The organism is Streptomyces sp. NPDC006140, from assembly GCF_040628815.1.
In the GTDB taxonomy this organism is placed as follows: Bacteria; Actinomycetota; Actinomycetes; order Streptomycetales; family Streptomycetaceae; genus Streptomyces.
The window spans coordinates 1-110750 of the sequence record NZ_JBEXTS010000016.1 but is presented as its reverse complement, the minus strand read 5'-3'; the positions used below and the strand labels follow the sequence as shown (position 1 = coordinate 110750).

109 protein-coding genes (1 of these 109 running past the window's edge) are annotated in these 110750 nt (G+C 74.0%); 56 read left to right on the top strand and 53 right to left on the bottom strand.

The genetic code is table 11. The features are described 5' to 3' along the window. On the bottom strand, positions 1–349 hold the 5' portion of the coding sequence (locus ABZ386_RS33570) for a flavin reductase family protein (RefSeq protein WP_351345808.1). Its footprint begins 281 nt before the window's first position; 349 of the gene's 630 nt are visible here — the first part of the coding sequence; the start codon lies at positions 347–349; its stop codon lies off the left edge, out of view. A 66-nt stretch (positions 350–415) separates the two neighbouring features. On the opposite strand from ABZ386_RS33570, the gene ABZ386_RS33565 reads away from it, so the two are divergent. Further along, on the top strand, positions 416–1141 hold the full coding sequence (locus ABZ386_RS33565) for a winged helix-turn-helix domain-containing protein (RefSeq protein ID WP_358967324.1): 726 nt from the start codon (positions 416–418) through the stop codon (positions 1139–1141). A gap of 31 nt (positions 1142–1172) precedes the next feature. Here ABZ386_RS33565 and ABZ386_RS33560 read toward each other — a convergent pair whose 3' ends face one another. Further along, the gene (locus tag ABZ386_RS33560; protein ID WP_114249948.1) at positions 1173–1463 is read right to left on the bottom strand and encodes a zinc-ribbon domain-containing protein; all 291 of its coding nucleotides are present in this window, start codon (positions 1461–1463) and stop codon (positions 1173–1175) included. A gap of 154 nt (positions 1464–1617) precedes the next feature. Between ABZ386_RS33560 and ABZ386_RS33555 the strand changes: the two genes are divergently transcribed. Further along, on the top strand, positions 1618–2109 hold the full coding sequence (locus ABZ386_RS33555; protein ID WP_351345801.1) for a DUF5949 family protein: 492 nt from the start codon (positions 1618–1620) through the stop codon (positions 2107–2109). 54 nt (positions 2110–2163) lie between these two features. Here the strand turns inward: ABZ386_RS33555 and pgm are convergent, their stop codons facing one another. Together pgm and ABZ386_RS33545 are read right to left on the bottom strand one after the other, a co-directional pair. Continuing rightward, positions 2164–3804 (bottom strand): phosphoglucomutase (alpha-D-glucose-1,6-bisphosphate-dependent), encoded by a 1641-nt coding sequence (gene pgm / locus ABZ386_RS33550; protein WP_351345798.1) that lies wholly within the window; start codon positions 3802–3804, stop codon positions 2164–2166. A gap of 226 nt (positions 3805–4030) precedes the next feature. Continuing rightward, positions 4031–4459, bottom strand: a complete 429-nt coding sequence (locus ABZ386_RS33545) for a hypothetical protein (RefSeq protein WP_351345795.1) — start codon at positions 4457–4459, stop codon at positions 4031–4033. Positions 4460–4599: 140 nt separating this feature from the next. Between ABZ386_RS33545 and ABZ386_RS33540 the strand changes: the two genes are divergently transcribed. Beyond that, positions 4600–4746, top strand: coding sequence for a hypothetical protein (locus ABZ386_RS33540; RefSeq protein ID WP_198678043.1), 147 nt, complete (start codon positions 4600–4602; stop codon positions 4744–4746). 121 nt (positions 4747–4867) lie between these two features. Next, a complete protein-coding gene (locus tag ABZ386_RS33535) occupies positions 4868–5749 on the top strand; it encodes a hypothetical protein (RefSeq protein WP_351345792.1) in 882 nt (293 codons plus the stop codon). Positions 5750–5756: 7 nt separating this feature from the next. Here ABZ386_RS33535 and ABZ386_RS33530 read toward each other — a convergent pair whose 3' ends face one another. After that, the gene (locus ABZ386_RS33530) at positions 5757–6707 is read right to left on the bottom strand and encodes a TIGR01777 family oxidoreductase (protein ID WP_351345789.1); all 951 of its coding nucleotides are present in this window, start codon (positions 6705–6707) and stop codon (positions 5757–5759) included. Between the two features lie 117 nt (positions 6708–6824). Here ABZ386_RS33530 and ABZ386_RS33525 point away from each other — a divergent pair, with 117 nt between their 5' ends. Further along, positions 6825–7151: an antibiotic biosynthesis monooxygenase gene (locus tag ABZ386_RS33525; RefSeq protein WP_351345786.1), complete on the top strand. Its 327-nt coding sequence runs from the start codon at positions 6825–6827 to the stop codon at positions 7149–7151. Between the two features lie 123 nt (positions 7152–7274). On the opposite strand, the gene ABZ386_RS33520 is transcribed toward ABZ386_RS33525, so the two are convergent. After that, positions 7275–8627, bottom strand: a complete 1353-nt coding sequence (locus ABZ386_RS33520) for a diacylglycerol kinase family protein (RefSeq protein WP_351345783.1) — start codon at positions 8625–8627, stop codon at positions 7275–7277. Positions 8628–8941: 314 nt separating this feature from the next. Between ABZ386_RS33520 and ABZ386_RS33515 the strand changes: the two genes are divergently transcribed. The 3 genes from ABZ386_RS33515 to ABZ386_RS33505 all read left to right on the top strand — a co-directional run bounded on the left by ABZ386_RS33515 (position 8942) and on the right by ABZ386_RS33505 (position 11432). Next, positions 8942–9616 carry a hypothetical protein gene (locus ABZ386_RS33515; protein ID WP_351345780.1) on the top strand — a complete coding sequence of 225 codons (675 nt, stop codon included), beginning with the start codon at positions 8942–8944 and terminating at the stop codon, positions 9614–9616. A gap of 208 nt (positions 9617–9824) precedes the next feature. Next, positions 9825–10190, top strand: a complete 366-nt coding sequence (locus ABZ386_RS33510; protein ID WP_356505767.1) for a hypothetical protein — start codon at positions 9825–9827, stop codon at positions 10188–10190. Positions 10191–10286: 96 nt separating this feature from the next. Beyond that, positions 10287–11432, top strand: a complete 1146-nt coding sequence (locus ABZ386_RS33505) for a GNAT family N-acetyltransferase (protein ID WP_351345774.1) — start codon at positions 10287–10289, stop codon at positions 11430–11432. Between the two features lie 52 nt (positions 11433–11484). On the opposite strand, the gene ABZ386_RS33500 is transcribed toward ABZ386_RS33505, so the two are convergent. Further along, the gene (locus tag ABZ386_RS33500) at positions 11485–12075 is read right to left on the bottom strand and encodes a hypothetical protein (RefSeq protein WP_355726649.1); all 591 of its coding nucleotides are present in this window, start codon (positions 12073–12075) and stop codon (positions 11485–11487) included. Positions 12076–12246: 171 nt separating this feature from the next. Between ABZ386_RS33500 and ABZ386_RS33495 the strand changes: the two genes are divergently transcribed. The 3 genes from ABZ386_RS33495 (at position 12247) to ABZ386_RS33485 (ending at position 16802) form a co-directional block, all read left to right on the top strand. Then, positions 12247–14814, top strand: a complete 2568-nt coding sequence (locus tag ABZ386_RS33495) for a SpoIIE family protein phosphatase (RefSeq protein ID WP_356505763.1) — start codon at positions 12247–12249, stop codon at positions 14812–14814. Between the two features lie 108 nt (positions 14815–14922). Beyond that, the gene (locus ABZ386_RS33490; protein ID WP_355726652.1) at positions 14923–15615 is read left to right on the top strand and encodes a GAF and ANTAR domain-containing protein; all 693 of its coding nucleotides are present in this window, start codon (positions 14923–14925) and stop codon (positions 15613–15615) included. 458 nt (positions 15616–16073) lie between these two features. After that, positions 16074–16802, top strand: a complete 729-nt coding sequence (locus tag ABZ386_RS33485) for an ankyrin repeat domain-containing protein (protein WP_358967321.1) — start codon at positions 16074–16076, stop codon at positions 16800–16802. A 159-nt stretch (positions 16803–16961) separates the two neighbouring features. On the opposite strand, the gene ABZ386_RS33480 is transcribed toward ABZ386_RS33485, so the two are convergent. Next, complete coding sequence (locus ABZ386_RS33480; protein ID WP_114249960.1) at positions 16962–17144, bottom strand: hypothetical protein; 183 nt, start codon at positions 17142–17144, stop codon at positions 16962–16964. A 148-nt stretch (positions 17145–17292) separates the two neighbouring features. On the opposite strand from ABZ386_RS33480, the gene ABZ386_RS33475 reads away from it, so the two are divergent. Both ABZ386_RS33475 and ABZ386_RS33470 read left to right on the top strand, forming a co-directional pair. Next, on the top strand, positions 17293–18057 hold the full coding sequence (locus tag ABZ386_RS33475) for a chitosanase (RefSeq protein WP_358967318.1): 765 nt from the start codon (positions 17293–17295) through the stop codon (positions 18055–18057). A gap of 101 nt (positions 18058–18158) precedes the next feature. Beyond that, complete coding sequence (locus ABZ386_RS33470; protein WP_355727396.1) at positions 18159–19121, top strand: DMT family transporter; 963 nt, start codon at positions 18159–18161, stop codon at positions 19119–19121. A gap of 148 nt (positions 19122–19269) precedes the next feature. On the opposite strand, the gene ABZ386_RS33465 is transcribed toward ABZ386_RS33470, so the two are convergent. The 4 genes from ABZ386_RS33465 to ABZ386_RS33450 all read right to left on the bottom strand — a co-directional run bounded on the left by ABZ386_RS33465 (position 19270) and on the right by ABZ386_RS33450 (position 24070). Next, a complete protein-coding gene (locus ABZ386_RS33465; protein WP_351345756.1) occupies positions 19270–20034 on the bottom strand; it encodes a sulfite exporter TauE/SafE family protein in 765 nt (254 codons plus the stop codon). A 277-nt stretch (positions 20035–20311) separates the two neighbouring features. Continuing rightward, on the bottom strand, positions 20312–22318 hold the full coding sequence (locus ABZ386_RS33460) for a DUF1996 domain-containing protein (protein ID WP_358967394.1): 2007 nt from the start codon (positions 22316–22318) through the stop codon (positions 20312–20314). Between the two features lie 254 nt (positions 22319–22572). Continuing rightward, on the bottom strand, positions 22573–23253 hold the full coding sequence (locus ABZ386_RS33455; protein WP_351345753.1) for a lytic polysaccharide monooxygenase: 681 nt from the start codon (positions 23251–23253) through the stop codon (positions 22573–22575). Positions 23254–23437: 184 nt separating this feature from the next. Further along, on the bottom strand, positions 23438–24070 hold the full coding sequence (locus ABZ386_RS33450) for a GNAT family N-acetyltransferase (RefSeq protein WP_358967315.1): 633 nt from the start codon (positions 24068–24070) through the stop codon (positions 23438–23440). 477 nt (positions 24071–24547) lie between these two features. On the opposite strand from ABZ386_RS33450, the gene ABZ386_RS33445 reads away from it, so the two are divergent. Then, complete coding sequence (locus tag ABZ386_RS33445; RefSeq protein WP_358967312.1) at positions 24548–25636, top strand: YihY/virulence factor BrkB family protein; 1089 nt, start codon at positions 24548–24550, stop codon at positions 25634–25636. 3 nt (positions 25637–25639) lie between these two features. Here ABZ386_RS33445 and ABZ386_RS33440 read toward each other — a convergent pair whose 3' ends face one another. The 3 genes from ABZ386_RS33440 to ABZ386_RS33430 all read right to left on the bottom strand — a co-directional run bounded on the left by ABZ386_RS33440 (position 25640) and on the right by ABZ386_RS33430 (position 27101). Continuing rightward, on the bottom strand, positions 25640–26092 hold the full coding sequence (locus ABZ386_RS33440; RefSeq protein ID WP_351345744.1) for a flavodoxin family protein: 453 nt from the start codon (positions 26090–26092) through the stop codon (positions 25640–25642). An 83-nt stretch (positions 26093–26175) separates the two neighbouring features. Continuing rightward, complete coding sequence (locus ABZ386_RS33435; RefSeq protein ID WP_358967310.1) at positions 26176–26664, bottom strand: DUF3618 domain-containing protein; 489 nt, start codon at positions 26662–26664, stop codon at positions 26176–26178. After that, on the bottom strand, positions 26661–27101 hold the full coding sequence (locus tag ABZ386_RS33430; protein ID WP_351345738.1) for a phage holin family protein: 441 nt from the start codon (positions 27099–27101) through the stop codon (positions 26661–26663). The genes ABZ386_RS33435 and ABZ386_RS33430 overlap by 4 nt, the downstream gene beginning before the upstream one ends. A 151-nt stretch (positions 27102–27252) precedes the next feature. Between ABZ386_RS33430 and ABZ386_RS33425 the strand changes: the two genes are divergently transcribed. Next, on the top strand, positions 27253–27702 hold the full coding sequence (locus ABZ386_RS33425) for an SRPBCC family protein (RefSeq protein ID WP_351345735.1): 450 nt from the start codon (positions 27253–27255) through the stop codon (positions 27700–27702). Between the two features lie 91 nt (positions 27703–27793). On the opposite strand, the gene ABZ386_RS33420 is transcribed toward ABZ386_RS33425, so the two are convergent. The 3 genes from ABZ386_RS33420 to ABZ386_RS33410 all read right to left on the bottom strand — a co-directional run bounded on the left by ABZ386_RS33420 (position 27794) and on the right by ABZ386_RS33410 (position 33054). Next, a complete protein-coding gene (locus ABZ386_RS33420; protein ID WP_358967307.1) occupies positions 27794–32128 on the bottom strand; it encodes a cation-translocating P-type ATPase in 4335 nt (1444 codons plus the stop codon). 16 nt (positions 32129–32144) lie between these two features. Further along, positions 32145–32714, bottom strand: coding sequence for a hypothetical protein (locus tag ABZ386_RS33415; RefSeq protein WP_356617661.1), 570 nt, complete (start codon positions 32712–32714; stop codon positions 32145–32147). Between the two features lie 130 nt (positions 32715–32844). Then, positions 32845–33054 carry a hypothetical protein gene (locus tag ABZ386_RS33410; protein WP_114249972.1) on the bottom strand — a complete coding sequence of 70 codons (210 nt, stop codon included), beginning with the start codon at positions 33052–33054 and terminating at the stop codon, positions 32845–32847. Between the two features lie 220 nt (positions 33055–33274). Between ABZ386_RS33410 and ABZ386_RS33405 the strand changes: the two genes are divergently transcribed. The 6 genes from ABZ386_RS33405 (at position 33275) to ABZ386_RS33380 (ending at position 40456) form a co-directional block, all read left to right on the top strand. After that, on the top strand, positions 33275–35161 hold the full coding sequence (locus ABZ386_RS33405; protein ID WP_355724333.1) for a protein-arginine deiminase family protein: 1887 nt from the start codon (positions 33275–33277) through the stop codon (positions 35159–35161). 132 nt (positions 35162–35293) lie between these two features. Further along, positions 35294–35971, top strand: coding sequence for a hypothetical protein (locus tag ABZ386_RS33400; RefSeq protein ID WP_351345722.1), 678 nt, complete (start codon positions 35294–35296; stop codon positions 35969–35971). A 12-nt stretch (positions 35972–35983) separates the two neighbouring features. Next, positions 35984–36271, top strand: a complete 288-nt coding sequence (locus ABZ386_RS33395; RefSeq protein ID WP_114249975.1) for a BON domain-containing protein — start codon at positions 35984–35986, stop codon at positions 36269–36271. Beyond that, positions 36268–37032, top strand: a complete 765-nt coding sequence (locus ABZ386_RS33390; protein ID WP_351345718.1) for a metallophosphoesterase — start codon at positions 36268–36270, stop codon at positions 37030–37032. Before ABZ386_RS33395 ends, ABZ386_RS33390 begins: the two co-directional genes overlap by 4 nt. Positions 37033–37256: 224 nt before the next feature. Beyond that, a complete protein-coding gene (locus ABZ386_RS33385; RefSeq protein WP_351345715.1) occupies positions 37257–38921 on the top strand; it encodes an alkaline phosphatase D family protein in 1665 nt (554 codons plus the stop codon). Positions 38922–39088: 167 nt separating this feature from the next. Beyond that, on the top strand, positions 39089–40456 hold the full coding sequence (locus tag ABZ386_RS33380) for a carbohydrate-binding protein (RefSeq protein ID WP_351345712.1): 1368 nt from the start codon (positions 39089–39091) through the stop codon (positions 40454–40456). A gap of 61 nt (positions 40457–40517) precedes the next feature. Here the strand turns inward: ABZ386_RS33380 and ABZ386_RS33375 are convergent, their stop codons facing one another. The 6 genes from ABZ386_RS33375 to ABZ386_RS33350 all read right to left on the bottom strand — a co-directional run bounded on the left by ABZ386_RS33375 (position 40518) and on the right by ABZ386_RS33350 (position 46042). Beyond that, positions 40518–41642, bottom strand: a complete 1125-nt coding sequence (locus ABZ386_RS33375; protein WP_356617660.1) for a serine hydrolase domain-containing protein — start codon at positions 41640–41642, stop codon at positions 40518–40520. Further along, positions 41639–42556, bottom strand: a complete 918-nt coding sequence (locus tag ABZ386_RS33370) for a hypothetical protein (protein ID WP_351345706.1) — start codon at positions 42554–42556, stop codon at positions 41639–41641. The genes ABZ386_RS33375 and ABZ386_RS33370 overlap by 4 nt, the downstream gene beginning before the upstream one ends. Continuing rightward, entirely contained in the window at positions 42553–43491 is a 939-nt protein-coding gene (locus ABZ386_RS33365; RefSeq protein WP_351346030.1) for a hypothetical protein, read from the bottom strand. The genes ABZ386_RS33370 and ABZ386_RS33365 overlap by 4 nt, the downstream gene beginning before the upstream one ends. A 23-nt stretch (positions 43492–43514) precedes the next feature. Further along, entirely contained in the window at positions 43515–44216 is a 702-nt protein-coding gene (locus ABZ386_RS33360) for a hypothetical protein (RefSeq protein WP_358967304.1), read from the bottom strand. Positions 44217–44237: 21 nt separating this feature from the next. Continuing rightward, the gene (locus ABZ386_RS33355) at positions 44238–44426 is read right to left on the bottom strand and encodes a hypothetical protein (RefSeq protein ID WP_114249982.1); all 189 of its coding nucleotides are present in this window, start codon (positions 44424–44426) and stop codon (positions 44238–44240) included. Positions 44427–44578: 152 nt separating this feature from the next. Next, positions 44579–46042, bottom strand: a complete 1464-nt coding sequence (locus ABZ386_RS33350) for an ornithine decarboxylase (protein WP_358967301.1) — start codon at positions 46040–46042, stop codon at positions 44579–44581. 304 nt (positions 46043–46346) lie between these two features. On the opposite strand from ABZ386_RS33350, the gene ABZ386_RS33345 reads away from it, so the two are divergent. From ABZ386_RS33345 to ABZ386_RS33330, 4 genes are all read left to right on the top strand, one after another. Continuing rightward, positions 46347–47531: an amidohydrolase gene (locus tag ABZ386_RS33345; protein ID WP_358967299.1), complete on the top strand. Its 1185-nt coding sequence runs from the start codon at positions 46347–46349 to the stop codon at positions 47529–47531. Between the two features lie 64 nt (positions 47532–47595). Beyond that, positions 47596–48129 (top strand): DoxX family protein, encoded by a 534-nt coding sequence (locus tag ABZ386_RS33340; protein ID WP_351345694.1) that lies wholly within the window; start codon positions 47596–47598, stop codon positions 48127–48129. A gap of 78 nt (positions 48130–48207) precedes the next feature. Beyond that, positions 48208–48771: a hemerythrin domain-containing protein gene (locus tag ABZ386_RS33335; protein WP_114249986.1), complete on the top strand. Its 564-nt coding sequence runs from the start codon at positions 48208–48210 to the stop codon at positions 48769–48771. A gap of 350 nt (positions 48772–49121) precedes the next feature. Beyond that, positions 49122–50423, top strand: coding sequence for an MFS transporter (locus ABZ386_RS33330; RefSeq protein ID WP_358967296.1), 1302 nt, complete (start codon positions 49122–49124; stop codon positions 50421–50423). Between the two features lie 22 nt (positions 50424–50445). On the opposite strand, the gene rfaE2 is transcribed toward ABZ386_RS33330, so the two are convergent. From rfaE2 to ABZ386_RS33280, 10 genes are all read right to left on the bottom strand, one after another. After that, entirely contained in the window at positions 50446–51852 is a 1407-nt protein-coding gene (gene rfaE2 / locus ABZ386_RS33325) for a D-glycero-beta-D-manno-heptose 1-phosphate adenylyltransferase (RefSeq protein WP_351345688.1), read from the bottom strand. Beyond that, positions 51849–52484: an SIS domain-containing protein gene (locus ABZ386_RS33320; protein WP_351345685.1), complete on the bottom strand. Its 636-nt coding sequence runs from the start codon at positions 52482–52484 to the stop codon at positions 51849–51851. The genes rfaE2 and ABZ386_RS33320 overlap by 4 nt, the downstream gene beginning before the upstream one ends. Positions 52485–52558: 74 nt before the next feature. Next, positions 52559–53836, bottom strand: coding sequence for a glycosyltransferase (locus tag ABZ386_RS33315; RefSeq protein ID WP_356617654.1), 1278 nt, complete (start codon positions 53834–53836; stop codon positions 52559–52561). Beyond that, positions 53833–54798, bottom strand: a complete 966-nt coding sequence (locus ABZ386_RS33310; protein ID WP_358967293.1) for a glycosyltransferase — start codon at positions 54796–54798, stop codon at positions 53833–53835. Before ABZ386_RS33310 ends, ABZ386_RS33315 begins: the two co-directional genes overlap by 4 nt. Continuing rightward, the gene (locus ABZ386_RS33305) at positions 54795–55862 is read right to left on the bottom strand and encodes a glycosyltransferase family 9 protein (RefSeq protein WP_351345676.1); all 1068 of its coding nucleotides are present in this window, start codon (positions 55860–55862) and stop codon (positions 54795–54797) included. The genes ABZ386_RS33310 and ABZ386_RS33305 overlap by 4 nt, the downstream gene beginning before the upstream one ends. Next, positions 55859–56467 carry an HAD-IIIA family hydrolase gene (locus tag ABZ386_RS33300; protein WP_351345673.1) on the bottom strand — a complete coding sequence of 203 codons (609 nt, stop codon included), beginning with the start codon at positions 56465–56467 and terminating at the stop codon, positions 55859–55861. Before ABZ386_RS33300 ends, ABZ386_RS33305 begins: the two co-directional genes overlap by 4 nt. Next, on the bottom strand, positions 56464–57537 hold the full coding sequence (locus tag ABZ386_RS33295) for a glycosyltransferase (protein WP_358967290.1): 1074 nt from the start codon (positions 57535–57537) through the stop codon (positions 56464–56466). Before ABZ386_RS33295 ends, ABZ386_RS33300 begins: the two co-directional genes overlap by 4 nt. Continuing rightward, entirely contained in the window at positions 57534–59210 is a 1677-nt protein-coding gene (locus tag ABZ386_RS33290; RefSeq protein WP_358967287.1) for a carbamoyltransferase C-terminal domain-containing protein, read from the bottom strand. Before ABZ386_RS33290 ends, ABZ386_RS33295 begins: the two co-directional genes overlap by 4 nt. Positions 59211–59315: 105 nt before the next feature. Then, on the bottom strand, positions 59316–60281 hold the full coding sequence (locus tag ABZ386_RS33285) for an NAD-dependent epimerase/dehydratase family protein (protein ID WP_351345664.1): 966 nt from the start codon (positions 60279–60281) through the stop codon (positions 59316–59318). Positions 60282–60556: 275 nt separating this feature from the next. Beyond that, positions 60557–61084: a hypothetical protein gene (locus tag ABZ386_RS33280; RefSeq protein WP_356504527.1), complete on the bottom strand. Its 528-nt coding sequence runs from the start codon at positions 61082–61084 to the stop codon at positions 60557–60559. A 179-nt stretch (positions 61085–61263) separates the two neighbouring features. Here ABZ386_RS33280 and ABZ386_RS33275 point away from each other — a divergent pair, with 179 nt between their 5' ends. Continuing rightward, positions 61264–61941 carry a hypothetical protein gene (locus tag ABZ386_RS33275; RefSeq protein ID WP_351345658.1) on the top strand — a complete coding sequence of 226 codons (678 nt, stop codon included), beginning with the start codon at positions 61264–61266 and terminating at the stop codon, positions 61939–61941. Further along, entirely contained in the window at positions 61938–62471 is a 534-nt protein-coding gene (locus tag ABZ386_RS33270) for a hypothetical protein (protein WP_351345655.1), read from the top strand. The genes ABZ386_RS33275 and ABZ386_RS33270 overlap by 4 nt, the downstream gene beginning before the upstream one ends. Before the next feature lie 33 nt (positions 62472–62504). Here the strand turns inward: ABZ386_RS33270 and ABZ386_RS33265 are convergent, their stop codons facing one another. Next, positions 62505–62828 carry a hypothetical protein gene (locus ABZ386_RS33265; protein ID WP_351345652.1) on the bottom strand — a complete coding sequence of 108 codons (324 nt, stop codon included), beginning with the start codon at positions 62826–62828 and terminating at the stop codon, positions 62505–62507. 128 nt (positions 62829–62956) lie between these two features. Here ABZ386_RS33265 and ABZ386_RS33260 point away from each other — a divergent pair, with 128 nt between their 5' ends. Next, positions 62957–63811: a fructosamine kinase family protein gene (locus ABZ386_RS33260; protein WP_351345649.1), complete on the top strand. Its 855-nt coding sequence runs from the start codon at positions 62957–62959 to the stop codon at positions 63809–63811. A gap of 4 nt (positions 63812–63815) precedes the next feature. Here ABZ386_RS33260 and ABZ386_RS33255 read toward each other — a convergent pair whose 3' ends face one another. Beyond that, positions 63816–65474, bottom strand: coding sequence for a catalase (locus ABZ386_RS33255; protein WP_356617648.1), 1659 nt, complete (start codon positions 65472–65474; stop codon positions 63816–63818). 397 nt (positions 65475–65871) lie between these two features. Between ABZ386_RS33255 and ABZ386_RS33250 the strand changes: the two genes are divergently transcribed. Beyond that, positions 65872–66321, top strand: a complete 450-nt coding sequence (locus ABZ386_RS33250) for a hypothetical protein (RefSeq protein WP_351345643.1) — start codon at positions 65872–65874, stop codon at positions 66319–66321. A gap of 70 nt (positions 66322–66391) precedes the next feature. Here ABZ386_RS33250 and ABZ386_RS33245 read toward each other — a convergent pair whose 3' ends face one another. Then, a complete protein-coding gene (locus ABZ386_RS33245) occupies positions 66392–66628 on the bottom strand; it encodes a hypothetical protein (RefSeq protein WP_030869562.1) in 237 nt (78 codons plus the stop codon). Between the two features lie 330 nt (positions 66629–66958). On the opposite strand from ABZ386_RS33245, the gene ABZ386_RS33240 reads away from it, so the two are divergent. The 6 genes from ABZ386_RS33240 to ABZ386_RS33215 are packed head-to-tail and all read left to right on the top strand — an operon-like array spanning position 66959 to position 72490. Continuing rightward, a complete protein-coding gene (locus ABZ386_RS33240; RefSeq protein ID WP_358967283.1) occupies positions 66959–68656 on the top strand; it encodes an ATP-binding protein in 1698 nt (565 codons plus the stop codon). Continuing rightward, positions 68653–69075 (top strand): roadblock/LC7 domain-containing protein, encoded by a 423-nt coding sequence (locus ABZ386_RS33235; RefSeq protein ID WP_114250004.1) that lies wholly within the window; start codon positions 68653–68655, stop codon positions 69073–69075. Before ABZ386_RS33240 ends, ABZ386_RS33235 begins: the two co-directional genes overlap by 4 nt. Beyond that, positions 69072–69434, top strand: coding sequence for a DUF742 domain-containing protein (locus tag ABZ386_RS33230; protein WP_351345636.1), 363 nt, complete (start codon positions 69072–69074; stop codon positions 69432–69434). The genes ABZ386_RS33235 and ABZ386_RS33230 overlap by 4 nt, the downstream gene beginning before the upstream one ends. Next, a complete protein-coding gene (locus ABZ386_RS33225; protein WP_355726782.1) occupies positions 69406–70032 on the top strand; it encodes an ATP/GTP-binding protein in 627 nt (208 codons plus the stop codon). Before ABZ386_RS33230 ends, ABZ386_RS33225 begins: the two co-directional genes overlap by 29 nt. Next, entirely contained in the window at positions 70029–71267 is a 1239-nt protein-coding gene (locus tag ABZ386_RS33220) for a cytochrome P450 (RefSeq protein ID WP_358967280.1), read from the top strand. The genes ABZ386_RS33225 and ABZ386_RS33220 overlap by 4 nt, the downstream gene beginning before the upstream one ends. Further along, the gene (locus ABZ386_RS33215) at positions 71264–72490 is read left to right on the top strand and encodes a cytochrome P450 (protein ID WP_358967277.1); all 1227 of its coding nucleotides are present in this window, start codon (positions 71264–71266) and stop codon (positions 72488–72490) included. Before ABZ386_RS33220 ends, ABZ386_RS33215 begins: the two co-directional genes overlap by 4 nt. Before the next feature lie 220 nt (positions 72491–72710). Here ABZ386_RS33215 and ABZ386_RS33210 read toward each other — a convergent pair whose 3' ends face one another. Next, positions 72711–74198: a helix-turn-helix domain-containing protein gene (locus tag ABZ386_RS33210; RefSeq protein ID WP_351345624.1), complete on the bottom strand. Its 1488-nt coding sequence runs from the start codon at positions 74196–74198 to the stop codon at positions 72711–72713. 215 nt (positions 74199–74413) lie between these two features. Here ABZ386_RS33210 and ABZ386_RS33205 point away from each other — a divergent pair, with 215 nt between their 5' ends. From ABZ386_RS33205 to ABZ386_RS33185, 5 genes are all read left to right on the top strand, one after another. Continuing rightward, positions 74414–75034 (top strand): L-threonylcarbamoyladenylate synthase, encoded by a 621-nt coding sequence (locus ABZ386_RS33205; RefSeq protein ID WP_198678046.1) that lies wholly within the window; start codon positions 74414–74416, stop codon positions 75032–75034. A 170-nt stretch (positions 75035–75204) separates the two neighbouring features. Continuing rightward, a complete protein-coding gene (locus ABZ386_RS33200) occupies positions 75205–75960 on the top strand; it encodes a dienelactone hydrolase family protein (protein ID WP_351345620.1) in 756 nt (251 codons plus the stop codon). Between the two features lie 119 nt (positions 75961–76079). Then, complete coding sequence (locus ABZ386_RS33195) at positions 76080–76913, top strand: MHYT domain-containing protein (protein WP_358967275.1); 834 nt, start codon at positions 76080–76082, stop codon at positions 76911–76913. A 47-nt stretch (positions 76914–76960) separates the two neighbouring features. Then, a complete protein-coding gene (locus tag ABZ386_RS33190) occupies positions 76961–78466 on the top strand; it encodes a metallophosphoesterase (protein WP_358967272.1) in 1506 nt (501 codons plus the stop codon). A gap of 80 nt (positions 78467–78546) precedes the next feature. After that, a complete protein-coding gene (locus ABZ386_RS33185) occupies positions 78547–79575 on the top strand; it encodes an LLM class flavin-dependent oxidoreductase (RefSeq protein ID WP_351345611.1) in 1029 nt (342 codons plus the stop codon). Between the two features lie 3 nt (positions 79576–79578). Here the strand turns inward: ABZ386_RS33185 and ABZ386_RS33180 are convergent, their stop codons facing one another. Continuing rightward, complete coding sequence (locus tag ABZ386_RS33180) at positions 79579–80553, bottom strand: TauD/TfdA family dioxygenase (RefSeq protein ID WP_351345608.1); 975 nt, start codon at positions 80551–80553, stop codon at positions 79579–79581. An 84-nt stretch (positions 80554–80637) separates the two neighbouring features. Beyond that, a complete protein-coding gene (locus tag ABZ386_RS33175) occupies positions 80638–82179 on the bottom strand; it encodes a glycoside hydrolase family 32 protein (protein ID WP_351345605.1) in 1542 nt (513 codons plus the stop codon). A 159-nt stretch (positions 82180–82338) separates the two neighbouring features. Between ABZ386_RS33175 and ABZ386_RS33170 the strand changes: the two genes are divergently transcribed. Genes ABZ386_RS33170 through ABZ386_RS33155 form a run of 4 tightly spaced genes read left to right on the top strand, consistent with a single transcriptional unit; the run spans position 82339 to position 86949 of the window. After that, positions 82339–83748 carry an extracellular solute-binding protein gene (locus ABZ386_RS33170; RefSeq protein WP_358967270.1) on the top strand — a complete coding sequence of 470 codons (1410 nt, stop codon included), beginning with the start codon at positions 82339–82341 and terminating at the stop codon, positions 83746–83748. Further along, positions 83745–84701: a sugar ABC transporter permease gene (locus tag ABZ386_RS33165; RefSeq protein WP_351345599.1), complete on the top strand. Its 957-nt coding sequence runs from the start codon at positions 83745–83747 to the stop codon at positions 84699–84701. Before ABZ386_RS33170 ends, ABZ386_RS33165 begins: the two co-directional genes overlap by 4 nt. A 17-nt stretch (positions 84702–84718) precedes the next feature. Then, positions 84719–85573 carry a carbohydrate ABC transporter permease gene (locus tag ABZ386_RS33160; protein WP_358967268.1) on the top strand — a complete coding sequence of 285 codons (855 nt, stop codon included), beginning with the start codon at positions 84719–84721 and terminating at the stop codon, positions 85571–85573. Next, a complete protein-coding gene (locus ABZ386_RS33155) occupies positions 85570–86949 on the top strand; it encodes a glycoside hydrolase family 32 protein (RefSeq protein WP_358967265.1) in 1380 nt (459 codons plus the stop codon). Before ABZ386_RS33160 ends, ABZ386_RS33155 begins: the two co-directional genes overlap by 4 nt. On the opposite strand, the gene ABZ386_RS33150 is transcribed toward ABZ386_RS33155, so the two are convergent. Then, positions 86912–87976 carry a LacI family DNA-binding transcriptional regulator gene (locus ABZ386_RS33150; protein WP_358967392.1) on the bottom strand — a complete coding sequence of 355 codons (1065 nt, stop codon included), beginning with the start codon at positions 87974–87976 and terminating at the stop codon, positions 86912–86914. The genes ABZ386_RS33155 and ABZ386_RS33150 overlap by 38 nt on opposite strands. Positions 87977–88073: 97 nt before the next feature. Here ABZ386_RS33150 and ABZ386_RS33145 point away from each other — a divergent pair, with 97 nt between their 5' ends. The 3 genes from ABZ386_RS33145 (at position 88074) to ABZ386_RS33135 (ending at position 90910) form a co-directional block, all read left to right on the top strand. Next, positions 88074–88904 carry an aldo/keto reductase gene (locus ABZ386_RS33145; protein WP_351345592.1) on the top strand — a complete coding sequence of 277 codons (831 nt, stop codon included), beginning with the start codon at positions 88074–88076 and terminating at the stop codon, positions 88902–88904. Between the two features lie 37 nt (positions 88905–88941). Beyond that, complete coding sequence (locus ABZ386_RS33140; protein WP_356504551.1) at positions 88942–89556, top strand: DNA polymerase ligase N-terminal domain-containing protein; 615 nt, start codon at positions 88942–88944, stop codon at positions 89554–89556. Between the two features lie 115 nt (positions 89557–89671). Then, positions 89672–90910: a serine hydrolase domain-containing protein gene (locus ABZ386_RS33135; RefSeq protein ID WP_351345586.1), complete on the top strand. Its 1239-nt coding sequence runs from the start codon at positions 89672–89674 to the stop codon at positions 90908–90910. Positions 90911–91017: 107 nt separating this feature from the next. Here the strand turns inward: ABZ386_RS33135 and ABZ386_RS33130 are convergent, their stop codons facing one another. The 4 genes from ABZ386_RS33130 to ABZ386_RS33115 form a co-directional block, all read right to left on the bottom strand. After that, positions 91018–93360, bottom strand: a complete 2343-nt coding sequence (locus tag ABZ386_RS33130; RefSeq protein WP_351345583.1) for a SpoIIE family protein phosphatase — start codon at positions 93358–93360, stop codon at positions 91018–91020. A gap of 61 nt (positions 93361–93421) precedes the next feature. Further along, the gene (locus ABZ386_RS33125) at positions 93422–93889 is read right to left on the bottom strand and encodes a peroxiredoxin (protein ID WP_351345580.1); all 468 of its coding nucleotides are present in this window, start codon (positions 93887–93889) and stop codon (positions 93422–93424) included. Next, positions 93886–94266, bottom strand: coding sequence for a hypothetical protein (locus ABZ386_RS33120; RefSeq protein ID WP_358967262.1), 381 nt, complete (start codon positions 94264–94266; stop codon positions 93886–93888). The genes ABZ386_RS33125 and ABZ386_RS33120 overlap by 4 nt, the downstream gene beginning before the upstream one ends. Positions 94267–94316: 50 nt before the next feature. Then, positions 94317–95078: a helix-turn-helix transcriptional regulator gene (locus ABZ386_RS33115; RefSeq protein WP_351345574.1), complete on the bottom strand. Its 762-nt coding sequence runs from the start codon at positions 95076–95078 to the stop codon at positions 94317–94319. Positions 95079–95168: 90 nt separating this feature from the next. Between ABZ386_RS33115 and ABZ386_RS33110 the strand changes: the two genes are divergently transcribed. After that, positions 95169–96329: an MFS transporter gene (locus ABZ386_RS33110; protein ID WP_356504557.1), complete on the top strand. Its 1161-nt coding sequence runs from the start codon at positions 95169–95171 to the stop codon at positions 96327–96329. A gap of 254 nt (positions 96330–96583) precedes the next feature. Here ABZ386_RS33110 and ABZ386_RS33105 read toward each other — a convergent pair whose 3' ends face one another. After that, positions 96584–97099, bottom strand: coding sequence for a MarR family transcriptional regulator (locus ABZ386_RS33105; protein ID WP_351345568.1), 516 nt, complete (start codon positions 97097–97099; stop codon positions 96584–96586). Positions 97100–97220: 121 nt separating this feature from the next. On the opposite strand from ABZ386_RS33105, the gene ligD reads away from it, so the two are divergent. The 4 genes from ligD to hemC all read left to right on the top strand — a co-directional run bounded on the left by ligD (position 97221) and on the right by hemC (position 101236). After that, complete coding sequence (ligD, locus tag ABZ386_RS33100; RefSeq protein ID WP_358967390.1) at positions 97221–98201, top strand: non-homologous end-joining DNA ligase; 981 nt, start codon at positions 97221–97223, stop codon at positions 98199–98201. A gap of 141 nt (positions 98202–98342) precedes the next feature. Next, the gene (locus ABZ386_RS33095) at positions 98343–99116 is read left to right on the top strand and encodes an NPP1 family protein (RefSeq protein WP_355727982.1); all 774 of its coding nucleotides are present in this window, start codon (positions 98343–98345) and stop codon (positions 99114–99116) included. A 93-nt stretch (positions 99117–99209) separates the two neighbouring features. Continuing rightward, complete coding sequence (locus tag ABZ386_RS33090; RefSeq protein ID WP_358967259.1) at positions 99210–100232, top strand: questin oxidase family protein; 1023 nt, start codon at positions 99210–99212, stop codon at positions 100230–100232. A gap of 68 nt (positions 100233–100300) precedes the next feature. After that, a complete protein-coding gene (hemC, locus tag ABZ386_RS33085) occupies positions 100301–101236 on the top strand; it encodes a hydroxymethylbilane synthase (RefSeq protein ID WP_356528867.1) in 936 nt (311 codons plus the stop codon). A gap of 24 nt (positions 101237–101260) precedes the next feature. Here hemC and ABZ386_RS33080 read toward each other — a convergent pair whose 3' ends face one another. The 4 genes from ABZ386_RS33080 to ABZ386_RS33065 all read right to left on the bottom strand — a co-directional run bounded on the left by ABZ386_RS33080 (position 101261) and on the right by ABZ386_RS33065 (position 104104). Continuing rightward, positions 101261–101782 (bottom strand): hypothetical protein, encoded by a 522-nt coding sequence (locus ABZ386_RS33080; RefSeq protein WP_114250030.1) that lies wholly within the window; start codon positions 101780–101782, stop codon positions 101261–101263. Positions 101783–101974: 192 nt separating this feature from the next. Beyond that, a complete protein-coding gene (locus ABZ386_RS33075; RefSeq protein ID WP_351349273.1) occupies positions 101975–102835 on the bottom strand; it encodes an ABC transporter permease in 861 nt (286 codons plus the stop codon). After that, positions 102795–103652: an ATP-binding cassette domain-containing protein gene (locus ABZ386_RS33070; protein WP_114250032.1), complete on the bottom strand. Its 858-nt coding sequence runs from the start codon at positions 103650–103652 to the stop codon at positions 102795–102797. The genes ABZ386_RS33075 and ABZ386_RS33070 overlap by 41 nt, the downstream gene beginning before the upstream one ends. Beyond that, positions 103649–104104 carry a MarR family winged helix-turn-helix transcriptional regulator gene (locus ABZ386_RS33065; RefSeq protein ID WP_114250033.1) on the bottom strand — a complete coding sequence of 152 codons (456 nt, stop codon included), beginning with the start codon at positions 104102–104104 and terminating at the stop codon, positions 103649–103651. The genes ABZ386_RS33070 and ABZ386_RS33065 overlap by 4 nt, the downstream gene beginning before the upstream one ends. Before the next feature lie 283 nt (positions 104105–104387). Between ABZ386_RS33065 and ABZ386_RS33060 the strand changes: the two genes are divergently transcribed. Further along, positions 104388–105179, top strand: coding sequence for an RNA polymerase sigma factor SigF (locus ABZ386_RS33060; RefSeq protein WP_114250034.1), 792 nt, complete (start codon positions 104388–104390; stop codon positions 105177–105179). 51 nt (positions 105180–105230) lie between these two features. Here ABZ386_RS33060 and ABZ386_RS33055 read toward each other — a convergent pair whose 3' ends face one another. Continuing rightward, complete coding sequence (locus ABZ386_RS33055; protein ID WP_198678048.1) at positions 105231–105572, bottom strand: ANTAR domain-containing protein; 342 nt, start codon at positions 105570–105572, stop codon at positions 105231–105233. A 251-nt stretch (positions 105573–105823) separates the two neighbouring features. Here ABZ386_RS33055 and ABZ386_RS33050 point away from each other — a divergent pair, with 251 nt between their 5' ends. Continuing rightward, entirely contained in the window at positions 105824–106627 is an 804-nt protein-coding gene (locus ABZ386_RS33050; RefSeq protein WP_114250036.1) for a VOC family protein, read from the top strand. 65 nt (positions 106628–106692) lie between these two features. Here the strand turns inward: ABZ386_RS33050 and glgX are convergent, their stop codons facing one another. Beyond that, on the bottom strand, positions 106693–108849 hold the full coding sequence (gene glgX, locus ABZ386_RS33045; RefSeq protein ID WP_358967255.1) for a glycogen debranching protein GlgX: 2157 nt from the start codon (positions 108847–108849) through the stop codon (positions 106693–106695). Next, the gene (locus ABZ386_RS33040) at positions 108846–109358 is read right to left on the bottom strand and encodes a hypothetical protein (protein ID WP_031116354.1); all 513 of its coding nucleotides are present in this window, start codon (positions 109356–109358) and stop codon (positions 108846–108848) included. Before ABZ386_RS33040 ends, glgX begins: the two co-directional genes overlap by 4 nt. Positions 109359–109742: 384 nt before the next feature. Here ABZ386_RS33040 and ABZ386_RS33035 point away from each other — a divergent pair, with 384 nt between their 5' ends. Further along, positions 109743–110099, top strand: coding sequence for a DUF5133 domain-containing protein (locus ABZ386_RS33035; RefSeq protein ID WP_358967253.1), 357 nt, complete (start codon positions 109743–109745; stop codon positions 110097–110099). Positions 110100–110172: 73 nt separating this feature from the next. Then, positions 110173–110750 (top strand): maltotransferase domain-containing protein (locus tag ABZ386_RS33030; RefSeq protein WP_358967250.1); only part of this gene is annotated, 578 nt, incomplete at its 3' end.

Below are 110750 nucleotides of genomic sequence, written 5' to 3'. Positions count from 1 at the left end.
CGGCGGCCGGAGTGAGCCCGGCCGCGCCGAACTTGTCCCGCTCGTGGCGGTACACCGCCCGTTTGGCCTCCGGGACCGGACTCGCGCCGGTGAGCGGCGCCAGGCGTTCCACGTGCTCCCACAGCTCCGGCGAGGCGACGTTGATCACGAGTTCGGGGCGCTGCGCGAGGTTGCGCGCGGTCTGGCTCTCGCTGCCCATGCCCAGGACGATGTGCTGCCCCAGGGCCCACGCGGAGGAGATCGGGGCGAGATTGCAGGTGCCGTCGGCGTTCTCGGTGGTCAGCAGGACCACGGGGGTTCCGAAGTAGAGGATGCTCGGCTGAACCACCAGGTGGGTGTCGTTCGTCATGCCTCAGGACGCTACGGGCGGGACGTTTCGCCGGTCGTCGAAGTGTCACCCGGCGACAATGGGGCGGTGACCAGCCCTGACGTCCACGCCGAAGAACCGGACCTCGCCGCGCTGGGTGCGCTGCTGGCCGACCGTACGCGCGCCGGGATCTGTCTCGCCCTGCTCGACGGCCGTTCCTGGACGGCCTCGGAGGTGGCCGCCCTCGCCGGCGTCGCCCCGTCCACGGCCACGAGCCACCTCAACCGGCTGGTGGACGGCGGACTGCTGGTGCAGGAGCGCAGGGGGCGGCACCGCTATGTGCGCCTGGCGGACCCCGGCATCGCGGAGATGATCGAGGCGCTCGCGGCCAGGGCGCCGCGCCGGCTCGTCCCGGTCCGTTCGCTCACCGCCGCCCGCCGCCACCGCGCCGTGGGCTTCGCCCGCGTCTGCTACGACCACCTCGGCGGCTCCCTGGCCGTGGCGATCACCGACGGCATGACCGCGCGCGGGCTGTTGTCCTGGGAGTCCGGCCCGGCGCTCACCGCGTCCGGCGGTGCCTGGTTGACGAGCCTCGGCGTCGCGGGCGAGGGAGCGGGGGAAGCGCGCCGGCCGCACGTGCGGACCTGTCTGGACTGGACGGAGGGGCGCCTGCATCTGGCGGGCGCGGTGGCCGCCGCCGTGTTCCACCGGGCGCTGGAGGCGTCCTGGCTGGTGCACGGCGATGGTTCACGCGTCGTCCGGTTGACGGACCGGGGGCGGGACGCCTTCCGGCATCACCTGGGTCTGGCGGACGAGGTGCTCACGGCCGGCTGAGCACCTCCTCGGCCCGGGGTGTCCGCCCGTCTCAGTACCGGTGCTGCTGTTGCTGCGGCTGTCCGTACGCCGGGCCGCCCTGGCCGCTCGCGCCCTGCGCCTGGAGCTGCTCGGCCTGCTCCTTGGTCAGCTTCTGTTCCGCGCCGCAGAAGGTGCACTGCGTCTGGTATTTCGTCGAGATCGGGAACAGCGGCACGAAGAACAGCGTGAACTTCGTGACGCGCTTCCTCAGGGTGTGCGCGGCGGGGTTGCCGCACTGGCCGCACACCAGCGTCAGTATCGCCAGCTGGTACAGGTAGCCCTTGGTGCCAAAGATGATCACGTGTCGGTCCTTCCCGGGTCGGATCTTTCTCCAGTGTCCTGTATCGCGGCGCCCGGTGCGCGCGCCCCTCGTTCGTGTGGAGCGCCCGGCGGGGCGTGGTCCAGTCGGGTGACAGCGGGCCGGCCGCGTTCCGGCGCGCCGATACGGTGCCGCGGTGACCTCGATCTCACCCGAAACACAGTCCGTGCACACCGACGACCTGGGCTCCCTGGTCGTGCTGTCCTGGCGGGGCACGACCCCCGACGGGGACGTTCCCTACCTCCTGGCCTGTTCCCTCGGAGACGGCGCGAACGGCCGGGAGGCGACGTCGGCGGCCCTCGAAGAGGTGCTGACCGGCGCCGGGCTCCCCCCGGGCGAGGGCCTCGTCCACGCGGTCCAGCGGCCGAGCCTGCCGGTCAGCCTGCTCGTCGTGCCCGGGTCGGCCGTCCTCACCGTGCGGCACCTCAAGTCCCAGTTCGTCCCGCCGGAGACCTGGCTGAAGGCCGTGGCCGAACTCGGGTACGCCTACCTCATCTTCGCCACCCGCCCGTGGCCGGAGGGTGCCGAGCCCGGCGACGTCGAGACGCTGGCCGCCTTCACCTCCGACGAGGACGTGCTCACGTCGGCGGCCCATGTGGTCCTGCCCGCGCGCAATCTGCGCGGCTGAACGCCGCACGGCCCGGGCCACGTCGTCGTGGCCCGGGCCGTGCCGTGCCGGTGCTCAGCCGGACAGGGCCGCCAGCACCACGGACTTGGCCTCCTCCTGCACCCGGCGGAGGTGGTCGGGGCCGCGGAACGACTCGGCGTAGATCTTGTAGACGTCCTCGGTGCCCGAGGGGCGGGCCGCGAACCAGGCGCTGTCCGTGGTCACCTTGATGCCGCCGATCGGCGCGCCGTTCCCGGGGGCCTCGGTGAGCACCGCGGTGACCGCGTCCCCGGCGAGGGTGTCCGCGCTGACCTGCGCCGGGGAGAGCCGGGCGAGCAGGGCCTTCTCCTCGCGGGACGCCGGGGCGTCGATCCGGGCGTAGGCCGGCTCGCCGAAGCGGGCGGTCAGCGTGGCGTAGTGCTCCGAGGGGGTCCGGCCGGTGACGGCCGTGATCTCGGAGGCGAGCAGCGCCAGGATGATGCCGTCCTTGTCGGTGGTCCACACGGAGCCGTCCCGGCGCAGGAAGGACGCCCCGGCCGACTCCTCGCCGCCGAAGCCGATGGTGCCGCCGACCAGCCCGTCGACGAACCACTTGAACCCGACGGGCACCTCCACCAGCTCCCGGCCCAGGTCGGCGGCGACCCGGTCGATCATGGCGGAGGACACCAGGGTCTTGCCGACGCCGGTGCCGGCCGGCCAGCGGTCGCGGTGGGCGTACAGGTAGGAGATGGCGACGGCGAGGTAGTGGTTGGGGTTCATCAGACCGGCGTCCGGGGTGACGATGCCGTGCCGGTCGGCGTCGGCGTCGTTGCCGGTGGCGATCCGGAAGCGGTCGCGCTGCTCGATGAGCGAGGCCATCGCGTACGGCGACGAGCAGTCCATGCGGATCTTGCCGTCCCAGTCCAGCGTCATGAACCGCCAGGTGGGGTCGGTGTGCGGGTTGACCACGGTGAGGTCGATGCCGTGCTGTTCGGCGATGCGGCCCCAGTAGGCGACGGAGGCGCCGCCCAGCGGGTCGGCCCCGATGCGCACCCCGGCCTCGCGGATCGCGTCCAGGTCGAGCACGGCGGGCAGGTCGGCGACGTAGGTGCCCAGGAAGTCGTAGCGGCCTGTGGTGGCCGCGGCGAGGGCCCGGGCGTACGGGATGCGCCGGACGTCCTTGAGGCCGCCCCGGATGATCTCGTTGGCGCGGTCCTGGATCCAGGAGGTCGCGTCGGAGGCGGCGGGGCCGCCGCTGGGCGGGTTGTACTTGAACCCGCCGTCGCCGGGCGGGTTGTGGGAGGGGGTCACCACGACGCCGTCCGCGAGGCCGGTGGTGCGGCCGCGGTTGTGGGCGAGGATGGCGTGCGAGACGGCCGGGGTCGGGGTGTAGCCGTCCGCCTGGTCGATCAGCACCGTCACGTCGTTGGCGGCGAACACCTCCAGCGCGGTGACCCGCGCGGGCTCCGACAGGGCGTGCGTGTCGGCGCCCAGGAAGAGGGGGCCGTCGGTGCCCTGGCCGGCCCGGTACTCGCAGATGGCCTGGCTGGTCGCGGCGATGTGGTCGTCGTTGAACGCGCTCGCCAGTGACGAGCCGCGGTGTCCGGAGGTCCCGAACGCCACGCGCTGCCCCGGGTCGTCCGGGTCGGGGTGGAGCGCGTAGTACGCGGTGACCAGCCGGGCGACGTCGACGAGATCTCCGGGTCCGGCCGGACTGCCCGCTCGCTCGTGCTGCATGGGCCCGCTCCTCCGCATGGGTTGATCCTTCGTGTGCGGTCTCATCCTTCCTCGTCACGGCCGTGACGCGCGAGGGGGGCGCCGCCTCGGCGGCCGGATGTGCGCGCCGGGCCGCCGGGGCGGCGGTGAGACGCGAGAGGGCGGCGCTACGGACCACCGTGGATGCGGTGATGCGCCGCGCCGCCTGCTCTCCTCGTGGCGGGCTCGCCGGGCGTGCCGGTCGTGGTCAGATCCGCCCGCCGGTGATCCGGGTGAGCGGGCCGTGCGTGCCGCGTTCCGCGCGGCGCCCCACGGCGTACGACGCGGCGCTCAGGGCGGTGAGGCCGGCTCCGACGCCGGCGGCGACGAGCTTGCGCTGGGCGATGACCGTCCAGGCGGTCTTCGCCGTGGACGCGACCTGGCCCGACGCGGCGACGACGGCCTGGCGGCCCGCCTCGACGCCGCGGGCGGCGGTCTGCGCGGCCGCCTTCGCCGTCTCGGCCGAGCGTTCGACGCCGGACGTGGCCGCTGACGCCGCGTCATCGGTCTTGTCCGCCGCGCGCTTCGCGGCCTGGGAGGCCGGCGCGGTCGCCTTGTCCGCCGTGCGGCGGGCCTTGGACTGCGTCGCACGGATGGTGGTCGGCTTCTGATTCGCGCGCTTGTTCTCTTCAGTCATGGAACACCGACTTGCCCCTGACTTCGGCGGCAAACACGTTCGGTCGCGCGCCGACCGGGCGGGCGGGTGCCTGAGCAGGTCGTCGCGGGGGTAGGCGAGCTACAGCAAGGACGACGTCAGGACACGAAGGAAGGTACGTCATGGCCGGAATGCTGGATCGCATCAAGCAGTTCGCACGGAGTCCGCAGGGGCGGCGTGCGGTGGAGCAGGCACGCCGGGCGGCGGCCGACCCTCGCAAGCGGGCCCAGGCCCAGCGTCTGCTCGGCAAGCTCCGCGGCCGCCGCTGACGGGACCGCACCGCCCGCCTCAGGGCTTGCCCCGGTCCCCAACTCCTCGGTTCCGTGCGTGTGTTCATGACCGGCCTGGGCACTTGGGTCGCATCACACACCTCTGAGAGGAGCTGGTCCGATGGGCAGGGCAGGCAACGGCAGGAAGGTCTGTGCTTTAGGGATCGCCGGTGTCCTGGCGGGAACGGTGCTGGTCGGCTGCGGCGACGAGGACGGCACGGGTGACGCCGCGCCGGGTTCCTCGACGCGGGGCGGCGCCCAGGAGGAGGGCACGCGGGCGGTGCGGTCGGCCTACGACAGGACGGCCGAGGAGGACACCGCCCGGGTGAAGCTGCGGGTGCAGACCTCGGCGCAGGGCGCGTCGATGACCGCGAACGGGCAGGGCGCCGTGGACCTGGACGACGGCGACAGCGTCATGACGGTCACAGCGGAGGGGCAGCGGATCGAACAGCGCGTGGTCGACCAGGTGCTGTACCAGAAGCTGCCGAAGGGGCAGGCGCCGGGCGGCAAGCCGTGGATCAGGATCGACCTGGGGAAGGTCGCCGCACAGCAGGGCTCCGGAGAGCAGCCGGTGGGCGACCCCGCCCGGTCCGCCGCGTTCGCCAAGGCGATCACCGACAAGGACGTGACCGAGAAGGGCACGGACACGGTCGACGGGGTCGAGACCACGCGCTACCGCGTCTCCGTCGACGTCGCCGACCTCCCCGGCGGCGACGCCCTGCGCCGCCAGGTCGGTCCGACGCTGCCGATGGACGTGTGGCTCGACGAGCAGGGCCGGATGCGCCGGCAGCAGTTCGACATGACCCTCAGCGCTCCCGCCGCGGCGACGCAGCGGTCCTCCACCGACGCCTCGTCCTCGCCGCAGAAGGTCACGGTGCGCACCCTCATGGAGTTCACCGACTTCGGCACCGACGTGGAGGCGGAGGCGCCGCCGGCCGGGCAGGTCACCGACATGACCGGCAAGGCCCTGGAGCAGGGCGAGCGGGGCAAGGGGCAGAGCTGACCCGGGCTCATTCCGCGCGCCCGCCGCGCAGCCGCCGTACGAGGTCGTCCGCGGCCTGCGGCCAGGCGGGACGGCCGAAGGTGAAGCCCGCGTCGAGGAGGCGGCCGGGGACGACACGGCGGCTCTTCAGCAGCAGTTCGGTGTCCGAGCGCAGGACGAAGGCACCCGCCTCGGCCATCCAGCGCGTGGCGGGCAGCCCCACCGGAACGCCCCACGCGGCGCGCAGCGCGCGCATGAAGGCGCGCTGCGGGAGGGGCTCGGGCGCGGCCAGGTTGACCGGGCCGTCGATGTCGTCCCGGGCGACGAGGAACTCGATCGCCCGGACGAAGTCCTGGTCGTGGATCCAGGAGACGTACTGGGCGCCGCCCGCCACCGGGCCGCCGAGGCCGAGCCGGGCCAGCCGCAGCAGGACGTCGAAGACGCCGCCCCGGTCCGGGCTCATCACCATGGCGGTGCGCAGCGCCACCTTCCGGGTGTGCGGGGTGTGGGCCGACTCCTGCGCGCGCTCCCAGGCCTTGGCGATCTCGACGCTGTAGGCCCAGTAGCCGGGGACGTCCGGCTCGGTTCCGCCGATCACGCCGGTGGCCTCGTCGTGGGGCGCGTCGAAGCGGTGGGCGTAGACGGTCGCGGTGCTCATCTGCAGCCAGATCCGGGGCGGCCGGGCGGCCGCGGCGATCGCCTCGCCCACGACCCGGGCGGAGTCGACCCGCGAGTCCATCATCTCCCGCAGGTTGGCCGGGGTGTAACGGCAGTTCACGCTCCGGCCGGCCAGGTTGACGACGACGTCGCTGCCGTCGATCTCCTCCGTCCAGGGGCCCTGCGTCACACCGTCCCAGTGCACTTCGCCCCGGCGTGCCGGGTGCCGACTGAGCACCACGACGTCATGCCCCGCCGCGCTCAGCGCGCGCTTCAGCACGGTGCCGACCTGACCGGTCCCGCCCGGTATCACGATCTTCATGGAGGTCTCCCCCTCGACGTGTGAGGGTGACCCTAGCTCATATTTGAACGCGTTCAAAACGTTGTGAGGTCCCAGGCCCTTAGCCGGCGCCGACGTGCCGTCGGGCAAGATGGGGCCATGAGCGTAGTCAAGATCAATGTGCTGACCGTGCCCGCCGAGCAGCGCGAGACGCTGGAGAAGCGGTTCGCGTCCCGCGCACACACCGTGGAGAGCTCCGACGGGTTCGAGTGGTTCGAGCTCCTGCGCCCGGTGGAGGGCACCGACACCTACCTCGTCTACACCCGGTGGCGGGACGAGGAGTCGTTCCAGGCGTGGATGGAAGGGCCGATGAAGGCCGCGCACCAGGGCGGCGGCGAGGGCGGCGAGCGGCCCAGGCCCGCGGCGAGCGACTCGACCCTCTGGTCCTTCGAGGTGGTGCAGCAGGCCGGGCCGAAGGGCGCGTAGCCCACGGCCACCGAGGACGAGGCCCCCCTGGCCGGAACGGCAGGGGGGCCTTGGCGACGACGGTGGGTGCGGGGCGCTCAGGTACGCCAGGAGCGCGTGCTCAGGTACGCCAAGAGCGGGCGCTCAGGTACGCCAGGAACGCGAGGGCGCGGCGGTGCGGCTCACGGCCGCCGCCAGTTTGCGCAGCCGGCGCCAGTCCAGGCGCGGTGGCGCCTCGGGTACCCCGGGCCGGTCGCGGGGCACCCGGACGCGCAGGGCCCGGCGCGTGATGCGGCAGTGGACGGGGGCGGGCAGGGTGAGCGCCTCGCCGTCGAGGCCGACCTCCAGGTGCGGTGTGTCGGCGTGCACGACGACGTGCTGGGCGGTGAGCACGGTGAGCCCCTCCGGCCGCGGGGACAGGAGGAGTTCGGCCGCTTCCACGGCGCTGTCCACACGGACGGCGAGCACGCCGAGCCGCCCGGAGTTGAGCCGCTCGCGCCGGCCGAAGCCGAACGGGTCGTCCATGCGGTAGGGGTTGTTGCTCACCAGGACGGCCTGCGGGTCGGCGATGGTCGTGCCGTCGGCGCTCGCGGTCAGACGCGGGCCGCTCTGCCGGGTGAGCAGCTCGGGCAGCCGCTCCAGCGCCGCGCCCACCTTGTCCTCGCGGTAGCCGGGGCTCTGGACGACCGCCCCGTAGACACCGAACGACGCGTTGTTCACGAACGGGCGGTCGTCGGCGAAGCCGAGGTCGACCCGGAGTTCGACACCGTCGGTGAGGGCGTCGAGGCACCGGGACGGATCGTCCCGGTCCAGGCCCAGGTCCATGGCGAAGTGGTTGCGCGTGCCGGCCGCGATGACGAGGAACGGCAGCCCGTGTTCCGCCGCGACGGCGGCGACCAGGGCCTGGGTGCCGTCGCCGCCCGCGACGCCCAGGAGGTCGGCTCCGTCGGCCACGGCGGCCCGGGCGAGGGCGGTGACGTCCTGGCGCTGCTCCGGGTCGAGCAGCACGACCCGGGCACCCAGCGCCTCGGCCTTCTCCTTCAGGCCGAACTTCTCGACCTTGCCGCCGCCGGAGCGCGGGTTGAGCAGGAGGAACGGGCGCTGCGGCGGTGGCGTGCGGTACTCCTTCACCCGGACCGGCCGCAGGCCGGTGCTGCGCAGGGCGTAGCGGCCGCTCCAGACCGCCGCGCACCACAGCAGCAGGGACAGGAAGACCACCCAGAGAAGATTCGCGGTCGCGAAGAGCGTGATGAGGCCGACGGGCGCGGCGACGGCCAGCACGGCCGCCGCCATACGGGCCGGTCCGCGCCGGGACAGGACCCACCAGAGCGCGGCCGCGGTCAGGGCCAGTCCCGCCAGGCCGGCCACGAGCAGCAGCAGCCCTGACAGACCGCCGGCCACGAGGGGCAGCAACGCGGCCGAAGCGGCTGCGGCCAGGGCTCCCCTGGCGGCCCATCTCTGCCGGTGGTGATACCACTCGCTCATCGCCGATCCCATGTCGTCCCTCCGCTCGGAGGCCGGCGCGGGCGGACCCTGGCAGACCGCGCCCGGCCGTGCCCATGGTGCCCGCCGACGGACCGGCTCCACCACCGCCGTTCCTGAGGCTCCCCGGCCGGCGAGCACGTCAGACGTGAAGATCTCCCGGGGCGGAGCCACCGGTAGCGTACGCGGCCCGCGAGCGCGGGTTCCGCGCGCCGGGGCGCGCCGGCCCCCGCGCCCGGCCCACCGGACCGGCCGTCGGGGCGGCGGGCGGGTAGGCTCCGTTGCTGATCACCGGCCGACACGATCAACAGGGGGGCTCCGTGCGGGCCATGGCTACCGTGACGACGACCGCGATGTGCCTGCTGGCGGGCGCGGTCCTGGCCGGGTGCGGTGCCGGCGGCGCCGGGGAGGACAGGTCCGCCGGCGACATCCTCGACGAGGCCAACGCGACGATGCGGAAGCTGGACTCCGTCACCGTCGACATCACCAACCGCACGCGCCAGGGCGCGGTCACCAGCCGCCTGGTGACCGACCTCGACAGCCGGTGCAGGTCCAGGACCGCCTGGGCCGGGGGCGGCGTCCTGGAGCAGATCCGGCTGGGAACGACCGACTACGTCCGCCCGGACCGGGCCTACCTGCGGAAGTGGAAGAACAACCCGGGCCTCACCGGCGAGCAGAAGCTGTGGGTGAAGACACCGGTGGACCCGGCGAGCACCGGTGACGGACTCACCTCCTGCGAGCGGCCCTTCGACTCGTTCGGCACGGCGCGCAAGGGCGGATCCGCCCGCGTCGGGGGCACGAAGGCCGTCGAGCTGATCGTGACCGACAAGGCGGACAAGGAAGGGACGTACACCTTCTACGTGGCCGACGAGGGAAAGCCGTATCTCCTGAAGACGGTGTACAAGTCCGGTGCGCAGCGGACCACCACCTCGTTCAGCGGCTTCGACGAGCCCCTCGACATCCGGCCGCCGAAGCCGGCCGAGGTGCTGAGCCCGGGCGGCTGACGGCCCTTTCGCCGACAGCGCTTTCCGTCGCCGTTCCGGCGGCAATCGGTCGAGTGGGGCGAATCGCCTCACCAGGGGTTGACGGGGCGGGACGGGCTCGGCCTACTGGTAGACGCAGCCGGCCGTGTCGGGGGTCAGGTCCGGTGTGGTGGCCCTGGGATCCGGATCCCTTCCGTACTCCCCCGCCGAGACGCAGGTCAGGGGTCTGATGGTGCGGCGACGATGGGCAGCGGCGATGGGCCTGGTGGCCTGCCTGCTGATGCTGCATCTCGTCGTCCCGGCGTTCACGCACAGCGGGAGTGCGGCGGAGGGCGCGGTCACGGCGGCCGCGGCGTGGGACGCCGAGGCCGAAGCGGCCGGTGAGCCCTGTCCCTGCGAGGAGGAGCCGTCGGACCGGCAGCCGGCGGCACGCGCCCCCAGGGCGGCCGGAGCGGCCGGGGCGGGCGCCGTGGTGACCGGGGCGCCCGCGGTGGACCGGGGCGGTACGGACCTCCGCGCGGCGGGAACGGCCAGGCGTCCGGGGGCGGTCGGGGCCGCCCGGAACGCCGTGGAGCTGCAGACGTTCCGCTGCTGAGCGGCGGCGGTACCGACCAGGGCCTGCGCCGTGCGGCCCGAGTACTGCCTGGTGCCGGTACGCGGTGGTGTGCAGGCCTTCGTGTGTCCCATGCCGATGACACAGGAGGCAGTCTTGCCCGGAAAGCGCGTTCTCGTTCTGAGGCCGGAGGAACTGAGCCCGAACGACCAGAAGATGTGGCGGGAGATACGGACCGAGTCCGGGGCCCCGGCGAACCCTTTTCTCGACCCGGCGTTCACCGTGGCGGTGGGGCGGGTCAGGCCGGGAGCCAGGGTCGCGGTGCTGCAGGACGACGGCTCACCGGTCGGGTTCTTCCCGTACGAGTCGGGGCCGTTGGGGCAGGGCCGGGCCATCGGGCTCGGGGTGTCGGACAGTCAGGGGGCCGTGTTACGCCCCGGGATCCGGCTCGACGCCCGCGGGCTGCTGCGGTCCTGCGCGTTGTCGTGCTGGGAGTTCGACAACCTGGAAGCCGGACAGGGGCTGTTCGTGCCGCACGCGGCCGAGGAACTCGCCTCGCCGGTGGTCGACCTCGCCGAGGGGTTCGAGCGGTACGCGCAGGGGCTGCGGGCGAAGTCGCCGGGGTTCCTCAGACAGACCCTGGCCAAGGAGCGCAGGCTGGCCCGGCAGGTCGGCGAGGTGCGGTTCGTGTACGACGCCGACGACCCCGCCGCGCTGCGGGCGCTGATGGACTGGAAGTCGGCGCAGTACCGGCGGACCGGCCGGCGGGACCGGTTCGCGCAGGAGTGGATCACCCGGCTGGTGGGCCTGCTCGGCCGGAGCGAGGAGCCGGAGTGCCGCGGGGTGCTGTCCGTGCTGTACGCCGCGGACCGGCCCGTGGCCGCGCACTTCGGTCTGCGCTCGCGCACGGTGCTGTCCTGGTGGTTCCCGGCCTACGACCGCGCGTACGCGAAGTACTCCCCCGGGCTCGTGCTGCAGCTGAGGATGCTGGAGGCCGCGGCGGCCGACGGGGTCGAGACGGTCGACCTGGGGAGCGGCCCGGCCCGCTACAAGGAGTCGCTGAAGACGCGTGATCTGCGGGTGTACGAGGGGTCGGTGATCCGGCCGGTGCCGGGCGGGGCCGCCCACTGGCTGGGCCGGGAGCCCGCCCGGGCGGCCCGCCGTTTCGTCCGCAACCGGCCCCGGCTGGCCGGTGCGGCCGCCCGGGCGCTGGCGGAGGCGGGGCGGCTGCGCGAACAGCCGCGCGCCCGCGTCGGCCACCGGCGCGGTCCGCAGGACCCCTGACCGCGGTCCCCGCCCGGGGCGCCCGGCTCGGGGAGAGCCGGGCGCGCAGGGGTCAGCTCGTGGCGGTCCAGCTGTGGGCTACGTCCACGATGACGCGGTCGTCGAGTTGCAGCACCCGGAAGGGCAGCCGGGCGCGGACGCCGAGGCCGATCTGGGTCTCCCCCTCGAAGCTGCCGGCGAAGCGCGTGTCACGGAAGGTGCGGTAGCCGGTGAGGTCCACGCCCGGCAGCGGGAGCGCCACCCGGCCGGGATAGGTGGGTGAGCCGGTCTCCGGGTCGTAGGCGGGCGCGGCCACCCGCACCGCGAGGACGGCGCCGCCGGCCACGGGTATGTAGCGGCCGGACCCGTCCTGGTAGAGCCGGTCGACGTACTGGACGGTGTAGCCGACGCCGCTGCCCGCGCCGGGCACGTCGACGACCATCCGGTCGAAGCAGGCGTGGCGGCCGGTCCTGACGTTCGTCATCGGCGCGACCGTGGCGCTGGTGCCGGTCTTGGCGAGGCTTCCCCAGCCGGTCGGGCACGTCGTGGTCTGCGTGGTGGCCTGCCGGGCGGCGGCCGGTGCGGCACCCGCCGGGATCGCCGCCACGCCCACCGTGGCGCCCACGAGTGCGAGAGTCGCGCATGCTGTTCTGATTCGTACCATTGCCGCCCCCGAGGCTTGCGTGGTTGTGATACCGGGTGAGACGACCGGCCTGACCCGAAGGTTGCACGCGCGTGAACGGAAGACTGCACCCACCGCGCCGGAGCGGCGACCATGGCACATCCTGGTGGGGAGCGATCGGTGTCCGGTGCGTCCGTACCGGGAGGACGCGACATGGATGAGGCAGCCGCCGTACCGGACGGGCCGCGGTCGTCCGGCGGCCGGATCCGGGGCGGGGGCGACGACCGGGACCGGGCCGGGGACACGGGGCGGGTCGAGGACGCCCTGACCGCTCCGCTGGTCCAGGCCGTGCGCGACCTCGGAGGCTACGGCGGCCTGGTCTACCTGCGCTCCCGCGACCGGCGCTCGCTCGTGCTCGCGGTGGTCACCGGGGTGCCCAGGTCGCTGCTCAGGAGCTGGTGGCGGGTGCCGGTGGGCGGTGCCCTGCCGATGGCGGAGGCCTACCGGCGCGGGGAGACCCTGTGGCTGCCGGACGAGCGCGCCACCATGGTGCGCTTCCCGCACTTCACCGCCGGGCTGCCGTACTCGTTCGGCTCCGCCCACCGGCCCGTGCGGGCGGGCGGCGAGCCCGTCGGCGTCCTGGTCGTGCTGCGCTCGGCCGCCCGGACGCCCATGGACGCGGAGGCGGTGGCGCTCGCGCTGCGCCCCGCCGGGCGGGACATGGAGGAGCGGCTCGGCCGCCTCGCCGCCGGCCGGCCCGGCCCGGGCCGCTCCGCGCGGCGCATCGAGTACGACGACGAACCCGTCGGCGTGCGGCTGCCCACACCCGCCGCCCACCCCGTCCGGGTGGGGCTCGTCGACTGGGACCTGGAGACGGACCGGTGCGCCCCGGACGACGAGGCCCTCGCCCTCCTCGGCATCGACCGGGCGGACTTCGGCGGCACCCTGGCGGACATCGAGGCCCGGGTCAGCCCCGACGACCTGCACGAGCTGCGGGCGAGCCGGCACGACGCGCTCACCCACGGCCGGGTCAGGTCCCGGCACCTCCGGGTGCGGGAGGCGTCCGCGGACAGCGGGGAGAGCGGCTACCGGCCCGTCGAGCTGTGGGGCCATCTGGTGGGCGGCGGCACCGGTTCCGCCCGGGTCCTGGTGGCGGCCCTGGTCGACGCGGCCGGCGGACTGACCGCGGCCGAGGCCGCCGAGCGGCTGCCCGACGGGATCTTCTCCCTGGACCAGGACGGCCGCCTCACGTTCGCCAACCGGCGCTGCGAGGAACTGCTGGGCCGCGGCCGGGAGGAACTCCTGGGCCGCTATCCGTGGGAGGTGGTCACCTGGCTCCGGGATCCCGCCTACGAGGACCGCTACCGGGCGGCGATGCTGTCGCAGGAGCAGGTGTCCTTCCTCGTGCGGCGCCCGGACGGCGACTGGCTGGGCTTCGTGCTGTACCCGGACGTGCACGGGCTGACCGGCCGGGTCTCGCCGACCGGCCCGCCCACGGGCGGCGAGTCCGCGTACGAGGCCGGGGCCGCCGCCGGTCTCGTGCCGGGTCCCGGCGCGCCGCCGCCCGGGCCGGTCGCCGCGGCGCGGGCCGGCGCGCTGTACCACGTGGTGCAGATGGCGAGCGTGCTCACCGAGGCGGTCACCGTGCGGGACGTGTGCCGGGCCGTCTCGGAGCAGTTGCTGCCGGCGTTCGGCGCCCGGGAACTCGCCCTGTACACCGTCCGCGAGGGCCGGATGTACCTGCTGTGGGAGTCGGGCTACCCCGAGGGTTTCCTCACCCCGTTCGAAGGGGTCACCCTCGACACGCAACTGCCCGGCGTGCACGCCCTGACCACGCGGCTGCCCCTGTTCTTCGAGTCGCCGGAGGACCTCTCCGTCGCCTACCCGGGCATCGCCCTGGACCGTATGAACGCCTGGTCGTTCCTGCCGCTGATCGCCTCCGGTCATCCCGTCGGCTCCTGCATCCTCGGCTGGGACACCCCGCACCGGTTCACCGCCGACGAGCGCTCCGCCCTCACCGCCCTGAGCGGCCTCGCCGCCCAGGCCCTTGAGCGGGCGCGGCTCTACGACGCGGAGTCCGCCGTCGCCCGCGGGCTCCAGGAGGGGCTGCTGCCGCACCGGCTGCCCGCCGTGGAGGGGCTGCGCACGACGGGCCGGTATCTGCCCGGCACGCAGGGCATGGCCATCGGCGGCGACTGGTACGACGTGATCACCACGGGGCGTGGGGTGGCGCTGGTCATCGGGGACGTCGAGGGCCACAGTGTCGGCGCCGCCGCGGTGATGGGGCAGCTGCGCAGTGCCGTGCACGCGTTCGCCGCGAGCGGGCGGCCGCCGCAGGAGGTCATCACCCACACCAACCGGCTGCTGGCCGAGCTGGAGGCGGACGCCTTCGCGACCTGCTGCTACATCGAACTGGACCCGGGCAGCGGCCGCGCCCTCGCCGTGCGGGCCGGCCATCCCCCGCCGCTGCTGCGCCATCCCGACGGGCACGCCGAGACGCTCGACCTGGCGGGCGGGGTCATGCTGGGCGTGCAGCCCGACGCGTTCTACCCCGTCACGCCGATCGAGCTGGCCCCCGGCAGCGTCCTCGCGCTGTACACCGACGGGCTCGTGGAGCGGCCCGGCAGCGACATCGACACGGGGATCGAACGGGTCCGCAGCTGCCTGGCCGACACGCCGGCGGACTCGGTCGAGCACCTCGCCGACCGGCTGGTGCGCACGGCGCGGCGCGCCACGGAGCGGCCGGACGACGTGGCGCTGCTGCTGACGGCGTACCGCTGAGCGGGGACGCGGCTCCGGGGCCGCGAACGTCGCGTCCCGTCGGCGGTCGGCGTGGCGGGCGCGGCGCGAGTACCGTGGTCGGGACCGGTGAGCGAGGCGGTGGTGGCGGTGGAGTGGCAGCGGTACGCCGAGCAGATGGCGTTGCTCGCCCGGGATCTGGTGGCGCAGGACTCGGTCCAGGCGACGCTGGACGAGATCGCGGCGGCGGCGGTGAAGCTCGTCGAGGGCTGTGACGCCGCGGGCATCCTGACGGTGTCGAAGGGCCGGGCCGTGACGCTGGCGGTGTGCGGCGACATGGTCGAGGAGTCCGACCGGCTGCAGGGCGAGCTGGGTGAGGGGCCGTGCTTCGACGCCGCCCGGCGTGTGGACGGAGAGCGGCTGTTCCGCATCGCCGACATGACCAGGCCGCAGCCGTCCTGGCCGCGTTTCTGCGAGGCGGCCCGCAAGCTCGGGATCGGCAGCATGACCGGTGTGCTGCTCTACACCGAGCAGGAGGACTTCGGCGCGCTGAACCTCTACTCGCGCCGCCCCGGGGCGTTCGGCAAGGACATCGAGGCCGCGGGCTGGCTGCTCGCCTCCCACGCCGCCGTCGCGCTGGCCACCGCCCGCACCGTCGACCAGCTGGAACACGCCCTGGAGACCCGGCACGCGATCGGGGAGGCCATGGGGATCCTGATGGAACGCCACCGGCTGAGCGAGGACGAGGCCTTCGATGTGCTGCGGCGCATCTCGCAGCACCACAACATCAAGCTGCGCGACGTGGCCCGACGGGTCCGCGCCGACCATCCCGGTCAGGCCTGACCGGCGGGGGCGGGGTGGCGCGCGGGGGCAGTACCGCGATGGCGCGGTCGACGCCCAGCAGCGATCCGGGGTCGATGTCGAGGACGCCGGCGCCGCCGGGCCGGGAGGCCGGGGCAGCAGCGGGGGCACGTGCGTGACCGGCGCCGGCGAAGGACGCCTGTCGTCCGGCCAGAGAGGCCGGACGCTACGCCTCGCGGGGCGTGCGGTCATGTCGTCCGGGCAGCCCCCGGTGGAGGCGGTGGGGCAGGGTGTGCGGACGCCGGTCCGGGCAGGGGCCGGCGGGGGCGGGGGGTGGTCCTGGCCGGGGCGGGTGTGCTGGGGTCTGCGCGGATTCGTCGCCGCGCCTGCCGGGCGTCGGAACCCGGGCTGCGCCGCCGCGGAATCCGGCCGGTTCCCCGGTCCCGGTGGGTGCCGGGCTGGCAGAATCGGAGGCTCCGGACGGCGATCGGGAGGCCGGCTTGCAGACGCTGACATCGCAGGACCCGCTCGCCGTCGCCGTGACCGAGGCGATCCGGGCCGGTGATCTGCCCGGTCTCCGGCGGTTGCTCGCCGACCACCCCGGTCTGGCCACCGCGCGCGTCACCGAGCACGGTGAGAACGGCAAGGGCACGCGCAGTCTGCTGCATCTCGCGACCGACTGGCCCGGTCACTTCCCCCGCGGCCCCGAGGTGGTGGCCGCCCTGGTCGCGGCCGGGGCGGATCCCAACGCCCGGTTCGCCGGTGCACACGAGGAGACGCCACTGCACTGGGCCGCGAGCAACAACGACGTGCCCGTCCTGGACGCGCTCATCGCTGCCGGGGCCGACATCGAGGCCCCCGGGGCGGTGATCGCCGGCGGCACCCCGCTCGCCGACGCCCGCGCGTTCGGCCAGTGGCGCGCCGCGCACCGCCTGGTCGAGCACGGCGCCCGCACGACGCTCCAGGATGCCGCCACGCTCGGCCTGCTCGACCGGGTCCGGGCCTGCGTCGAGGACGGCGAGCCTCCGTCGCCCGACGAGATCACCAGCGCCTTCTGGGGTGCCTGCCACGGCGGGCAGCCGGCCACCGCGCAGTACCTCCACCGGCACGGCGCCGACATCGACTGGTGCGGCTACGACGACAGGACCCCGCTCGAGATCGCCCTGGCCCAGGGCGCCGACGACATCGTGCGGTGGCTGCGCGGCCTGGGCGCGCGCGGCCGGTCGTAGCGGCAGGGGCCGCAGCGCCACGGGGCACCGGCGCAGTGCCGTGACGGCGGTGTGGCCGCGGCCGGCCGGGATTCGTGACGGGCGTCGCCGCGGTGGGGCGGGGGGCGCCGGACGGGCCGCGTCGGCGGTGGGTCGGCGCGCGGGCTCAGGGCCGGTGCGTCACAGGCAGTAGCGCACGAGCCATTCGTCCTGGTTGTACGCCGTGCGGTCGGGGTCGGGTGAGGTCGCCGCCCGTTCCTCGACCATGTCCTCCAGGCGTACCGGCTCCGGCAGCGCCCCGAAGCGGGACCGGCGTGCGGCGGCCTCCGCCTCGCTTCCCTGCTGCGACGTCGCGTCGTCCACGGCGATTCCCCTCTCCGGCTGGTCTCTCCGACCGATCGGCCCTACCCGGGCAAAGAGTTGACGTGCGAGCGGGGCTCACGGTTCCCGCCGGGCGCGCTTGTTCGACCCTACGAACTTTCCGTTCATCTGTTTCCCCTGCACTCCCCCAGTGACAGGAAACCTTCCTATCAGTTTTGTACGGTTCGCCGCGGCGTCCGTCCGCGCCGTCGGGCTCGACGACCCGGCGAAGAAGGAGATCGCCATGCGGCTCGTGTCGAGCGCGGAGAACTCCTCACTCGACTGGACGGCGCAGTACCCGTACATCGAGGACATCCGCGACGGCCGCGGCTACACCGCCGGCATCATCGGGTTCTGCTCCGGCACCGGCGACATGCTCGACCTCGTCGAGTTCTACACCGACCGCCGGCCCGGCAACGTCCTGGCGGCGTACCTGCCGGCGCTGCGCGCGGTCAACGGCTCCGACTCGCACGACGGGCTCGACCCGGGCTTCCCCGGCGACTGGCGCCGGGCGGCCCGCGACGCCGCGTTCCGGCGGGCGCAGGACGACGAGCGCGACCGGGTGTACTTCGGCCCGGCGGTCCGGCAGGGCAAGGCGGACGGGCTGCGGGTGCTGGGCCAGTTCGCCTACTACGACGCCCTCGTGATGCACGGCGACGGCACCGACCCCCTGAGCTTCCGCGCCATCCGCAGGCGCGCGCTGCGCACGGCGCAGCCGCCGGCGCAGGGCGGGGACGAGGTGCGGTACCTCGACGCGTTCCTGGACGCACGGGTGTGGGCCATGCGGCAGGAGGAGGCGCACAGCGACACGAGCCGTGTCGACACCGCGCAGCGCGTCTTCCTGCGCCGGGGCAACCTCGACCTCGACCCGCCGCTGGACTGGAAGGTCTACGGCGACAGCTACCACATCGGCTGACCACATCGGCTGACCACTGCGGCCCGGGCGGAAATTGGTCCGCCGAACAGGTGCGGAAGTGGACTCCTTCCCGGGCCGCGCGGTTGCCTAGCGTCGCCCGTATGAACGCCACCACCACGCGCGGCGCCCTGCTCGCCGCGCTCGCCTGCGTCCTCGTCGGAGGGTCCTTCACCGCCAACAGCCTCCTCGGCGACTACCCGTACGCGGGCGGCCAGTTCCTGCGCTACGGGCTGGCCTGCCTGCTGCTCCTCCCGCTCGCCGGGAAGGGCGCGGCCGCCCGGCTGAGGGGGCTCGGGCCTCGCCGGTGGGTCCGTCTCGCCCTGCTCGCGGCGGTCGGCATGGTCGGCTTCAACCTGGCCGTCATCGCCGCGGAGCGCACGGCGGAACCGGCGGTTCCCGGCGTGTTCGTGGGCTGTGCGCCGGTGGTCGTCGCCGTGCTCGTGCCGCTGCTGGACGGGCGCCGGCCCCAACGGGCGGTCCTCCACGGGGCGTTGCTCGTGGCCGTCGGCGCCTTCGCCGTGCAGGGCTGGGGGCGTACGGACGGCGCGGGCATCGCCTTCTCCCTCTGCGCCCTCGCGGGCGAGGTCGGGTTCGCCGTGCTCGCCGTGCCCGTGCTGCGGCCGCTCGGGCCCAGGCTGCTGTCGGCCACGGTGTGCGCGGTCGCCGCGCTGGAGTCGGCGGCGGTGGGCGCGCTGCTCGACGGGGGCGGGTGGCTGCGCCGCCCGGACGCCGTAGAGACGGCCGCGCTGCTGTGGCAGGCGGTGGTGGTCACCGTGATCGGCTTCGTGTGCTGGTACATGGGCATGCAGCGGATCGGCGCGGAGCGCGCCACCCTCTTCTCCGGCCTCATCCCGGTGGCGGCGGCCGGCACCGCACCGCTCGTCGGCACGGGCTCCTACGGCCTCGCGCAGGCGGCGGGCAGCGCGCTGGTGGGGCTCGGCGTGGCCCTGGGGTCGGGGGCGCTGAGGCGGGCCGGGCGCGAACGCCGTGCACACGGTCGGGCCTTTCGGGGGAACGGCCGCCCGCGGGGGCGCGGAGTCCGCGTGCCTGGAATGCCGGAGTGATCCCGCGTGCGTCTAACGGACGGCGGCCTCGTACGGCGTGGTCGTCGCGGTGTTCCAGTGGGGCTGGGGCGGTCCCGCACTCGGCGTGCACGCAACGGTGCCGGAGATGAACCGACGACGGGTGCGCGTGCGGCGCCTTGACGGTGGCTCAGTGGAGCACCAGATGGACGAGCGCGGCCGTGCCGACCGAGACGATCAGGGTGCGCAGGACGGCGGGGCTGAAGCGGCGTCCCGTTCTGGCGCCGATCAGGCCGCCCAGGGCGGAACCGGCGGCGATGAGGACGACAGCCGTCCAGTCGAAGTCCGCGAAGAAGAGGAAGAGCAGGGCGGCGACGGTGTTGACGACGGCGGCCAGCACGTTCTTCACGGCGTTGAGCCGCTGGAGCGTCTCGTCGAGCAGCATGCCCATCAGGGAGACGTAGATGATGCCCTGGGCGGCGGAGAAGTAGCCGCCGTAGACGCTCGCCAGGGTCAGGCCCGTGAACAGCAGCGGGCCGCCGTCCCGGCGGCCGGGACGGCCCGCCTCGCGCCGGCGGCGGACCCTCCTGGCGATCCAGGGCTGGCAGGCGACCAGGACGAGGGCGAGGCCCACCAGGACCGGCACGATCCGCTCGAAGGCCGCCGCGGGCAGGGTCAGCAGCAGCACGGCCCCCGCGAGACCGCCCAGGACCGCGCCGATGCCGAGCAGGACGACACGCCGGCCCTGGCCCTTGAGTTCCTCGCGGTAGCCGATCGCCGCGCTGATGGAGCCGGGGACCAGGCCGAGCCCGTTCGACACCGTCGCGGTGACCGGGGGCAGTCCGGCGGCGAGCAGCACCGGGAAGGTGATCAGCGTCCCCGAGCCGACGACGGCGTTGACGGCTCCGGCGCCCGTGCCGGCGGCGAGCACCGCGGCCATCTCCCAGGGCGTCATGCCGTCGCTCCGCCGTGTGTACCGTGCCTGGTGAGGTTCATGAGGTCAGGCTAGAGGGTGGGTACTTCGGCGGCCGTCGAAGGGTGACGGCCCCGGCGACCTGGTCCGTGCCCGCGAGCCGCCGCCGGGCCTCGGCATCACCATTCGCATCGCCTTCGGCATCGGCATCGGCATCGGCATCGAGCAGCGGACACACGGCGGACCTGTGGAACGGCGGCGGGATCCGAGGGGGATCCCGCCGCCGTTCCGTGGCTCACCCGTGGGCGTGCCGTGGCGTTCAGCCGCGCCGCACCCGGCGGAGCACGACGAGGCCCGCGATGACCAGTACGGCACCCGCCGCGGCCGGCCAGAGCTGGGCTCCGGTGTCGGCCAGGCCTCCCTCGCCGACCGCCTGCGGCTCGGTGAGGGGCGGGGCCGTGGCCGTCGGGGTCGGCGTCGGGGTCGGCGCGGCGCTGGTCGCCGTGCCGACGGCCTGGGAGTCGCCGAGGCCGTCGGCGTCCGCGTCGTTGCCGTTGTTCTCGCCGCCCTGGCCTGCGGCGTTGCCGCCGTCGGCCGAGGCGGTCGCCTTCACCTCGGGCTCGGCCTTGCCGGGGGCCGTGGACGCGTCGCCCGGCTCCGGTTCGGGGGCCGGCCTGTCCGCCGGGGGCTTCGGTGCCTCGCCCTTGCCGTCGTCACCGTCGCCGGCCTGGTCACCGGGCTTGCCTCCGGCGTTCCCGCCCTGCGCGGCGCCGGGCGTCTTCGTCGGCTGCTCCTGCGGGGCCTCGGGAGTCCGGGGCGGCTCCTGCGGCTCCTTGGTCGGTTCCTGCGTCGGCTCCTCGCCCGGCCCCGGGTCCTGGCCGCCGCCCGCTCCGGCGCCGCACGTGCGGCCCTCGTTGATGCAGTCGACCATCTCCCGCATCAGGTCCTCGTCGAAGACGTTGATGAAGTCGCCGTGGTCCGTGACCGGCTTGTGCAGCTGCTCCGGGAAGGAGTCCACCGCGAACAGCGGTGTCGTACGGCCGCCGTCGTCCAGGCTCGGCGCGTCGACGTCGTAGACGATGCGCTGGACCAGCTGCGGGATGGGCCGGAAGCCGGACGGGCAGGTGCCGGCGGCGTCCGCGAAGGCCACGTGGGTGCGGTGGTTGGCGCTGTCGATGTTGCGGCCGTCCCAGCAGCTCTGGAACTTGAAGGTCCGTACGACGTCGCTGCCCTGCGGGCACAGCGGGTACTTGTCCTTCAGCTGGCGGTCCTCGAAGCCGGTGCAGCTCCAGGACGCGTTGGCGTTGGCGGGGCCGTTGACGAACGACTTGGCGTCGCCGGTGATGATGCGCAGCAGCCGCGGCATGGCGGTGACCTTGTCGCGCGGGTTGCCGACGAACGTCAGCGTGACCTGCTTCGGCGTGACGATCTCGCCCGCGTTGCCCTCGATGCCGCCGCCGGGCGACGTGGCGTCCTGCTCCTGGGTGCCGTTCTGCAGGCGCAGCACAGGCCAGTAGTAGGAGGACTTGTCGCCCTGGTCGACGCAACTGGTCTTTGCGTTCGCGAGGTCCTGGTCGCTAGCGAAGGCGTTGTTGGCCTGGTTGCCGACGTAGTCGTGGAAGTGGTGGGCGCCGTTGGTGACGCCCGGCGCGGCGATGATGTTGTCGGAGTTGAACAGGCCGTTCTCGTTCACACCGCAGTCGGTGGCGAAGGAGCCGCGGGAGGCGTCGCCCTGCGGCCGGGGGGCACCCGCGTCGGGTTGGATGCTCTTGATGTCCGCGAAGTCGGCGGCGACCGGGCCGTTGCCCGCCTGTCCGCCGTTGCCGCCCTGGCCCTGCCCCTGGTCCTGACCGTTCCCCTGGTCCTGGCCGCCCTCGCCCTGGCCGGGCTGCCCGCCCCCGCCCTGGCCCGCGTCCGGCGCGGGGGCCTGGTTGCCGGAGTCCCGTACGGTGCAGGCCGCGAGGGGTGCGAGCCCTGCCGGGCGGTCCGCCACGCGGTCGATGGCGATCGCGATGCGCTCGAGGGTGGCGGCCCGTTTGTCCTTCAGCGGGTTCATGATGGCGTTGTCGGCGAAGCCGGCGTCCTGCCGGAGCTGTTCGGCCGACGTGCTCAGCCGCCGGTAGGCCTGGGCGATCTGCTCGTCCAGGAGGGCGAGTTCCTTGTCGACCTCCGGTCTCGCCCGCTCGGGGACCGAGGTGAGCCGGCTGCCGACGTCCGGGCAGTCGATCGTCGCGCCCGTGGTCCGCACCCCCGTGCCGGACCGCGGCTGGGCGGCCTCACCGCCTGAACCGCCGCCCGTGGCCGAGGCGTAGACGTTCGCCGCCATCAGGCCGCCTCCGCCCAGGATCAGCGCGACCGCGGCGAAGGTCGCGCGTCGTGGGCCGGTCGGGCGTCTTCGTGTGTTGCGTCCCAAGGGTGTTCTCCTGCGCTGTGTGGCGTGCCGGGCATGAAAATCCCCCCCGTCCCGTACGTACGGGAGCGCCGGCGTGTTCAATCGCCGCGGACATTCTTGGAGAACTCTCAGGAAGCACGGACGGCCCGAGCCCCGCCGGCCCCGGGGGCCGGCGGGGAAGCGGCAGGTCAGCGGAAGTTCACGTCACTGCACAGGAAGTAGGTCTGGTCCATGTGCGACGCCTGCCAGATCGTGTAGACCACGTGCCGGCCGCTCAGCCCGGACGTGCTCACCGGGATCGAGTAGTTCTGGCTGGGCGCGTACTTGCCGGTGCGGGCGACGAGCCGGAGGTCGTTCCAGGTCAGCGGCTGGGTGGTGGGGTCGAAGCCCTGTCGCGTGACGTAGACCAGGAAGTAGTCGGCGCCGTGGCTGGCCTGGTCGTACAGCTTCACGGTGAAGTTGGCGCCGACGTCCGTCGTCTTCCACGCGCCGACCGTGTCGAGGGAGTTGTACCGGCCGCCCTCGGTCCGCCCGCCGCTGCACAGCTGGCCGTTGGGGACGACGGCCTGGAAGTTGCCGCCGGAGCCGTTGCGGTACAGGCCGTTCCAATTCCACATGGCGTTGGGGTTGTCCCGCCAGGCCTGCCAGCACATGGGGTCCTGCTGGGCCATCGCGGGGTTCTGGAAGTCGTTGCCCCAGCGCAGCCAGCAGCCGTAGTTGCGTGAGGCCGGGTCGACGACCGAGCCGTGGGCGACGGCGGTGCCGCTCCACGGGATCAGGCTGAGCAGAGCGGCGACCAGCGCGCTCAGGGCGAGCGTCAGACGGGACCTGATCCTGCGCACCTTAAGAGCATGACCATGACAATTCATGATCTCCTTCTTCCGGATGTGGGGGTTGTCGTGCGGTCGATGTGCCGTGCGTGGGGGTTGCGGGAGTGCGTGGGAGCGCTCCCGCAAGGCACAGGCTGCGCCCGATGGCCAGGGTCGGCAACGCACGATTGCGCCACTTCCGTGCCTCGTGGCGCGTTCGATCCGTTCGACGGGCGGCCCCCGGTCAGAGGCGGTCCAATTCCTTTGTGGTGCGCCCCAGGTAGGCGACGGAATCGTCCCCGGGGACGTCGATCGCGTGGAAGCCCATGCGGTCGTAGAAGGCCCTGGCCCCCGTGTTGGCCGTCACCATCGCCAGGTGGACGGCCGGCACGCCCTTGTCCTGGAGGGCCGCCAGGAACGTCCGCATCAGGCGGCGCCCGCAGCCGCGGCCCTGCCACTCCGGAAGCAGGTCGATGTGCAGATGGGCGGGGTACGCGGCCACTTCGGGGACGACCATCCGCTCGGGGTGGTGCAGCAGGTGCGCCATCGCCTCGTCCGGGGTGCGCGGCGGCCGGGGCGGCTCCGGGTAGCGGTCGGCGACCAGGGGGAGCCACGTCGCGCGGAAGGCCTCGGCGAAGCGCGGGGTGTCGGCGGCCCCGAGGATGTAGCCGACCGCCCGCCCCTGGCCGTCGTCCAGCACGAAGACCAGGTCCGGCTCCAACTGGACGTACGGGGCCGCGAAGGTCACCGGGAAGATGCCCGGGTCCACGTAGTGGGGGCGACTGTCCTGGCCCTGGTGCGCGGTGCGGACGCAGATGTCGTCGAGGGCAGGCCGGTCCTCGGGCCGGTAGCGCCGGATGGCGGGGGTGGTGGTCATGGCGGCATGGTGCCGTGCGTGGGAGCGCTCCCTCAACCCGGTTACGGGGCCTGTCGGCCACCCGGCCACGGGCTCCTCCGACGCCCTGAGCGCGGCGCGGCGGGTGTGCGAGCTCCGGCCATGACCACCGTGACGCAGCTGCGCAAGGCGGCCCTCGCCCTCCCCGAGGTCGAGGAGGGGAGCCGGTCCGGCAGGGCCGCGTTCTCCACCCCGGCGGGGACCTGCCGTCCTGGATCGGCAGGCCCGCCATCCAGGGCCTGTGCGGTGCGGGCCTGACGACGCTGGAGCGGGTGGCCCGGCACTCCCGGGCGGAACTCCTGGCCCAGCACGGGGTCGGACCGAAAGCGGTGCGGGTCCTGGCGGAGGCGCTGGAGCGGCGGGGGCCAGCGCTGCGGGGGTGACACCGCGCGCGTGGCCTGCCGGACCCGGCTCGGGTGAGCGCGGCTTAAGGGGACGGCCAGGGGTTACCCGGCCCCCATGGTGAAGCTGCATATCCCGGGACGAAAAGAGCACCACCTGGACGACGCTCCGCACCGGGCCTCCGATCCGCATCGGTCCTCCGCCCCTCCCCCGGCTGCGGAGGAACCCGGGCCGGGCCCCGAGGTGGAGCGTGCGGCGCCGGACTCGCCGAGCGACCTGCCCCGGAAGTCCTGGGGCGCGGTGCTGGAGGGGAGCCTGCGGGAGTTCAAGGACGACGAACTGACCGACCGGGCGGCGGCGCTGACCTACTACGGGGTGCTGGCGCTGTTCCCCGCGCTGCTGGTGCTGGTGTCGCTGCTGGGCATCACCGGCCGGTCGACCACCGACAAGTTGCTCGACAACGTCCAGCAGTTCGCCCCCGGCTCGGCGCGCGACATCATCACCCGGGCCGTCGAGCAGTTGCAGGGCAACGCCGGCATCGGCTCGCTGATGGCGATCGTCGGTCTGGTCCTCGCGGTGTGGTCGGCGTCCGGCTACGTGGGAGCGTTCATCCGCTCCGCCAACGCCGTCTACGACATGCCCGAGGGCCGGCCGGTGTGGAAGCTGCTGCCGGTGCGGGTGGGGGTGACGGTCGTGCTGATGGTGCTGGCCGTGATCAGCGCGCTGATCGTGGTCTTCACGGGCGCGCTGGCCCGGCAGGCCGGAACCGCGCTCGGGATCGGGGACACCGCGCTGACGGTGTGGTCGATCGCGAAGTGGCCCGCCCTGGTGGTGCTGGTCACGATCATGATCGCGATCCTGTACTGGGCGACCCCGAACGCCAAGGTGAAGGGCTTCCGCTGGATCACCCCGGGCAGTGTGCTGGCCCTGCTGATCTGGATGGTCGCGTCCGCCGGCTTCGCGGTCTACGTGGCCAACTTCGCCTCGTACAACAAGACCTACGGCACGATGGCCGGTGTCATCGTCTTCCTGGTGTGGCTGTGGATCACCAACCTGGCGATCCTGCTGGGCCTGGAGTTCGACGCGGAGACGGTGCGGCAGCGGGCCATCGCCGGCGGTCATCCGCCGGAGGCGGAGCCGTACACCCAGCCGCGTGACACCCGCACCTGGGACGAGCAGGACCGGCGCCGGCTGGAGGGGACCTGACGCTCAGCCCATGAGTCCGGCGGCGACGGTCGCGCCCAGTTCCCAGCACCGCTCGACGTCTCCCTTGTCCGGCGCGCCGGTCACGGTCACGGCCTCGGCGGCGCGGCGCCAGCCGAGGCCCGTGGTGACCGACTCGATGCCCCGGACCGCTCCGGTGACGTCGTTGCCGCCGTGCACCCAGTAGCCGAAGGGCCGGCCGCGGGTCGCGTCCAGGCACGGGTAGTAGACCTGGTCGAAGAAGTGCTTGAGGGCACCCGACATGTAGCCGAGGTTGGCGGGGGTGCCGAGGAGGTAGCCGTCGGCGGCGAGCACGTCGGAGGCGGTGGCGGACAGGGCGGGCAGGCGTACCACGCGCACGTCCTCGATCTCGGGGTCCGTGGCGCCGGAGACGACGGCTTCGAACAGCGCCTGGCAGTGGGGCGAGGGCGTGTGATGGACGATCAGCAAGGTGGCCACGGCACCCGACCCTGCCGTGCCGGCCCCCGTCGCCGCAAGCAGCGACGGGGGCCGGTGTCGCACAGGTGGGGCCGCGGTGTCGCTCAGCCGCGGTTGCGGCGGCGGATGAGCAGCCAGGCCACGAGCGCGGCTCCGGCGCCCGCCAGCAGCGCGGCCCGGTGGTCGCGTACCGGCTGCGGGGCCTTGTCCTGCCAGGCCTGCTCCGCCTGTGCGGCCTTCTGCCGCACCGGCTCGGGCAGCTTCTCCTCCACGGCGTGGGCGACGTGCGCCGCCTTCTCCTTCGCGCCGTGAGCGGCGGCGGCGCCCTTCTCCTTCACCGGATCCGGCAGCTTCTCCTCCACGGCGTGGGCGACGTGCGCCGCCTTCGTCCGGGCCTGGCCGCGCCAGGCGTGTGCCTTGGTCCCGGCCTGTTCCCTGACCGCCAGCGCCTTCTCGCGGGCGCGGGTCTTCACATCGGCCCGGTCCGCCAGTTCCTGGACGGTGTCCCCCAGTTCGTGGCGGGTGCGCTCGACCTGCTCGCGCAGTTCCTCCTGGCTGCGAGCGGTGGGCTCGTCGTGCGGGGGCTGGGTCATCGTTGAGCACTCTCCTTGATCTCGGCCGCATCGGCCTTCACGCTGTCGATGGTCTGCTGCGGGGCGGGCGGGGTGGCACTGCGCACCTGCTTGCGGCCGGCCAGCGCCGTCAGGCCCGTGGCGACGGCGAGGACGCCCGTGACGATCAGCGCCGCCGCCCAGACCGGCAGCGGTACGGCCAGGGCCGCGATCGCCGTGGCGACGAGGGCCTGGAGCGTGACGAAGCCCAGGACCCCAGCTCCGCCGAACAGGCCGCCGCCCTTGCCGAAGCGCTTGCCCTTCTCGGTCATCTCCGCCCGGGCGAGGCGCATTTCGCCCCGTACCAGTTCGGAGAGCTGTTCGGTGGCCCGCTGCACCAGCTCGCTCGTGGGTTCGTCGCCGGCCTGCGGCGCGGTCCCCGGGCGAGCGGCACCGGCCGTGCGGTCCGTGTCCGCCATGACGATCACCTCCCGGTCCGTCGGTGCGGGCCGGGTACCCCGGTCGGGGCGGGAAGGACACCTGGTCGGACAAGTCGTGGTGACCATGCGTGGCCGGCGCGAGACCTGGTACCCGTCCGTCGCTCACCGTAAGAGAAAGGGAGGTACCGCCTTGTCGCAGGTAGAGGAATCCATCGAGGTCCGCGTGCCGGTGCACACCGCCTACAACCAGTGGACCCAGTTCGAGACCTTTCCGGAGTTCATGGACGGCGTGGAGCGCATCGAGCAGCGCACCGACACGCTGACGCACTGGGTGACGAAGGTCGGCGGCCAGGAGCGGGAGTTCGACGCGGAGATCACCGAGCAGATCCCCGACGAGCGCGTCGCCTGGACCACCGTGGGCGGCGAGGCCCGGCAGGCCGGTGTGGTGACCTTCCACCGCATCCAGGACGACACGACCAAGGTCATGCTGCAGATGGACTTCGACCCCAGTGGCGTGGCCGAGACCGTGGGCGACAAGCTCGGGTTCGTGAAGCGGCAGGTCTCCGGTGATCTGCGGCGCTTCAAGGAGTACATGGAGGCCCGGGGCACGGAGACGGGGGCCTGGCGCGGCGAGGTCTGACCGCAGGGCAGCGGAAGGCCGCCACCACGTGCAGTGGTGGCGGCCTTTTGCTGTGCCGGTGCGTCTGTGCCGGTGCGTCTGTGCCGGTGCGTCAGGCCACGGGGGCGGCGACGCCGCTCCGCAGCAGCTGCCGGGCCTGTCCGATCAGGTCGTTCAGGCTCAGGGCGAGCCGGGCCGCGCCGTCGTAGAGGCTGTGGACGGCCTGGAGGCGTTCCAGGCGCGGTGCCAGGGCCGACAGGGCGATGGCCGCCGCGACTCCGGCCCAGGCCACGGGGCCGAGCGGGGTGCAGCCGAAGAAGTGGCTGACGCCGGGGGTCTGGACGAGCGCGGCCAGGACGGCGGCCGAGCCGAGGGCCGTGACCCACACCAGGGGGCTGTGGCGCCGCCCGGAGAGGGTCTGCACCAGCTGGGCGCCGACCACGCCGCACAGGGCCATGGTGGTGGAGCGGCGTTCGGTACCGGGGGTGAGGCGGCCGATGAGGTACGCCGTGACCGCGCCGAGGCAGGTGGTGATGCCGCGGCGGCGGATGGAGCGCAGCAGGGGCGCGCCGAGGACGTTCAGGCCCATCGGGCCGGTCGCGGCGTGCTCCGCGGTCGAGGGGTCGTCGCTCGGGGTGACGGCGACCGCCATGGCCGGGAACATGTCGGTGAGCAGGTTGACCAGCAGCAGCTGACGGGTCGACAGGGGCGAGGCGCCGGCCAGCAGGGTGCCGAGGACGCTGAAGCCGACCTCGCCGGCGTTGCCGCCGATGAGGATGCTCACCGCGTCGGCGACGCTGCGCCACAGGGCGCGGCCCTCGACGACCGCGTCGACCAGGACGGACAGGTCGCCGGTGGTGAGCACGAGGTCGGCGGCGTTGCGGGCGGCGGCGGAGCCGCGGGACTCGATGCCGACGCCGACGTCGGCGGCGCGGATGGCGGCGGCGTCGTTGGCGCCGTCGCCGGCCATCGCCACGACCCGGCCGGCCTGCTGCAGGGCCTCCACGACGTGGAGTTTCTGCTCGGGGGCGACCCGGGCCACGACGCCCGCGCCGTGCAGGGCCCGGACGCGTTCGCCGCGCTCCATGGCGACCAGCTCGTCACCGGTGACCACCTCGGTCTCCTCCGGCCAGCCCAGTTGCAGGGCGATGGCGCGGGCGGTCTCCGGGTGGTCGCCGGTGAGCATGACGGGCAGGATGCCGGAGCGGCGCAGTTCGGCGAGCAGGGCGTGCGAGGTGTCGCGGGGCACGTCCGCGAGCGCGACGAAACCGCTGAACTCCAGGTCGGCGAGGGGTGCGTCGAGTTCGCTCTCGGCGTCGTCGGCCCGGCAGGGGCGCCGGGCGACGGCGAGGACGCGCAGGCCCTGTGCGGCCAGCTCGTGGGCGGTGTCGGTGGCGTGCGCGGGGAGGTCGCGGCAGGCGGGCAGGATCGTCTCGGGGGCGCCCTTGACGACGAGGAGTTCACCGAAGTCGGGGTCGCCGTCGCGGCCGACGGCGGCGGCGTAGCCCCGCCGGGTCTCGAAGGGCAGCTCGCCGGTGGGTGTCCAGCCCTGGTCGGGCGGGGCGACGTCGAGGACGGCCTCGTCGGTGGCGTGGGCGACGCGGCGTCCCTGTCCGGTCTCCTCCTGCGGGCAGGCCCGGGCTGCCAGGCGCACGATCGGCTCGGCCTGGTCGGTGTCGGTGGCCAGGACGGTGCCATCGGAGGTGGCGACGCGGACGAGGCGCAGTTTGTTCTCGGTGAGGGTGCCGGTCTTGTCGAAGCAGACGGTGTCGACCCGCCCGAGCGCCTCCAGGGTGCGCGGGGTGCGGACCAGGACGCCGCGCCGGGACAGCCGGCGGGCGGCCGCCATCTGCGCCACCGTGGCGACGAGCGGGAGCCCTTCGGGGACGGCGGCGACGGCGACCGCGACACCGCCGCTGACGGCGCGTCGTACGGGGCTGCCGCGCAGCAGGGACAGGCCGGTCACGGCGGCGCCGCCGGTGAAGGTCACGGGCAGGGCCTTGCGGGTCAGTTCCTGCAGCCGGGCCTGGACGCCGGCGGGCGGCGGGGTGCGGGCGGCGAGGGTGACGGCCCGGCCCGCCTCGGTCTGGTCGCCGGTGTCGACGACGAGCGCGGTGGCGCGGCCGGCCACGACGGTGGTGCCTTCGAACACCATGCAGGCGCGCTGGGCCACGGGTGCGCCGGGCGTCGCCTCGACGGCCTTGGCCACCGGCAGGGACTCGCCGGTGAGCGCGGACTCGTCGACCTCGAGGCCGTCGGCGTCCAGCAGCCGGGCGTCGGCCGGTACGACGTCGCCGGCGTCGAGGCTGATCTCGTCGCCGGGCCGTAGCCGGGCGGCGTCGACGGTGACGGTGCGTTTGCGGCTGTCCTGCCTGCGGGCCTTGGGCTGCTGCCGGGCGGCCAGCCGGGCCAGGGCCTGTTCGGCGCGCAGCCGCTGGAGCCCGCCCGTCACGGCGTTGAGGTCCATGGCGCCGACGACCAGCAGCGCGTCGACGAGGGAGCCGAGCAGCGCCGAGGCGACGGCGCCGGTGGCGAGGACGGGGGTGAGCGGGTCGTCGAGTTCGCGGCGGACGGCGCCGGCCGCCTGCCAGGTCCAGCGGGCGGGGGCGGCGACGGGGTGGCGGCCCAGGCGGGCGACCTGCCGGCGTGAGCGGTCGGCGAGCAGGGCGAGTCCGCCGGGCTCCGCGTCGGGGCCGGTGCGTCCGAGCCGGGCGCGGGCCTCGTCGGGTTCCAGGGCGTGCCAGGGGATGTGCAGCCGGGGCGGGGGCGGGGTGGCCCGGGCCACCCGGGCGGCTTCGAGCCAGCCGGCGAGCAGGGCGTTCGCGGCGGCGATGTTGACGGGGGCGTGCCGGGTGAGGGGCCACAGGAGGTGCCTCCCCGGGGGCTGTCCGCCGCGGGCGACCAGGAGGCCCGACAGGGCGGCGCCGGCGCGGGCGAGGGTCTGGGAGCGGCGTCCGACGCGCCGGGCGGCCGGGATCGCCGTCAGCAGCCGCCAGACGTCGGCGAGTCCGCCGGGTGCCAGCGCGTCGGCGCCCCAGGGGACGGCCGCCCGGCCGTCGGTGAGGGCGATGGCCACGTCGCCGGCGGGCAGCCCGGCGCCCACGTGCCCGTCGCCGGACTCGTCGAGGCGGGCGACGGTGACCACCACGTGCCCGTCGTCCTGGAGGGCCCGTACGACGTCGGCGAACGGTTTCGCGCTCGGGGCGACCTCGTCGGCGAGCCGGGTGATGTCCTTCAGGTCGGAGCCGCCGGCGATCACGACGTGCAGTCCGGCCCGGCGGGCGGCGTCGAGGACGGCCTCGGCGAAGGGGTGGACCGGGTCGTCGGGCAGGCCGTCGGGGTCGTTGCCGGTGTCCGGGCGCAGGCTGCGCAGGGCGTCGGCGTGCAGGACGAGGGCGTCGGCGATCTCCAGCTGCCGCAGGCGCTCACCGCTGCGCACGAGGATCCCGGCCTGGGCGAGGAAGGTGCCGAGGGTGGCGCTGAACGCGGCCGGTCCGTAGCGGGCCGCCTTCGGGGATCCGGCGAGGACCGCTTCGGCCGCTTCCCGCGCGCTGTGCGTGACGAGGAGCGTGGCGGCGGCGCCGGCGAGGCTGCCGGTGCTGGCGTGGGAGGCGTACTCCTGGGCGGGTGTCACCTTGAGCGGCGGCCGGGTGCCCGGCGGGCAGGGCACGCTGGTGCGCCGTTCGCGGCAGATGTCGTCGTGCAGCGCCTCGAAGGCCGCGGCCCTGGCCACGGCTTCGGTCAGCTGGCTGCCGCGCAGCATGCCGTCGAGCAGCAGGGCCAGCGGCGACTGGCCGGCGCCGTGCGCGGCGGCGTTGACGCCGGCGAGGACGAGTTCCATGCCGGACTTGCCGAACCGCTGCCGGAGCAGGGCCCGGAAGCGGGGGTTCTCCCGCAGCAGGGTGACGGTGGCGGTGACGATGCGTGAGGTGGGCGGCAGGCGCAGCGAGCGGCCGGCCAGGGCTCCGGCCGCGCCGGCGGCGTCGAGCAGGATCGCGCCCGCGGCGACGCGCACCTCGCGGGGATCGCCGGGGTGGGTGGCCTCCTCGGCGACCGGGTCGGCCCCCTCGGTCAGGCCGAAGCGGGCGGCGAGCGCGGTGGCGCGCTCGGCGACGCGGTCGGTGGCGGCGTCCTCCACGACGGTGACCACCAGGCGGGAGAGCCCCCCGTCCCAGTACGCGGTCAGCACGTCGGGGTGGTCGAGCAGGTCCGCGGCGACCTTCCGGGCGAGTGCGCCGGCGTCGCCGTCGGCGTGCCGCAGGGCGAGGTGGACGCGCTGCCCGGCCGTCCAGTGCTGTCCGCCCGTCAGGGCGTTGCGCGCGACGTTGCGGACGCGGCGCGTGGTGTCGTAGACGGACGTCACTCCCTGGGCGGTGCTGCGGGCGGCGCCTGCGGCCGCCCCGGCCACGGCCCCGACGAGCGGGGCGACGTCGAAACGTGTGAGCATCTGCTGGTGTCCCGGTTCAGCCGGTGGGGTGGCTGTCGTGTGCGTGCCGGTGGGCGTGCTCCCGGTCCGGCTCCTCGTGGGTGCCGTGGTGCGCGGTGGCCTCGGCGACCTTCTTCAGTGCGGAGGCGGTGGCGGTGTCGCCGACCTTGGCGGGTTGTTCGTGGACGTGGTGTTCCGGCCGGTCGTGCCGGTAGTGGGACGCGGCGAGTCTGCCGCCGGGGCCGTACGAGGAGGTGTCCTGGTCGTCCGGCCGGTCCTGGGCGGGGCGGTGTTCACCGGTCGTGCCGGTCGTCCCGCCGTTCGCCGACGCGTCGTCGGGCCGCTGTCCTGGCCTGGGCTGGGTCAGCCAGGCGACGGCCGCGCCGGTCAGCGCCACCGGCCACTCCACCACTCCGGCCACGCCGAGCACACCGGCACCGGCGTAGACGGCCATCCGGCGGCCGCGTGGTGAGACCGCGCCGATGCGGTCCAGGGCGTCTCCGGCGATCTTGCCGACCTGTTCCGCCCCGGGCACGTGCTTCAGGCCCGAGGCCACGGCCCGCAAGGGCTGCGGAAGATCGGACGAACGTGAGGGTTCCTGGTTCATGTCGACCTCCACAAGCGCGTTGTCCAGCGGCTTCAACCGGTTTCCCAGCTCTTTGCCCCATATTCCGCCTTTGGTGGAGCAAGCGCTTTTCTTGTTCGGCCGAGGGCGGCCGAGGAAGGTCCGCGGGGGTTCAGACGACCGTCTGGCCGTCGTGGATCCCGCCCTCGCAGCGCTTGGTGTACGACTCCGATCCGTTGCCCACGGCGGAGATGATGATCATGCCGCCGCCGGCGATGCACTGGCTCGCGGTGACGTCCGCGGGGCGGGCGGCGGCGTGGGCGGGGACGGTAGGCGCCGCCAGGACCAGGGCGGTGAGCAGGGCGTACGGCAGCTGGCGCATGGGTGCTCCTCGGGAGGTGCGGGCGGAGTGGGTGCCGTATCAGCGTCGCCAGGCCGGGCGGGGGCCGCCACCCGGGAGGAGGGTCCGGGTGTCCGGTAGGCCGATCGATGTAGTCGTCGCCTCGGCGCACAGCACGATGTGCGGCGCCCGGCGGCGGGGCGAGCATGGTCCGCGGACGTCCTCCCGTACCGGCCCCTCGTCTGCCCGAGGAGAACTCGTCATGCCCGAAACGCCCAGGGCGCGCCTGCCGCGCCGTACCGCCGTCGCGACCGTGGCCCTGCTGGTCGCCGCCACCGGAACGACGGCGGCCGCACAGCAACCGGCGCCGGTCGCGGATCTGCGCGCCGATGTGAACCAGGACGGCCGTGTGGACGTCGCGGGGACGTCCGACGAGGCGGGCGAGGAGGCGTGGCGGCCGGGACGCGGCGCGGTCTTCCTCGCCAACGTCGACGACGACTCGCGGCGCTGCCGGATGCGCCCCGGTGACCTGGACCGGATGGACCCGGAGGTGGACGAGCGGCTGGCGGCCTGCCACGACGCGGCGGACGAGCGGGTCAACGGGGTGCGGGACGAGGCGGATCTCGCCCCGTTGCGCATCCCGCCGTCCCGGGTCGGCGAGAGTGCCTCGGGGAGGGTGGAGGTGGCGGCGGCGCAGGCGCCGTACGTGCGGCTGTTCGTCCGGCGCGACGGGGTGCTGCGGGTCCTGCGCGGGCCGCTGACCGCCCGGGAGCTGCGGGCCGGTGCCGAACTGGCCCTGGAGGGGCGGGACATCGTCCGCGACCCGCGGCGCTGGGACGGCGAAGTCACCGTCACCCTCACGGTCACCGACCGCGGCCGTACCTCCTCCGACCGGGTGCGTCTGAAGGTGGCGCCCGTGCTGTTCCAGCACGACCTGCAGCGCGCCGAGCGGGTCTTCGCGGCCCGGCCGGGCCCGGGACGCGGTGTCCCGCCGGGGCCGTGGAGCGTGGGCGAGGCCTACCGGCCGCGGGAGTGGCGGCCGTTCGCCTCCTCGCTGGTGCGGGCGGCCGAGGCCGCGGGACTGCCCCGGCGGGACGTGACCTTCACGGCCGGTACGGAGCAGTGGTGGCGGGACATCTGGCGGCAGGACATGGTCGAACCGGCCGTGGCGAGCGTCCCGGCACCCGGCGGCGGGGAGCACCGCATGCGGGTGCTGCTGCGCGCGCCGGTGCTGTGGGCCCCGCCGGAGGGCGCCGAGGCCACGCTGAGCAGGTCGGCGCGGCTGCTCTTCCGTGACTTCCGGGGGCCCGATGTCGGGGTGGTGCAGCAGTTCACGCCGGGACGCGGGCCGAGCGGTGTCGACCTGCAGAACTTCACCGGCAACTTCGAGTCGGTCCCGCCGTACGAGGGCCACCCGCACGGGCGGGTCCTCTACGGCACGGCCCCGCACCGGGCGCCCGATCCGGCGTTCGTGCGGATGATCGAGGCGCAGCGCAGTCAGCCGTCGATCACCATCGACACGTCGTGGCTGCTGGTCGGCCACGTGGACGAGACGGTCCACGTCGTGCGGGCCCGCAACGGGCGCGGCTGGACCCTCGCGGTCGCCGATCCCCGTCAGGCGGTGGAGCTGCTGCGGCAGGCGCGGCGGGCCGGGGAGGGCGGGCAGCGGATGTTCGCCGACACGTCCGCGGAGCGCACGCCCACGGTCGACGCCCTGCTGGGCGACGAGGACTTCCTCGCCGGCAACGAGGAGGCGGCGCGCCGCATCGACGACCAGCTCGCGGTGCTGCTGCGGGAGACGGGCCTGTCCCGCGACGACCTGGTCCGCCTGCCCGTGCTGTACGCGATGGCCTCCGTGGCCCCGGGCGAGCCCGAGGGCGCCATCGCCTACTCCCCCAGCCTGGCCAACGGCCTGTCCCTGACGGCCCGGGACTACGCCGCGCCCGATCCGCACGGGCCGAAGGTGCGCGGCCGCGACCTGTTCCGCGCCGCGGCCGAGGAGGCCCTGGCCACCGGCGGGGTCCGGGTGCACTGGGTGGAGAACTTCGCCTGGTCGCATCTGGCGGGCGGCGAGGTGCACTGCGCGACGAACGCCCTGCGGGACACCTCCGGCGGCGTGCCCTGGTGGAGCACCGGCCCGGGCCGGTGACCGGGACCCGGCGCACTTCGGAAGCCTTCCGTGTCGGCCCGGGAGCGCCGGGTACTCAGAGCAGGCAACGCAGGCCGTCACGGGTCCGGGCACCGCACGGCAGCGGTGTCCGGTTCGGCGAATGGAGTGGTCATGACGCAGAACGGTGATGACGTGACGCTCGTCCGGCGACCGGGTGTCCCCGACCTCCGGCGGGCGCCGGAGTCGCCCGAGCCCGCGCCACCCCAGGACCCGCAGGCCGACGAACCGCCCCAGGAGCTGCCCCTGGACCGCAACCAGGCGATCCTGGAGGCGGCCAAGCAGGTCGGTGCCCTGCTGAAGCGGAAGGGGCACCTGTTCGCGCTGGCCGGGAGCGTGGCCGCGTACGCCCACGGCGGCGAGAAGAACCTCCAGCACGACGTCGACTTCGCCATCCGGCCCGAGGACGCGGACGCGGTGGCGGCCACGCTCCGCGAGGCGGGGCTGACGGTCTACACCCCGCCGGAGGACTGGCTGATCAAGGCCACGTGTTTCGGCCAGCCGGTCGACATCATCTTCGAGCTGGCGCACCGGCCGGTCGGCGTGGACATGCTTCAGCGGGGGGAGGAGCTGTCGGTGGACTCGGTGCGGATGCCCGTACTGGCCCCGACCGACCTGCTGTGGAGCCTGATCGCCGCGTTCTCCGAGCACCACTGCGACTTCGGCGCGGCCCTGCCCATCGCGCGCGCCCTGCGGGAGAAGGTGGACTGGGAGCAGGTGCGGCGCGAGTGCGGGGACGAGCCCATGCCCGCGGCCTTCTTCTTCCTCCTGGAGCGCCTGAACGTCATCTGAAGGAGCACCCCCATGAGCACCCACGGTTCCCAGGACACGGGCGGCGAGACGCCGGCCGAGAACCTGGACTACCGCATCGCCCACCTCCAGGACCGCCTCGCCTCGGGCGAGCTGGGGGAACTGGGCGTCCGGGTCGAGGCCCGCGGCCAGTCGGTGCTGCTCACCGGCACCGTGCCCTCGGCGCCCTGCCGCGACGAGATCCTGCGCACCGTCAAGGAGGAGTTCGCCGGTGTCCCGGTGCACAGCGACCTCGTCGTCACCGAGGCGTCGTCCCCCGACCACGCGGAGGAGCTCGCATGATCCGCATCGCAGCCGTCGGAGACATCCACATGGGGCCCGACAGCCAGGGCGTGCTCCGCCCCGCCTTCGAGACCCTGCCCGAATGCGCCGACCTCCTGCTGCTGGCCGGGGACCTCACCCGGCACGGCACGCCCGAGGAGATGCGGGTGGTGGCCCGGGAGGTCCGCGACCTCGGCGTCCCGGTGGTCGCCGTCCTGGGCAACCACGACCATCACGACGACCGGCCGGACGAGGTCTCGGCCATCCTGCGGGACGCCGGCACCCAGGTCCTCGAGGGGCAGGGCACGATCGTGGAGAGCGGCGGGGCGCGGATCGGCGTGGCCGGCACCAAGGGGTTCGGGGGCGGCTTCGTCGGCCGCTGCGCCGGGGAGTTCGGCGAGCCGGTCATGAAGGAGTTCGTCCGGTACTCGCGCCGGAGCGCCGACGCCCTGCGGACCGCCCTGGAGCGGCTCGGCGAGGAGGGCTGCGACGCGCGGATCGCCCTGACCCACTACTCCCCCGTGGCGGAGACGCTGGCGGGCGAGCCGCTGGAGATCTACCCGTTCCTGGGCAGCTACCTGCTGGCCGAGGCGATCGACACCGCCGGCGCCGACCTCGCGGTGCACGGGCACGCGCACGCCGGCACCGAGCACGGCATGACGAGCGGCGGCGTGCGGGTGCGCAACGTCGCCCAGCCGGTGATCGGGCGGGCCTTCCACGTCTACCACCTGCCGGTCCGGGAGCCCGCGACGACCGGGGCCGCCGCACAACAAGCCGGATAGACCGACCCGTTCTCCCACCGCCGCCGGCGTCTCGCCGGCGGCGGTTTCCGTGGTGCGCCGCCGCCCGGTGCGCTCCCCCGTACCCCCTCTGGTGTGAACCCCCCGCACGTCGTACCGGTTTCAGGCATTTTGTCTGCTTAGCATGCGAGCTCCGCGCTCCGCACGTCGGCGATGTCCCCACGCGTCCGCGTCGGGGCGCCCTGCCCCGTACGAGAGGACACCAGATGGCGCTGACGGGCCGTCAAAGACCACCGTCCGAGCATGCCTTCTCCCCGCACGACGCCGTACTGCGCACCGCGGCACCGCATGTCGCCCGGCGCCGCTTCCTCACCGTCACCGCGGCCGCCGCGATGCTCGCCTTCGCCACCAACCGGCCGGCCCGGGGCGCCACCGCCGCCCCGGAGCTGGACGCGGCCCGGATCACCGACGACCCGTTCACCCTCGGCGTGGCCTCCGGCGACCCGCTGCCCGACTCGGTGCTGATCTGGACGCGGCTCGCTCCCGAGCCGTTCGCGGAGGACGGCGGCCTGGGGCAGCAGCGGGTCGTCGTCTACTGGGAAGTCGCCATGGACGAGTGGTTCGCCTTCGTCGAGCACCGGGGTGTCGCCACGGCCCACCCCGAGTACGCCCACAGCGTGCACGTGGACGTCAAGGGCCTGATGCCGGACAGCCAGTACTACTACCGGTTCCGGGTGGGCGCCTGGATCAGCCCCGTCGGCCGCACCCGGACGGCACCGGCCGAGGACAGCGACACCGACGGCCTGCGGCTGGCCGCGGTCGCCTGCCAGGCCTACCAGGACGGCTACTACACCGCCCACCGGCATCTGGCGCAGGAGGACGTCGACGTGGTCTTCCACCTCGGCGACTACCTGTACGAGTACGCGGTGGACTCGGCCGGCGGGGCCCGCCGCTACACCGACCGCAAGCTGCCCGACGTGTTCAACCGCGAGACGACGACGCTGGCGGACTACCGGCTGCGCTACGCGCTCTACAAGAGCGATCCCGACCTGCAGGCGGCGCACGCCCAGCACCCGTTCGTCGTCACCTGGGACGACCACGAGACCGAGAACAACTACGCGGGCGCCGTCGACGAGAAGGGCAGTCCCCCGGAGCAGTTCCTGGTGCGGCGCGCCGCCGCCTACCGGGCGTACTGGGAGAACCAGCCGCTGCGCGCCGACCAGTTGCCGCAGGGGCCCGACGCCCGGCTGTACCGCCGGCTGGCCTGGGGCTCGCTCGCCCAGTTCGACATCCTCGACACCCGCCAGTACCGCTCGGACCAGGCCTACAACGACCGTCCGCACGCGCCGGGCACCGAGTCGGACGACCCGGCCCGCACCCTCACCGGCGACGCCCAGGAGCGCTGGCTGCTGGAGGGCTGGCGGACCTCGCGGGCGCTGTGGAACGTGATGCCCCAGCAGGTGTGCTTCTCCCAGCGCAAGTTCGACCTGACCTCGCCGGCCCGGGTCTCCATGGACGCCTGGGACGGCTACCGCGCCTCCCGCAACCGGGTCATGGCGGGTGCCAAGGCGGCGGGCCTGGACAACTGGATGGTCCTCACCGGCGACGTCCACGTCGGCTACGCCTTCGACATCAAGGAGGACTTCGACGACCCGGCGTCGAAGACGGTGGGCACGGAGTTCACCTGCACCTCCATCGCCAGCGGCGGCAACGGCGCCGAGAAGCCGAGCGACTGGGACACCTACATGAAGGCCAACCCGCACATGAAGTACTTCGACGGCCGGCGCGGCTACGTCCGGGTCGAGCTGGGCCGCGAGAACGCCCAGGTCGACTTCCGGACCGTGTCGGCCATCACCACGCCCGGGGGCGCCGTATCGACGTCCGCGTCCTTCGTCACGGAGGTGGGCTCGCCCGGCCTGAAGTCCGCGTGAGGCGACCGACCGTACTGCACTTGGCGCCCTTCCCGGCACCAAAGCGCGAAACGGCGCGGCCCGGGACATCACGCCGGGCCGTTCCGGCAAGGCCTCTGCCGGAGCTTCACCGTGATCGACATCCGTACCGGACACCGTGACCGAAGGAGACACATCGCATGGTTCGCATGGTCCACAGACCTGCCGTGACGGGTCGCCGGGCGGCCCTGGCCGCGCTCGGCGCGCTCGCCGCCACCGCGCTCCCCGCCGCCGCGGCGGCCGAGCCGACGCCCGCGGCGGGCCCCCTGCCCTCGGCGGCCCAGACCCTCGGCGCCGACCGGCCGTCGGCCCAACTGCTGCGGGCCCTGGAGCGCGACCTCGGACTGACCCCGGCCCAGGCGTCCCGCCGGCTGGTCAACGAGGCGGAGGCGGGCACCCGGGCGGGAAGGCTGCGCAACGCCCTGGGCGACCGCTTCGCGGGGGCCTGGCTGCGCGGCACGACCTCGCAGGAGCTCGTGGTGGCGACCACGAGCGCCGCGGACGTGCCCACCATCAAGGCCCAGGGCGCCAAGGCGGCCGTCGTGAAGAAGACGCTGCGCGACCTCCAGGTCGTGAAGCGGAAGCTGGACGCGGCGGCGGCCCGGGTCAGCACCCGTGACACGCCGCTGTGGTACGTGGACGTCCCCGGGAACCGGGTCGTGGTGGAGGCCGGGAACAAGGCCGCGGCGGCCGCGTTCGTGAAGGCGGCGGGCCTCGACGCCAAGAGCGTGGGCGTGAAGGTGACGGCGAACCGGCCGCGCCTGATGGAGGACGTCACCGGCGGCGACGCCTACTACATCGACGGCACCGCCCGCTGCTCCGTCGGCTTCTCCGTCACCAAGGGCGAGCAGGCGGGCTTCGCCTCGGCGGGCCACTGCGGGAAGCAGGGCGCGAAGACGACCGGGCACAACAAGGCGGAGCAGGGCACGTTCCAGGCCTCCACCTTCCCCGGCAAGGACATGTCCTGGGTGGGCGTCAACGACCAGTGGACGGCCACCCCGAACGTGAAGGGCGAGGGCGAGCAGAAGGTGCAGATCACCGGCTCCGTGCAGGCGCTCGTCGGGGCGGCGGTGTGCCGCTCCGGCTCGACCACCGGATGGCACTGCGGCAAGGTCGAGCAGCACGACACCAGCGTCAGCTACGCCGAGGGCAAGGTGGACGGGCTGACGCAGACGACGGTGTGCGCCGAGCCGGGCGACTCGGGCGGGCCCTATGTCGCGGGCGTCCAGGCGCAGGGCGTGACCTCGGGCGGCACGGGCGACTGCAAGAACGGCGGGACCACGTTCTACCAGCCGATCAATCCGCTGCTCAGCGAGTTCGGCCTGACCCTGAAGACCGCCGAGGCCGAGTCCCCGGCGCCGCAGGACAACGTCGCGCAGACGTGGGCCGCGGGGCGGGTCTACGAGGCCGGTGTCACGGTGAGCCACGCGGGTGTGCGCTACCAGTGCCTGCAGACCCACCAGGCCCAGGGCCCGTGGGCCCCCACCCGGACACCGGCGTTGTGGCAGCGGGTGTGACGCAGGGCCAGGGCTGTCCGGCGCCGGTGCGGCAGGTGCCGCCGGCGCCGGGCGGGGCCCGCTACTCCTCGGCGAGCAGCGCGTACGCGGTGGCCACGAACGGGTCGTGGGCGCGGAAGCGGCGGGTGCAGACGGCGGCCAGGGCCGTGCCGGTGCCGGGGTGGAAGCCCAGGAACGCCTGCTGGCCGAGGGTCGCGCCGCTGTGGAAGTACATCGGTCCGCCGTCGGCCGGGTGACGGAACCAGGCGAGGGTGTGCACGTGCCGGTGCCCGAGGCCCCGGCGGAGCACGGGCCGGCGCACCGCGCGCAGGGCGGGGGCCAGGTGCGGTGGCGCACCGGCCGGGTCCAGGTGGGCTTCGAGGAAGGCGAGCAGGTCGTGCGGCGTGGCCCGTACGGCGCCCGCCGCCTGGAAGCCGCCGGCGTCGAAGGGGGGTACGGGTGTCCGGCCGTCCTTGCCGTGTCCGGGGGCGTCGCGGCCGGAGTCGTCGGCGCGCAGGGCGGTGTCGTGCAGGCCGAGCGGGCGCAGGACCTGGCCGGTGAGGAGGTCCTCCCAGGGGGTGCCGGTCGCCGCGGCCAGGGCGTGTCCGAGGACGGCGACGCCGAAGTTGGAGTAGCGCCACCGGGTGCCGGGGCGGTGGCGCGGCCGGTGGCGCAGGAAGGCGTCGACCACCCGGGCGGCCGGGAAGCGGGCGTAGGGGTTGGTGTGCCAGGCGGGCAGGCCGCGGACGTAGAAGCCGGCCGGGAGGGCGGGCAGGCCGGCGGTGTGGGTGATCAGGTGGGCGAGCGTCACCGGCGTGGCGTCGACGGGCCGTCCCCCGTCGAGGAGGGCGGTGGCCGGTTCGCCGCCGGACAGCTCGCCGCCGTGGATCAGCCGGGCCAGGAGCAGGCCGGTGAACGTCTTGGTGGCCGAGCCGATCTCGTAGCGCAGGGTTTCGCGGGGAAGCGGCGGGGGTCCGGCGGTGCCGCCGCTCACGACGGTGCGGTGTCCGTTGCGGGAGAGGGCGAAGACGGCGTCCGGGGCGTCCGCGGCGGCGACGGCGTCCGCGAGCCGCGCGGCGAGTGCGCCGTCGCCCGGGGGCGCGGGCCGGGTTGTCCGGAGGGCCCGTCCGGGGGCGGCCGCCTGTGCGGCGGTCTTCTCCCCGTCGGGGGCGTCGCCCGGCCAGAAGGTGTGCCGGCGGCCCGTCATGACGCGTGCGACAGGGCGGAGAGCGCCCGGGACGTGGCCAGGAACGACGCGAACGCGGCGACCAGGGTGGGGTGGTAGACGATGTCGAACACCTCGTCCGGATCGCCCTCGGGCATCGTGCGGATCGCGGGCATCGCCCCGTCCGGCTGCTGCGCGGCGGCGAAGGCATGCCAGGCGGCCTCGTCCAGGGTGGGGCGGGGCAGGCAGGCGTCGACCACGAGCAGTTCGCCTAGCAGGTCCCAGCGCCGCAGGTCCAGCCAGTCGTCGATCCAGGCCGGCAGCCAGGTGGCGAGGTAGTCGGCGATCCGGGGCGGCAGGCCGTCCGGGTTCTCGCCCCAGTCGGTGAGGTGGAACACCGTGTGCGTGACGTCGTAGGCGGTGTGGCCTTCCACGGTCCAGGGTTCCGGGGTGCGGGCCAGCCAGGTCGTGCCCACGAGGTCGGCCTCCGGCGGGCGGGGCGTGAGGCCGTAGCGGCGCTGGAACGCGGACAGGCCCAGTCGGCGGGTCGGGGTGGTCTCGAAGGCCACCCAGCTGTCCAGCCGGTGGTTCAGCGCGACGGCCCGCTCCAGCTCCGGTTGGCTGTAGCCCAGTTCCTTGAACGGGACGTACACCTCGAACGGGATGGGGGACGCCGGCTCCGTGCGCTGCCCCCGCACCAGCATGCGGCCGCCGTCCAGCGTCTCGCGCCAGACGTGGTCGAGGAGCCGGCGGGCCAGTTCCGCCTGACGCGATCCCGCCACCCCCTCACGGAAGAGGACGCGGCAGATCAGGGCGAGTTCGCCGAGGGGCTTGAACCGCTCCAGGAAGCCGATCTCCGGGTCCACGTCGGGTTCCAGCCGGAAACCGTCCCGGTGGGACCACAGCCATTCCAGGGCGCGGGTCCCGACGTCGTGGATCAGGCGGGTGTCGGTCATCCCAGCACTCCTTCCGCACCGTGCCGCCGGCGGGTGCCGGCCGGGGTGCCACCGTCGAGCCGCCCGGTGGTCAGGGACGCCGCGAAGACGGTCATGAGGGTGGAGTGGTAGTGGCGGACGAAGTCCGGGTCGCCGTCGTCGCTGTCCCCCACCTCGGGCAGCGCACCGGAGGGGTGCTGCGCCGCGGCGATCCGCTCCCAGGCGTCCTGGAGCACGGCGGGTCCGGGCAGCTCGGGCAGGCTCGCCGCCACGGCCAGCAGCTCGCAGCCCAGGTCCCACATGCGGGCGTCCAGGCAGGTGTCGAGCCAGGGCGGCAGCCAGTCGGCCAGATAGGCGGCGAGGTCCGGTGGCAGGCCGGCGGGGCCGACGCGCCCCCAGTCGGTGAGGTGGAAGACCACGTGGGTGAGGGCGTATCCGGAGTCGCGTTCGAAGGTCCAGGGTTCCGGCAGTCCGCCCAGCCAGGTGCTGCGCAGCGCCCGCGGCATGCCGTCCGAGCGGCGGACGCCGGTGCGTTCCTCGGCGTTCAGGACGCCGAGCCGCCGGGTCGCCGGCTGCTCGGTGAGCTGCCAGCCGCGGGTCCGGGCCACCACGGTGGCGGCCGCCTCGTAGCCGGGGTGCCGCAGTCCGGTCGAGGCGAGGGCGGCGTACACCTCCAGCGGGTAGGTGGCGAAGGGCTCCAGCCGCTGGAGGCGGACGAGCAGCTCGCCGTGGCCGGTCTGCCGCCAGGCGAAGGCCAGCAGGTCGGCCGCGCGGGCGTGCAGCGGGTCCGAGGGTGCCGTGTTCCGGGCGACGGCCGCGCACATCAGGGCGAGCTCGCCGAGCGGTTTCCAGCTGCGGTTCACCTCGCCGTCGGCGGCCAGCGCGTCCTCGCCCAGCGCGAAGTCCGCCCGGCGCGCGGACACCCAGTTCAGCGCGGCCTCGGCCGGCTGCCTCATGAGCCGGGCGTCCAGGGCGGCCGTCACGCGGGCGCTCCCGTCCGGGTGAGCCGGGCCGCCCGGACCTGCAGGGCCACGAGCGGGTCCTCACCGCCCATCAGCTCCACGAAGTCGAGGCCGGTGTCGAGTCCCAGCGTGTCCGGGACGCCGTCCAGCAGCGTCAGCCAGCGTCCGGCGCCGGCCGCCTGCCGCCAGTCCCGGCGGCGCACCGCGCGGACGAAACCCCGGGCGAGGTCGAGCGGGCGGCGCCCGGCCACGCGGGCGACGGCGCTGTCCTCGCCGGGCAGGGCGAGCGGGGCCAGTACCGCCAGCTGGTGGGTGAGGGACTGCCAGCTCGCACGGGCGAACCCGTCCGCGTCGGGTTCCTGGCCGTACGCGGGCCCGTCGAGGAAGGTCGGGTCGAGCCGCCGCAGCGTGCGCCGCATGGCCCAGTGACTCCACACGACGGTGGGGGCGGCGTCCGCGCGGGGCGGGTAGGCCTCGACCGCCTTGCGGAAGACGGCGAGTTCGTCGGGCAGGGGCGGGGCGTGCAGCAGGGTGCTCGGCAGCAGCGCGTCGGCTCCCAGCACGCGCACGGCCGCGACGGCGAGGCCCTCGGCTTCCCCGTCGACCGCCCAGGGGGCGGTCGCGCGAGCGTGGTCTCCGCTCCGAAGAGCGGAGACCACACCGGAAGCGAGGTCCCGCACCGCGCCCTGCAGGAGGGTCGAGGTGCCAGACTGCTCCATGGACTACTCCTGTCGGTCCGTTCAGCCCTTCTTCGGGCGCGGGGTCGGCGGCGACAGCAGCAGCTTGGTCGCTCCTGACTGGAGCGCCAGCGCCGCGCACTCACGGCTGTCGCGGTAGACGCCGTCGACTTCGGCCGGGTCGAGTGCCGCCTCGATGTCGACACTCGGAACACCGGTCAGTTCCTCGATGACCTTTTCCTTGGAAGGCATAGCACCATCTCCCTGAGCTGAAGCGAGTACCTTCACCTTCCGGATCTCCGGAATCGGACAAAGCATGCCAACTTTCTCAGAATTCACTTCAATCACATTTTCAACATCTCGGTCGTGAGTGGTTGAGCCCTGGCTGGATCTCGCGGGGGTGCTCATCGCCGGGCCACGACCCGCAGCGTGCGGACCGAGGAGTCCGCCGCGTCCGGGATGAGGACGCCGTGCTCGACGCCGCTGCGCAGGTAGTCCAGGACCGCGTCGGTGACGACCTCGCCGGGTGCCACCACGGGGACGCCCGGAGGGTAGGGGCTGATCATCTCGGCGGCGATACGGCCCGCGGCCCGCTCGGCGGGCACGTGCTCGACCGGTGCGAAGAACGCCTCGCGGGGCAGCATCGCCTGCTCCAGTTCCAGCGCCGAGGGCTCCGGCAGCCGGACCGGCGGCCGCCGTTCGACGGAGTCGGCGTGCTCGACGAGCGCGCGCAGGGCGTCCACCAGGACCCGCTCGGTCTCGTCGTCGTCGGCGTGGGTGATCGAGGCGCTGACCCGGCAGCTGTCCGAGCCGCCGACGTCCACGTGGCGGTGGGCGCGCAACCACTCCGCGGCCTGCATCCCGCTCATGCCGAGCTTGCGCACGTCGATCACCAGCTTGAGCGGATCGAGGTCGGCGGCGAGCCCCTCCTCCACGACCTCCCGGCCCATGGGCCGCAGTCCGGGCAGGTCGGCGACGGCGGCCCGGAGGCGGTCGGCGCGGCGGATCGCGGCGTCCAGGAGCTCGTGCCCCTGCTCCACCATCTGGCGGCGCCAGCCGTCGAGGGTGGCGTACACGAGGGAGGAGGCGCTGGTGGTGCCGAGCAGGTCCTCCCGCTGCTTGAGGGCCTCGGGCGACACCCGGTCGTACTGGAGGTGGAAGACGGAGCTCTGCTCCACCGCCCCGCCCATCTTGTGCACGCTGGTCACGACCAGGTCGGCCTCGGCGTCCATGCCCCAGGCGGGCAGGGCGGGGTGGAACGGCAGGTGGGCGCCCCACGCCTCGTCGACGATGACGGGCACGTCGAACTCGTGGCACACCCGGGCCACTCCCCCGATGTCCGCGCAGGAGCCCCAGTCGGTGGGCGTGATGAGCAGCATGCCCTTGGCGTCGGGGTGCTCCCGGAGCCGCCGCCGGACGTCGTCGGGCTCGGGCGGGTGGGCCAGGTGGCGTTCGGTGTCGAACTTCGGGTGCACCCAGATCGGCTCGACGCCGTTGACGACGACGGCCGCGACGACGGACTTGTGGGCGTTGCGCGACAGCAGCAGTTTCTCGCCCGGCCCGGCCACGGCCAGCATGGCGGTCTTCACGGACAGGGAGCTGCCGCAGGTGGAGAAGAACGCGTGCTCGGCGCCGACCGCGTCGGCCATCAGCTCCTGGGCCCGGCTGAGCACGCCCTGCGACTGGCGGCGGTCGTCGAGTCCGTTGAGGGAGAGCACGTCGGAGCGGAACACGTCGAGCCCGACGATCTCGGCGACCCTCGGGTCCACTCCCCTGCCCTGCTTGTGGCCCGGCGGGCCGTAGGCGATGTCGCCGCGGCGCCGGAAGTTCTCCAGCGCCTCCAGCACGGGCACGCGCGAGTGGTCCATGGTTCCTCCCAGGTCCGGCCCGCCCGGCCGCCGCCGCGGCGTCCACGCTGTCGTGGCCCGGCGGGTACACCGACCGTGTTGCACCGGGGCACCGGTCGAAACGGGGCGGGTGTCGCGGCGGCGGGCGGTGAAACCCGGCCGGGAGCACACCGGAACCGGCGGTGGAGTCCGGCCGGGCCCCGGGGGCACACCGGCCCCCGGCCGGCTCTCAGGGACGCCCACCGCACCCGCCGGCGCGCAGGGACGCCCACCGCACCCGCCGGCCCTCAGGGACGCCCACCGCACCCGACTCCGAGGAGACCCCGTGGCCCGCACGCTCGACGACGTACACCAGGCCCTCCGCGAGGAGGTGGCGGCCCGGGCCGACGCGCTGTGGGACGTGGCCCTGCGCCTGCACGCCGACCCCGAGTACGCCTTCGCCGAGCACCGGGCGGCGGCCCTGCTCTCGGGCGAGCTGGAGCGCGCCGGTTTCGCCGTGGAGCGCGGCGTGGCGGGGATGCCCACCGCGTTCACGGCGCGCTCGGGCCGGGGCCGGCCCGCGGTGGCGCTGCTCCTGGAGTACGACGCCCTGCCCGGCCTCGGCCACGCCTGCGGCCACAACCTCATCGCGGCGGCGGGCCTGGGCGCCGCGCTGGCGGTGGCCGCCGTGCCGGAGGCGTCCGCCGGGACGGTGCTGGCGGTGGGCACGCCCGCCGAGGAGGGCGGGGGCGGCAAGGCGATCGAGGCGGACGCCGGGGTGTTCGACGGCGTCGACGCGGCGCTGATGTTCCACCCCGGCGTGTACGACTGGGCCCGGGCGCCGCTGACCGCGCAGGTGCAGTACCGGGTGGCCTTCCACGGCCGGGCCGCGCACCCCACGGGCAACCCGACGGAGGGTGTCGACGCGCTCGCGGCGCTCGTGGAGCTGTTCAACGTGCTGGCCGCGCTGGGGCAGCGGCTGCCGGAGGGCTCGCACGTGCAGGGCATCGTCACCCACGGCGGCACCGCCACCAACATCGTCCCCGAGTACGCGGAGGGCTTGTTCGGGCTGCGCGCCGCCACGACCGGGGCCTTGGAGGACCTGGTGGAGCGGCTGCGGGTGTGCGCCGAGGGGGTGGCCCGGGCCACCGGCACCACCGCCGAGGTGGAGCGCGCCACCGTGCGCTACGAGCACTTCCGGGACAGCGCGCCGCTGTCCGAGCGGTTCGCCGCGCACCTGGCCCGGGCCGGGATCCCGCTGTCGCCGCCCGCGCCCGGCGTGTTCCTGGGGTCGTCCGACATCGGGAACGTCAGCACGCGGGTGCCCGCCATCCACCCGTTCGTCGCGATCATGGGCGAGGACGGCTCCGACCACACCCCGGAGTTCGCCGCGGCGGCCGCCTCCCCCCGGGCCCGCGAGGTGCTGGTCGCGGCGACCGGGGCCCTCGCCTGCACCGCCGCCGACGTGCTGCTCTCCGAGGGGCTGCGTAAGGAGGCGTGGGCGCGGCACCGGACGGCCCGGACCGGGTGAGTGCTTCCCGGCCAGGTGGGGAACCCGGCGAGCGCTGGACCCACCGACACCCCTGGAGAGGGCCATGAGTCTGTTGCGTGTGCTCGGCCGCCCCATGCTGGCCTCGATGTTCCTCGCGGGCGGCCTGAACTCCGTCCGCGACCCCAAGGAGGTCGCCGACGCCGCCGAGCCCGTCGTCCAACCGGTCACCGAGCGCGTCTCGGCGCTGCCGGACCGCACCGAGCAGGTCGTACGGCTGAACGGCGCCGTGCAGGTGGTGGCGGGCCTGATGCTGGCCACCGGACGCATGCCGCGCCCGGCCGCGCTCGCCATCGCGGCGACGCTGGTGCCCACGACGCTGGCGGGGCACCGCTTCTGGGAGGCGGAGGACCCCTCGGAGCGGGCCCAGCAGCGCATCCACTTCTTCAAGAACATGTCCATGCTCGGCGGGCTGCTGATCGCCGCCGACGACACCGGCGCCCGCCCCTCGGTGCTGTGGCGCGGCACGCACGCCGCCCGCGGCCTGCGGCGTGACGCGGGCCTGGTGCGGCGTTCCGTCCGCACCACCGCGCGTCCGGCCGCCGCGGCCGCGCGGGTCCGCGCCAAGCTCCCCGCCTGACCCCCGGCGGGCTCGTACGGACCGACCGCGCGTTAGCCCCTGGGGGCCCGGGGGACCCGGGGGCTGGAGGTGAAGGACATGGGACACGGAGGAAACGTCATCGACGAGCTGGTGACCGATCACCGCGAGGTCGAGGAGATGTTCGGCAGGATCGAGGCGCTGCCGTCCGGTCACCAGGACCGCAAGGTGTACGCGGACCAGGTCACGATGGAGCTGGTGCGGCACTCGGTGGCCGAGGAGGCCTACCTCTATCCGGCCGTGCGCGAGCACGTGGCGGGCGGCGACGCCCTGGCCGACCAGGAGCTCCAGGACCACGCCACGGCCGAGCGGATCATGAAGGACCTGGAGGGCTGCGACGCGGGCGACGCCGACTTCGACCGGCTGATGGGCATGCTGATGAGCGAGATCCGCTCGCACATCGCGGACGAGGAGGGGAACCTCTTCCCGCGGCTGCGGCAGGCCTGTCCGATGGACACGCTCAACGAGCTGGGCGACAAGGTCCGCACGGCGAAGAAGACCGCCCCGACCCGGCCCCATCCGGCGGCTCCCGACAAGCCTCCGGCGAACAAGCTCCTGGCGCCCGGCACCGGCATGGTCGACCGGTTGCGCGACGCGCTGAGCGGCCGGGGGAAGTTCGAGTAACCACCGTCACAGCGTGAGATGAGGGCCCGTCGCCTCGGGGACGGGCCCTTCTCCGTGTTCTGTGGCCGTCGTCACGCGACGCTCTGTGGTCGCCGTCACGTGACGACGGCCATGATCGACGACTGTGATCAACCACACTCACGGCCCCAAAGTCCCCGGAGCCGTGGGCCTTTGGGATGTGCGGGAGTCGTGGACGAGGTGTGGACGGAAACGACTCGGGGTGCCCCTCTGTCACGATGGTCGGCGCCGTACCCGGCGAGGGGAGCCACCGCGCAGCGCAGCCGGTGCCTCTCGTTCTCCTCGCCCCTCCTCCTGCTGAGTCCTCCGACTCGTCTTGCGAGTACCGCACTGTGTCTTCGTCGCCCTCCCCTGCCCAGCCCGCCTCGCGCTCGCCCTGGCGGTCGCTGAGGTACCGCAGCATGCGCTGGTGGTCCGTCGCGAACTTCGTGTCCAACGCCGGTACGTGGATGCAGCTCACGGTGCAGAACCTGCTGGTCCTGCAGATCACCGGGTCCGCCGCCGCGACCGGCCTGTCCATGTCCGTGCAGGCCGCCCCCGCCCTGCTGATGAGCGTCCTGGGCGGTGCGGCCGTCGACCGGTGGCCCCGGAAGCTGACGGCCGCCGTGAGCCAGGCCCTGCTCGGCGCGATCGCGTTCACCACGGCCGTCCTCGTGGCGCTGGACCGGCTCGACATGACCTCGCTGATGGTCCTGGCCGCCGTCACCGGTGTCGTCGCGACCGTCGACAACCCGGCGTGCGCGCTGCTCGGCAACGACCTGGTCCCGGCGGAGGACGTGCCCTCGGCCATCGGGGTCGGGGCGCTGGTGCACCAGGCGGGCCGGCTCGTGGGCGCGGCGCTCGCCGGTGTCGCGGTCGGGTTCCTCGGCACCTCCGCCGCGTACTTCGCCAACGGGCTGTCGTTCCTGTTCGTGGCGTCGGTCATCCCGTTCCTGCGCCCGGCGGCCGGGGCGGTCCGGCACGTCGCCGCACCCGGCAAGCGCACCGGCTCCGAGATGAGCGTGCGCGAGGGGCTGGCCTTCTTCGCGCGCCGGTCGCGGCTGGTCGCGCTCGCCGGCGTGACCGGGATCAGCGCGGTGTTCGGCCGCAACTACGGGCTCACCCTCGCCGTGCTCGTCACCGGGCCCCTCGCGGGTGGCGCCGGTTCCTTCGGCACGGTGTCGACCGTGCTGGCGATCGGCGGGATCCTCGGCGCGGTGCTCGGCGCCCGGCTGCGCCGGCCGTCGGTGCGGCTGGTGGGCGCGCTGGCGGCGGCCGGTGGGCTGCTCCAGGTGGTGGCCGGGCTGTCGCCGTCGCTGGTCGTACTGATCGCGCTGGTGCTGCCGATGGCCGTGGTGGAGTCCGTCTCCGACACCGCCGGTACGGCCGTCCTGCAGACCGACCCGCCCGCCCACCTGCGCGGACGCGTGCTGGGCGTGTGGGGCAGCATCGGCACGGTGTGGAGCCTGGGCGGTCCGCCCGCGCTCGGCCTGCTCATGGAACTGGCCGGGGCCCGCGGTGCCCTGGTCACCGGCGGGCTGCTCATCGCGGGTGCGATCGGGGCGGGCTGGCTGCTGCGGCAGCGCAGGGCCGCGGCCCCGGTGCTGCTCCGCACGGAGGAGGGCGACGTACCGGCCCTGAGCAAGGCGGCCTGAGGGGCCCCACCGGGGGCTCCTGTCAGGACCCCGACGGCCTGAGCGCCCCTGCCACCGCCTTCGCCGCCCTGCGGGTCAGCAGGGTCGTGGAGCGGCCGTCGAGGTACGGCAGGACCACCGCCTGCCCGCCCCAGCTCCGCAGGACCTCCGCCTCGGGCAGGTCCTGGACGGAGTAGTCGCCGCCCTTGACCCACACATCGGGGCGCAGGCGCGCCAGGACCGCCTCCGGGGTGTCCTCCTCGAAGACCACGACCGCGTCGACGCTGCCGAGGGCGGCGAGGACCCTGGCCCGGTCCGCCGCCGGGTTGAGCGGGCGCCCCGGGCCCTTGCGGCGCGTGACGGACGCGTCGGAGTTCAGGCACACGATGAGGCAGTCGCCGATGCGCCGGGCGCTCTCCAGCAGGCCGACGTGCCCGGCGTGCACCAGGTCGAAGCAGCCGCCGGTGGCGACCACGGTGCCGCCGCGGGCCCGGACGCTCTCCGCGAGTCCGAACGCGTCGGTCGCCGGGTCGTCCGCGGGGCCGGGTGCCGGCGGGGTCCGCCACAGGTCGGGGTTGCCCGCGCCGCCCGCCGCGACGAACGCGGCGGCCTCGGCCACGGCCCGTTGCAGCGCCTCCTCGGGGAGCAGGCCGTCGGCCAGGGCGGCCGCCGTCGTCGCGGCGAAGCAGTCGCCCGCGCCGCACGGGTCCCCGGCGGCCCGGTAGGGCACGGGGACCAGCATCGGCGTGCCGGCGCCGGGCCGGGCCAGCAGCACTCCGCGGTCGCCGAGGGTGATGGCCACGCCCGCCGCGCGCCAGCGCTCCGCGAGCCGCGCCCCGCGCTCGGCGTACGCGCCCAGCGACGTTCCTCCGGAGCCGGGGTGCAGGGCGTGTGCCTCCGCCGCGTTGGGGGTGACCAGCCGCGCTCCGGGCACGGGCGGGTCGCCCTGGGGGTGCGGGTCCCACACCAGGGGGGTGCGGCGGGCGATGTCCTCGAGGTACGGCCGCAGGGCGCCCGCGGTGTGGCGGCCGTAGTCGGCGACCAGGACGGCGTGCGCGTCGGCGAGTGCCGCGCGGACGGCGTCGTCGGGTTCGCCGGGGGTGCCGCCGCCCCGGTCGATGCGCACGACGGGCCGGCCGCCCGCCAGGACCCGGGTCTTGACGGGCAGGGTGCCGTTCAGCGGGATCTCCAGCAGCCGGACCCGGCCGCGCAGGTCACGTCGTACCGCCTCGCTGGCGTCGTCGTCGCCGAGTGCGGTCACCAGGACCACGTCGCGGCCGCCGCGGGCGGCGAGGGCGGCGGCCAGTCCGGCTCCTCCGGGGTGGCGCCGGTCGCCGGTGACGTCGACGACGGGGGCGGGGGCGTCCGGGGAGAGCCGGGTGGAGACGCCTTCGATGTCCTCGTCGAGGAGGACGTCCCCGACGACGGCGAGCGGTTTCGGCCCGGTCATGACGTGCTCCCGTGGGTGAGGACCGTGCGGCGTGCGAGGGGTGTGGACACGGCCGTGTCGAAGCATTCGCAGAGCAGGTGGACGGCGACGAGATGGGTCTCCTGGACGTTCGCGGAGCTGTCCGCGTCGACGCACAGGGCCTCGTGGGCGGCTTCCGCCAGGGGGTTCGGACCACGTCCGGTGAGCGCCCACACGCGCAGCCCGGCCTGCCGGGCGGTGACGGCCGCCGCGATGAGGTTGGCGCTGCGGCCGGAGGTGGACAGCAGCATCAGGATGTCGCCGGGGCGGCCGTGGGCGGTGACCTGGCGGGCGTAGACGTGGTCGAAGCCGTAGTCGTTGCCGATGGCGGTCACGCTGGACGTCTCGGCGTGCAGGGCGAGCGCGGAGTAGGCGCGGCGCTCCTGGCGGTAGCGGCCGACCAGCTCGGCGGTGAGGTGCTGGGCCTGGGCGGCGCTGCCGCCGTTGCCCGCGGCGAGCAGCCGGCCGCCGCCGGAGAGGACGTCGGCGAGCCGGCCGCCCCAGTCCGCGATCCGGTCCAGGCCGTGCCGGCGGAACCGGCCGAGGGCCTCCTCCAGTGACTCGCAGTGCCGACGCGCGGCGTCGAGGGCGGGGTGTGCGGGGTGTTCGTCCATGCGGATCGGGCGTGCCGCCGCCGGGGCGGCGGGCCCACACCTCCTTCGGGCTCTGGGCGGGGGCGCGGGCCGGTTCAGCCGGCGCCGGTCGCGGCGGGCTCGGCGTCGAGGACCTCGCAGTAGGCCGCCTCGGTGGCGGCGGCGACCTGGCCCCAGCCGTAGCGGCTCAGGACGCGGCGGCGGCCGGCCGCGCCGCACGCCGCACGGGCCGCCGGGTCGGCGAGCAGTCCGGCGACGGCGCGGGCCAGGGCCTCGGGGTCGCGGGGCGGCACCAGCCGTCCGGTGCCCGGGTCGGCGACGGTGTCGAGCTGCCCGCCGACCGCGCTGGCCACGACGGGCACGCCGCAGGCCATGGCCTCCAGCGGGACGATGCCGAAGGGCTCGTAGTCGGCGGGGCAGACCACCAGGTCGGCGGAGCGCAGCAGCGCGGGCACCTGCTCGCTGGGCACGGCGCCGGTGAAGCGGACCCGGTCGGCGACGCCGGCGTCCCGGGCGATGCCGCGCAGCCGGCGCACCTCCGGGTCGTCGTCGAGCCGGTCGGCGGGCGGCCCGCCGACCACGACCAGCTCGGTGCCGGGCAGCCGGGCCAGCGCGGTGACGGTGACGGCGGCGCCCTTGCGCGGCACGAGCCGGCCCAGCTGGAGCAGCCGGTGCGGGAGGGGGCCGCGGGGCGCGGCCGGGCCCTTGGGGGTGAACCGGTCGGTGTCGACGCCGCACGGGACGATGCCGACCTTGTGCGGGGGGATGCCCATGCGGGCCAGTTCGACGGTCTCGTCGCGGCAGGTGGCGATGACGCGGTCGCAGCCCAGCCCGATCTCGGTCTCGCCGGGGATCCGCTCCGGCGGGCTGGTGTCGGCGAGCCGCTGGTGCCGCTTCTTCACCGTGCCGAGGGCGTGGTACGTGTGCAGCAGGGGCAGGCCCCGCTCGCGGGTGGCACGCAGGGCGGCCAGGCCGGACATCCAGTAGTGCGAGTGGACGAGGTCGGGGGCCCTGGTGCGCCAGCTGCGGGCCAGGTAGCGGCCGAACTCGCCCATGTAGGGCAGCAGCGCGTCCTTGGGGAGCGGCTCGGCGGGCCCGGCGGGCACGTGGTGCACCTCGACGCCGTCGCGCAGCTCCACCCGGCAGGGCAGGTCGGAGGCGTCGCGGCGGGTGTAGACGGTGACGCGGTGGCCCCGGTCGGCGAGGGCGCCGGCGAGGCAGGCGACGTGGACGTTCTGTCCGCCCGCGTCGACCCCGCCGAGCGCGGCGAGGGGGCTCGCGTGCTCCGAGACGAGGGCGATCGCGAGGACGCCCGGGTCGAGGGGGTCGCCGCCGAGCGGTCCGGCGGGGAAGGGGCTGAGGGACGGGGTCATGAGCACACCTCCGTGATCAGGCGCTCCCAGTCGGCCAGGAAGCGCTTGAGCCCGTAGCGTTCGAGGGCCGCCTGCCGGGCCCGGGCGCCGTCCGCGGCCGCGGCCTCGGGTTCGTGGAGGTAGCGGCGGGCGGTGCGGGTGAGGACGTCGGGGCGGGTGGAGAGGGTGCCCGCGCCGGGCGGGACGGCCTCGACGGCTCCGGTGGTGGCGAGCGCCAGCACGGGCAGGCCGAGGTGCATGGCCTCCAGCAGGGACAGGCCGAGGGAGGTCCAGCGCACCGGGTGCAGGTACATGCGGCGTTCGGCCAGGGCCGTGTGCAGGTCGCTCTGGGCCAGGTCGGCGGTGCGGCAGCGGTCGGGTGGCAGGCCGAGGTGTCCGGCCAGGCCTTCGGTGCCCATGCCGAACACGTCGAGCGGCACCGCCTCGGCCAGGGCGGGCAGCAGGTCCGTGCCGGTGTACCGGGCGCGCCGCACGGGTTCGTTGACGACGACGGCGGCGCGGGCGAGCCGGCCGGTGTAGCGGTGGCCCGGGTCGACGATGCCGTGCTCGACGACCTCGGTGCGGGTGGTGCCGCAGTCCCAGAAGAGCCGGTTGAAGTGGGTGACGTGCACGATCGTCAGATCGGTGCGGTCGGCGCACGGGTGGCGGGTGTCCGGTACGGCGCCGTCGGGCGCGTTGTGCTCCAGGTACAGCGCGGGCACGTCGCGGCCGGGGCGTCGCCCGCCGAGCCACCGCTCGGCCAGCTCGATCTCGTGCGGGCGTTGCAGCAGCACCAGGTCGACGGGTGTGTCGCGGAGTTCCTCGGGGGTGGCCTCGCGGACCGTGGCGGGCCAGGAGAAGGTGCGGGCCCGTCCGAGGCCGTCCGGGTCGCGGCCCGGGGTGACGGGGACGAGGTAGGTGTGCGGGCCCTGGACGAACGCGGTCGTCCAGGAGCCGTGCACGTGCCACAGCAGGATGTTCATACGGTCGCTCCTCGCTCCGTGTGTTCTCCCTGGTCCGCGGGGTCGTCCGTGAGGGCGGCCACGGCCGCGAGCACCTCGGCGTCGCCGATCGCGTCGAGGCAGGGGTGTCCGGGGACCGGGCAGTGGCGTGCCCTGGTGTCCGCGCACGCGGCGTGCGGGTCGCCGAGCAGGACGTGCGGGACGCCGTAGGGGGCCCAGCGCTCGGCCGGCACGACCGGCGCGAAGAGGCTGACGACGGGCGTGCCGACGGCGGCGGCGAGATGCGCCGGGCCGGTGTTCCCGGCCACCACGACCCGCGCTCCGGCCAGGACTCCGGCGAGCTGGGGCAGGCCGGTGGCGCCGCCGAGGTCGAGTGCGTGCCGGCCGGCGACCCGGGCGGTCAGCTCCCGTTCGGCGCGGCCGCCGGTGACGACGACGCGGTGGCCCTCGGCGGACAGCGCGGCCACGGCACGTGCCGCCCGCCCGGGGCTCCACGCCCGCGCGGGCACGGCGGCGCCGGGGTGCACGACGATGTACGGCTCGGGGCCGGTGAGGCCGGTGGTGGGGGGCGGCGGGGTGACGCGGAGCCTGCCGTCGTCGCCGGGCGGCAGCGCGAAGCCCGCGGCGCGGGCCAGGTCGAGGGCGGCCAGGGCCTCGTGCCGGTGCGGGAGTCTGCGGTGCCGCAGGTCGAGGAGCGCGCCCGGGTAGTCCTCGCTGTCGGCGGCGGTCCGACCGATCCCGGCGAGCTTCAGCAGCAGGGCGGCCGGCAGCGGGCTCTGGTGGTACGACACGAGCACGAGCGCCCGGTCGAAGCGGCCCGCCGTGAGCGTCTCCATCAGCCGCCGGGTGGCCGTCCGGGTGATCGGCGGCGGCTCCAGCCCGACCCAGGGGGCGTCGTACGTCAGCACGTCGTCCACGCCGGGCAGCATCCGGCCCGCGGCGGCGCCCTGCGGCCCGCACAGCAGCGCGGTGTAGGAGGACCCGGCCGCGACGGCCCGTACGGCGGGCCCGGCCAGGAGGACGTCACCGGCGCTGTCGAGGCGGACGACGAGGGTGCGGGGGCGGCGGAACCGGGAGGGGGTCATCGCACCTCCCCCGCCGGCACGGCCGGGGTGAGGGCGAGGCGTACCGCCTCCGGCAGGTCCGCTGCCGTGGTGCCGCACTCCGCGACCTCGGCGGGCCGGGTGGCCGCCGTGGGAACGAGGACACCGCGGGCCCCCGCGGCCCGGGCGGCCGCCACGTCGGCCCCGATGTCGCCGATGACGACGGTGTGTTCGGGCGGCACGCCGAGGCTGCGGCAGGCGGCCAGCACCAGGCCGGGGGCCGGTTTGCGGCAGCCGCAGCCCTCCCCCGGCCCGTGCGGGCACACGGCCCACACGGCGAACGGCCCGAGCAGCTCCTCCACCCGCAGGCGCACGTCCTCGACCTGGCGGCGGGTCAGCAGGCCCCGGGCCAGACCCGACTGGTTGGTCACGACACCGACGGGCACTCCGGCGGCGCGCACGGCGTCGACGGCCCCCCGGGCGCCCGGCATGAGCGCGACCCGCGAGGGGTCCCCGTTGTAGGGGACGTCGGCGACGAGCGTGCCGTCGCGGTCGAAGAGGACGGCCGCGGGGAGCGCGCGGCCGGGCCGGGGCGGGCGCGCGTCGGCCGGTTCGTGCGTCGTGGAGAGCAGCCAGGGGCGGGTCATGATCGCAGCCGTTCCCTGACGGCCGGGCGGGGCGCGGGTGCCGGCTCCCCCGTCGCGAAGGGGGTGTGCGGCCGGGCGGTACGGTGCGCCAGCTGCCCGCGCAGCCAGTGCCAGGTCGCGGCGGGCGGGACGAGCACGCTGGTCAGGGCCATGGTGAGCACCTCGTCCCGGGTGCGCGGCCCGGGCAGGATCCGGGCCAGGGCGAACTCGGCGGTGCCGGTCAGCCACGCGGCGGCGCAGGCCGCGGCCGGCCGGTGCCGGCCGAGCAGGGCGCAGCCGAGCGCCGTCACCCCCGCCCCGGTCACCGCCAGGTGCACGGGCAGGCGCCCGCGGGACGCTTCCGCCCGGCGCCACCAGTGGCGGCCGTGCAGCCGGGTCATCAGCACGTCGTCGGCGTTGCCTGCCTGGAGCCGGACGGAGATCCAGCGCCCGGCCGGCCGTACGGGGTGGGTGGTGGTGCGCCGGCCGCCGGTGAGGGTCCAGCCGGCGTCGAGCAGGCGCAGGGCGAGGTCGGCGTCCTCCCGGAAGGCCCGGCGGAAGCGTTCGTCGAAGCCGCCGACGGCCACCAGTGCCGCCCGGCGGTACGCCATGTCGGCGGTGATCCAGTGGGCGGTGGCGAGCCCGGCCGTGTTGCGCTCCCAGTCGGTCGGGCGGCGGTCGGGGGGCAGGGGGACCTCGATCCGGGCGGTGATGCCTGCGGTCCGGTCCGTGGCCGCGGCCAGGTCGAGGGTCAGGTCGTCGGCCCAGGTGGGTCCGGGGACGACGTCGTCGTCGAGGAAGACGATCCAGGGCACGTCTCCGGCCGCCCGCCAGCCGAGGTTGCGGGCCGCGGCGGGTCCGCGCGCGCCGCCGGGTACGACGAGGGTGCGCAAGCGCAGGGACGGCGGCACATCGGCGGTGAGGAACGTACGGGACCGGTCGGGACGGTCGTCGACGAGGACCACCCGGACCGGCCCGGGCCCGGCCGCCTCGGCGAGGGCGTGCAGGCAGGTGCGCAGGCTGGGCCGGCCGAGGGTGGGGATGACGACGGCGTACTCGGCGTCCGGGGCGAGGGCGTCGGTGTCGGTCATCGCAGGCCTCCGGCGTCGTCGCCGCGGAAGTCGGTACGGAAGAGGTCGCCGCGCCGGATCGCGTACGGGCCGATGGCCAGCAGGTCGACGGGCGAGGAGCCGAAGCACTCCAGGGCGTCGCGCGGGTCGTCGACCATGGGCCGGCCGGCCGTGTTGAGGCTGGTGTTGACGACCACGGGCAGTCCGGTGAGCCGCTCGAACTCGCCGAGCATCCGGGCGACCAGGGGTTCGCGGGCCGGGTCGACGGTCTGGATGCGGGCGGTGCCGTCGACGTGCACGACGGCGGGGATCCGCTCCCGCCATGCCGGGGCGACGTCGTGCACGAACAGCATGTAGGGGCTGGGCAGCGGACCGTCGAAGATCTCGGCGGCGCGGTCGGCGAGGACCATCGGGGCGACGGGCCGGAACTGCTCGCGGCCCTTGACGTCGTTGAGCCGTTCCAGGTTGCCCGCGTGCCCGGGGTGGGCCAGCAGGGAGCGGTGGCCGAGGGCGCGCGGGCCGTACTCGGAGCGGCCCTGGAACCAGGCGACGATCGCGTTGTCCGCGAGGGCCCGGGCGACCGTCCCGGCGATGTCCGGGGGCCGTTCGAAGGGGACGGCCGCGGTCTTCAGCCAGGCGCCGAGTTCCGCGTCGGACCAGTCCCGGCCGAGGTCGGCGCCGGTCATGGGCTCGGGTTCGTCGCCCTCGCCTGCGGACAGCAGCAGGGCGCCGCCCAGGGCGGTGCCGGCGTCACCGGCGGCGGGCTGCACCCACACGCGGGCGAAGGGGCCCTCGCGGGCGATGCGGGAGTTGGCGACGCAGTTGAGGGCGACGCCCCCGGCGAGGGTGAGCACGCTGTCGTGGGTGCGGCCGTGCAGCCAGCGCACCAGGTCGAGCAGGGTCTCCTCCAGCACGGCCTGGGCGCTGGCGGCGACGTCGGCGTGGTCCTGCGTCCAGGGCTCGTCGGGCCCGCGCGGCGCGCACAGCTCGGGCCAGGGCACGCCGGTGGCGTGGAAGCCGCCGTCGCCGGTGGGGTACACGTGGCGGCGCAGTTCGGCGAGCATGCGCGGTCTGCCGTGCGAGGCGAGGGCCATCACCTTGAACTCGTCGGAGGAGCGCAGGAAGCCGAGGTGTCCGGTGAGTTCCTCGTAGACCAGGCCGAGCGAGTGCGGGAGTTCCTGGGCGTGCAGGGCCTCCAGCCGGTCCCCGACGCGGCGGGCGGCCAGGTGGGAGGCGCGCTCGCCGCGGCCGTCCAGGACCAGGACGGAGGAGTTCCCGGCGTCCGGTGCGGCGAAGGCGCTGGAGGCGGCGTGCGCCATGTGGTGCGGTACGAAGCGGACGATGCCGGGGGCGAGCCCGGGCAGGGCCGTGCGCAGGAAGCCGGGCGCCTCGCGGGCGTAGGTGAGCCGCAGGTGGTCCCAGGGGTCGTCCAGGCCCATGTCCGCGGCGGGCCGGGCGAGCGCCGGGTCGAAGGAGTAGGTGACGGCGTCGAGGTCCTGCGGGCGCAGCCCGGCCCGCTTCAGGCACCAGGCGGCGGCCTTCTCGGGCAGCTCCCAGGCGGAGAACGGCAGGGGCCGCTTGCCGTGCTTGCGCCGGGAGAACCGCTCCTCCTCGGCGGCGGCGACGGTCCGCCCGTCGATCACCAGGGCGGCGGCGGGATCGTGGAAGAGGGCGTTGATTCCGAGGATGCGCATGGGGGTGGCCGGCCTTTCGGCGTGCTTCGGGAACGATGTTCTGTGGCGGTCCTCCGGACGGAGGGAGGAGGGCCGGGCGCGGCGGTGGGGGCGGGCCCGGCCGGCTCAGTCCTCGGTTTCGTCCTCGCGGAACCAGGCGATCGTGCGCCGCAGCCCTTCCTCGGCGCGCACCTGCGGTTCCCAGCCGAGCTTGTCGCGGGCGAGCGTGATGTCCGGGCAGCGCACGGCCGGGTCGTCCACCGGGCGTTCGATGAAGCGGATGTCCGAGGGGGACCCGGCGAGTTCGACGACCAGCCGGGCGAGGTCGAGCATGGTGATCTCGGTGGGGTTGCCGATGTTGACGGGGCCGCGCATGCCGTGGGCGGCCGCCGCGAGGATGCCGCGGACGGTGTCGTCGACGTAGCACAGCGAGCGGGTCTGGCGGCCGTCGCCGGTGACGGTGAGGGGCTCGCCTGCCAGGGCCTGCCGTACGAAGGTCGGCACGGCGCGTCCGTCGTGGCCGCGCATCCGGGGGCCGTAGGTGTTGAACAGCCGCACGATGCAGGTGTCGGTGCCGTGGGTCTCGGCGTGCGCGGTGGTCAGCGCCTCGCCGAAGCGCTTGGCCTCGTCGTAGACGCTGCGCGGTCCGACGGGGTTGACGTTGCCCCAGTAGCGCTCGTCCTGGGGGTTCTGCTGCGGGTCGCCGTAGACCTCGGAGGTCGAGGCCAGGACGAAGCGGGCCCGGGAGGAGTGCGCGAGTTCGAGGGCGTTGCGGGTGCCGAGGCTGCCCGTCTCCATGGTGTGCAGCGGCAGGCGCAGGTAGTCGGCCGGGGACGCCGGGGAGGCGAAGTGCAGGACGAGGTCCGGCGGGCGCTTGACCCGCAGCCCCTCGGCGACGTTGGCCTGCACCAGCGTGAAGCCGGGCCGTTCGAGCAGGGGCGTGATGTTCTCGGGCCGGCCGGTGCTGAAGTCGTCCACGCAGGTGACGGTCGCGCCCGCGTCCAGCAGGGCGGCGCACAGGTGGGAGCCGACGAACCCGGCGCCGCCGGTGACGACGGCGTGCTCCCAGCTCCGTGAGAGGGCGATGGTCATGGGGGTCTCTCCTCCGTCAGCGGCGTCACTGCCCGGCGCGACGGCCGTCGGAGGGTGGCCGGAGGCCGTCGAGCCCACGATCAGCGTCCGCCGACCCTGCGGGCGGGGCACGGTCGCGTACGGCAAACCGGTGAGTGACGGAGGGTGAAGGGCTGCGGGCGGCCCCTTGTTCGCGCAGGTCGCAGGGGGGAGAGGGGAAGGCAGGGAGCGGAGGCGGCCGTCCAGCCGGCGACGGGGAGGCGCGGCCACCCGCGGGGCGGCTCGGGCGGTCCGCGTCAGGCGATCAGCGTGCGGCCCGGGTTCAGGCGGTCGAGGAGCTGGGAGTGGTGCAGGGCGGCCACGGGCGCGAGCAGGTCCGGGTGGCGCAGCAGGGCGGCGGCGCTGCGGTCGCGGTCGTCGGGGGCTACGAGGCGGCGGAACTCGGCGGACGCACCGGTGCCCTGGCCGTTCCCGTCGAGCGCCGCCACCGCCAGCGAGGCAAGCTCCGGGTCGGTGAGCAGACTGGCCGCCCAGCTCGCGACGACCTCGTCCACCCAGGTGCGCCAGGGGTGCGCGTCCACGTCTTCGCCCAGGCCAGCGTCGGCGCCCGTGACCCAGTCGAGCCGCGCGGAGCCGCCGGGGCCCGCCATGCCGAGCAGGGCGGCGTCCATCGCCGTCGGGTACCTGAGCCACGCCGCGACCGTCACGGCCTGCCGGGCCTGCACCTCGCACAGGGCGGAGGCCAGTGCGCCGCCGGAGGCGGGGAAGGCGCGGGTCAGCCACTGGGCGGTCGCCGCGATGACAGGGGAGAGATCTGCTTGCACTGCCGGGCCGTCCGAAGGAGGGGAGCGGGAATTCTGGTCGTAGACGGTAACCGCCGCTTCCCGTGCCCGGGCGTGATCGGGACCTCGTCCGTGACGTGGCCTCGGCCACATCACGCCGGGCCGCACGCACGGGGACGCCGGTCCCGTTTCGTGCCGGACGGGCCGGGCACCCGGCCCGCGTGCTCTCCCACGGACCCGAACCCGCTGGTCGGACCCCGTCGCCGGGGCGTTCGCCGCGCTTCGACGGCTGGATCGCGGGGATCGGCACGGCCTCCGGCACCCGTGTGGTGCTCGGGCACTGGGCGAGGTCGCCGTTCGGGCCGTTCAGCGACGTGATGGTCGAAGGGGCCGACGGGTGGCGGCTGCTGCTGGCGCCCTCGCGGGAGACGGCAGACTTCGTCGCCGGCACGTACGTCTTCGACGAGGTCCGCGTGGTGCCGGTCCGGGTGCGGATCACCGGCCGGTCCTGGACGGTCTCCGCACCGCCGCTCGACCTGCGCTTCAGCACCGGCCGGAGGAATCTGACAGGCCTCGCGCTGCGGGCGGTGCCGGGGCGGCTCGCCACCCGCCCGGGCTGGATCGCGCTGTGGGACCGGCCCGCCCGGCTGCTGCTGGGCGCGCGCACCCACGGCAGCGCCCGGGCCGGCCGGCACCAGTGGTACGGCGCCCGGGACCTGCACCCGGTCGTCTCGGCCACTGTCCGCCACGACGGCGAGAGCCTCGGTGCCCTCGCCCCGGTCGAGCCTCCCGTGCGGTTCGGGTCCGGCTCGACACCCCGCAGCCCCTGCGTCGTGCGCGTCACCACGAGGGTGGCCGTGGAGCAGGGCCGGAGTACGACGACAGGAGCAGCGTCATGACGGAACAGCGAACGGGTGCGCCGGGCGCCCAGCGTGCCCCGGCCACGGACATGTCCCTGCTGGGCATCTACCTCAACGACCATCTCGCCGGTGCCACCGCCGGTACCGCGCGGGTCCGCTACCTGCTGCGCTCGTGCCGGGGCACGCCACTGGCCGACGCGCTGGCCCCGGTCGCCGACGAGATCGCCGAGGACCGGGCGAGCCTGCTCGGCGTCATGCGGCGGCTCGACGTCCCGGTGCGCCGCTACAAGGTCTACGCGGGCCGGGCGGTCGAGCAGGTGGGGCGGCTGAAGAGCAACGGCAGCCTGGTGCGACGGTCCCCGCTGAGCACGCTGTGGGAGCTGGAGGCGCTGCGGCTGGGGGTGGAGGGCAAGGCGGCCGTCTGGCAGACGCTCCGTGATCTGTCCGCCACGGACCAACGTCTCGACGCGCGGCAGCTCGACGAGCTCATCGCACGGGCCGGCCGGCAGCAGGCCACGCTGGAGGAACTGCGCCGCAGGCAGGTCGGGGTCGCCTTCCGCGAGGCCTGAGACCGCCCCGAGGCCTGGCCGGGCGGCCCGGGCTCACCAGAACCTGCTGCTGAGCGCGGGCTGGTGGGCCAGCTCGACGGCGTCCCGCAGCCGCAGCGCGACGCTGATGGTGGCGCGCAGCGCGGAGGGGCGTACGGTCTGCGCGGTCTCGGTGGCGAGGACCAGCAGGCAGCCGGCCGCCTGCTCGACCACCGACAGGGGGAGGATGAAGTCGCTGTCGGCGGCCCCGCGGAACGCCTTCAGCGGGATCGCGGCGCCGTCGATGGCCCGGCGCGCGGCCTGCTCCAGGTGCTGTGCGGCCTGTTCGCACACGGGGGCGGGCAGGGCGATGGTGCGCTGGAACGGTGAACTCGTCATGACCCGACTGCTCCCCCGGCGGCGGCCGGTTCTGTCGGCGGGCGGCGGGATTTCACCGTCCCGCGTGACCGGTCGGCCGCGGTCGTACGCTGGGTGCCGATCAGGCTCGGAGTTCAGGAGGAGTACGGATGACGGCCCCCACGGATGTCGCGGTCCGGTTCACCGGGCGGGCTGTCGAAGCGGAACGGCCCCTGTCCGGGAGCCTCGCCGAGGTCACCCTCGACGACGGGCGCATGGTGGTCGTCAAACGGTCCGGCGAGCCCGGGGCGACACGGGCCGAGGCGGCCGGACTGCGGTGGCTGGCCGGGGCCGGGTCCGTGCGGCTGCCGGCCGTGCACGGGCACGACGAGGGCTGGCTGGTCATCGACCGGGTGCCGGACGGGCGGCCGAGCCGGGAGGCGGCGGTCCGCTTCGGCCGGGACCTGGCCGCCCTGCACGCCGCCGGGGCGCCCGCGTTCGGCGCGCCGCCGCCGGACGGGCCGGCGGACGCGTACATCGGGCTCGCCCCGATGCGCAACGAGCCCGGCACCGACTGGCCGCGCTGGTACGCCGAGCAGCGCGTGCTGCCCTATCTGCGGCGCGCCGTCGACCAGGGCACCGTACGCCCCGGCGAGGCGACCGATGTGGAACGCCTGTGCGAACATCTGCCCGGCCTCGCGGGGCCCGCCGAGCCGCCGGCGCGGCTGCACGGCGACCTGTGGAGCGGCAATGTGCTGTGGGCGGCCGACGGGCACGTCTGGCTGATCGACCCGGCCGCGCACGGCGGGCACCGCGAGACGGACCTGGCGATGCTGCACCTGTTCGGCTGCCCGCACCTGGAGGCGGTGCTGGCCGGCTACCAGGAGGAGGCGCCGCTCGCCGACGGCTGGCGGGACCGCGTCGGCGTGCACCAGCTGTTCCCGCTGCTGGTGCACGCCGTGCTGTTCGGCCGGGGTTACGCGGAACAGGCCCTCGCGGTGGCCCGTTCGGCCCTGGCGGGATGAGCGGTCAGCGCGTGACGACGTGCCGCTCGTCGGGGACGCAGTGGGTCATGGTGAGGCCCTCGACGTCCCGCGGCTGGTTCTTGCCCAGCCTGGACAGGCGTTCGCGGTCCTCGTCCGTCAGGTCCTGGCTCGCCAGCGGCTCCAGACCGGCCACATCTTCCGGGCCGATGCCGAGTCCTTCGCCGACCCGCAGGCCGAGGTCGTTCTCGACCAGCAGGAAGTGCCACACCATGCGTTCCTGGATGGCCCGGTCGCACTGGGACAGTTGACCGATGAAGTTCTTCACCAGGTCGTCGCGCTCCCAGTCCTCCATCAGCAGGTAGCGCTGACCGGCCTGGAGGTAGTCGTTGGTGCGGGGGATGCGCTTGCGGGTGAGTCGGCCGGTGATCTCGGGGCCCTGCTCGTCGTGGGTCGGGTACGCGGCCTCGCGCAGGCCGCCGGTGATCGACGGCTCGTAGTTGACCTGCGGGTTCTCTCCGCCGCCGTCCTGGTGGTACGCCATCTGGCCGTCGCGCTGGTTGGTGCGCACGTCGGCGTTCTTGGCCTGGTTGACGGGCAGCTGGAGGTAGTTCGGGCCGACCCGGTAGCGCTGGGTGTCGCTGTAGGAGAAGGTCCGGCCGACGAGCATCTTGTCGTCGGAGAAGTCCAGGCCGTCGACGAGGACGCCGGTGCCGAAGGAGATCTGCTCGTTCTCGGCGAAGAAGTCCTTCGGCATGCGGTCGAGCACCATCCGGCCCACCGGCTTCGGCGGGAAGTCCTGCTCGGGCCAGGTCTTGGTGTCGTCCAGCGGATCGAAGTCGAGCTCCGGGTGGTCGTGGTCGTCCATCAGCTGGACGAGCAGCTCCCACTCGGGGTACTCACCGCGCCCGACCGCCTCGTACAGGTCCTTGGTGGCGTGGCCGAGGGTGTCGGCCTGGACGTTGGCCGCGTCCTCCTCGGTCATGCTGCGCACGCCCTGCTTGGGCATCCAGTGGTACTTGACCAGCTTGGTCTCGCCGTCGGCGTTGACCCACTTGTAGGTGTTGACGCCGAAGCCCTGCATATGGCGGTAGTCGGCGGGGATGCCGCGCGGGCTGAACAGGTTGACCAGCATGTGCATGGCCTCGGGCGTCTGCGACATGAAGTCGAAGATGCGGTTCGGCTGCTGCTCGAAGGTCACCGGGTCGGGCTTGAGGGCGTGGATGACGTCCGGGAACTTGATGGCGTCGCGGATGAAGAAGACGCCGAGGTTGTTGCCGACGAGGTCCCAGTTGCCGTCCTCGGTGTAGAACTTGACGGCGAATCCACGCGGGTCGCGGGCGGCCTCGGAGGAGTCGCGGCCGCCGATGACGGTGGAGAAGCGGACAGCCACGTCGGTGCGTTTGCCGCGCTCCTGGAACAGCTTGGCCCGGGTGTAGCGGCTGATCGGCTCGTCGCCCCAGGTGCCGTAGGCCTCGAAGTGGCCGTAGGCGGTGACGCCGCGGGCGTGTACGACGCGCTCGGGGATGCGCTCCCGGTCGAAGTGGCTGATCTTCTCCAGGAACTGGTAGTTCTCCAGCGTGGCCGGGCCGCGGGCGCCGACCGTGCGCTGGTTCTGGTTGTCGTAGACCGGATGCCCCTGGCGGTTGGTGAGGACCTTGCGGTCGTCGCCCGGAGCGGGACCGGTGCCGGATACGTCCGTCATAAGCGTGGGCTCCTTCGGCTCGGGACCGGCGGCCGGCCGGGGTCGCGCCGCGCGCAGCCGCCCGGCCGGTCGTGGCGGGACGGCCCGGGTACCCGGAGGCGCGGGGTCAGTCACGTCCCGCGGACCACTCCCGCGAGCCGCCCGGCGGCCGGGCGGGCCCCTCCTCGCACACGGACCGGATCTCCGCGAGCAGGGCGGCGTGGTCCCCGCCGCACGCGGCCGCGTACACCGCGTCCAGGACCGTCCGGAGCGGGCCGGGTCCGGTCCGGCGGCGCCGGTCACGGCAGGGAGGGCCAACCGTTTTCCGGCTCTGATCCCGTACAACCTCTGCCCGGCGTGGGGTGTCTTTCCCTCCGTGGGGTGACCACCCCTTCGACTCGTTCCAACGGGGGAACACATGAGCCTGATCCGCAAGCACACCCGCCGCGGCACGACCGCGGCCCTCACCCTCCTGATGGCGGCGACTCTGGGCGCCGTCGGCGCCGGGTCGTCGAGCGCGGGCACCGCCGCGCCCGAGACGCGGCAGATCGCCTCGTCCACGCTCGGCTCCGACTACAAGATCACTCTCACCGCGCTGCGTTCGCCGGAGGACGAGTACGCCGCCTCCGTGCGCCTGCAGGTCTACACGCAGTCCGGCGGCAGCTGGAAGGAGTCGGACCGGGTGACCGTGGGCGGCGTGGACGGCTGGTTCTGGTACCCGCTCACCGGCAAGGGCGCCGTCTGCGAGTTCTCCACCGCGAGCAGCGAGCCCGCGCCGCTGACGGTGAGCCTGCTGCTCACGCCGTCCCTCGGCTGCTCCGAGCCGGCGCACTACGTCGTGAAGGAAGGCAGGGTGTACGCCGGCTGAACCGCCCTCGCAGGACACGGCCCGGACCCCGCCGGGAGGGTGGGGTCCGGGCCGTGCGGGCCGGTCGTGCTCAGCCGCCGTTCAGGCGTGCGCGCAGCAGCCCCTTGCCCAGTTCGGCACCCTTGCGGCTGTCCGCCTGGGCCTTGCGGAACAGGTCCGCGACCTCGGTGTCCTTGGCGCGCTCCGCGTCCTGGATGTAGCTCTCCAGACGCAGGGCGTTGCTCAGGCACGCCTCGACGTACCAGATCAGGTTGTAGTCCTTGTCCTGCGTACCGGTCACGCCGCCGGTCTCCGTCTCGCTGGTCATTCGGACCTCCTTCTCGCGGAGCGGACCTCTTCAGGCGCCGGACGGGTACCCGTCCTCCGCACGGGCACACAGCCCTTCACGGTCACGCTTGGTGACCAGCCGATCACGCCCTTCCTGAGTGGCGGGGCAGACCCGTACGCATCGCCAACTCCCCTCCCCCGCACGGCAATCCCGACAGTTGCCACAGATACGAACAGACACCGAGCACTTTCGGAACGAAGTGGCGTTCCACCGTGCGAGACCGGTCGATGACGGTGTGTACTGTGCTGCGGGTGGCTCGCCAGAGCACCCCGGACCCAGCCCTGCCCGACTCCCACTGGAATCGACTCGATGATCGCTTTGCCGGACCTGGTCGTCGGTGGTCTCGCCGTCGGCACGCTGTCCGCGTTCGCCCTCGGCGGCGGGCTGCTGCGCTCCCGGCGGCACCTGGCCGCGCAGCGCGCCAAGACGGCCGCGCTGCGGGCGCAACTCGACGGCACCTCACGGGCGTTCACCGCCGAGGTCGAGCATCTGGCGACGCGGCGCGTGCCCGCCGCGGCCCGGCAGGCCGCGCATCCGCACGTCGCCGTGCCCGGCCCGCTGAACCCGCAACTGGCCGGCTCGCCCCTGGAAGCGGCGCTGGAGCAGGTGCTGACGGGGGTGCAGGCCGAACTCGCCGCGCAGCGCACCCGGATCGACGCGGCGGCGCAGGCCGGGATGCGCGGGGCCACCCGGGAGATCCAGGCGGCGCTGTACCGGCTCCAGGACGCCCTGCGCGGACTCCAGCAGCGCTACGACGACCCCGAGCTGGCGCAGACCCTGTTCGAACTGGACCACGAGAACGAGCAGTCGCTGCGCCGCGCGCAGATCGCCGCGGTGGTGTGCGGGGCCTGGGTCGGGCTGGCCCGGGAGGAGTCCCACCTCGTGGACGCGGTGACGGGCGGTCAGGCCCGGCTCGCGGGCTACCAGCGCGTCAAAGTGGGCAACCACCTGCCGGCGGGCACCGCCCTGGTGTCCCACGCCGTGGAGCCGGTCGCCATCATCGTCGCCGAACTGCTCGACAACGCGCTGCGGCACTCCGCGCCCGACACCGAGGTCGTGGTCAACCTGGAGGCCGTCCACCACGGTGTCTGCGTCACCGTCGACGACGCCGGGCTCGGCATGACGCAGGACGAACGCGCCCGCGCCCAGCGGCTGGTGGGCGGCAGCGAACCGATTCTGCTGACCGAGCTGGGCGACCCGCCGCGCATGGGACTCGCCGCCGTCGGACAGCTGACCCGGCAGTTCGATCTGAGCGTGGACCTGTCCTCCCCGTCCCCGTACGGCGGCGTGCGGGCCGTGCTGCTGATCGACAGCCACCTGCTGACCCGGATCGACCCGGAGGAACTGCCACCCGCGGCGAGCGCCCCACGGTCGACCCGCAGGACGCCGGCACGGGACACGCCGAGCGGCCCGACGTCACCCGCCCCGGCCACCGCGCCCGGCGGTGCCGGACCGACGTCACCCGCCCCGGCCACCACGCCCGGCGGTGCCGGACCGGAGGCGTCGGCGCCGGCCACCGCGCCCGACGGACCCCGGCCGGCCACGACCCCCCGGGACGAACCGCACCCCGCCTCCACCGCAACCCCCACGTCCCCCGCAGCCACCGCAGCCGCCGGCGCTCCCAGCACTCCCACCACCCCGAGCACCCCCACCACCCCCGGCGACGATCACGGCTACGGCACGGAACACGTCGACCCGGCCTCCACCCCGGCCTCCGGCCACCCCGGCCCGCGTGACAGCGGCGGCCTCCCCCAGCGGCGCCGCCGCAGCCGGACCGCCGGCCCGGCCGACGCGCCCGCGGCGGCACCGCGCCGCCGCCCCGAGGAGTCCGCCGCCGCCCTCGGCGCCCTCCAGTCCGGCACGGCGGCGGCCCGTTCCGCCGCCGCTCCGAACACCGGGGCCGTCCCAGCCGTATCTGAGGGTGCCCCGGCCACGACCACGGCCGGAACGGCAGCCGACGACACCGGCCACGGCCGGAACGACGACGAAGGGGGAACGGCTCGATGAGCAGCCGCGCAACGGGGGACACGGCATGGGTGCTCGAACCGGTCCTGGAGGTGCCGCACGTCGTGGCCGCCGTCCTGCTCACCCGGGACGGGCTCGTGACGGGCTACACGGACGCGCTGTCGCAGCCGTCGGCCGAGCGGGTCGCGGCGATCACCAGCACGGTGCAGGGCGCCTGCCGCACCGCCGCGGCGGCGTTCGCCGACACCGACCGGGCCGACATCCGGCAGGTCGTCATCGAGTCGGACCACGGCTATGTGCTCATCGTGCCGACGGACCACGGCACCTGCGTGGCCGCGTACGGCGATCCCGAAGTGCGGCTGGACCTGCTCGCCCACCGGGTCCACTCGCAGGTGGCGCGGCTGGGCGAGAAGGCGATGGCCGCCGGAGCCCGAGGTGCCGACGGCGACGCGCCGGCATGACCGGCCGCCGAGGCGGCCGTCCCCTGGTTCCCGCGTACCTGTCGACCGGCGGGGTGGCGCGGCCCAGCCGCGCCCACCTGGAGCGGCTGTCGGTCCTCACCCGCAGCGGTGAGCGGGCCCCGGCCGATCTGCCCGCCGCCCAGGCGGCGCTGCTGGACGAACTGGAGCACGGGTCGCTGACGGTGGTGGAGGCCGCGGCCCTGCTGCGGCTGCCGGTCTCGGCGGTACTCGTGCTGGCCGCCGACCTCATCGACCGCGACCTGGCGCTGGCGCGCGCGCCGATCCCGCCCGCCCGGCGCTTCGACCCCGACCTGCTGAAGAGAGTGGCCGATGGCCTCCGCGACCTCAAGCACCGTTGACGAGCGGCCCGGCGGTGCGGGCATCCACCTGCCCGACACCGCCCGGGACCTGGTGAAGATCCTGGTGACCGGGCCCTTCGGGGTGGGCAAGACGACCCTGATCCGGTCCGTCTCGGAGATCCGCCCGCTGCACACCGAGGAGCCGCTGAGCGAAGCGTCCGCGCGGGTGGACGATCTCGCCGGGGTGCGGGACAAGTCGACCACCACGGTCGCCATCGACTTCGGCCGGATCAGCCTGCCGGGCGGGATCGTGCTGTACCTGTTCGGCACCCCCGGCCAGGAGCGGTTCCGGGCGTTGTGGGACGACATCGCCCACGGGGCGCTCGGCGCGCTCGTCCTGGTCGACGCCCGCCGGATCGACGCCTCCTTCGACGTGCTCGGGCTGGTGGAGGAGTCCGGACTGCCGTACGCGGTCGCCTTCAACACCTTCCCGGACGCGCCCCGCCACCACACGCCCGAGCAGTTGCGCGCCGCCCTGGACCTGGAACCCACGACGCCGATGGTGACCTGCGACGCGCGGGAGGCGGACTCCTGCGTCGACGCCCTGCTCGCGCTGGTCCAGCACCTGATCGACCACCACCCCCCGGAGCACCGGTGACCCACCCGTCCCCCGCCGAGCAGGCCTTCTCCCGCACGGCGCCCGTCCGCCTCTGGGAGGACGGCTTCGCCCGCGACCCCCGCCCCTACTACGCCGCCCTGCGCGCCCACGGCCCGGTCGGCTGGGCGGAACTCGCGCCCGGTGTGCCGGCGTACGTCGTGACCGACCGGCGGGCGGCGCTGGACCTGCTGCACGACACGAAGACGTTCTCGCGCGATCCCCGGCCGTGGGAGGCGACCGTCCCCGACGACTCGCCGGTGCTCGGCATGATGCGCTGGCGGCCCAACACCCTGTTCGCCGACGGCGCGGCCCACCTGCGCTACCGCACCTCGCTGATCGACGCCTTCGACCTGGTGGAGCCGCACGACCTGCGGGCCCGGGTGCACCGGGCGGTGCACCTGCTGGTGAGCCGGATCGGGCCGCGGGGCGAGGCCGACCTGGTCGGCGAGTTCACCAGGCCGCTGATGGCGCTGGTGTTCAACAGCCTGTTCGGGATGCCGGACAGCGCGAGCGACCGGCTGGACGCCGCGATCGGCAAGGTGGTCGAGGGCGGCGCCCGGTCCGCGGAGGGCGAGGCCGAGTACGCCGGATACGTGCTGGAGCTGATCGCGGCCAAGACCGCCCGGCGCGGCGAGGACCTGCCGAGCTGGCTGCTGGACCATCCGGCGGGGCTGACGCCCGAGGAGGTCACCTGGCAGGTGTTCCTCACGCTCGGCGCGGGCTACGAGCCGACGTCCAACCTGCTGTCCAACGCGCTGTCCAGGATCCTCGGCAACCCCGCCTTCTACTCGACGCTGACCAGCGGCGCCCGGCCCGTGACCGAGGCGGTGCTGGACGTCCTGCACCACGAGACGCCGCTCGCCAACTTCGGCGTCCACTACGCCCGCACGCCCGTCGACTTCCACGGCGTGTGGATCAGGGCCGCGGTGCCCGTGGTGATCTCGTACGGGGCGCTCACCCAGGCCGCCGAGGAGGAACGCGTCGAGGACCGCCGCCCGGGTGACGCCTCCCACCTGTCCTGGTCGGCGGGGCCGCACGCCTGCCCCGTCCGGCAGCCCACGCTGCTCATCGCCACGGAGGCGATCGAACGGCTCACCCAGTGGCTGCCCGACCTGGAACCGGTGCTGCCCCGCGAGGGCCTCACCTGGCGGCCCGGCCCCTTCCACCGCTCGCTGACTGCGCTGCCCGTCCGTTTCAGCCCCCGCTCCCCCGACCAGCCTGGAGGACGTCCGTGACCGTGACCGACCGCATCGCCCTCGACCCGCTGGGCGCCGACATCGCCGGCGAGAGCGCCCGGCTGCGCGCCCTCGGCCCGATCGTGCCGGTGGAGCTGCCCGGCGGCATCCCTGCCTGGGCGCCCACGCGGTACGACACGCTGAAGGAACTCATCCTCGACCCGCGGGTCAGCCGGGACCCGCGACTGCACTGGCGGCTGTGGCCCGAGGTCGGCGAGCATCCGTCCTGGGGCTGGATCCTGGGCTGGGTGGGCGTGGTCAACATGCTCTCCACCTACGGCGCCGACCACACCCGGCTGCGCAAGCTGGTGGCGCCCAGCTTCACGCACCGGCGCACCGAGGCGATGCGGCCCCGCGTGGAGGCGATCACGGCGGAGCTGCTGGACGCGCTCGACGCCGCGGGCGACGAGGTCGTGGACCTCAAGGAGGGGTTCGCCCATCCGCTGCCGATGCGGATCATCTGCGAACTGTTCGGCGTGCCGGACGCGTTACGGCAGGACATGGTCCGGCTCGTCGCGGCCATCATGGACACCTCCGACCCGAGCCCGGAGCACGCGGCGTCCGTGCAGCGGCAGATCGGCACGGTGCTGCCCGCGCTGATCGCGCACAAGGCGGCGCACCCCGGTGACGACATGACCACCGAGCTGATCCGGGTCCGGGACGAGGACGGCGACCGGCTCAGCGACGAGGAGCTGCTGTACACGCTGCTGCTGGTCATCGGCGCCGGGTTCGAGACGACGGTCAACCTCATAGGCAACGCGGCCGTCGCCCTGCTGCGCCGCCCCGAGCAGCTGGCGGCCGTGCGCTCCGGGGAGATCGGCTGGGACGCCGTCGTCGACGAGACGCTGCGCGCGCACCCGTCGATCGCGTCGCTGCCGCTCCGGTTCGCGGTCACCGACCTCACCGTCGGCGGCGTCGCGATCCCGGCCGGGGACGCCATCATCACGACGTACGCCGCCGCGGGACTGGATCCGGAGCACTACGGGCCGGACGCCGACGTCTTCGACGCCACGCGCGCCGCCGACGACCACCTGTCGTTCGGCATCGGGGTCCACCGCTGCATCGGCGCGCCGCTGGCCCGCCTGGAGGCCCTCACCGCGCTGCCGGCGCTGTTCGGCCGTTTTCCGGACCTGCGCCTGGCCTTCGGCGACGAGGGCCTGCGCCAGGTGCCGTCGTTCATCGCCTTCGGCTGGCAGGAGATCCCGGTGCGGCCGCGGGGCTGAGGCCGCCGGGCGTACGGGCAGGGCGCGGGAGCGCGACCGGTCCCCCGTTCCGGTCGAGCCCCCGCGGTTCCTCGAACTTACGTCCAGGGCCGAGGGCTTGTGAACCGTGTCGATGCCCGCTGCCGGCGCGGCAGGACTCACCCGTGCACAGCCGAGTCCGGATGGCCCTGTTTCGTCCCGCCCGGAGCGTGCCAACCGGTTGTGCGGACGGCGCGTCCGGTCACCGGCGGCGGCGGAAAACCGGCAGGTCGAGGTCGCCCACGGCCAGGTGGGCGAGCACGACCTCGTACAGGTCGGTGCCCGCGGCCAGCAACTGGCGTTCCAGCACCGGTTCGGCGCTGCGGACGTGCTCGCGCACGGTCTGCGCGTGCATGCCCAGGGCCTGCGCGGCCCGTTCGGCGTTGCCCCCGGCGGCGATCCAGGCGCGCAGCGTCCGGCGCGGGTTCCTCGCGTCGGCGTCGAGCCGGCCCAGCAGGTTCTGCGCCCAGGTGCGCACGGCGGGCCCGGACAGCAGGTCGGCCAGGCGCGGCCCCGGGTGCGCGGTGTCGCTCGCGAACTGCGCGTCGGGCAGGCCGATCCGGGTGTTGACCGCCAGGTGGACGACGGCCCGGGCCGTGAGGTCGGCGAAGTCCGTGCCGAGCAGGGTCTCCACGCGTTCCATCCGGGCGCGGACGGTGTTGCGGCTGACGCCGAGGACCTTGGCGGCGTTGACGGCGGTGAACTCCAGGCCCAGGCGGTTGGTGGCGAGGAGTTCGGCGCGGGTGTGGTGCGGCAGGGTGTCGAGCGGACGCAGCAGGCGGGCCGTCCAGCCGCGCAGCGCCGCCGGGTCCATCAGGCGTTCGGGGTGGGTGCGTTCGGCGTACACGGCCGTCTTGTCGGGCCGGAAGTGCGCGACGGCGAGGGCGCTGACGGCCTGTCCGTAGGCGGTGGCGGTGCGCGCGAGGCTCTGCCGGACGCTGCCGCCGAGGAAGAGGTCCGGGTGCCGGCCGACCAGTGACCGCAGGGCGTCGCCGGTGCTCTCGCGGGGGCCGACGACGATCACGTGGCCTTCCATGGCCGGGCAGCGCACGACCAGCGCCTCCTCCCGGGTCCGCTCCAGGCACTCGTCGGCGATGCGGTCCCGGGCGGCGGGATCGGACTCGACGACGTACACGCACGCCGTCTCGGCGTCGAGCAGTCCGGGCCAGAGCCCGGCGGCGACTCGGCGGGCGGCGATGGTGTCCTCGACCATCAGCAGCTGCAGGATGGCCAGGCGCAGGTCGGAGGTGGCCCGCTGGAGCCGGTGTCCGGCCGCGGTCGACTCGCCCGCCGCCAGCAGCAGCTCGATCACCTGGGCGGTGTGCGTGACGACGTCGGCGGCCCGCCGGTCGAAGGGGGCCTCGCGGGAGACGGCGAGGACGCACGCCTGGGACGGGTGTTCCACCCGGACCAGGCGCAGGTGGCGCCCCTGGCCCTCCCACGCGGCGGAGGCGATGCGGCCGGCGGTGATGTCCGCGACGAGGCCGGGGTCGAGCGGGAGCCGGGTGCCGGCGAGGAGGTTCCCGGTGGCGTCCTGCAGGGCGACCGACCCGCGCACGGCGCCGGAGAGCCAGGCGGCGACCCTGCGGACGTCGCGTCCGGCCGGGCGCAGGTGCTCCAGCAGTTCCTCCGCCCACGCCGTACCGGCCGGCGTCTCCTGCCGCCGGTTCCCGTCCTCACGGCCAGCCACCTCGGCCTTCCCCTCGCTCTCCGCGCCGCCTCCGGCACACCGGTCGGGGACGTTACCTCACGTGCGCCGACCTCTCGTTCCGGTCCGAACGCCGAACGGCACACGCCCTCTTCCCGGCGCCCCCTCGGCTGCCTGCCCGCGCACGGCCCGCGCGGCAGGCAGCCCCGGTACCCCGCCTGCTCGGCCCCCGCACACGGGCGGCATAAGCTCGACGGATGGCGAAGTACTACGACGTGCACCCCGACAACCCCCAGCCGCGCACCATCGGCCAGATCGCCGACAGCATCCGTGCGGACGCCCTGGTCGCCTACCCCACGGACTCCTGCTACGCGCTCGGCTGCCGCCTGGGCAGCCGTGACGGCATCGACCGGATCCGCACGATCCGCAAGCTGGACGACCGGCACCACTTCACCCTCGTGTGCCAGGACTTCGCGCAGCTCGGCCAGTTCGTGCGGGTCGACAACGACGTGTTCCGCGCGATCAAGGCGTCGACACCCGGCAGCTACACCTTCATCCTGCCCGCGACGAAGGAGGTGCCGCGCATGCTGCAGCACCCGAAGAAGAAGACGGTCGGGGTGCGGATCCCCGACCACGTCGTCACGCAGGCGCTGCTCGCCGAACTGGGCGAGCCGCTGCTGTCGAGCACCCTGCTGCTGCCGGGCGAGGAGGAGCCGATGACGCAGGGCTGGGAGATCAAGGACCTCCTCGACCACGTGCTGGACGGCGTGGTCGACTCCGGTGACTGCGGCACCGAGCCGACGACGGTCATCGACTTCTCCGGCGGGGAGGCCGAGATCGTGCGGCGCGGCGCGGGCGACATCTCACGGTTCGAGTAAGGCGGCACCGCACGGTTCGGGTAAAGGGCGCGCCAAGGGCCGTTCACGGTTGCGCCGCGTGCCGTGGGGTGGGCGAAATGCCCCGGAAGGGGCGTGCCACGATGACCGTGATCCGCCCGGTCCACGCGGACGGGTTCCTACCCCCTCCCCCGCAGAGAGGCAGCCCAGCCATGACCGCCGTACAGGGAACCGCTGTCGACATCCCCACCGAGGACGGCACCGCCGACGCGTATCTGGCCCGTCCCGCCGACGGGGCCGCCCACCCGGCGGTCCTGCTCTTCATGGACGCCTTCGGGCTGCGTCCGCAGCTGCGGTCGTTGGCCGACCGGCTGGCCGCCGAGGGCTACACGGTGCTGGTGCCGAACGTGTTCTACCGGCACGGCCGCGCTCCCCTGTTCGATCTGCCCGAGTTCATCGACCCGGGGGCGCGTCCGGAGATATTCGAGCGGATCGCGCCGGTCATGCGGGACCTGACGAACGAGCGGGCGATGCGGGACGCCGGTGCCTACCTGCGGTGGCTGGCCGAGTCCCCCGCCGTGACGGACGGGCCGGTCGCGCTCACCGGGTACTGCATGGGCGCCCGTCTGTCGCTGCTCACCGCCGGTACGTATCCGGAGCGGGTCGCGGCCGCGGCGGGCTTCCACGGCGGACGGCTGGCGACGGACGCGCCGGACAGCCCTCACCTGGTGGCCGGCCGGGTCACCGCCGAGCTGTACTTCGGCCACGCCGACCAGGACCCGTCGCTGCCGCCGGAGCAGATCGAGCGCCTGGAGGAGGCCCTGACGGCGGCGGGCGTCCGCCACCGGTGCGAGGTGTACACCGGCGCGCCCCACGGTTTCACGCAGAAGGACACCGCTTCCTACCACCAGGAGGGCGAGGAGCGGCACTGGGTGGCTCTGCTCGACCTGCTGAAGCGCACATTCTGACCCCAATCGACTCCCCGTCGGCAGAAGTTGCCGCCCTACCGTCGGTAAGGGCTTGCTCGCGCCCGATCCCTGCGCGTAGACCTTGCTGGACACAGCCGTGACTCGGGGGGAGTTGGCTCATGGACGGCACGGTCGAGGGGTTCCGCTACGGTGCGGTGACCCCGGTGGCGGCGTATGTGATGGCCTGTCTGGGCGGGGCGCTGGGGCTGCGGTGCATCGTGCGCTCGCTGCTGAACGCGCGGTCGTGGAAGCCGGGCTGGCTGGCGTTAGGCGCCGCCTCCATCGGATGCGGCATCTGGACGATGCACTTCATCGCCATGATCGGCTTCCACGTGGAGGAGACCCGGGTCCGGTACGACGCGGCCACGACGGTGCTCAGTCTCGTCGTGGCCGTCGTCGTGGTGGGCGTCGGCGTCTTCATCGTCGGCTACCGCGGCACGGGCGGCGCGACCCTGGCGGTCGCGGGTGTCGTCACCGGGCTGGGCGTCGCGGTCATGCACTACCTGGGCATGGCGGCGATGCGGCTGAACGGCGACATCGGCTACGACCCGCTCGGGGTCACGCTGTCCGTGCTGATCGCCATCGCCGCCGCGACCGCCGCGCTCTGGGCGGCCGTCACGGTCCGCGGCCTGTGGACGAGTCTCGGGGCGAGCCTGGTGATGGGCGTGGCGGTGTCCGGGATGCACTACACGGGCATGGCCGCCGTCAGCGTCCATGTGCACGACGCCCCCGGCGGGACGTGGGCCGGTGAGTCGCCGCTGTCGCTGCTGCTGCCCATGCTGCTGGGGCCGGTCGTCTTCCTGCTGCTGGCCGGGGTCGTGGTGATGTTCGATCCGCTGCTCGTGCTGGGCGAGCGGCCGTCCCCGTCCCACCCGACGGCCACGGCCGCCAACTCCGTCCCGGCACCGCGCGGTTCGGGGCACGACACGGTGTCGCGCGCCCGCCGGCGGTGAGCAGCCCACCTGCGGGTGGTAGGGAGGCCGGTTGTTACGGTGCCCCGGTGTCTGACTCCTCACGCGATACCGCCGCAGGCGCCGGCTGGGGCACCGCCGAACGCGGCGACTACCGGCGGCTGATGCCGCAGCGGGTCGAGAAGATCTCCTGGCTCGACCCCAGGATGCTGTGGGCGGCCCGCAACGGCGTACTGGCCTCCTGGTTCGGCGACCCCACCGGCCGGACGCGCGCCCGGTGGGTGGCACAGCGCGAGGCCGCCGGGGCACCGGCCGACAAGGTGATCCGGCGCGACGACCCGGACCGGTTCTCGTTCCTGGTCATCGGCGACACCGGCGAGGGCGACGACCCCCAGTACGCCGTGGTGCCCGGCTTCCTGAAGACCGGTCAGGACACCCGTTTCGCCATCCTGGCCAGTGACGTGATCTACCCGGTGGGCAGCGCGGACGACTACGGCACCAAGTTCTTCCGCCCGTACCGGGACTACCGCGCGCCGATCTACGCGATACCCGGCAACCACGACTGGTACGAGGATCTCGGCGGCTTCATGCGCGTCTTCTGCGACGACGCCCCGCCCCTGCCGCCCGCACCCCGGCCCCGCCCCCTGAGCCGGGCCTGGGTACGGTCGCTGCTGTGGCACCGACCACGCCCGGACGACGGCCAGCGCCTCGACAAAGCAAGACAGTTGCGCTCGGCGCCCGGCCAACGGGCCGTCCAGCCGGGGCCCTACTGGGCGATCGACGCGGGGCCGGTGCGGATCATCGGCATCGACACCGGTCTGCTCGGCAGGCTCGACACCGAACAGGGCGCCTGGCTGCGGAAGATCTCCCAGGGGCACCGCCCGAAGATCCTGATCACCGGATCGCCGCTGTACGTGGACGGCCGGCACGAGCCGTGCGCCATCGAAGGGGGCGGCACGGTCGACGACATCGTGCGCGACCCGGCGCACCACTACGTGGCGGCGATCGGCGGCGACATCCACAACTACCAGCGCTATCCGGTCCGGCTGGACGACGGGCGTACCCTCCAGTACGTGGTCGCGGGCGGCGGCGGGGCGTTCATGCACGCCACCCACACCATCCCCCGCGTCGACGTCGCCGGCGTCACCGAGCGGGACTTCCGCTGCTACCCGCTGCGCGGCGACTCGCTCGCCTTCTACAGCCGGCTCTACGGCCGCCGTATGCGCCTGCCCCGCTTCTTCACGCTCACCGAGGCGGAGGCGACCGCCGTGATCGCCGAGCGCCTGGGCATCACGCCCGCGCGCACCCCGGACGCCTCGACCCGGGTCACCCGGCGCGTGCGGCTGGTCGCCGGGCTGCTCGGCACCGGCCGCCGCCCCGACCGGGCCAAGCGGTTCCGGCTGCCCGTGCGGAAGATCTACACTTCGTTGTTCTCGCCGAGTTCGGCGACGTACAGTCCGCCGTTCTTCAAGTGCTTCCTGCGCCTGGACGTCTCCCCGGAGGCGGTCCGGCTGCGCTGCTACGCGGCCACGGGCAACCGCGTCCAGGAGATCGACCCGCCGATCGAGGACGAGGTGACGATCCCGCTGTCCTGACCCGCCGCGGCGGGAACAGCGCGAGGCTCCGCCGAGTTGGCACAGCCATAAGCCATTGAACGTTCAATGATGGAGGGCCCGTGTCACCGACTCCGCGACCGCTGCGCAAGCTGGGTTTCCTGACCATCGGGCTGTTCGACGAGGCGGATCCGCGCCGGGGCCACGAGTCGACGCTGGAGATCATCGAGCTGGGGGAACGGCTCGGCTTCGACAGCGCGTGGCTGCGCCACCGCCATCTCCAGTACGGCATCTCCTCCCCCGTCGCAGTGCTGGCCGCCGCCTCCCAGCGCACCCGCCGCATCGAACTCGGCACGGCGGTCACCCCGCTCGGCTGGGAGAACCCCTTGCGCCTCGCGGAGGACCTGGCCACCGTCGACCTGCTCTCGGGCGGCCGGCTCAACCCGGGCGTGAGCGTGGGCCCGCCGATGCACTTCGACGAGGTCAAGGGCGCCCTCTACCCGGGCACGGCCGACGCCGAGGACTTCGGCTACGGGCGGGTGGAGCGGCTGCTGGACTTCGTGCGGGGCGAGCCGGCGACGGACTTCAGGGGCGTGGAGGGCTTCGAGACCTTCTCGGACCGGGTGCAGCCGCACTCCCCCGGCCTCGGCCGGCGCCTGTGGTACGGCGGCGGCAGCCTGCGGTCGGCCCGGTGGGCGGGCGAGCACGGCATGAACCTCCTCACCAGCAGCGTCGTGAAGGCCGAGGACCCCGAGGGCCCGTACGACTTCGCGGAGATCCAGCTGGCCCAGATCCGGGCCTTCCGAGCCGCCCACCCCGACGGCGAGGCGGCCCGGGTCTCGCAGGGCCTGGTCGTCATCCCCACGGACTCGGCCTCGGCGGAACAGCGCGCCCGGTACGAGGAGTACGCCGCCCGGCGCACCCCGCGCACGGCGGAACCGCAAGGTCCGGCACGGCTGCTGTTCGCGCCGGACCTGGTCGGCACCTCGGCGGAGATCGCCGAGCGGCTGCACGCGCACGCGGCGTTCCGGGAGGTGGACGAGGTGGCGTTCGCACTGCCGTTCACCTTCGCGCACGAGGACTACGCGCAGATCCTCACCGACATGGCGACGAAACTCGGCCCGGCGCTGGGGTGGCGGCCCGCCGCCTGACTCTCACCAGCGGCCGGGCTCGCTCCCGGTGATCGCCTCCGAGGGCGTGCCGTCCACCCCGGTCGGCACGTCCCCGGCGAGCATCACCCGGTGCATGATCCGCGGGTGGTCGAGGTGGGCGGTGTCGCTCGGGGCCAGATGCATCGTGGCGCGGTTGTCCCAGAAGGCCACGCTGCCCGGCTCCCAGCGGAACCGGACGGTGTACTCGGGCCGGACCGCCTGCTCCAGCAGCAGCTGGAGGATCGCGCTGCTCTCGGGCCGGGAGAGGCCGGCGATCTGCTCGACGTAGTAGCCGTTGACGTACAGGATCCGCTCGCCCGTCTCGGGGTGGACGCGCACCAGGGGGTGCACCGAGGCCACCTGGCGGTCCAGCAGGTGGCGGACGTAGGCGTCGTCGCCGGGGCGGGGCTGGTAGCCGACGCCGAGCCGGTGCTCGGCGCGCAGTCCGTCGACGAACTCCCGCAGCGGCGCGGAGAGTCCGGCGTATGCCGCCGCCAGGTTCGCCCAGGTGGTGTCGCCGCCGTAGGGCGGGACGGACTCGGCGCGCAGGATCGTGGCGGCGGGCGGGTCGACACGGGCGCCGTGGTCGCAGTGCCAGCCGCGCAGCAGGGTGTGGCGGCGGCGCCGCAGCCACTCGTCGTGCTCCATGCCGTAGCGCCCGCCCAGCTCCAGCCGGTCGGCGGTCGTCTCGATCTCGGGGACGTCCGGCGGCGAGGCCTTGCCGCGCCGCGGCAGTACGACCGGCTCCCCGAACCGCCGCGCGAACGCCACGTGCCCGGCGTGGTCCAGCCGTTGCCCCCGGAAGAACACCACCTTCCACCGCAGCACCGCCGCCCGGATCGCGGCGACCACCGCGTCGTCGAGGTCCGCGGCCAGATCGACTCCGCTGATCTCGGCCCCGATGTACCCGGCGACCGGCCTCACCTCCACCCCGGCCTCCCGCGCCGCCTCGTCCGTCGTCCGGTTCTCCGTCGTCATGCGTGCTCCGCTGGTCGTGGGCGTGGTCCGTCCCGGAGATCGTGACAGCGATCGCCGTGCGGGGCGACACCGCGCCCACGCCTCTCACACCTCGAACTCGCGGATCACGACGTCGCGGAAGACCGCCTTCCCGTCGATGGTGAACAGCGCGAGCCCGGTGTCGACCAGGTAGGGGAACACCGCCGACGAGTGCGTGTACCGGCCGTCGTCCACGAACATCTCCACGGAGGTGCGGTCGACCAGGATCCGCAGGCGCACCCTGCGCGCGGACGCGTCGAACGGGCTGCGGCTCTCCTGCCACCTGCCCGACATGTCCGGGGACACGCTGGGGCGTCGGTTCAGGAAGGCGTAGTCGCGGTGGACGCCGGCGTCGATGTGCCGGACGCCGTCCGGGGAACGCCGCAGCTGCAGGCCCGCGCCCGCCGCCTGGTCCCAGGTGATCTCGCAGCTCAGCTCGTACGCGGTGCCGCGGTGGTCGAGGAGGCGGGTGCCCTCCACTTCCAGGTCGCCGAGCCGTACGGTGCGCGAGACGTAGCGGTCGAGCGCGGCGACCGGCCTGGACGCCAGGTGGTACGTGCCGTCGCCCCCGCGTTCCAACGTCACCTCGCGGACGATCGAGTCGGTGCCGTTGAAGCCGTCGCTGTCGATCGTCGGCGTGATGTGGGCGTAGTCCCAGTTGTTCAGCCAGCCGATCGCGTAGCGGGTGCGCTCGTCGAGCGTGCCGTCGGCGTCCCGCTTGTCGAAGGTGACGGCCCCGTACCAGTCCCAGCCGTGGTCGAGCCACTGCGGATCGGCCGCGTCGGCGGTGAAGGCGCTGCCGTCGAAGGAGCCCGTCCAGTACGCGTACGTGTTCGGCAGCCCGGCCCCCTTGCCGTTGGCGCTCACGCCCAGCACCCACTTCGCCGTGCCGTCCGCGGCGCGGATCCGGAACAGGTCGGGGCACTCCAGCACCCCGATGCCGCCGCGCACGAAGCCGCTCACGTACGTCCAGGACTTGAGGTCGGCGGAGTGGTAGAAGCCGACCTTGTCGTTCTCGGCGAGGGTCATCACCCACCGGCCGCGTTCCTCGTCGCGGATCACCTTCGGGTCGCGGAAGTCGCGCACGCCGGGGTTGGGCAGCACCGGGTCGGTGCCGTGCGGGGTGAACGTGCGGCCGCCGTCCGTCGAGTAGTACAGGTACTGCGCCTGGTCGGCCGGGCCGTCGTGCGGGGACATCGTGGCGAGGACGACGACCGCGCCCGCGCCGAAGCCCGCCGTGTTCCCGCTGTCGACCACCGCCGAGCCCGACCAGACGTCGCCGTTGGGGGTGGTGTCCTTGGGCACGGCGATCCCCTGGTCCGTGAAGGAGACCAGGTCACGGCTGGTGGCCAGGCGCCAGGCGGTGCCGACCTCGCCGGTGAGGTAGTCGGCGTTGTGGAGGTAGTAGTAGTGGTACTCCCCGTCGATCCAGACCGGGCGCTGGGGGTCGTTCTTCCATTGCTCGGGGACGGTGAAGTGGTATGCGGCCCGGTAACTCGCCTGCTTCGTCCGGGGCTTGGCCGCTGCCGGGCCCGCCGCGGGCAGCAGGGTCCCGGCGGCCCCCACGGCCGACCCGGCGAACAGCGCTCTCCTGGTGATCCCGCCCATCACACTCGTTCCTCCCGTCGGTGACATCGGCTCATGGGATCAGGACTTTCGGACCTAACTCGTTAAAGGTCAAGCGGTCGCACGCCTTGACAGGTTCTAGTCGCGCTCACATCATCTGGGCATCAACCCACGGCTAACACGAGTTAGGCCCTTCACACGATGACCGACTCGCACCTCACCCGCCGCGCCCTGCTGCGGTACGGCGCCTACGGGGCGGGAGCCGCCGCCCTGGCGGGCACCGCCGCGAGCTGGGACCGGCTCACCGGAGCCGACATCCCCGGCCGGGACGACGGCTCCCTCGTCGTCGCCACCCTGGGCCCCGCCTACGGGCCGGAGGCCATCCGCACGCTCCAGGAGGGCTTCGCCGAGCTGCACCCCGGCATCAAGCTCCGGATCAACGCGGTCCAGGCCGTCGACTGGTCGGACTTCTTCGCGAAGATCCTCACCCAGGTCGCCGCCGGCACCGCCCCCGACCTCGTCTACGTCGCCACCGAGGGCGTGCAGCTGTTCGCGCAGCGCCTCGGCGTGGCCCTGGACAAGTGGGTGAAGCGGGACGCGGCCGAGCTGAAGGAGTACTTCACCGACGTCCACCCCTCGCTGGTGGAGTCGATGATGTACGAGGGCAGCCTCTACCAGCTGCCGGTGGAGTTCAACGCGGCCGACATGTACTTCAACCGGCAGGTGCTGAAGCGGGCGGGCGCCGCGTTCCCGCCGGCCGACTGGACCCGCGACGACTTCACGGCGCTGCTGCGGGACATGAAGAAGTCGAGCGGCTCCCGCTTCACGCCGTACTTCTGGACCAACCGGCTGTGGGGCGGCGTGGTGCCCTGGCTGTTCGCCAACGGCACCAATCTGCTCGCCGAGTCCAAGGCGCCCGGCGGGCAGTGGCTGTGGGACGGCTTCTACCCGGCCGGGCAGCGCGCGGGCCGCGGCGGCGGTTTCCGCTGGACGACACCGCAGGCCACGCACGACCGGGTGGAGGAGGTCTACGACTATCTGGCCTCGCTCATCCAGGAGGGCCTGTGCACCCGCCCCGAAGGCGGCAACGGCCAGAACCTCATCGGCGTGTTCTCCACCGGCCGGGTCGGCGTCACCCCGGCGGGCGGCTTCTGGGTGGGCGGACTGCACCTGGCGGGCATGGACCGCGACGGGTTCGACGTGCAGTACTTCCCGCGCTGGCGCACCCAGCGCATGCAGTACGGCGCGGCGGGCTACGCGCTGCTGCGCACCTCGAAGATGCAGGACGAGGCGTGGGAGTTCATCAAGTACGCCGCCCGCAGGGACACCCTGGAGCGGCTGTTCACGACGAACCAGACGACCCCGGCGCGCCGCTCGCTGCTGACCGCCGACCGGTACGAGAAGTCCGGCCCGGCGAACTGGCCGGTCTTCTACGACACCCTCGACCGGTTCCCGGACACGGGACCGATCCCGGCGCCGCCGCAGGTCGCCGAGGTCGAGCAGGTGCTGCTGAAGCACACGGGCACGGCGTTGGCCTCGCCGCGCTCGGTGCGTCCCGCGCTGCGCCGGATGCAGGGCGATCTGGAGAAGGCCATGGAGCGTGAGGTATGACGAACACCCAGATACCGCCCGCACGGGCCGCCCGGCCCGGGACGCCGCCGTCCCCGGCCTCGCAGCGGCCCCCGGCGCGCGACCGCGGCACCCGGCTGCTCGCCACGCTGTTCCTGGCCCCGACGATCGTCGGCATCGTCGTCTTCACGGTCGTGCCGATCATCGGCTCGGTCGTGCTGAGCCTCTTCCACTGGAACGTGATCGACTCGCCGTCCTACGCCGGGCTCTCCAACTACGGCGAGGTGTTCGGCGACGAGACCGTGCTGGTGTCCTTCCGCAACACGCTGGTGTTCATGGTGTTCGCGGTGGCGCTGCAACTGCTCGTCGCGCTGGTGCTGGCCCTGGCGGTGAACGGGCGCATGCCCGTGTGGCTGCGGTCGGTGTTCCGCTCGGCGTTCTTCTTCCCGCTGGTGCTGTCCGCCGCGTCCATCTCGGTGGTGATGAAGTACCTGTTCAACCAGGACTTCGGGGTGGTCAACTGGCTGCTCGGCTTCGTCGGCATCGCGCCGGTGCCCTGGCTGACGTCGGAGAACGCGGCCATGGCGACGGTGGTCCTGGTCTACGTCTGGCAGCAGTTCGGCTTCTCGTTCCTGCTGTTCGTCGGCGGGCTGAACAACATCCCCAAGGAGATCCACGAGGCCGCCGCCCTGGACGGCGCGACGGGCCTGCGCAAGCACCTGTCCGTCACGCTGCCGCTGCTGTCGCCGACCCTGCTGGTCGCCTCCGTCGTCGGCATCATCAACGCGCTCCAGGTCTTCGAGCAGCCCTACGTCCTCACCAACGGCGGGCCGGGCGACGCCACCCGCACGGTCGTGATGGTCATCTACGAGAACGCCTTCGAGCAGCTCCGCTTCGGCGAGGCGTCCGCGGTGGGTGTGCTGCTGTTCGTGCTGATCATGGCGGTCACCGCCCTCCAGTTCCGGCTCAGCCGGCGTTTCGTCCACTACCAGTGAGCCGGGTGAGTCCTCCCATGAGCCAAACAACCCTGTCCTACGCCCGCGTGCGGCACGGGCTGGCGCCCTGGGCGCGGATCGCCGGGCTGACCGTGTGCGCGCTGCTCACCCTCGGCCCGGTGGTGTGGACCGTCTCCACCTCGCTGCGCACACCCGCCGAGGCGTTCGACCTGCCGCCGCAGCTGATCCCCACCAACCCCTCCACCGAGGCCTACCGCGGGGTGTTCGACCAGATCGACGTCTGGCTGCTGGCGCTGAACTCCACGCTGGTCACGGGCCTGATCGCGATCGGCCAGATGATCACCGCGGGGCTGGCCGGCTACGCCTTCGCCCGGCTGGAGTTCCGCTTCAAGAAGCCGCTGTTCGGCCTGGTCCTGGCCACCATGATGGTGCCGCTGCAGGTCACCATCGTGCCGGTGTTCCTGGTGCTGAAGTCGATGAGCCTGACCGACACCCTGCTCGGGCTGATCATCCCGGCGTTCCCGACCGCCTTCGGCACGTTCCTGATGCGGCAGTACTTCCTGGGCATGCCCAAGGACCTGGGCGAGGCGGCGATGCTGGACGGGGCCGGGCCCTGGCGGACCTTCCGGTCCGTGTACGCCCCGCTGGCCGCGCCCGGCCTCGCGATCGTCGGTGTCCTGGCCTTCAACTACCACTGGAACGAGTTCTTCCGGCCGCTGATCCTGGAGACGTCGGGCCAGAACTACACGTTGCCGCTGGGGCTGGTCTCGCTCCAGGGCAACCTCGGCACCGGCTCCATCTCCGTCGTCCTCGCCGGTGTCGTGCTCTCCATGATCCCCGCCGTCCTCGTGTTCGTCGTCGGCCAGCGCCCTCTGCGCGAGGGCATCACGTCCGCTGGAGTCAACCGTTGAGCCTCGCCGCTCCCCCGCAGGACCCGCACGCCCCGCGTTTCCGGGTCCGCCCGCCCGCCCACTGGATGAACGACCCGAACGGTCCCTTCCGCTGGCGCGGCCGCTACCACCTCTTCTACCAGCACAACCCGGACGCCCCGGTGCACGCCAACGTCCACTGGGGCCACGCCTCCAGCCCTGACCTCGCCCGCTGGGAGCACCACCCCATCGCGCTCACGCCGACGCCGGGCGGCCCGGACGAGGCGGGCTGCTGGTCGGGGTGCGTCGTCGACGACGCGGGCGTGCCCACGGCCGTCTACACCGGGGTCGACCGGCACCACACCGGCCTCGGCGCGGTCTGCCTGGCCCGGGCGGCGGACCCGGACGACCCCGCGCTGACCGAGTGGACCGTCCTGCCCACGCCGGTGGTGACGGGCCCGCCGGAGGGCCTGGACGTGGTCATGTTCCGCGACCCGTTCGTCTTCCGGCACGAGGGCCGGCGCTGGGCGCTCGTCGGCGCGGGCCACGCCGACGGCACTCCGTCCGTCCTGCTGTACGACTGCGACGACCTGACCGACTGGCGGTTCGCCGGGGTGCTCCTGGACGGCCACGACCCGGCCGCCCGAGCGGCGTTCGGCGACCGGGCCACCGGCTGGGAGTGCCCGCAGCTGTACGCGACCAGCGGGGGTGAGTGGGTGCTGGTCGTGTCGCTGTGGGACGGCCATCCGTGGACCACCGGATACCTGACGGGCCATCTCGACACCGACCTGCGCTTCTCCGCCCGCGCGGGCGGCCGGCTCGACCACGGCCGCGACTTCTACGCCCCGGCCGTGCTCCAGGAAGAGGACCGCGCCCTGATGTGGGGCTGGTCCTGGGAGGCCCGGGACCAGGGCGACACCGACTGGGCCGGGGTGCTGACCGCTCCCCGCGTCGTCGACGTCCACCCGGACGGGGCGCTGCGCGTCAGCCCGGCCCCCGAGCTGGACCGGCTGCGCGCCGCCGAGCCGTTCGTCACCGCGCCCGGCCGGACCGCACTCCCCGCGGCCTACGACCTGACCGTCTCCGCGCGGGAACGGACCGCCGTGAGCCTGCTGCGATCGGCCTCGGGCGCCGAGCTGACGGTCCTGCTGGACCCGGGCGAGGGCACGGTGACCCTGGAGCGGGACGACTGGCCGCGCACGGCGGCCGGGGCGCCCGTCGTCGCCCAGGTGCCCCCGGTGGCGGAGCTCACCGTTCGTGTCCTGGTCGACGGCTCCCTGTACGAGCTGTTCGTCGGCGACCGGGCCACGGTCACCGAGCGCGTCTACCAACGGCCCGACGACGTCAGGGTGTTGGGCATTTCCCAGCCGGACGCGACCGTCACCGGTTGGGAGCTGGTCCCACCGACGCGCGGCTGATCACCGGGCAGGCCAGGCGCCGCACGGTGGCGGGCGGCGTCCGGCCGGTGCCGATCGCGTCCAGCAGGAGCCGCGCGGCGGCCTCTCCCATGGCCCGGTGGGGCAGGGCGACGGTGGTCAGGGGCGGCGCGAGATACGCGGCCATGTGCTCCTGGTCGTCGTAGCCCACCACCGACAGCTCGCCGGGTACGGCGATCCCGAGCCGGGTCGCGGCGTGCAGGACGCCCGCCGCGACCCGGTCGTTGTACGCGAAGATCCCGGTGGGCCGCCGCTCGGCCGGCGCCCCGTCGAGCAGGCGCGCGGCGCCCTCGTACCCGCCGGAGATCTCCCCGCCGGTCCGCACGACCCAGTCCCTCGGCACGGTGATGCCCTCGGCGCGCAGCGCGTCGCGGAAGCCGCGCAGCCGCTCCACCGAGGCGATGTCGTCCTGCCCGCCGACGAGCGCCACGCGCCGATGCCCCTGCTCCAGCAACAGCCGGGCCGCCGTACGGCCGCCCGCGCGCTCGGCGGGGATGACGGCGGGCAGCGAGTCGTCCTCGGGCAGGCAGTTGGCCAGCACGGAGTGGGTGCGGTGCAGGCCCTCGGGGACGCGGACGCGGCGCAGGGACATGGCCGCGTAGATGATGCCGTCGACGCGCCGGTCGAGGAGTTCGGCGACCGCCGCGTCCTCCTTGGCCGGGTCGCCGCCGGAGTCGACGGTGAGGACCAGGTGCTCCCCGGCCCAGGCGGTGTCCATCGCGCCGCGCAGCAGCCGCCCGGCGAACGGGGAGGAGGCGATCTCGTCGGTGACCAGGCCGATCACGGCCGTACGGCTGCGGCGCAGGCCGCGCGCGACGGGGTCGGGCCGGTAGCCGAGCTGGGCGGCGGCCTGCCGGATGCGTTCCTGCGTGGCGGGCGAGAGGTTGCCCTCGGCGCGGCCGTTGAACACGAAGGAGACCGCGGTGTGCGACACACCGGCGAGCCGGGCCACGTCCCGCGAGGTGGGACGCCCCGATCCCGTCGCCGGCTTCCGCCCGGCGCTGCCCATGCCGTCCGCCGTCCTCATCCCCCACCTGTCCGGTTGATCATTGCTCACCCTATCCGTGACGCTGGAGGGACGACACAGTCAACGGGAAGGTCCGACGGTGATCAGCATCCCGACACACACGCTCAACGACGGTACGACGCTCCCCGCCCTGGGCCTGGGCACCTGGCCGCTCGGCGACGACGAGGCGCAGGCGGCCGTCCTCTCGGCCCTGGAGGCGGGCTACCGCCTGATCGACACGGCGACGAACTACCGCAACGAGACGGGGGTCGGCCGTGCCGTGGCCGCCGGCGTGGTGCCGCGCGAGGAGATCGTCGTGACGACGAAGCTCCCGGGCCGCCACCACGGCTACGAGGAGACCCTCGCCTCCTTCGAGGAGTCCCGGACCCGCCTCGGCCTGGAGTACGTCGACCTGTACCTGATCCACTGGCCGCTGCCGCGCGTGGACCGCTACGTCGACTCCTGGAAGGCCATGATCAAGCTGCGCGAGGAGGGTCTCGTGCGGTCGATCGGCGTCTCGAACTTCACGGCCGGGCACATCGGGCGGCTGGAGAAGGAGACCGGGGTGCTGCCCTCGGTCAACCAGATCGAGCTGCACCCCTACCTGCCGCAGGAGGAGCTGCGCGCCTTCCACGCGGGCAAGGGCATCGTCACCGAGAGCTGGAGCCCGCTGGGCCGGGGCACGCCCCTGCTGCGGGACCCGGCCGTGGCGCGGATCGCCGAGGCGCACGGCGTGACGCCCGGGCAGGTCGTGCTGCGCTGGCACACGCAGCTCGGCGCGGTGCCCATTCCGAAGTCGGCGAGCCCCGAGCGGCAGCGCGCCAACCTCGACGTCTTCGGCTTCGAGCTGGACGAGGACGAGATGACCGCCGTCGCGGACCGGGCGCACCGGCGGGTCGGCGGGGACCCCGAGGTGCACGAGGAGTTCTGACGGGTACCCGGGCCCGCGAGGCAGGAAGGAGCCGCAGGTGGGCGACCGGGACCGGCTGCGGGACTACCGCGGCAAACGCGACTTCGACCGGACCGGCGAGCCCCGGGGCAGCGGTGCCGCCGCAGCGGACCGGCCCCGGTTCGTGGTGCAGATCCACGACGCGAGCACGATGCACTTCGACTTCCGCCTCCAGGTGGACGACGTGCTGAAGTCCTGGTCGATCCCGAAGGGCCCCTCGGCGGACCCGGAGGACAAGCGGCTGGCCGTGCCCACCGAGGACCATCCGCTGGAGTACGAGGAGTTCGAGGGCGTCATCCCGCGGGGCGAGTACGGCGGCGGCACGGTGATCGTCTGGGACCACGGCACGTACGAGCCGCTCAGCCACGACCGCGAGGGGCGGCCCGTCGACTTCGCGGAGTCGCTGGAGCACGGGCACGCCACGTTCCGGCTGCGCGGCTCCAAGCTGCACGGAGAGTACGCCCTGACCCGGTTCCGCAGCGGTCGGCACGGCGACGGCGAAGAGGCCTGGCTGCTGGTGAAGCGGGCCGGGGGCCGGGCCCGCACGCGGGGCGCCCCCGATCCACGGCGCGCGCGTTCCGCCATGTCCGGCCGCACCCTCGCCCAGGTCGCCTCGGACGCGGCCGGGGAGTGAGACGCCCGCGTCTTCCCTGGGGGCGGAGCCACGGGATACCCCTAGGTCGTGTCCCCGATCCCTTTCCGGGTGGTTCCCGATGGGGTGAGCGCCGACCACTTGATGAGCTGATCCCATGAGCCATCAACAGTCGTCTCGCCGTCCGCTCCTCGTCTCCCTCGTCGCCGTCCTGGGAGTACTCGGCGCCGCCGTCTCCTGTGCACCCGACCGCCCTCCGCCGCGATCGCACCTGAAGCAACAGGCCCCGCACACAAGGACCCAGGCCGTCCTGAACGAGATCGTCGCGCAGGGCACCCCCGGCGTCATCGCCCAGGTACGCGACCGGAACGGCGTCTGGGCCGGACGGGCCGGTGTCCGCGCGCTCGGCACGGAAAGGTCTCGGAGCACGCACGAGAGGTTCCGCATCGCCAGCGTGACCAAGACCTTCACCGCCACGGTGCTCCTGAAGCTCGAAGCGGAGGGGAAGCTGTCGTTGGACGACAGCGTGGCCCTGTGGCTGCCGGGAGTGGTGCACGGCAAGGGGTACCGACCCGCGCACATCACCGTGCGGCACCTGCTCAACCACACGAGCGGAATCTTCGACTACAACATGGACGAGGGCTTCCGCGCCCGGTACGCGGGGGACGAGTTCGAGCGGAACAGCCGACTCAGGTGGTCGCCGCGAGAGCTGGTGGACATCGCCCTCCGCCACCCTCCGAACTTCCAGCCGGAACAGGGCAGCAGGCCGGGCCGGCCCGGCAAGTGGGACTACTCGGACACCAACTACCTCCTCGCCGGCATGGTCGTCGAGAAGGCCACCGGCCGCAGCTACGCGCACGCGGTCGAGCGCCTCGTCATACGGCCCCTCGGTCTGCGCGGCACGAGTGTGCCGGGCTCATCGCCCCGGCTGCCCGCACCGCACGCGAGGCACTACTCCACGCTGTTCGAGGACGGACCCCGGGCGAAGGTGCGTGACGTCACCGAGTTCAGCCCCACGGTCGCCTTCTCCGCGGGACAGATGATCTCGACGGTCGGCGACGTCAACAGGTTCCTGTCCCGGCTGCTCGCCGGCGAGCTGCTGCCGCCCGCCCAGCAGCGGCAACTGCTCGACGCCGTCCCCGTCGACGGGGACAAGGGACATGGTGGTCCGCAGGACGTCTACGGCCTGGGCCTGCGGCACTTCAAGCTCGCGGAGGGCTGCTGGGCCTGGGGCCACGGCGGCATGATCCCCGGCTCCGCGACCCGCGCCCTGGCCTCGGCGGACGGCCGGCAGGTCATGACCATGAACCGCAACGGCGACTGGGGCGAGCAGCGCCTGGAGGACGCGGCCGTCGAGGCGGAGTTCTGTGCCCCGGACGAAGTGGACGCGCCCTGACGGCGTGAACGGACGGTGCCGAGCCGTTCTCCCTGCCGCATCAGACGCCGATCGGGGCGTTGCTCGCCCGTGGTGAGAACCAGGGCTCCGTCAGGACCAGGGGCCGGTCAGAACAGCGGCGTCAGCGACTGCTCGCACCAGATCGTCTTGCCGCGGGTGGTCTGCCGGCTGCCCCAGCGCTGGGTGAGCTGGGCGACCAGCAGCAGGCCGCGGCCGCCCTCGTCGTCCTGGTGCGCCCGCCTCAGGTGCGGGGAGGTGGAACTGCCGTCGGACACCTCGCAGATGAGCGTCTGGTCGCGGATCAGACGGAGCTGGATGGGCGCGGCGCCGTACCGGATCGCGTTGGTGACCAGCTCGCTGACGACGAGTTCGGTGACGAAGGCCGTCTCGTCCAGCCCCCAGGCGGTCAGCTGGTCGGTGGCGGCCTGGCGGGTGGCGGCCACCTGCGCGGGGTCGGGCGTCACGTCCCAGGTGGCGACCTGGTCCGCGCCGAGCGCCCGGGTGCGGGCCAGGAGCAGCGCCACGTCGTCGCTGGGGTCCTCCGGCAGGACGGCCTTGAGCACGGTGTCGCACAGGGCGTCGAGCGAGTCGGCGGGCACGGTCAGGGCGCGGCACAGCTCGTCGGTGGCGTGGTCGACGTCGCGGTAGCGGTCCTCCACGAGGCCGTCGGTGTAGAGGGCGACGACGGAGCCCTCGGGCAGCTGGAGCTCCGTCGCCTCGAACGGCAGCCCTCCGACGCCCAGCGGGGGCCCCGCGCTCATGGGGATCAGCCGGGTGGAGCCGTCGGGCAGCACGAGGGCGGGGGCGGGGTGCCCGGCGGCGGCCAGGTTGAGGCGGCGCGTGACGGGGTCGTAGACGGCGTACAGGCAGGTCGCGCCGAGTTCCGGGACCTCGTCGCCCTGGTCGTCGGAGGCGAGGTGCGTGACCAGGTCGTCGAGGTGGGTGAGGAGTTCGTCCGGCGGCAGGTCCACGTCGGCGAGGGTCCGTACGGCCGTGACCAGCCGGCCCATGGTCGCCGAGGAGGGGATGCCGTGGCCGACGACGTCCCCGACGACCAGGGCGACCCGGCTGCCCGAGAGCGGGATGACGTCGAACCAGTCGCCGCCGATGCCGGCCGCCGAGCCGGAGGGCAGATAGCGGTGGGCGACCTCGACGGCGGCCTGACCGGGCAGGCCCTTGGGGAGCAGGCTGTGCTGGAGGGCCAGGGCGGTGGTGCGCTCACGGGCGAAGCGGCGGGCGTTGTCGACGCAGACCGCGGCCCGGCTGGCGAGTTCCTCGGCGAACACGGCGTCGTCGTCGGCGTAGTCGTCCGGCTGGTGGATGCGCACGGCGACGGCGACACCGAGGGTGGTGCCGCGGGCCCGCAGCGGCACCGCCATCATCGAGTGGGCGCCCAGCCGGTAGGGGCGTCCGCCGGGGGCGCGCGCGTTGCGCTCGGCGACCCAGCGCATGAACGCCGGCTCCCCCGCCTGGCTGAGGATCGCCCGGCCCTCCCGCATGGCCCGGGCGATCGGCGAGAACGAGGGGTAGACGTCCACTTCTCCCAGGTGGACGGCGGCTTCCGGGGTGCCCTCGGTGACGGAGCCGTGGGCGACCCGCCGCAGCGTGACCTCCTCCGCGGACGCCGCCGGCGGCTCGTCCGCGCCGAGGACCCAGTCGAAGAGGTCGACGCTCGCGAAGTCCGCGAACCGGGGCACCATGACCTCGGTCAGCTCCTCGGCGGTGCGCACCACGTCCAGGGTGGTGCCGATGGCCGCCGCGGCCTCGTTGAGCAGGGCCAGCCGCTGCCGGGCCCAGTACTGCTCGGTGCTGTCGAAGGCGGCCAGGGCGGTGCCCACGAGTTCCCCGGAGCTGTCCCGGACCGGCCACATCTCGGTGACCCAGGCGTGCTCCCGGTTCAGGGCCGGTGCGCCGGTATAGCTCTCGTAGCGCAGGGGCCGGCCCGTCTCGACGACGTGGCGCAGGTGCCAGTTGAAGCCGCGGCTGTGCTCCGCCTCCTCGACGGTCTCCGGGAAGTGCCGGCCGAGCAGGGTCTCCTCGGACACGCCCATCACGTGGCAGGCGGCCTCGTTGAGCCGCAGGTAGCGCTGGCCGGTGTCGAAGACGGACATGGACATGGAGGCCTGCTGGAACGCGCGGCCGGCGAGGGAGGTCTCGCCGGGGCCGGGTGGCGCGGCGGTGATCACGAATCCGTCGGGTTCCCCGTGCCGGCCGGTCACGGCGCACGCTCTGACCCGGACCCCGACGAGGTAGCCGTCGCGGTGTCGCACCATGACGGTGCCGGAGCGCGCCGACACCGCCTCGGGCGGCACGTCCTCGGCGAGCAGTTCCCGTACGGGCCGGCCCACGGCCTCCTCGGCCGGGTAGCCGGTCAGTTGCCGGGCACCCTCGCTCCACCCCGTCACTGTGCCGCGGGCGTCGATGATCGCAGCGGCGGAGGCGTCCTCCATATCGTCCAGGATTATCCCTTTGCGGCCCTCTATCAACCGCGACGCCGCTTTCGTGGCGGTGTCAGGCCCGATGGGCGCGGAGCGCGGCGAGCGCCCGGTCGGCGTGGGCGTTCATGCGCAGTTCGCTGCGGACGACGTCGAGGACGGTGAAGTCCCGCGCTATGACGAAGGTGGTCCGCTTGGTGGGCGCCAGGGAGAAGCCGCGCCGCACGCCGAACCGCTCACGGACGGCGCCGTCGGCGTCGGACAGGAGCGGCATGCCGAGGCCGTGCCGGCCGGCGAACTCCTGCTGCCGCTCGACGGGGTCCCCGCTGATGCCCACGGGGCGGGCGCCGACGGCGGCGAACTCGGCGGCGAGATCGCGGAAGTGGCAGGCCTGCGCGGTGCAGCCGGGGGTCAGGGCGGCGGGGTAGAAGAAGAGCACGACCGGGCCTTCGGCGAGCAGTCCGGACAGGGTGCGCTCGGTGCCGGTCTCGTCGGGCAGGGCGAAGTCCTCGACCTTGTCCCCGGTCTCCACGCGCGCGGTCACGACCGGCCCTCCGCGTCGCGTGCGACACCGCGCGCCCAGAGCACGAGGGGCACCTGCAGGGGCAGCCGTCCGAAGGCCGCGGCCTTCTGCGGCGCGGGGCGGTGGCGCCAGTCGGCGGCCATCTTCACGTTGGCGGGGAACACCCCGACGAAGAAGGCCGCGGTGGCCAGGGCGGCCGCCTTGCGCGTGCGCGGCCAGGCGAGGCCCGCGGCGAGCGCGAGCTCGGCGGCGCCGCTGGCGTAGGTCCAGGTCCGGGGCGTGCCCGGCAGTCCGCCCGGGATGGTCGCGTCGAAGGGGCGGGGAGCGGCGAAGTGGGCGACCCCCGCGGTGGCCAGCAGGCCGGCGAGCAGCAGGGGCGAGCGTTCGGACCGGGGCACGGTTCCTCCTCTGATGGCCTGCCGCGCGATATTACTGGACGGTAGACAGGTCAGTTCGCCGGGCCCTGCGAACGCCGTTGGTGGGCGCCGGGCGTGCAGCCGAAGGAGCGGCGGAAGACGTCGATGAACGCGCTGGCGGAGGACCAGCCGCAGCGGTGGGCGACGGTCGTGACGGGCAGGCCGTCGGCCAGCATCCGCAGGGCGTGGTAGAGCCGCGACTGGGTGCGCCACTGCGGGAACGTCATGCCGAACTCGGCGCGGAAGAGCCGGCTGAGGGTGCGCTCCCCCACCCCGGTCACGGCGCCGAGCGCGGCGAGGGTGCGCGGGTCGGCCGGGTTGTCGTGGACGAGCGCGCAGACGGCGGCCAGGCGCGGGTCGGCGGGGGTGGGCAGGCGCAGGGGCTGTTGCGGCGCGAGGCGCAGCTGGTCGCGCAGGACGGCGCGCAGCCGGCGGCGCTCGGGGCTGTCGTCGCCGGGGTCGCGGGTGCAGGCGAGGATCAGCTCGCGCAGCAGCGGGCTGACGGCGAGGACGGCCGGGTGGTCGAGGCCGAGGGGGTTGTCGTCGGCGGGCAGGCCGACCAGGTGCAGGTCGAGGCGGCCGTGGGCGCGGTGGGCGTGCACGGTGCCGGCGGGGACCCAGATGGCGCGGGTGCCGGGCGCGAACCAGGTGCCGGCGTCGGTGGTGACCTCGACGACGCCGGAGCCCGCGTGGACGATCTGGTGGTCGTCGTGCCGGTGGGCGTCGATGCGTTCGCCCGCGGTGAGTCGCTGGGCACGGGTCGGTGCCGTGGGTGTGTGGCGGATGTTCGGCACAGTCCGGCAGATTATCGGAAGCGGGCCGGGCGCTCCCCCGGCGACGATCGCCGGGTGACCGCTTCGAGACGTGACCGACCCGTCGTTCTGATGTCCCTGGGGCACGCCTGTGTGGACGTGTACCAGGGAGCCGTGGCCGCTCTGGTGCCGTACTTCGTCGCCGAGCGGGCCTACTCCTATGCCGCCGCCTCGGGCGTGGTCCTCGCCGCGTCGCTGCTGTCGTCGCTGGTGCAGCCGCTGTTCGGGGTGCTCACCGACCGGCGGGCGATGCCGTGGCTGCTGCCGCTGAGCGCGCTGACGGCCGGGGCCGGTGTCGCCCTGTGCGGGGTGACCGGCTCCTACGCGGCGACCCTGGCGGTGGTCGCCGTGTCCGGGATCGGCGTGGCCGCCTACCATCCGGAGGCCGCCCGGGTGGCCAGGGCCGTCGCGGGCGGCCGGCACACGGGGATGGGCTGGTTCTCCTTCGGCGGCAACGCCGGTTTCGCCCTGGCGCCCTTGCTGGTCCTCGCCGTCATGGCGGTGGGCGGGCTGCGCGCCTCTCCCCTGCTGGTCGTGCCGGCGCTGGCGGGCGCGGCGCTGTGCGCGGCGGCGGTGCGTGCGGCGGCCGGGCGCGGCACCGAGGGTGCCCGTGCGCCCGTCGCCGGGGGCCGGGACGACTGGGCGTCCTTCCTGCGGCTGTCCGGTGCGGTGGTCTGCCGCTCGGTGGTGTTCGTCGGCCTGAGCGCGTTCGTCTCGCTGTACGTGCGCGAACGCACCGGCGGCGGGGAGCCGGCCGGCACGGCGGCACTGTTCGTGCTCTACGCCGGGGGCGCGGTGGGGACGCTGGCCGGGGGCCGGCTGGCCGAGCGGTACGGACGGCTGACGGTGGTGCGCCGGTCGTACGCCCTGACGGTCCTGGCGGTGGCCGGTCTGGTCCTGGTGCCCGGGCCGCCGGTGTACCTGTTCGTGGCGCTGACGTCGGCGGGCCTGTACGTGCCGTTCTCGCTGCACCTCACCCTGGGCCAGGACTTCCTGCCCCGGCGGGTGGGCACCGCGAGCGGTGTCACGCTGGGCCTGACGGTGAGTGTCGGCGGCCTCGCGGCTCCCGCGCTCGGGGCACTGGCCGACGCGACCTCGCTGCGGACGGCCCTGGTACCGCTGATCGCGCTGCCCGCGCTGGGCCGGCTGCTGCTGTGCCGCCTGCGCGAGCCCGCGCAGGCGGGCCGCGCGGCCCCCGAACGGGCGGATCCGCGTGACGCGGCGGCACGGTGAACCGGGGGTCGGGCCCCACCGCAACGCCGGCCGGAGGCGGTCCTCATGCCTCGCCGCAGGGGCGGCCAGGGACGCGGCTCAGGCTTTGCCGCAGGGCCGGTGCTCAGGCTTTGCTGCAAGGCCGATCTGGAGGCGGGGCTCATGCCTCGCTGCAAGGCCGACCGGGGGGGACGGGCCTCACGCCTCGCCGCAAGGCCGACCGGGGGGGGGGGACGGGGCTCAAACCTTGCCGCAAGGCCGACCGGGGGCAGGGCTCAGGCCTTGCCCGCCGGGGTGGCCCGGGGTTCGGGCTCCTCGTCGACGGCGTGGGCGAGGAAGTCGTCGACCATGCGGTGGAAGAGCGTGGCGAGTTGCCGCAGTTCCTCGGGGGACCAGTCGGACAGGGCCAGCTGCATGCCGCGGACCCCCGCCTCACGGATCTTGGCGATGGCCTGCGCCCCGGCCTCGGTGAGCTCGATGCGCTGGGCGCGGCGGTCGTCCGGGTCGGGGACGCGGGTGACGTGGCCGGACCTCTGCAACTGCTGCACCGTCCGCGTGACGTGCGAGGCCTCCACCCCCAGCCGGGCGGCGAGCTCCCCGGGCCGCAGCGGCTCGGAGTCGGCGATCTGCCGCAGCAGCGCGACGGCGGCACGGTCGAGCGGCACGCCCGCCAGGGCCATCAGCCGGTCGTGCCGGCGGGCGCGCGTGCTCAGGTAGGTGATGCGGGTGAGCGCACGCTCGATCTCGGCGACTTCCGGGGAGGGAACGTCGGGGAGCGGTGGTGTGGGCATGGAGCCACTTTAGCATCTCCTTGCGTAACTCAAGTAAATCGATCCGTTCCGTCAGACGCCGTTCAGGGGAATGACGCGCCGAACGCGCGTGGCCGGGAACCGGCGCGTCGAGACCTCACCCGTGGACCTGCCGCTGATCCCGCCCATGCTCGCCACGCCCGGCGCCCTGCCGCCCGCCGCGCAGGACGCGCGCTGGGCCTACGAGACCAAGCAGGACGGCCAGCGCGTGGTGGTCTACCTCCCCGGGGACGGCGGCGTGCTGCTGCGGGCCCGGTCCGGCGAGGACATCACGGCCGCGTACCCGGAACTGCGCCCGCTCGGCACCGCACTCGGCACCACGCCCGCCGTGCTCGACGGGGAGGTCCTGGCCCTGGACGCACAGGGCCGTGCGAACTTCCAGTTGCTGCAGTCCCGCATGGGCCTGGCCCACGCGCCCGCCCGGGCGGCGCGGCGGGCGGCGGAGGTGCCGGTCCATCTGGTGCTGTTCGACCTGCTGCACGTGGAGGACCACTCCCTGCTCCGGCTGCCCTACGCGCGACGCCGCGCGGCGCTGGAGGACCTGGGCCTCGCCGGGCCGTCCTGGTCGACGCCGGCCGCGCTCGTCGGCCACGGCGCCGAGGCCCTGCGCGCCACCCGCGAGCACGGTCTGGAGGGGCTCGTCTGCAAGCGGCTGGACTCGGTGTACGAGCCGGGCGTGCGCTCCCGGGCCTGGATCAAGATCCGGAACATGCGCACCGAGGACGTCCTGATCGGCGGCTGGCAGCCCGGCAAGGGTCGGCTCACCGGCCTGCCGGGCGCGGTGCTGGTCGGGCAGCGGGCCGCGGGGCGGCTGCGGTACGTCGGGAGCGTGGGGACCGGCTGGAGCGAGGCCGAACGGACCGAACTGGCCGGGCTGCTGCGGGCCGCCGCGACCGGCGTCTGCCCCTTCGACCCCGCCCCGCGCGCTCCCGGCGCGCACTGGGTCGTCCCCCGGCTGGTCGGCGAGGTCCGCTACAGCACCCGGACCCGGGAGGGCCTGCTGCGACAGCCGTCCTGGCTCCGGCTCCGGCCGGATCTCGCGCCCGAGGAGGCGGCGGCCGACATCCCGGACGACATGGTCTGAAACGGCGGCCGACGCCAACTGTTGGGCGCTGATTCACCGTTGAGATCCCCCGTCCCTCTTGGCATGGACGCGTTCAACCTGGAAGCTGAACCTCCCTTTCCCCCACAGCCGTTGGGCTGCGCCCGGACCGAGGAGGACGCAGTGTCGTCACGCCCGTTCGCCCACCGCAGGAGATGGCTCACCGGAGCGGCCGGTGCCGCCGCCCTCGTGCTCGCCCTCCCCGCCACGGCCTTCGCCGCCCCGCCGCGGGCGCTGCCCGCCAACGCGGACTCGCTGGAGCAGACGTACCAGCCCGCCTACGACTACGACACCGACGGCTGCTACTCCACGCCCGCCATCGGCCCGGACGGCACCGTGAACGGCGGGCTCAACCCGACCGGCGCCCTCAACGGCGACTGCCGCGACGCCTCGGACCTCGACAACACCAACGGGTACGCGCGCTCCAAGTGCAACAACGGCTGGTGCGCCATCCTGTACGCCCTGTACTTCGAGAAGGACCAGGCCGTCGCGGGCAGCAGCATCGGCGGCCACCGGCACGACTTCGAGCACGTCGCGGTGTTCGTGCAGAACAACCAGGTCAAGTACGTGTCGACGTCCGCCCACGGCAAGTTCAACGTGCACGCGGCGTCACAGGTCCGCTTCGACGGCACTCACCCGAAGATCGTCTACCACAAGGACGGCGCGAGCACGCACTGCTTCCGCCTGGCCGGCTCGGGCGACGAGCCGCCGGAGAACCACAAGGGCACCTGGCAGTACCCGCCGCTGGTCGGCTGGAACGGCTACCCGGCCGGGGTGCGCGACAAGCTCACGTCGTACAACTTCGGCAGCGCCAACTTCGGCCTGAAGGACGCCAACTTCGCCAACCACCTGGCGTCGGCCAAACCCTCCGGCATCGCCTTCGACCCCTACGCGTGAGACCGGCCGGCCGGGGACCTAGGTCCCCAGCCGGTTCCGGTTTCCGCCGCGCGTCCGATCCGCCGGGGCCGGGCGGCGGCATAGCGTCCCGCCATGGACACGCACGACACGACAGGGACACTCGAAGAGGCCCTCGAACGCCTCCACGCCTCGGGCCCGGAGCGGCTCGGCAGGCTCACCAACCACGCCCCCATGGTCGTCGAGGCGCTCGCCGCGCACGGCCGGGCGGACGCCGTGCACCGCTGGCTGGACCTGTACCGGCCCAAACTGGAGGACTTCCCCCGGCCCTTCGCTCCCGTGACGGACGCCGACTGGCATGAGGCGCTCGGCGATCCACGCCGGGCCGCCGACTGGATCGAGTATTTCCGCCGCGCACTCGCCGAACAGCCCTGGCGGGACGTCCTCGCCGTCTGGTGGCCGCGCCTGCTGCCCGGGATCTACGGCGGCTCCACGCACCCCGTCATCCGCGTCGGTCACGCCGTACGGGCCCTGGAAGCCGGGGAGGACGCGCCGCGGCTCGCCGAACTCGCCCACGGCCTGGGCTACTGGGCGGCCCGGCACCGCCCCGTGTCCGGCATCGCTCCGCTGCCCGCGCCGCCGGGTGCCGCGCGGTCACTGGACGCCGTACCGCCGATCAGCGACCCCCGGGGCGGGTTCCCCGACCGGCTGGCGGCCGTACGGCGGCTGCCCCGGTGGGCGGACAACGTGACCGACCCGGACACCGCCCGGGCCCGCCTGACCGAGCTGGTCCGGGCCGCGACCCACCGGTACGCCACCCACGGCCACGGCGAGGAGACCATGCTCGTGCACGCGGCGACGGCGCCCAACGCCGTGCTGCGGACCCTCCCCTCCCTGCCCCGTGAACTGTGGGCGCCGAGTCTGCACGCGGCGTGGACCGCGTCCGCGGCGGTCACCGCGATGTACGCCCCGGCCGAGCCCGTCGACCTCGTGCCCGCACCCGGCCGCACGGCGGAGGAGGTGCTGGAACAGGCCCTCGCCCACGGCGACGAACACGTCATCAAGCTCACCGACACCGCCCTCGACGTCGGTGACGAGCGGGCCCTGGCCGCGGCCCTGCGCGCGATCGAGCTGAGCGAGCCGCTCGTTCCGAACTGACGTGCGCCGATGGGCAATCGGGGGAGGTACGGCACCGGCACACCCCGGGGAGGGTCTATCGTGTCCGCATGTCCGTCCCCGAACTGATCCGCATCGTCTCCCGCGACTCCCCCATGGCGCTCGCCCAGGTCGAACGCGTCCGGGCCGAGCTGGCCGCCGCCCACCCCGGAGTGCGCACCGAGGTCGTCCCGGTGAAGACCACCGGCGACAAGTGGATGGGCGATCTGTCCAAGGTCGAGGGCAAGGGCGCGTTCACCAAGGAGGTCGACGCGGCGCTGCTGGCCGGGGAGGCCGACCTCGCCGTGCACTGCGTGAAGGACATCCCCGCCGACCGGCCGCTGCCGGCGGGGACGGTGTTCGCCGCGTTCCTCAAGCGGGACGACATCCGCGACGCCCTGATCCACCCCGGCGGGCTCACCCTGGACGAGTTGCCGGCCGGGACGCGCATCGGCACCTCCTCGGTGCGCCGGGTCGCCCAACTGGCCGCCACCCACCCGCATCTGGAGTGCGTGCCGTTCCGGGGCAACGCCAACCGGCGCCTGGCGAAGCTCGAGGCGGGAGAGGCGGACGCCCTGCTGCTCGCGGTCTCCGGCCTGGAGCGCATCGGCCGGACCGACGTGATCAGCGAGATCCTCTCCACCGAGACGATGATGCCGCCGATCGGCGCGGGCGTCCTGGCGCTGCAGTGCCGTGAGGACGACGCCGACCTGATCGACGCGGTGAGCGGACTCGGCGATCCGGACACCCACCGGGAGACGACCGCCGAGCGCATGTTCCTGCACGTGCTCCAGGGGCACTGCAACAGCCCCATCGCCGGGTTCGCGCAGGTGGATCGCAGCGGCGAACTGTCCCTGCGCGCCTGTGTGTTCACCCCGGACGGCAAGACGCGGCTGAACGCCCACGAGTGGGCGGGCCGGCTCGATCCGGCCACGCTCGGCACCTCGGTCGCCGTGGCGCTGCTGCGGCAGGGCGCCCGCGAGATCATCGACGGCATCCCGCACTGACCGCCGCGACGCCCTGACGCCGGATCAGGCGGTGCCTTCCTCCGCCTGGTCCCGCAGGAAGACGCTCACCTGGTGCGCCAGGCTGTCGCGCACGGCGCCCTGCTGGGTCCCGGCCGGTCCCTCGTGCGCGCCGATGCCGCCCGACCAGAGCCGGCGGTCGGTCCACTCCTCCTCGACGCGCAACTGCACCTGGACGTCCACCAGGCTCAGGGACGCCTCGGCGCCGGCCGCGTACAGCACGGCGGTGGCGCGGCGCAGCGGATAGACGTCGAAGCCCTCGATGAACTGCGAGTTGCGCCAGTCGAGGAAGGCGCTCTCGCCGTCCGGGCCGATCCGTACGTCGATCTGGCCGTCCTCGAGGTGGACGCCGAGGTGCCGGCTGCCGCGGTTCTCGACCGTCACGCGGAGGCAGAAGTACGTCAGCCCGTCGGCGGCGTCGTCGCGGCCGCGGGGCGGCTCGGCCAGTTCCAGACGGTGGACGCGGACGCGCAGACCGGCATGCTCGTCGTACTCCTGCCAGTCCCCGACCACGTTCGGCTCGTACACGCTGCACCCTCTCGACCTCTGGAAGCTGCTTCCTATCTGTGGTCCGAGCGGACTGTCAAATGAGCAGAATGCGCTGTGGCCAGGCAGTTCATCCCTTTTGATCGGTGATCAAGCCGTGCCCAGCGGTTATCCGGAAACAGTCGGAGAAAGCGTTTGCCGCGGCGTGCCGCACATCACTTTCCCGGGTGAAGATCAACGGGCCAGACGGCCCAGCAGGGCCGAGGCGGCGGCGACGCCGAGTGCGGCGGCCACGAACAGCACCGCGAAGTCGGCCGCCAGATGGTGGGGCGTGCCGAGGAGGAGGCCGCGCAGGGCGTCCACCTCGTAGCTGAGCGGGTTGGCCTTGCTGACGGCCTGGAGCCAGCCCGGCATCACGGAGACCGGGTAGAGGGCGTTGGAGCCGAAGAACAGCGGCATGGTGATCGCCTGCCCGAAGCCCATGAGGCGGTCGCGACTGAGGACGATGCCGGCGATGGTCATGGACAGGCAGGAGAAGAAGGCCGAGCCGAGGACGACGATCGCGGCGACGGCGAGCAGCTTGAGCGGGTTCCAGGTCAGGGCCACGCCCAGCACGGCGGCGATGAGCAGGACGACGAGGGCCTGCACGAGCGACTTCACGCCCGCCGCGAACGCCTTGCCGGTGATCAGCGCCGAGCGCGGCGTCGGGGTGACCAGCAGCTTGTTCAGGATGCCGGCGTCGCGCTCCCAGATGATCTGGATGCCGTAGAAGATGGCGATGAACATCGCGGACTGGGCGATGATGCCGGGCGCCAGGTAGTCGACGTAGGGGATGCCGCCGGTCGGGATGGCCCGGATGCGGGTGAAGGTCTGGCCGAAGATCAGCAGCCAGAGGGCCGGCTGGACCGCGCGGGTGTACAGCTCGGTGCGGTCGTGGCGGAGTTTCTGCAGTTCGACCGCGCACATCGCGCCGACCCGGGCGGGCAGCAGGCGCCAGCCGGCGCGGGGCTGCGGGGGTTTCAGCAGCAGGCCGATGCCGGGGGCGGGGGCGGGGTCAGCCGACGCGGCGGGCGGTGCGGCGGGTGCTTCGGACATCGCGGAAATCTCCTGCCTCGTCGTCGAGACCGCTGCCGGCCACGTCCCGGAAGACGTCCTCCAGCGTGGGCAGCGTGTCCGTGGCCGCGCCCGTGGCGCGGCGGCGTGCGCCGAGTCCCTGCCGGAGCTCGGCCGGGGTGCCCAGGGCCCGGATGCGGCCCCGGTGCATGAGGGCGACGCGGTCGCAGTACTGGTCGGCCTCGTCCATGTAGTGGGTGGTGACGAGCACGGTCATGCCGGTGGCCGCGCGGACGGCGCCGATGTGCTCCCAGACTCCGGTGCGGGCGATCGGGTCGAGGCCGATGGTGGGCTCGTCGAGGATGAGCAGGCGCGGGGCGCTGACCAAGGCCTGGGCGAGTTCGAGCCGACGGACCATGCCGCCGGAGTAGGTGGCGGCCAGGCGGTCCGCCGCGTCGGCGAGGTCGACGGCGGCCAGGGCCTGGGCGACGCGTTCGGCGCGTTCCCGGCGGGGCACGTCGAAGACCCGGGCGAACAGGGCGACGTTCTCCCGGCCGGTGAGTCCGGCGTCGGCGGACAGCTGCTGCGGCACGTAGCCGAGCAGGCGGCGTACGGCCATGCGGTCCCCGGCGGTGTCGTGGCCGAAGACGCGGACCATGCCGGCGGGCACGGGCAGCAGGGTGGTGAGGCAGCGGATGGCGGTGGTCTTGCCGGCGCCGTTGGGGCCGAGCAGTCCGAAGACCTCGCCGGGCCGGACCGTGAGATCGAGTCCGTCGACGGCGTTGGTGTCGCCGAAGGCGTAGGTGAGCCCGGAGCAGACGACGGCGTCGGCCCGCCCCCGGTCGGTGTCCCGCGTCATGACTCCTCGGCCTCCTCGTGCAGGGTGTCGGCCAGCTTGCGCAGGGCCGGGATCGCCGCGAGCAGCGCCCGGCGGTCCGCCTCGTCGAGGCCGGCCACGTGCCGGCGCAGGAGGTCCGCGCGGCGGCGGCGCCACTCGCGCAGTCGCGTCTCGGCGGCGGGGGTGGGCAGCAGCCGGGCGGCCCGCCGGTCCGCCGGGTCGGTCTCGCGGGCCAGGTAGCCCGCCCGGGCCAGCTGGTTGACCAGGGTGGACACCGAGTTGGCCGCGAGCCCGAGCTCCCTGGCCGCGTCGGAGATGCCGATGCCGGGCCGGGTGACGACCAGGCGCAGCAGCTCCGCCTCGGCGCCGCGCAGCCGGGGGTCGGGCATCTCCCGCCGCAGGCGCCGCCGGACCAGTCGCTGGACCCCGACGAGCGCGTCGGCCAGCTCTTCGGGGAAGGTCTCCGGCTCCATGCGGCCGAGATTAGCTCTGTAACAGAGCTAATCGGGCCAAGGCGCGGTCAAGGGTGGTCAAGGGAAGTGCATTCCGGACGGCCGCGGAGCCGTGGGCCCCCGAATGCCGTATTGTCTGAATTGTTTGGTTATATCCCTGCCCGGGAATGGGCAGTGAAGTGCTTCGGACAGGAGGCACGTCCGTGGGAGCCGGCCCGCCGGGCCCCGGTGCCCTCCGAGAGGTCCGACTCCGCGCTTCCCATGGTGTCTGTCCATCCAGCACCTGCTCAGGGAGGTGCGCACCATGCGTATCGCCGGCAGCACCCGAACGCACCCCCACGACGACGCCCCCGACACCGCCGCGGCGTTCGCCCGTCTCGCGCGGCTGCCCGAGGGGCCCGAGCGCAAGGCCCTGCGCGACGAGCTGGTCGAGGCCTGGCTCCCCATGGCCGAGCGGATCGCCGTCCGCTTCCGTGGCCGCGGCGAGGCCCTGGAGGACCTGTACCAGGTGGCGGCCCTCGGCCTGGTCAAGGCCGTCGACCACTACGACCCGGCGCGCGGCAACGCCTTCGAGGCGTACGCCGTGCCGACGGTCACCGGCGAGATCAAGCGCCACTTCCGCGACCACATGTGGACGCTGCACGTGCCCCGCCGGGTCCAGGACCTGCGCAACCGGGTGCGGCACGCCGCCAAGGAGCTGTCGCAGACCACCCCGGGCCGCGCGCCGACGGTCGCCGAGATCGCCGAGTACGCCCACCTCACCGAGGGCGAGGTGCGCACCGGCATGGAGGCCCTGGAGTGCTTCTCCGCGCTGTCGCTGGAGGCGGAGATGCCCGGCACGGACGGCTACGCCCTCGGGGACGCGATCGGCGGGCCGGACCCGGCCTTCGACATCGTCGTCAACCGCGTGGCGGTCAAGCCCTGCCTGGAGGCGCTGCCGGAGCGCGAGCGGATCATCCTCTACCTGCGGTTCTTCAAGGGCATGACGCAGAGCCGCATCGCGGAGCAGCTCGGCATCTCGCAGATGCACGTCTCCCGGCTGCTCAGCAGTTGCTTCGCCCATCTGCGTGAGGAACTGCTCAGTGACGCCCGTTGAGCGCGGGGCCCGTTGAGCACGGGGCCAGGGGGAGCCGGCGCGGCCGGAGGGTCACCCCTCCGGCGGCGTTCCCGGGAGTTCCGGCGGTGTGCCGGGGATCTGGGTCGGTCCTGCGCGGTCGAGGGCGTCCTCCAGTTCGGCCCGTATCTCCTCGGGCATCACGCCGGTGCGTCCCCAGCCGATGATCAGTTCCGCGACGTTGCGCAGCTTGATGTTGGTGTGCTGGGAGACCTCCTTCAGCACGGCCCATCCCTGGTCGGGCGAGACCCGGCCGAGCGCCACGACCATCCCGATCGCCTGGTCCACGACGGCGTGGGAGACGACCGCCTCCTTCAGCTGCTGGACTTCTTCCTGCAGCTCGAAGATCCGCTCCGAGCCCCCGTCCGTGGGCATGGTCACCTCCGGGTCCGGTGCGCCGCTGTCCCCAGGGCCTCACCGAGTGCTTGAGTGCCCTGACGCAGTGTCCGACCCATCCATCGTCGTCACTCGGCCCGCGCGCTGCCACCGGGGCGGACCGGCCGGTCACCGACACCGTTTCGGCCACGCCGCCGGGGTACTCGGCAGGCGCCCACAGCGGTTCCGGTTGGACACTGGTGTCATTCCTCCGGTGTCTGCCAGGCCGACGAGATCAGGACGCGACTGCCATGAACCACGACATGCCCACCCCCTCCGGCACGAAGGACGTCGTCTCATCACACTCCGTGTTCGGCGCGCCCTGCTGGGTGAGTCTGACCAGCCGGGACGTCAAGGCGACCGAGGAGTTCTACGGCGCCGTGCTGGGCTGGCAGTGGCGGCCGGCCAAGCTCGGCGACCGGTTCCGGATCGCGCTGGCCGACGGCTCGCCGGTGGCCGGGATCGCGGGGGTGGCGACCATGTGGCAGATGGCGGTGGCCTGGACGCCGTACTTCGCGGTGCGCAGCGCGGACGACGCGGTGGCGCGGGTGCAGGAGCGCATGGGCACGGTCGCCGTCGGGCCGATCTCGCTGCCGCCGGGGCGGGCGGCCCTGCTGGCCGACCGGGACGGGGCGACGTTCGGGATCTGGGAGGGCGACCTCTTCACGGACTGGGAGACCTGGCGCAACGCGCAGCCGGCCTTCATCACGCTGCACACCCGGGACGCCTTCGACGCGGCCATCTTCTACGGCGAGGTCCTGGACTGGGCCTCGGAGCGCCCCGGTTGCTGCGAGGTCCACTACGAGGGCGGCGAGGTCGTGCTGCGCAGCCGCGGTGACGTGGTGGCGCGGATCGAGTCGGGGGCGCTGGAGGCGGCCCCCGATCCCACCATCCGGCCGCACTGGCAGGTCCACTTCACCGTGGACGACGTCGAGGCCTGTGCCCGCGCCGCGGAGCTGCACGGCGGCAGCGTGCTGTCCAAGGGCAGCGACGAGGCGGTGCTGCGCGACCACGACGGCGCCCAGTTCACGGTGACGGCACGCCGGGACCGCTGACCGGGGCGTCCCCCATGGTCAGCGGTCCCGGTGCGCCGTCCGGCATGGACGGTGGTGTCGCCCCGTCACCCGCCCCTGCGGCGCGACGCCCGCGACGGTCGTGACAGCAGCACCAGGCTGCGGGCGTCGACCGTCAGGACCGTGCCCGCCTTGTGCTCGGACTCGTCCGGGGTGCCCTCCGGGTCGGCCGTGTCGATCAGGGCCGTCCAGCGTTCGCCGTAGGCGGCGTCGGGGAGGCGGAAGTCGACCGGCTCCCAGTGGCTGTTGAACAGCAGCAGGAACGAGTCGTCGAAGACCGGGCGCCCGCGCGGGTCGGGTTCGGCGATGGCGTCGCCGTTGAGGAAGGCGCCGACGGAGTGCGCGTCACCGCGCTGCCAGTCGTCGTCGGTCATCTCGGTGGCGTCGGGCGCCAGCCACACCAGGTCGGGCAGCGGCTGGTCGGCGCGGGTCAGGGTCTCGCCGAGGAAGAAGCGGCGCCGGCGCAGCACAGGGTGGGCGGTGCGCAGCCGGATGACGTACCGGGTGAACTCCAGCAGGTCGCGCTGCTCCTCGGTGAGCCGCCAGTCGACCCAGGAGATCTCGTTGTCCTGGCAGTAGGCGTTGTTGTTGCCGCGCTGGGTGCGCCCGAGTTCGTCGCCGTGGCAGAGCATCGGGATGCCCTGGGAGAGCAGCAGCGTGGCGAGGAAGTTGCGCTGCTGGCGGGCGCGCAGCTCCAGGACCGCCGGGTCGCGGGTGGGGCCCTCGGCACCGCAGTTCCAGGACCGGTTGGTGCTCTCGCCGTCCTGGTTGTCCTCGCCGTTGGCGTCGTTGTGCTTGTCGTTGTATGAGACGAGGTCGCGCAGGGTGAAGCCGTCGTGCGCGGTGACGAAGTTGACGCTGGCACGCGGGCGGCGCCTGCTGTGCTGGTACAGGTCGGACGAGCCGGTCAGGCGGGAGGCGAACTCGCCGAGGGTGTGGTCCTCGCCGCGCCAGAAGTCCCGGACCGCGTCGCGGTACATGCCGTTCCACTCCGACCACAGCGGCGGGAAGTTGCCCACCTGGTAGCCGCCCTCGCCGACGTCCCACGGCTCGGCGATCAGCTTGACGCGGCTGATCACCGGGTCCTGCTGGATGAGGTCGAAGAACGCCGAGAGCCGGTCCACCTCGTGGAACTGCCGGGCGAGGGTCGCCGCGAGGTCGAAGCGGAAGCCGTCGACGTGCATCTCGGTGACCCAGTACCGCAGCGAGTCCATGATCAGCTGGAGCACGTAGGGGTGGCGCATCAGCAGGCTGTTGCCGGTGCCGGTGGTGTCGTAGTAGTGCTCCCAGTCGCCGTCGACCAGGCGGTAGTACGAGGAGTTGTCGATGCCCCGGAAGGACAGCGTCGGCCCCATCTCGTTGCCCTCGGCGGTGTGGTTGTAGACCACGTCGAGGATCACTTCGAGCCCGGCCGCGTGCAGGGTCTTCACCATCTGCTTGAACTCGGTGACCTGCTGGCCGCGGGTGCCGTGGGCGGCGTAGCCGTTGTGCGGCGCGAAGAAGCCGATGGTGTTGTAGCCCCAGTAGTTCGACAGGCCCCGGTCGTGCAGCACGCCGTCGTGGACGAACTGGTGGACCGGCATCAGTTCCACCGCCGTGACGCCCAGCGAGGTGAGGTGCTCGACCACGGCGGGGTGGGCCAGCCCGGCGTAGGTGCCGCGCAGTTCCTCGGGCACCTCGGGGTGGGTGCGGGTCAGGCCCTTGACGTGTGCCTCGTAGATCACCGTGTCGGCGTACGCCCGGCAGGGCCGGGTGTCGTCGCCCCAGTCGAAGGCCGGGTCGGTCACCACGCCCAGCATGGTGTGCCCGGCGCTGTCGGCCGGGTCGGGGCCGTCCGGGTTCCGCTCGTACAGCGAGGGGTGGTTGTCGATCTGCCCGTCCACCGCCCGGGCGTACGGGTCCAGGAGCAGCTTCGCCGGGTTGCAGCGGTGGCCGAGGGTGGGGACCCAGGGCCCGTGGACGCGGTAGCCGTAGCGCCGGCCGGGGCCGACGCCGGGGAGGTAGCCGTGCCACACGAAGCCGTCGACCTCGTTCAGCGGCACCTGGGTGTGCGTGCCGTCGTCGTCGACGAGGACCAGCTCGACGCGTTCCGCCACCTCGCTGAAGAGCGCGAAGTTGGTGCCCTCCCCGTCGTAGGAGGCGCCCAGCGGGTAGGGGCGCCCGCTCCAGGCGGACGCCCCTTTCCGTGTCTGCCGCCGCGTCACCGGGCCTCCTCCAGGACCTCGTCCGGCGTACTGGCGGGGCCGGCCAGCTGCGCGACGCGCTCCTCGCGGGGCACCTCGAGGCCCTCGCGCTCCTGCGGGGCGGGCGCGGTCGGCACCAGCGGGACGCGTTCGCCGGCCCGGGCGCGCTGCGAGAACCAGATGACCTTGCTGCCGGTCTCGGTGGCGCAGCAGCCCCAGCCGTCGCTCATCGCCGCGAGGTGCTCCAGGCAGCCACGCAGCTCCTGGTCCGGGCGCAGCGCGCGGTCGTTGTCCCCGATGGCGGTGATCAGGTGCTGCCCGTTCCACCACATCTCGATCGACGTGTTCTTGTCCGTGGCGTGTTCGTCGATGGCCTTGAGCAGCATCTCGGCACCGCCGCAGACGGGCTGGACCAGGTTGTCCAGGTCCCAGAACCTCAGGTGAGCGGCCAGAATGCGGCTGACCTGTCCCACCCGTTCCGGGCTGACTTCCACGTCGAGGTGGTAGTAGCAGGGCACTGCGGTCTTCATCGGTCGGCTCCTCACCGCGAAGCTCAGCTCCTCCTCGCTCCCGCGGTCCTGCGGGACGAGCCCCGAACACGGAACGTGAGCACGTATCGCTTCTGAGTCACCTTCAGCCTGAGGGGGCTAGCCCGTTCGTGCAACACGAGCGCACGGTTGAGGCGGTGGCGCACACAAGTGAGCGCGCTCCGAGGACACTCTGAGGACACCCCGCAGGCCTGTGCGACACAGCCGAACCCCCGCTGGTTGAAGATCCAACAAGACGCTGCGTCGTCACCCGTGCACCATGTGTGAAGAACTCGATCGCCGTTACGGGTCCGTGCCGCTGTGCGCACGGCCGCCGTCCGACCGTCGGGAGACCGTGCCCCTCGAGCCCGAAAGGTGATCGGCGCCATGCTGCTACCCGCCAAAGCCGAAGTCGCCCGGCAGTTGCGGCGTTACCGGGCCTGGGAACGCGTGATGCTCGCGGCACCGAACGACCGCACGGTGCGGACCACGTTCGAGGACTCCGGCTACACGCTCTGCGTGCTGATGGGCAAGCGGTGCGCGCGGGAGGCGGCGGACGCGGCGGAGCGGTACCTGCGCACGAACGAGGTCGCCTCCCTGCAGGAAACCTGTCCGCAGGAACAGGACGAACGGCCGCGCCCGGCCGCCGCGGTCGGACGAAGACCGCCGGCGGCGGAACGGCGTTCCCCTGCGGCGGAGCGGCGTTCCCCTGCGGCGGAGCGGCGTTCCCCTGCGGGACGGTAGCGGCCCGCGCGTACTTCTTGTCCCCTGAACCGGGCTTCCGGCCCGGCTCTTGAGCACGGTGGAGGTGAGGACCATGAGGAGGACCCGGGCCATCGGCCGTATCCCGGTACGGGACGTCCGTCCGGCCGTGGAGAGCGGCAACCGGCCGGCCAAGGCGGTCGTGGGCGAGACGTTCGAGGTCACCGCCACCGTGTTCCGGGAGGGGCACGACGCGGTGGCCGCCAATGTCGTGCTGAAGGATCCCGAGGGCCGTCCCGGCCCGTGGACGCCGATGCGGGAGCTGGCCCCGGGCAGCGACCGGTGGGGCGCCGAGGTCACCGCGGACGCCGTCGGCCGCTGGACGTACCGGGTGGAGGCCTGGAGCGATCCGGTGGCCACCTGGCGTCACACGGCGGGCATAAAGGTCCCGGCCGGCATCGACCCGGGCCTGGTCCTGGAGGAGGGCGCCGACCTGTACGAGCGGGCGGCGGCCGGCGTACCGAAGGAGGCCGGCCGCGCTGTGCTGCTCGCGGCGGCGGAGGCCCTGCGCGACGACACGCTGTCCCCGGCCGCGCGCCTGGCGGCGGCGTTGACGCCGGAGGTGGACGCGGTCCTGGCCCGGCATCCCCTGCGGGACCTGGTCACGACCTCGGAGCCGCTGCCGCTGCTGGT

Coding starts and splice junctions, on each gene's coding strand:
- ABZ386_RS33405 (WP_355724333.1), top strand. CDS start 33,275: ATGCCCGAAACGCCCAGGGCGCGCCTGCCGCGCCGTACCGCCGTCGCG.
- ABZ386_RS33420 (WP_358967307.1), bottom strand. CDS start 32,128: ATGCTCACACGTTTCGACGTCGCCCCGCTCGTCGGGGCCGTGGCCGGG.
- ABZ386_RS33515 (WP_351345780.1), top strand. CDS start 8,942: ATGGCTACCGTGACGACGACCGCGATGTGCCTGCTGGCGGGCGCGGTC.
- ABZ386_RS33535 (WP_351345792.1), top strand. CDS start 4,868: ATGGGCAGGGCAGGCAACGGCAGGAAGGTCTGTGCTTTAGGGATCGCC.
- ABZ386_RS33495 (WP_356505763.1), top strand. CDS start 12,247: ATGGATGAGGCAGCCGCCGTACCGGACGGGCCGCGGTCGTCCGGCGGC.
- ABZ386_RS33290 (WP_358967287.1), bottom strand. CDS start 59,210: ATGCGCATCCTCGGAATCAACGCCCTCTTCCACGATCCCGCCGCCGCC.
- ABZ386_RS33450 (WP_358967315.1), bottom strand. CDS start 24,070: ATGACCACCACCCCCGCCATCCGGCGCTACCGGCCCGAGGACCGGCCT.
- ABZ386_RS33355 (WP_114249982.1), bottom strand. CDS start 44,426: ATGCCTTCCAAGGAAAAGGTCATCGAGGAACTGACCGGTGTTCCGAGT.
- ABZ386_RS33070 (WP_114250032.1), bottom strand. CDS start 103,652: ATGACGCGGGACACCGACCGGGGGCGGGCCGACGCCGTCGTCTGCTCC.
- ABZ386_RS33135 (WP_351345586.1), top strand. CDS start 89,672: ATGAGCCATCAACAGTCGTCTCGCCGTCCGCTCCTCGTCTCCCTCGTC.
- ABZ386_RS33250 (WP_351345643.1), top strand. CDS start 65,872: ATGAGCCTGATCCGCAAGCACACCCGCCGCGGCACGACCGCGGCCCTC.
- ABZ386_RS33055 (WP_198678048.1), bottom strand. CDS start 105,572: ATGCCCACGGACGGGGGCTCGGAGCGGATCTTCGAGCTGCAGGAAGAA.
- ABZ386_RS33255 (WP_356617648.1), bottom strand. CDS start 65,474: ATGACGGACGTATCCGGCACCGGTCCCGCTCCGGGCGACGACCGCAAG.
- ABZ386_RS33315 (WP_356617654.1), bottom strand. CDS start 53,836: ATGACCCCGTCCCTCAGCCCCTTCCCCGCCGGACCGCTCGGCGGCGAC.
- ABZ386_RS33305 (WP_351345676.1), bottom strand. CDS start 55,862: ATGACCCCCTCCCGGTTCCGCCGCCCCCGCACCCTCGTCGTCCGCCTC.
- ABZ386_RS33230 (WP_351345636.1), top strand. CDS start 69,072: ATGACCGGCCGCCGAGGCGGCCGTCCCCTGGTTCCCGCGTACCTGTCG.
- ABZ386_RS33235 (WP_114250004.1), top strand. CDS start 68,653: ATGAGCAGCCGCGCAACGGGGGACACGGCATGGGTGCTCGAACCGGTC.
- ABZ386_RS33090 (WP_358967259.1), top strand. CDS start 99,210: ATGGACACGCACGACACGACAGGGACACTCGAAGAGGCCCTCGAACGC.
- ABZ386_RS33385 (WP_351345715.1), top strand. CDS start 37,257: ATGGCGCTGACGGGCCGTCAAAGACCACCGTCCGAGCATGCCTTCTCC.
- ABZ386_RS33360 (WP_358967304.1), bottom strand. CDS start 44,216: ATGGAGCAGTCTGGCACCTCGACCCTCCTGCAGGGCGCGGTGCGGGAC.
- ABZ386_RS33455 (WP_351345753.1), bottom strand. CDS start 23,253: ATGAATTGTCATGGTCATGCTCTTAAGGTGCGCAGGATCAGGTCCCGT.
- ABZ386_RS33415 (WP_356617661.1), bottom strand. CDS start 32,714: ATGAACCAGGAACCCTCACGTTCGTCCGATCTTCCGCAGCCCTTGCGG.
- ABZ386_RS33545 (WP_351345795.1), bottom strand. CDS start 4,459: ATGACTGAAGAGAACAAGCGCGCGAATCAGAAGCCGACCACCATCCGT.
- ABZ386_RS33335 (WP_114249986.1), top strand. CDS start 48,208: ATGGGACACGGAGGAAACGTCATCGACGAGCTGGTGACCGATCACCGC.
- ABZ386_RS33380 (WP_351345712.1), top strand. CDS start 39,089: ATGGTCCACAGACCTGCCGTGACGGGTCGCCGGGCGGCCCTGGCCGCG.
- ABZ386_RS33410 (WP_114249972.1), bottom strand. CDS start 33,054: ATGCGCCAGCTGCCGTACGCCCTGCTCACCGCCCTGGTCCTGGCGGCG.
- ABZ386_RS33395 (WP_114249975.1), top strand. CDS start 35,984: ATGAGCACCCACGGTTCCCAGGACACGGGCGGCGAGACGCCGGCCGAG.
- ABZ386_RS33540 (WP_198678043.1), top strand. CDS start 4,600: ATGGCCGGAATGCTGGATCGCATCAAGCAGTTCGCACGGAGTCCGCAG.
- ABZ386_RS33470 (WP_355727396.1), top strand. CDS start 18,159: ATGAACGCCACCACCACGCGCGGCGCCCTGCTCGCCGCGCTCGCCTGC.
- ABZ386_RS33375 (WP_356617660.1), bottom strand. CDS start 41,642: ATGACGGGCCGCCGGCACACCTTCTGGCCGGGCGACGCCCCCGACGGG.
- ABZ386_RS33445 (WP_358967312.1), top strand. CDS start 24,548: ATGGTGAAGCTGCATATCCCGGGACGAAAAGAGCACCACCTGGACGAC.
- ABZ386_RS33050 (WP_114250036.1), top strand. CDS start 105,824: ATGAACCACGACATGCCCACCCCCTCCGGCACGAAGGACGTCGTCTCA.
- ABZ386_RS33240 (WP_358967283.1), top strand. CDS start 66,959: ATGATCGCTTTGCCGGACCTGGTCGTCGGTGGTCTCGCCGTCGGCACG.
- ABZ386_RS33510 (WP_356505767.1), top strand. CDS start 9,825: ATGGTGCGGCGACGATGGGCAGCGGCGATGGGCCTGGTGGCCTGCCTG.
- ABZ386_RS33170 (WP_358967270.1), top strand. CDS start 82,339: ATGACCGACTCGCACCTCACCCGCCGCGCCCTGCTGCGGTACGGCGCC.
- ABZ386_RS33295 (WP_358967290.1), bottom strand. CDS start 57,537: ATGACCGACACCGACGCCCTCGCCCCGGACGCCGAGTACGCCGTCGTC.
- ABZ386_RS33165 (WP_351345599.1), top strand. CDS start 83,745: ATGACGAACACCCAGATACCGCCCGCACGGGCCGCCCGGCCCGGGACG.
- ABZ386_RS33285 (WP_351345664.1), bottom strand. CDS start 60,281: ATGACCATCGCCCTCTCACGGAGCTGGGAGCACGCCGTCGTCACCGGC.
- ABZ386_RS33035 (WP_358967253.1), top strand. CDS start 109,743: ATGCTGCTACCCGCCAAAGCCGAAGTCGCCCGGCAGTTGCGGCGTTAC.
- ABZ386_RS33465 (WP_351345756.1), bottom strand. CDS start 20,034: ATGACGCCCTGGGAGATGGCCGCGGTGCTCGCCGCCGGCACGGGCGCC.
- ABZ386_RS33320 (WP_351345685.1), bottom strand. CDS start 52,484: ATGGACGAACACCCCGCACACCCCGCCCTCGACGCCGCGCGTCGGCAC.
- ABZ386_RS33195 (WP_358967275.1), top strand. CDS start 76,080: ATGGACGGCACGGTCGAGGGGTTCCGCTACGGTGCGGTGACCCCGGTG.
- ABZ386_RS33500 (WP_355726649.1), bottom strand. CDS start 12,075: ATGGTACGAATCAGAACAGCATGCGCGACTCTCGCACTCGTGGGCGCC.
- ABZ386_RS33270 (WP_351345655.1), top strand. CDS start 61,938: ATGACGGAACAGCGAACGGGTGCGCCGGGCGCCCAGCGTGCCCCGGCC.
- pgm (WP_351345798.1), bottom strand. CDS start 3,804: ATGCAGCACGAGCGAGCGGGCAGTCCGGCCGGACCCGGAGATCTCGTC.
- ABZ386_RS33350 (WP_358967301.1), bottom strand. CDS start 46,042: ATGGACCACTCGCGCGTGCCCGTGCTGGAGGCGCTGGAGAACTTCCGG.
- ABZ386_RS33060 (WP_114250034.1), top strand. CDS start 104,388: ATGCGTATCGCCGGCAGCACCCGAACGCACCCCCACGACGACGCCCCC.
- ABZ386_RS33105 (WP_351345568.1), bottom strand. CDS start 97,099: ATGCCCACACCACCGCTCCCCGACGTTCCCTCCCCGGAAGTCGCCGAG.
- ABZ386_RS33365 (WP_351346030.1), bottom strand. CDS start 43,491: ATGAGGCAGCCGGCCGAGGCCGCGCTGAACTGGGTGTCCGCGCGCCGG.
- rfaE2 (WP_351345688.1), bottom strand. CDS start 51,852: ATGACCGGGCCGAAACCGCTCGCCGTCGTCGGGGACGTCCTCCTCGAC.
- ABZ386_RS33430 (WP_351345738.1), bottom strand. CDS start 27,101: ATGGCGGACACGGACCGCACGGCCGGTGCCGCTCGCCCGGGGACCGCG.
- ABZ386_RS33300 (WP_351345673.1), bottom strand. CDS start 56,467: ATGACCCGCCCCTGGCTGCTCTCCACGACGCACGAACCGGCCGACGCG.
- ABZ386_RS33265 (WP_351345652.1), bottom strand. CDS start 62,828: ATGACGAGTTCACCGTTCCAGCGCACCATCGCCCTGCCCGCCCCCGTG.
- ABZ386_RS33205 (WP_198678046.1), top strand. CDS start 74,414: ATGGCGAAGTACTACGACGTGCACCCCGACAACCCCCAGCCGCGCACC.
- ABZ386_RS33130 (WP_351345583.1), bottom strand. CDS start 93,360: ATGGAGGACGCCTCCGCCGCTGCGATCATCGACGCCCGCGGCACAGTG.
- ABZ386_RS33530 (WP_351345789.1), bottom strand. CDS start 6,707: ATGAAGATCGTGATACCGGGCGGGACCGGTCAGGTCGGCACCGTGCTG.
- ABZ386_RS33260 (WP_351345649.1), top strand. CDS start 62,957: ATGACGGCCCCCACGGATGTCGCGGTCCGGTTCACCGGGCGGGCTGTC.
- ABZ386_RS33310 (WP_358967293.1), bottom strand. CDS start 54,798: ATGAACATCCTGCTGTGGCACGTGCACGGCTCCTGGACGACCGCGTTC.
- ABZ386_RS33160 (WP_358967268.1), top strand. CDS start 84,719: ATGAGCCAAACAACCCTGTCCTACGCCCGCGTGCGGCACGGGCTGGCG.
- ABZ386_RS33245 (WP_030869562.1), bottom strand. CDS start 66,628: ATGACCAGCGAGACGGAGACCGGCGGCGTGACCGGTACGCAGGACAAG.
- ABZ386_RS33460 (WP_358967394.1), bottom strand. CDS start 22,318: ATGGCGGCGAACGTCTACGCCTCGGCCACGGGCGGCGGTTCAGGCGGT.
- ABZ386_RS33065 (WP_114250033.1), bottom strand. CDS start 104,104: ATGGAGCCGGAGACCTTCCCCGAAGAGCTGGCCGACGCGCTCGTCGGG.
- ABZ386_RS33505 (WP_351345774.1), top strand. CDS start 10,287: ATGACACAGGAGGCAGTCTTGCCCGGAAAGCGCGTTCTCGTTCTGAGG.
- ABZ386_RS33200 (WP_351345620.1), top strand. CDS start 75,205: ATGACCGCCGTACAGGGAACCGCTGTCGACATCCCCACCGAGGACGGC.
- ABZ386_RS33520 (WP_351345783.1), bottom strand. CDS start 8,627: ATGGGATCGGCGATGAGCGAGTGGTATCACCACCGGCAGAGATGGGCC.
- ABZ386_RS33400 (WP_351345722.1), top strand. CDS start 35,294: ATGACGCAGAACGGTGATGACGTGACGCTCGTCCGGCGACCGGGTGTC.
- ABZ386_RS33110 (WP_356504557.1), top strand. CDS start 95,169: ATGTCCCTGGGGCACGCCTGTGTGGACGTGTACCAGGGAGCCGTGGCC.
- ABZ386_RS33525 (WP_351345786.1), top strand. CDS start 6,825: ATGAGCGTAGTCAAGATCAATGTGCTGACCGTGCCCGCCGAGCAGCGC.
- ABZ386_RS33435 (WP_358967310.1), bottom strand. CDS start 26,664: ATGACCCAGCCCCCGCACGACGAGCCCACCGCTCGCAGCCAGGAGGAA.
- ABZ386_RS33225 (WP_355726782.1), top strand. CDS start 69,406: ATGGCCTCCGCGACCTCAAGCACCGTTGACGAGCGGCCCGGCGGTGCG.
- ABZ386_RS33390 (WP_351345718.1), top strand. CDS start 36,268: ATGATCCGCATCGCAGCCGTCGGAGACATCCACATGGGGCCCGACAGC.
- ABZ386_RS33040 (WP_031116354.1), bottom strand. CDS start 109,358: ATGAAGACCGCAGTGCCCTGCTACTACCACCTCGACGTGGAAGTCAGC.
- ABZ386_RS33370 (WP_351345706.1), bottom strand. CDS start 42,556: ATGACCGACACCCGCCTGATCCACGACGTCGGGACCCGCGCCCTGGAA.
- ABZ386_RS33075 (WP_351349273.1), bottom strand. CDS start 102,835: ATGTCCGAAGCACCCGCCGCACCGCCCGCCGCGTCGGCTGACCCCGCC.
- ABZ386_RS33180 (WP_351345608.1), bottom strand. CDS start 80,553: ATGACGACGGAGAACCGGACGACGGACGAGGCGGCGCGGGAGGCCGGG.
- ABZ386_RS33150 (WP_358967392.1), bottom strand. CDS start 87,976: ATGGGCAGCGCCGGGCGGAAGCCGGCGACGGGATCGGGGCGTCCCACC.
- ABZ386_RS33175 (WP_351345605.1), bottom strand. CDS start 82,179: ATGGGCGGGATCACCAGGAGAGCGCTGTTCGCCGGGTCGGCCGTGGGG.
- ABZ386_RS33340 (WP_351345694.1), top strand. CDS start 47,596: ATGAGTCTGTTGCGTGTGCTCGGCCGCCCCATGCTGGCCTCGATGTTC.
- hemC (WP_356528867.1), top strand. CDS start 100,301: ATGTCCGTCCCCGAACTGATCCGCATCGTCTCCCGCGACTCCCCCATG.